Source organism: Wolbachia endosymbiont (group B) of Aricia artaxerxes, from assembly GCF_964026975.1.
Taxonomy (GTDB): domain Bacteria; phylum Pseudomonadota; class Alphaproteobacteria; order Rickettsiales; family Anaplasmataceae; genus Wolbachia.
This window is the reverse complement of sequence record NZ_OZ034718.1, coordinates 1-115343: the sequence shown is the minus strand read 5'-3', so window position 1 is coordinate 115343 and position 115343 is coordinate 1. Positions and strand designations below refer to the sequence as shown.

The following is a 115343-nucleotide window of genomic DNA, read 5'->3' as shown; positions in this document are numbered from 1 at the left end:
ATGCTGTTGGATACTTCATTTCTTATTATGATTATTATCAGCCTGAGGCTTATTCACCACAAACAGACACTTATATTGAAAAAGACTCTTTAATAAATGAAAGAATTGATATGCTACGCTATTCTGCTATATGCTCTCTTTTGGAGCGTAGGGACACGATTGTAGTTGCGAGTGTTTCTTGTATATATGGTCTTGGTTCGCCTGAGAGCTATCTCAGCATGACCTTGACTTTAAGTGCTGGAGATAAGATTCATGTTAATGACTTTCTGAATAATTTAGTTAATCTCCAATATAAACGTTCTGATGTCAGATTTGAGCGAGGATATTTCAGAGTGCGCGGCGATATTATTGATATATTTCCTGCCTATTATGAAAATAAAGCTTGGCGTTTATCATTGTTTGGTGATGAAATAGAGGAAATTTCTGAGATTGATGCCATGAACGGCAATATTATCAGACGCATAGATACAGTCACCATTTTTCCAAATAGCTATTACACTACATCACGTGAGACTCTTTTGCAAGCAGTTCAATTGATTAAAAAAGAACTACATGAACGCCTGGATTATTACTATTCACAGAACAAAATTGTTGAAGCAAAACGCCTTGAGCAGCGTACTAATTTTGATATTGAAATGATGATGGCAACGGGAGTGTGTAAAGGTATTGAAAATTATTCGCGTTATCTTTACGGAATGAAAGCCGGAGATCCACCGCCTACATTGTTTGAGTATTTACCTAAAGATGTAATTTTATTTGTTGATGAAAGCCATGTAACCGTTCCCCAGATAGGTGCAATGTATAGCGGTAATGAAGCACGTAAAAAGAAATTGATAGATTATGGTTTTAGGCTACCTTCTGCTTTTGATAACCGTCCATTAAAATTGGAAGAGTGGGAGGCAATACGGCCACAGACTATTTACGTTTCGGCTACTCCAGGAAAATATGAATTAGAAAAGACTAATCACGCATTTATAGAGCAAGTTATCCGCCCAACAGGACTGACAGATCCCATCTGCACCATAAAACCAACAGAGAGTCAGGTTGATGATGTGATTCACGAGGCGCAAGTAACAATAAAAAAAGGATTTTGTATTCTAATTACCACATTGACAAAAAAAATGGCTGAAAAGCTAGCTGAGCATATGAGTGAGCTCAGTATGAAAGTAACTTACCTACATTCAGATATTGGTGCACTGGAAAGAATTGAAATTATATGCAAATTAAGATCTAAAGAAATAGATGTTCTTGTTGGCGTTAACTTGTTGCGGGAAGGTCTTGATATTCCCGAGTGTGGATTGGTTGCAATTTTAGATGCTGACAAAGAAGGGTTTTTACGATCAGAGACTTCGCTCATTCAAACGATAGGTCGTGCTGCACGAAATGTTGAAGGCAGAGTAATTTTATATGCAGACAAAATTACTAATTCTATGGATCGTGCACTGAAAGAAACTGAAAGGAGAAGAAAGAAACAGACAGAGCATAATACACTGCATAATATTGTACCAAAAACTATAATAAAGCCTATATCAAATACTTTACAGGAAAAAGTGGTAGTTGAGAATTTTAGCAAGGATGATCTAAATAGTTTGAAAAAGCAAATGTTGAAGCATGCTGAAAATTTAGAGTTTGAAGAGGCGGCGAAAATAAAAGGTATTATTGAAAAATTTAATAACAGACCCGTTACATAACTAGAAAAAAAGATAAATAATTAATAGTTAAGCTGACTTTGATTTACCAAGGATTTGAAAAACTATTATCTAAGAACATATCTTGAAAGGACTTAAGTGGTTAAATATTAAAGAGTTCTTGAAGTAAGGAGAGCACACTCATACGTCAAGCAAACAACGTTTACCTAAAATTCTGTGACATTAGCAGCTTCCTTGGCCCGGTTTCAGTAAACAGTGATTTTGTAATTCTTCTATATATTAGAAAAATTTTTATTTTAATTAGCCATAGGCGCCTATTGTTTTTTAGCTAAAGTAAAGGTCAAGTATCTGGAATTCTGGACATAAAATCCCCCTGTGTAAAAAAGATTAGAAAAAAGTGCAGCGCACATACGACAGAGATTAAGCATATGTGTATGCGCTGAAGAAGATACGCTACATTTTTTACTTAGTTTGATTATTTAATAGAAAAGTCTGCAGACAAAGATAGATTTTGAGCTCTTAAAATATCTCTAACTGTGATTATAATCAGATTTAAAATATATGGAAGCAATTTTTTACGTTAATATTTTAAATTAGGCCTCTTGCATAACTATATTAAACTCCCTCATTATATATTTTATTGCATTAATAATTGTTATCGCCCCTTGTGCAACATTTGGCCTTGTCACTTATATCACTTAGATACAACTCACCTTCCTATTTTTTGCATCTTATTCTTTTCTTTTTTCCCTTTCAAGACAGGTTCTGAGTGGCAAAACATAGGTCCACTTTAATGTGTATTAAACAAGATTTTATAACTCTAATTGTCTTTGCTTGTGCTGTTCAACTGTGACATCAACCATTACATTCAATGGAAGATGATCTGAAGGGTATCTCTCTTGTTGGAATTATATCATCTTTACCCAGGCCTTTCACCCTACGCTGTATACTCCTTTATAACAGGGGATAAAAAGCAAAAATCTATTCTTTTTTTGAGATCATATACAGATTCTAACAATTAAAATCTCACAACAAATTTGTTGTTTCATAGCTTTTATATAATCTATAATTGCAACTGTTTTAACATTAATCAGAGACTAAAAGAGGCTTGTTATTAATGGATTACTTATAAAATCTTATGGAAAGTAGAGCTTGGTTCATTTGGCTGATCAGCAACTTAATTGTTATATTCAGCAATATGCAGATAATCTACACCTTTATAAGTGTGAATCTTGAAAAAGAACTTGGGCTCACGATTGCGCAAGTTGCACTAGCTAATTCAGCATATACTTGGACTTTTGCTATCTCACAATTTTTTAGTGGGGCAATGTTTAATGTTTTTTCCAGCAAAAAAATTTATTTTTTCTCGTTGTCAATCATGCTCTTTGGTTTTTTTGTCCTTATCAAGAGTGACAATTTTGCCCATTTAATTTTATCTCAATTTTTGATCGCAATTGGAGCATCGTTTGGTTTTGTTGGCGCTGCTCATGTAAGTAGCACATATTTTCCCCTTACTCAATTTGGACTGATGTTCTCACTAGTGCAGACAATTTCAAGTCTTTCTGCTTTGATGATTCAAATGTGCTTCTCTAGCTTGCTTGCCGAAGGTGCAGATTGGAAAAATCTTATTGTATGCGTAATATTATTTGGCGTATCGATATTCGTACTTATGTTTTTTTATCCGAAAGGACTTTCAAAAAAAAATTTGGGGGAATACACAATAAAGAGCTCTATAAAAACAGTAATATGTTCTGTACTAACAGTGCTAAAATTAAGAGATATCTGGATAACCTCAATAGTGGGTGCTATTACTTTTGGAACATTTTTAGCGCTTAATATGCTGTGGGCACCAAGGTTACTAAGCAACTTAGAACTCAATACAATGGAGTTAGGTGTGGCAACTGCAATATTGTGGCTTGGTCTTGCAGTTGGTGCTCCAATTGCAGATCTAATCTCAAATCTATTTAAAAATAGAAGGCACGTAATCTCTGCTTTTGCCACATTGCAAAGTATTTCAGCTATTATTTTACTATGCGGTAATTTAACAGTTCATATTATATACTTTTGTATGTTAATGTTTGGTTTTTTTGCAGGAGGACATATGCTTAATTTTACTGTTGGTAGTGAGATTGTTGAGCAGAAGTATATTAGCACATCATCATCCATTATCAATGGATTTATGTTTGTTATGAGTGGAATTTTAGTGTCAATTTTAGCACTTTTTTCAGATCATCAAATGGCGCTTTTCACAATATTTGCAATGTTAACATTTGCTAGTATTTTTAATTATGCTACAAAAGAAACATACTATAAAAATATAGTAGCTGAATCTTGAGTCGATTGTTATATTATATTAACATACTGTAATAAATTATGACAACAAAAGACACAACAGTAACTAAGGCAACAATAGCTGAATGTATAAACCAGGAAATTGGATTATCGAAAGAAGACTCTATTGCAATAATAGATGACATATTGGATGAGATAAAAACGAGCTTAGCAAAGGATGGAATAGTAAAAATATCTTCATTTGGAACATTTTTGGTTAAAAACAAGAAAGAAAGACCAGGAAATATACCAAAGACATCGGAAAGGGTAGTAATTAAAGCGAGAAAATCAATTTCTTTTAGACCTTCAAAAATGATGAAGAAATTAATAAACAACCGATGAATAAGGAAAAATTATTTTACACAATTGGAGAAGTAGCTGAAGAACTACATTTGGAGCAGCATGTTTTAAGATTCTGGGAAAGTCAATTCCATCAAATTAAACCCATAAAACGGAAGGGAAGAAGACTATATGATCATAAGTGTATAGAGGCAATAAAGAAAATAAAATATATGCTATATGACAAAGGATATACAATAAAAGGAGTACAAAAGGAATTTGGTAACGATGTAAGAATTGATCATTATTCAAGAAATTTGTTGAAAGAACTTACCGATTTAAGAGACTATTTGACTGATAAAATAAATGAAGAAAGTAATAAATAGACGAAAAACACTATAAAGTTTTGTGAAAGTTGATATATCTAGAGATAAGTGTATGTGTCGTATAGCCTTGTTCTTTATATTATCAGCAATACTGATAAGCTGTGGCCTGCAAAAACCTGCACCTGTACTACTTAAAGGCGAAGAATTTTATGGGAAAAGAGACCTAGAGTACACAAGGGAGTATCATTTGATTAAAGAAAATGTTGATTCTTCGCTGCGAAAAGAAAGTAGAAAAGCCTTTGTAGATAAGGTATATAACAATAATGCACAAAGCATGTGTAAATTTGTAATACCGGTTAAAGGTGCAGTTACCTCTTCTGATAAAATATGTCAAGATGGCATAAAAATTACTGCTCAAAGTGGAACAAAGGTTATTGCTTCTGCACCTGGCAAAGTAATATACGTAGGCAAAGGCCTGAGGTGGTACGGAAATTTAATTATAGTGGAACATAAAGATAATTACATGACTATGTACTCCTATTTAAAAAACATACAAGTTGAAATTGGTGATAAAGTAAAACAAGGTCAAGTAATTGGATCTGCAGGTAAATCAAGCACACAAGATAAAGATCCGCAGATGTGTTTCACAATAAGACATAATGGTCAAGCAGTCGATCCTTTAGTACATATAAACTGTGATTGAATTTATGAAATATGATTTTAAAAACGTTGAAAAATTCTACCAAAATAAGTGGGATTTTTCTGTAAGCAAAGATAGTAAAAAGAAGAAATGTTACGTGTTGGAAATGTTTCCATATCCATCTGGTAAGATTCATATGGGGCACCTGCGTAACTATGCAATAGGAGATGTTATAGCACGTTACAAGAGAGCTCGTGGATTTGAGGTTTTGCACCCAATTGGCTGGGATGCGTTTGGATTACCAGCTGAAAATGCAGCAAGGGACAATAACATTAACCCTGCAGCATGGACACAAGATAATATAGATAATATGCGCACGCAGCTAAAATCTATAGGTCTTTCATACAATTGGGATCGTGAGCTCTCCACATGTGAGCCTGATTATTACAAACACGAACAGAAATTTTTTCTGGATTTTTTAAAGCATGGTCTTGCCTATCGAAAAGAGTCGTGGGTTAATTGGGATCCAGTGGACCAAACAGTGCTTGCAAATGAGCAAGTGGTTGATGGAAAAGGATGGCGATCAGGTACAGTTATTGAAAAACGTAAGTTATTCCAATGGTTTTTAAAGATTACTGATTTTGCTGAAGATTTGCTTCATTGTCTGCAAAGTTTAAAAAATTGGCCAGAAAAAGTCAAAACTATGCAAGAACGATGGATAGGAAAATCTGAAGGTGTAACTATAGATTTTGAAATAGTTGGCCTGAATAAGAAATTAAAGGTTTTTACAACTTCTCCTTATACTTTATTTGGAGCTTCTTTTCTTGCAGTAGCAGCAGAGCACCCTATTGTACAAGACCTTAAGGACGAAGACATACAAGGCTTTATCGACAGTGTGAAGGCAAAGGGGGAGAATGATGAAAAAATTGGAATTTACACTGGACTGAACGTCAGGCACCCATTTCTTGACAAGGAATTACCAATTTATATAGCGAATTTTGTGTTGACGGAGTATGGAGAAGGTGCGATTTTTGGTTGCCCTGCACATGATCAGCGTGATTTTGAATTTGCACAGAAGTATGGTTTACCGATTATTCCTGTAGTTTGTGAAGAGAGCACACAGACCACAAAGGTCTTAAAAGAACCGTACGTCGGTGATGGAGTGGTATTCAATTCTGAATTCTTAAACAGACTAACGGTTAGCGAGGCAAAAAAAGTAATCCTAAAAAAACTTGAGGAAAAAGGAATAGGTAAGAAAACAATAAACTATCGTCTACACGATTGGGGAATTTCAAGGCAACGTTATTGGGGATGTCCTATACCTGTTATATATTGTAAAGATTGTGGAATTGTTCCAGTTCCAGAAAAAGACCTCCCTGTTGTTCTACCAACGGATGTAGAATTTACAAGTGGTGGTAATCCCCTGGACAAGCACCCAACCTGGAAATTTGTTGATTGTCCAAAGTGCGGAAAGCAAGCAGAACGTGAAACTGATACATTTGACACTTTTTTTGAATCTTCTTGGTATTTTGCTGCATTTTGCAGTGAAAATAAATCGATTAATAAAGATACTTGTAATCGTTTTATGCCTGTTGATTATTACATAGGTGGAATAGAACATGCAATTTTACATTTGCTTTACTCAAGGTTTTTCTGCCGTGCTTTAACTAAATGTGGCTATTTTGACGTTAAAGAGCCTTTCTCTACTTTAATCACTCAAGGAATGGTCTGCCATATAACTTATAAAGATGAGAATGGCAAATGGCTCTTTCCCGAAGAAGCAAAAGAGTTGATTGCGAAGGGTGCTAAGATCCAAGTTGGAAAAGTCGAAAAGATGAGTAAGTCAAAGAAGAATACAGTTGACCCAAACTTTATCATAGAAAAATACGGTGCTGATACTGCTCGTTTGTTTGTATTATCCGATACCCCCCCAGAAAAAGATATGGAATGGTCTGATGATGGCGTGGAAGGTTGTTTTCGCTACATAAATAAATTGTGGCGTATGGTAGTGCAACTTAGGCCCGTAAACATACACTATGATAATGAAAACATTGTAGGTAAACTCCTAGAGTACAGAAAAAAAATCCATAAACTATTGCAAGGGCTTACAGATGACTTGAAAAACTGCAGATTAAACTGTGTGGTAGCAAAGTTTCGTGAAATGACAAATTTAATAGCTGAAATAGACGTAAAAACTGGAAAATCTCTTATTGATGAAGGTATATGCATACTAATCAGAGTAATTGAGCCATTCATGCCACACCTGGCTGAAAATTTATGGCAAAAAATAGGAGGCGAAGGCATGCTATATATGCAACCTTGGCCAAAAGCTGATGAATCACTACTAATTGATAATATGGTAACTGTGGCAGTACAGATTAATGGAAAGTTGCGTGCGACTATCAAAGTAGAAACTGATTTACCTCAAGAAGAATTGAAGAAAATAGCAACAGGTTCTGTATCCAATAGAATCGATCAAAGCAAAATTCGCACTATATATGCTGTACCAAATAAGGTAGTAAACATAGTTATATAAAAATTTTGAGTAGCATGTCCCTAATTTCGTAGGTATACTTTTTTTGATATGAGGTTATATCTTTTTTAATATAAAGGATATATACTTGTGCATTATATATTTTTTGTATGGGTAGTTATATGAAAATAAAAGGATTGTGTGTTTTAGCTGTTTTGCTCACTTCATCTCTAGCAGGTGCAGGAGATCCTATAGGTGAGTTGAAAGATAAATATTATGCAGGTTTAAACTTTGGTGCTGGTTGGGGTGGTGGCTTTAAAATGAAACCTGGCGTTGTTCTTGGTTACCATCATGACGAAAACTCTGAATTTGAACTTGAGGTTCTCAGTAATGTTAAGTCATTAAAGAGCATAGGAGCTAGTTTATTGGTAAATTACCGCTTCTATCCTGACCTTAATATTGATCCCGTTAGGCTATATGCCAGTGTAGGTTTAGGTGGGTATCTCCAAGTAGTACCTTTCGGCTTTGGTATTAGTAATACAGCTGATGACAATGGAGATGGAGATGGAGATGGAGATGGAGCTGGAGATGAAGCTGGAGATGGAGAGCAAGCACCAAAAAAAGTTCCACAATTTGCTGATGAACCTAACAAAGATGATGGAGCTGATAAAGCTGCTGATTCATCTTTAGTAGATAAAATACTGAGTTCTATTTCCTATAAAGTAAAGTTAGGTGTTGATTATGAAATTACTCCGCAGATAATTGGTACAGCTGGTATGACCATGGGTGGGCAACTAAGTAGTTTTAAACCACCATTACAAATACCGGACGCGATGCTAGAAGTAGGCATACGTTATAATTTTTAATGCTCTAAATTGCATATTTTCTGTAGTGGATAAGGTGATCCTGCAAACTGATTTGCTGTTTGGACAAAATTAGATGTTATTATCTAGAGACGGATATCTATTCTTCTCATGCCCTCAACTAATGAAATCAGAAGGATCAACTTCCCGGTGTAAGCAAACAGCAACTACAGTGTTTATCATAAGAAATGCTATTGTCATCGGGCCAACTCCACCAGGCACTGGAGTAATAGCTTTGACTTTTTCTTTTACTCCCTCAAAGTCAACATCACCCACAAGCTTACTTTGATTTCCTATGTTAATGCTATTTATGCCAACATCAATCACTATTGCACCTTTTTTTATCCAATCTGGTTGAACAAAATTTGGCTTTCCAACTGCTGCAACTACTATATCCGCCTTAGAGCAATAATCAGCTAAATCCCTACTTTGTGAATGCAAGATGGTAACAGTGCAATTTTCTTGCAACAATAGGTGAAACATTGGCTTACCCACAATATTTGATCTGCCAATGATTACCGCATTTTTACCGGACAGATTATTTTCAACTGACTTAATTAAATGCAAAGAACCTTTGGGAGTACAAGGTATCAGACAATTTTTTTCACCTTTAACTAACCTGCCAACATTCTCATCATGAAAGCCATCTACATCTTTTTCAACACTTACTGTATTAATTATTCTGCTTGCACTGATGTGCTTTGGTAAAGGTAACTGAACTAAAATTCCATGCACAGATGAATCTTCATTTAATGTATTAACTTTTTCAATCAATTCATCTTCTGAGATACTATCAGGCAAAACAATAGTTTCAGAACTTATGCCTATTGATTCTGCTTTTCTTTGTTTATTACGAACGTAGACCTGACTTGCTGGATTGCTACCCACGAGAATTACTTTAAGACAAGGAAAAACATTATACTCTTTCTTTAAAATATCAATTTTTTTTGATAGCTCCTCACAGAGATCATTTGCTGTTTTTTTACCGTTAATAATAATTGACATTTCCTTGCCACTCCTCGAAGTCAGGTAATGCGATATCAAATAAATTCAATACTTTACCAACAGAATGATTTACAATATCATCCAAAGATTTTGGTTTAATATAAAAAGCAGGCATCGGCGGAGCAATAATTGCTCCCATCTCCGTTAGTTTTAAGATATTTCGTAGATGTCCAAGATGTAGTGGAGATTCTCGCACCATAAGAACTAATTTTCTTCTTTCTTTTAGAGTTACATCTGCAGCCCTTGTTAATAGATTGGAAGTCACCCCCGATGCTATTTCAGACATTGTTTTCATAGAACATGGAGCAATAACCATACCTGAGGTTTTAAATGAGCCGCTTGCTATTTTTTCTCCTATTTTTTCTTCAGAATAGTAAAAATCTGCAAGCGACATAATATCTTCAAGTTTTTCTTTAATCTCATGAGCTATAGTTATTTTTCCAGCACTGCTGATCACTAAATGAGTTTCATGATTGGTATTTTTTAGTGCCTCTAGAATCCGTACACCGTAAATAGAACCAGATGCTCCACTTATTCCAATTACAATCCTACTATTCACCTTCGTAATTCATTCCCAATGCACGTTTGTAGGTATCAAGTAATATTTCCTGTTCCTCCCTGTCATCATCATCCATCTTTCTTAGCCTAATAATCTGTTTCATCACTTTTATATCCCAACCTTCATCTGCAGCTTTTGCATATACATCACGAATGTGATCTTGCACATCCCTCTTTTCTTGTTCAAGTTTTTCTATTCTCTCTATATAGTTCTTCAAATCTTCAGCCGTTATTTTTAATGTATCTTCCATAGAACCCAACTAATTAATTGCTACTACAGTATTATCAGTTTTTACTTGTACTTCAATCATAGTAATAATATTTTTATCTTTTTTTAAAATCTTAAAGTAAAAACCGTACATGGAAAACTCTTCATTTTCTTCAGGAATGCGCTCTATCTCGTTTACAATCATACCTGCTAGAGTTGTAGCTTCTTCATCAGGAAGATCCCAATGTAACTGTCTATTAATATCCCTAATAGTAGATTTTCCTTCTATGTGATACATATTATCGGATATCTTTTTTATAAAATTCTCTGTGATCAAATCATGTTCATCTGAAATTTCTCCAACTATTTCTTCCAGTATATCCTCAAGAGTTACGATTCCCTGTAGTGCTCCATACTCATCAATAACAAATGCAAGGTGTTTCCTGTTTTTACGGAAGTTGTGAAGTTGTACACTGAGTGGCGTACTTTCTGGTATAAACCAAGGCTTTGACATAACTTTGGCAATCTCTATTTTATTATCCTTTTCACGCAAGGCATTTATTAGATTTTTCACGTGAACCACTCCAACAATATTATCTGGTTCTTTTTGCCATAAAGGTACTCTGCTATGGCTACTGGTTAAAATCTCTCTTATTAAATCCTCTTTGTTTCGATCTATATCAAGAGAAAATAAGCTTCTCCTGTGAGTCATAATCTGTGATATTTCTGTCTCAGCCAAATCAAGTATACTACTTAGCATATCTAAATCCTGTTGTAACATAGTTCCTTCACTGCGATGAAGAGTAATCATGTTACGCATTGCATCTGCTGCAGATATTACCTCCCTATTCTTATGAAGCCCACATAACTTCAGAATGAGATTGACAATAAACTGAATGCCTAATGTCAATGGAGAAAGAATCTTGACAAAAAACAGCATAAAATAAGAAGAAAGCAATGTAAATTTTTCAGGATTTTGCATGGCGTAAGTTTTTGGTAAAACTTCACAAAATAGCAAAATACAAAACGTCATCATGAATGTTGAAAGAAAGATGCCTTCACTTTCAAAGAAATGTATAAATATTGCTGTAAATAAAGCGGAACAAGTAATGTTAATAATTGTATTGCACAGTAATATTGTTCCTATTGTTAATTCTTTTGTATTCAACAAGCGGTCTATTATCTTAGCTCTTTTATTGCCATCTAGCTTTAGTTTATTAACTCGGGAGCGGCTAATTGAGGTTAACCCTATTTCTGCTCCTGAAAACAAAAACGATAAGATCAACAAGAAGAAAATTGCTGACAATACTGAAATCAATAACCAACCCATTAAAGTATGATGTTATTGCGATATAGAAACAGAGTTGATTTTATATGTTGTAAGAAGCATTTGCAAGTCTATATATCTTTAATATAAAAAAATAAATCATGAAATATATCACACACTGCATTCACATGCATACTCTCAACAACAAGTGGAGGAGTTATTCTTATTACCTTATTATTTAAAATATTAGTCATTATTAAGCCTTTGTCAAGAGATTGTTTAACAATTTTATCAGCCAAAGGTACTCTAAGCTCTATCCCTATCAATAAACCCTCCCCACGAACTTCTGAAATGATCTTCGGAAATTCTTCAGTCAAAGGCAACAACTTTTCTTTTAGATATTTACTGACCTTCTTAACATGGTCAAAAAAGCCTTCCTTTAGCATTACATCGAGTACTGCATTACCAACAGTCATGGCAAGTGGATTACCTCCATAAGTTGACCCATGAGTTCCTGGAGTGATTGCTTCTGCTATATAATCTTTTACTAAACATGCAGCCAGAGGAAATCCATTACCCATAGCCTTCGCACAAGTGAGCATATCAGGTTCAACTCCTATATTTTGATAGTAAAATAGAGAGCCAATCCGTCCATATCCGCATTGCACTTCATCAAAGCATAAAATTATTCCTTGAGCTTTTGTTATCTCTCTTACTTTTTTAAGATACTCTACGTCCAATGGATGTACTCCGCCTTCACTTTGTATGGGCTCTAAAAATATGGCAGCTGTTTCGCTATTGATTTTCTTTTCTAATGCTTCAATGTTATTTCTTGGAACTTTATCAAAACCAGAAAGGAGTGGAGCAAAACCTTCGCGTGATTTTTCATTTCCCCCAGCTGAAATTGCAGCAATACTGCGGCCATGAAAACCTCCTTCAATTGTAATGATGTGACTGCGCTTTTCTTGTCCATTTAAGTAGAAATAGCGGCGAATAAATTTAATTGCAGCTTCTGTTGCTTCAAGTCCACTTGAGCAGAAAAAAACTTTATCGGCAAAGGTAAGTTCTGTTAAACGCTGAGCAAGCCTTTCCTGCTGAGGAATAGTAAAAATATTAGAGCAGTGCCATAATGAATCCAGTTGCTCCTTCAGTTTATCTGTAATGTATGGATGACAATGCCCTAGAGAGGTTGTAGAAATTCCTGCAGCAAAGTCTAAATATTTTTTACCATCCTTATCGAAGAGATATACTCCTTCTCCTCTAACTATAGAAGCTTCAGATCTATTATAAGCGTTAACAACATGATCCATTTTAAATATTATCTATACTGTGCATGAAAAAGCTTTCCCTTAATATTGCTTAAACTAAAAATTGGGCTAGTATTATACAGTTCAACATAAAATTCAGAAATTTAATATGTAAAAAGGTAAAACTACACCAATTCACATTCAGCAAAAAAGAAAGCTATTTCTCTATGAGCATTCTCTAGACTATCAGAACCATGCACTCTATTTTCACTAATATCATTAGCAAAATCACCCCTAATTGTACCTTTATCTGCCTGTTTTGGATCTGTAGCACCCATGATTTGTCTGTATTTACTGACTGCATTTTCACCGATTAAAACTTGAACTATCACAGACCCAGAAGTCATAAATTCCACCAACTCTCCAAAAAAAGGCCTATCCTTATGAATTTCATAAAACAGCTCTGCTTGTTTTTTTGTCAGCAGCATCTTTCTCTGTGCTATAATTTTTAGTCCAGATTTTTCAATGTAAGAATTTATACTGCCTGTAATATTATTTTTTACTGCATCAGGTTTTAATATCGAAAGTGTTCTCTCAATTGCCATATCATTCCCTTATATTAAGATCGTATATTTACTTTATTGTGAATTTTTGTTCCATCAAAGAGATTTTTTATTTATAGTCAAGAATAAAACATCAAGGGGTAGTTTATGGTTTACTGTCGTAAGAAACTAGTGAATAATCTTAAATCATCAATTTTCTGCGGAACAAAAGGTTTTTTAACCTTTAATTTGGCATTTTTAAGTTATTTAGAGTATAGCTTACACAATAATACAAAATTAAAAGAAGGTGCCGCTTTTGGGATGAAAAGGAACGTTGTTCCATTTGGTGAAATGATTGCCATACCGCTGTTTTTTTGCTTTGTATTACCAGCTATGGTAGGCAACATAAGCCTTATCGAGTGCGCACTTATATGTGCTGCACTGATGGTTGCAACATGTTTTGTTGTAAGAACCTTTCACTTGCGTGAAAAGTTATTGAAAAAAATGACTAATAATGAAAATTATACCGAGGAACAAATAGAGCAGGAATTTAAGAAAGACATTATAAAATTTCCTATCTTTGATAAAAACAGACAGCATATTGAGTATAATTCTCCTAATCCAGGACAACTAATGAATGAAAGTCCTCCCTCTCTCTTTGTTAGGGTTTTACTTTTTCCCCTTACGATTTTTCTGAAGGCTCTACAAAGCTGCATAATGATATCTTTGGCTGCTGTTGAACTTTTTGAAGCAGTGCCAAGTTTTTGTGTTGATGTGGTTTTTGATAGAAACTTTGTATCTACACAGAGTAACGTGAAGAGATCTGGCCATCTATTGTATGCTAGTGTGAGAAATTTAGTGCCTGTAACTAAACTTGATGAGTGTGTAGCTGATTTTATAGGCAAACCTGAAGAAAGGTGCTGTCAGTGAAGAAGGCAGTAATCTTATTTAACCTAGGCGGACCTGATTCACTAAGTGCGGTCCGTCCTTTCTTATTTAATCTTTTTTACGATAAAAGAATAATAAATCTACCAAATCCTTTTCGCTTCCTTTTAGCAAAGTTTATCTCCAAAAGGCGAGAAAGTACTGCACAAGAAATATACGAGCACATTGGAGGTAAATCGCCAATCTTGGAGAATACGAAAGCACAAGCTGATGCTTTAGAACTAAAATTAAATGAAAATGGAAACCATGTATATAAGATATTCATCTGCATGCGTTATTGGCATCCATTTGCTGATGAAGTTGTTAAAAGCGTAAAGCAATTCGACCCTGACGAAATCATTCTGTTACCACTATATCCGCAATATTCAACCACCACAACTCTATCATCCATCGAGAATTGGCAAAAAAATGCCAAACTGGAATGTAACACAAAAACAATTCACCATTATTATGACAATGAAGACTTTATTGAAGCTCATGTTAATCTGACGTCTAAATATTATAAATTAGCTAGCAAAATCGGTAAGCCAAGAGTCCTATTCTCGGCTCATAGCTTACCTCTTAGTATCATTAAAAAAGGCGACCCTTACGCTTCACAGATAGAAAAAACAGTAAAATTAATAGTAAAAAAATTGAATATTGAAGATCTTGATTGGGGAATATGTTATCAGAGTAAGGTTGGCCCTGTAAAATGGTTGGAGCCTAGCACTGAAAGTGAGCTATCACGCGCAAAAGACGATAATATACCTGTAGTTTTATCACCTATATCTTTTGTTTCTGAGCATTCTGAAACACTGGTTGAACTTGATATAGAGTATAAAGCAATTATCAAAGACGGATATTACTTTCGCGTACCAACTCTCAGTACTGATCTCTTATTTATCAAGTGCTTGGCCGATTTATGTTTAGATCACTCTCAAAGTACTGATTTATAGCACTTTTCTTTTTAGATTTTTATAGTATAATATTAAAAAGTTATTATTTTATTATCTACTTATGCCAAAAGGTAAGCCAAATACATTTATAGAAAATATACATGATGCTCACAATCATGATATTAGAAAGATGTATTGTATTGCAGTAGGTTTAACAGGCATATTGTGTAAAATTTCATTGCAATTCTGTTGCGAGTTTATTGATAACAACAGATCCAATATTTGCACTGTATTAGATATTTCTAAGTTCATAAAACTACCAACATCAATAATATTTGCTCTTCATTTTGGTCTCAATTTAGCTGGATATAAATCTAAAAAACTTCAGAATGGTAAAGGGGGAAATGAACCTGAAAAACCAATACAGGTTGTGGGTAGCTTAGCCTTCTTGGCAAACTGTGTCATAGGAATATTGATGCAGACAAAAATCATTCATTTCTTAGCTAGAAACAACAAGGATGTAATAAGTTATATTAGCTTAACATCAGCAGTTCTATTTCTATTTTCAGAATGTATAAACTGTTATTATACATGGAAGAAGTATCTAGATAATAAGGATTCTGAAAAGTCTGCTAAATATGGCAAAGAAGTTATTTTTAGCACATTCACTTTGTCATTGGGCTTGTTAAGCTTCATATTAAAAAGAATGGAACTTCCAACCATACCAATAGACTTGGGTGGTGGCATAATCTATAATTTCAACTTAACTGTTACGGTTAGTTTGATACTAAGTATATCATATCTAGTATCAAACATCGATAAGTTTGTCAATCAACCTAATAATGGTACTGATCCTTCTACTGGACTTGATGACGCTCACCATATTCAGCATAATGGCAGCATTGTAGAAATTAATTATTAGAGATGAAAAGACTTAATTTCTACTGCCAATGCTAGCACTGCTAATTTGCTAACAATATTCCAAAGTGGCAAAGTTTTATTTTCTTGGCTGATGTCATAAAATTCACAGTCAGTGGAATTCAAGCTAGAATATACATCTTTCCTGCTATTACATCGGTATAAGTAACATGTTGGAGTATCTCCTATATAGTATATTAGCGGTTCTGCAGAACTACTTTTAAATATGTCAATAGTTGGTACACCTTCTTGTATAATAACACTATTGATTGCTATTCCTTCTTTTATCTTTTTCATTTTATGACGCTTTTTTTTATTGAGATTTAATATTTCCTTTCCACTTGTTGCTGTTATAATGCCCATTCCATATGTGCCATTGCTTGCTTTGATAAAAACGTAAGGTTGTGTTTTTATTTCATATTCCTCATATTTTTTTTGCACTAGAGATAATATTTGGTCAACTTTAGTCGCTACTGCTCCTAGTGATGAATCATCATTAAAGTCAACTCCATTACAGCTTTCTGTAAGCACAGAAATAAGCCATGGGTCCATTTTAAATTCGCCACAAAATTCGGACACTAATTTTTGATAGATTTCAAAATATTGAAATTTCTGCCTACTGTGCCAGCCATATAATGGACTTGGCACTATCTCTTGTTTTACGTTTTCTAGCGTGTCTGGAATGTGGCTCGTCATATCACGGTTCAGTATAATAATATCAGGCACAAATCCTGAAGTTGTCTTCAGCAAAGAGTTTTCTTTCACAACAGTTTCATACTGTTCTATTAAATTGTACGTTTCATTATGAAAGAGGCCAATTCTAGTTTCAAAACCTGCGAGTTGCAGTACCTTTTCTATAGCAAATACATTTTCTATATACATTTTATTTCGTGTGTAATTCTCCGGTATTATAAGGGCCTTTTTATATTGTTTTGTTTCGAAGTAGCTTTTTATCAATTTTGCTGCTATCGCTTTTGATACTTCACTTAGGTTATTAAACCCTGCAGGAAATAAATTGGCGTCTACTGGAGCAATTTTGTAGCCTGAATTCCTAAGATCTATGGAGCTATAAAATGGTAATGTAAAACCATTAAATTTTGTTTTGAACCAATTATTTATATCTTTTTCCAGATTTGGATGAATTATGTTTTGCATCTACACTTTAAATGTTATAAGAAAAGTACTATATTATAAGTTATAATCTTAATATAATATAACGAATTAAAATAACAAAAAAATGATTCATCATGACAGCAGTAAAATGTATGGTACTACTATACTGTCAATTAGAAGAGACAAAAATGTAGTAGTAATAGGTGATGGGCAAGTCTCGCTAGGCCATACCGTTATAAAATCTGGAGCAAAAAAAGTTAGGCGTCTTTCTGGTGATTCCGTAATTGCCGGTTTTGCTGGAGCAACAGCTGATGCATTTACTCTCTTCGAAAGGCTAGAATCTAAACTTGATAAGCACCCAGGACAGTTAATGAGGGCATGTGTTGAACTTGCAAAAGACTGGAGAATGGATAAATATCTAAGAAAATTAGAAGCTATGATGATCGTGGCAGACAAGTCCATTTCATTGGTCATTACAGGAACGGGTGATGTTCTTGAACCTGAAGATGGCATTGCAGCCATTGGCTCTGGAGGAAATTTTGCTTTATCTGCAGCAAAAGCTTTGATTGACGTTGAAGGAATATCAATAGAGGAGATTGCAAAAAAGGCTATGAAGATAGCTGCTGATATATGTGTTTATACAAACCATAATCTAATTATCGAAAAAATAGAGGAGTAATATGTCAAGAACTTTGTGTGCCAATTTTTCTAGTCAATCTGTAGTGGGTCAATTTGATAATAATGATGACTATAATGAGAAAAATAGCCTCTATGAAAATGAAGGTACAGGAAGTAGCAGCATTCAAAGCTCACAAGCTTTATTAGATGATCTACCACCACAGAAGATAGTTAAAGAATTAGACAGATTTATAATCGGGCAGAATGATGCAAAGCGCGCTGTTGCTATTGCACTCAGAAATCGTTGGCGTCGAAATAAAGTCCCACTTCCACTACGTGAAGAGATTATACCTAAGAATATACTCATGATAGGCCATACGGGAGTTGGTAAAACTGAAATAGCTCGCCGTTTAGCAAAGCTTGCTGGTGCACCTTTTATAAAAGTTGAAGCAACGAAATTTACTGAAATAGGATATGTTGGACGTGATGTTGACTCGATAATACGTGATTTAGTTGACGCAGCAATAGTTTTAGTTAAGGAAAAAGCACGTAAAGCCTTAACTAAAAAAGCTTTAGGTTTGGCTGAAAAGATAATAGTCAACTCCATGGTTGGTGAAGATGCAACCGAGGAAAGCAAAAAAGTTTTCAGAGAAAGACTGAGAAATAAGGAATTTGAAGATGGAGAAGTTTCTATTAACGTCAGGGAGAGCAAGGGTATGTTACCCACTTTTGATATACCTGGCATGCCAGGTGGGCAAATTGGTGTGATGAACGTAACAGAAATCGTGGGCAAGATGTTTAATGGGAGCAAAAAAACAAAAACTATTACAGTTAAAGTGAAAGAAGCACGTGAAATATTGATTAATGAAGAAAGCGAAAGGTTAATGGATGAAGACAAGATAATCAAAGAAGCGATTGATCTTGTTAGCAATGAAGGCATAGTGTTTTTAGATGAAATAGATAAAATTGCAGCACGTACAGAAATAAAAGGTGAAGTCAACAGAGAAGGAGTGCAGCGCGATCTGTTACCATTACTTGAGGGAACAACTGTTTCAACTAAGTATGGCCCCGTAAAAACAGACTATATATTATTTATTGCATCTGGTGCTTTTCATTTATCTAAGCCATCTGATCTTTTACCAGAATTACAGGGTAGATTGCCAATTAGAGTGGAACTTAAGGCGCTTACTCAAGAGGATCTAATAAAAATATTAAAGGAACCAGAATCTAGTTTGTTAAAACAGTATATAGCGTTAATGAAAACGGAAAATGTAACACTTGAGTTTACTGATGATGGTATAGAGACTATAGCTGAAATAGCATTTACAGTTAATAGAGAAGTGGAAAATATAGGTGCAAGAAGACTTCATACTGTCATGGAGAAGCTTTTGGATGAAATAAGTTTTATCGCTTCTGAAAAAAATAGTGAAAAATTTGTTATAGATAGCAAATATGTAAGAGATAAACTAGAGTCAATTTCAAAGCAGCTTGATTTATCTAAATTTATACTTTAGAGGAAGCCTACTTTAAGTAATATAGAGCATTCAAGAGGTTTTATTTTTTCTTACTTCGTAATTCTTCAAGCTATTTTCCAATAGTAGAATTCAAGCTTAAATCAATTATTGCAATATCACAATCTATGCCTTTTGTTAACACATCAGTTAAAAGATCAGGTGAAGAAAGAACTGTTCTTTTATTACCAGCTCTCATTCCCACAACTCCAAGTTCTATAGCAAGTGGTATTTTTTTGTCACCAACCTTAAACTGCACTATTTGATCTTTGATTATATACTCACCATTATGTCTCTTTATGCTATATTGAACTGATATCTCATCGCCACATTTTACTCGTTTTCCAGTTTTGTTAATTAAGTCATTAAAAATCATTAGGTTATTTACTGAATCAGGATATTTATCTTTTACTTCAATCAGTTTGATGTAATAAGAGTTAAAACTCATTTTGTTGTCATCAGCGGCAATAGTAACTACACGCTCTCCACCTTCTTTCATACCTATTACCCCTAAACTCACTTCTTTTAAGTAATCCTGACCTATTTTCAAATTGACATCAGTCGGAAGTAGCGTTGCTAGGTTGTTGGAGACTTTGTACATTTGTAGCAGAACTTCTTGGCCACAGAAAACTTTACTGCCACTGCCTTCAGTAATTTCATAAAAGTTTATCATCTCTTCTTCTTTTTGCTGTGTTATTTCTTCTAAATATTCTGCTAACCCATGCTTTTCAATATAACGATCAAGAGCTGATTCAAGTATCGGCCTGACCAAATAACTTGCTATCATCTGTGTCAAACCACCATGTGTAGCATTTATTTCGTAAAGCTTTTCCCTTTTCTCTGGTTTATCTTTGTTTATATAAACAATCGTAATTATAAAAGCAGAAGCTAAAGTGAGAACCATTACTAGAAAGATAAATATTTGTAATATAATTTTTTTAACCATCTTTTTTTACTTGATTCAATAAATCATATAAGTCATTAGTATTCCCTGAAAGCGTACTTAAATTATCTGAGGCCTGTTTAAAGAGACTATCTATATAGTTTTCCATTTCATTTTTGCCAAGCACGGACATTAAATTGTTTGTTTTATCTTGCTCATAGTCTTCGATATCATCCTTGGATTGAAAAATAAGCCCTAGATTTATTCCATAGTTATATAATGCTTCCCGCTCCTTGTCTGTAGCGCCTCCTATTATAGCCCCTATTTCACATGAAGCTGCAAATAGTTTTGCAGTTTTCATCAAATGAATTTCTTTTATTTTGTCAAAATCTGCACCTATATCTAAAATCTGCCCTCCCACCATTCCCTTCATTCCTATTGCTTGAGAGAGCACTTTTATGATCTCACAATTTAACAAAGATAATACCTCAAAAGCCAGGGTAAGTAATGCATCTCCGGCCAGTACTGCTGTTGCTTCACCAAATTTTTTGTGGCAGCTTGGCTGGCCTCTGCGGGTGTCACTGTTATCCATACATGGCAGATCATCGTGAATTAGGGAGTAAGCATGAATAAATTCAATTGCTGCTGCTGCTGTTATTGCTTTTTCAACCTTTATGTTGAATATCGACGAAGATGCTATAACTAAAAAAGAACGTATATGTTTTGCAGGAGCAAGAAGCACATAACGCATAGCTGATATAAGTTTATTCTCGCTATTTTCAGGTAAGAGCTTATTCACTTCTACAACAAGCAAATTTTTTGTTGTTTCGTCTAGCATTTTTAAATTTATTAACTATCGAGTGCTAAGAGATAGGAAGTTTTTAATAGTTTATATAATCATAAAAGCTATTGCAAACATCAAAATTTCTTATAACATCAGAGAATAGGTTATTTTTTAGTAAGAAATGAGCGAATTGGCAAAAAGCACTAGGGAAGATATAGAAGAAAAAGTAAAGAAGATTATACTAGAGCACATCAGTAAGGATGTAGAGGGATTTAGTAGTTCTTCAAAGCTTTCAGACCATGGCACAGATAGTTTAGATGCAGTTGAAATAATCATGGCAGCTGAAGAAGAATTTGGTATAGAGATTCCTGATGAAGATGCGCAAAAAATGGAAACTATGGAACAGATAGTTGAATATGTAGTAAACAAAGCAAACAATTGATGTTGAATGAGCAGAAGAGTAGTAGTTACCGGTGTTGGCTTAATTACTCCACTAGCAGCAGATGTTAATAACACCTGGTCAAAGCTGAAAGAAGGTAAATCTGGCATCAAAGCAATCAATACAGATAGGTTCGACTCTTCTGATCTTGCTTGTCAGGTTGCAGGGCAGGTGCCTATGCAATCCGATAACATTGAGCATTATTTTAATCCACCAGATTATATTTTTGAAAAAGACCTAAAAAGAACAGATCGTTTTATTCACTACGGAATTGCAGCAGCTGTTCAGGCAGTAGAAGATTCACTAATTTTGGAAAATAAAAATATTAATAAAGAGCGAATAGGTGTAGCTATTGGTTCTGGTATAGGTGGTCTTCCGTCAATTCAGGAAAATGTAATTACCATGCAGGAGAAGGGGCCTAGACGTGTTAGCCCATTTTTTGTTCCTGCAAGTCTAATAAATTTGATATCTGGTCATATTTCTATTAAATACGAATTTATAGGTCCAAATGACTCAGCGGTAACTGCATGTGCAACAGGTGCGCATGCGATTATAAACTCAGCAAGAGCTATAAAACTCGGTGAAGCTGACATTATGATTGCAGGCGGAGCAGAAAGCGCGTTATGCAGAGTTGGAATTGCAGGTTTTGCATCGATGAAGGCGCTATCAACTAAATTCAATGATAAGCCTGAAGAGGCCTCAAGGCCATGGGATGAAGAACGTGATGGATTTGTCATGGGCGAAGGAGCAGGTATATTAGTGCTGGAAGAGTATGAACATGCAAAAAAAAGAAAAGCAAAAATATATGCGGAACTCACTGGATATGGACTCACAGGAGATGCGCACCACATCACAGCACCACATCCAGAAGGAAGAGGCGCACTTAAGGCAATGGAACTTGCTTTAAGGAGTGCACAAGTAAGCCCAAGTCAAATTGGGTATATCAATGCACATGGGACTTCAACAACACTTGGGGATAAAGTTGAAGTAATAGCAATGAAGCAGTTATTCGGTGACTATGCCTATAAAATACCTGTTTCCTCGACTAAATCTTCTATAGGACATTTACTTGGTGCCGCAGGAAGTGTTGAAGCAATATTTAGTATCCTTGCATTAAACAATGGAATTGTTCCACCAACTTTAAATCTACACAAACCTTCAGAAGGGTGTGATTTAAATTTTGTACCACTTAAAGCTCAAGAGCATAAAATTCAATATGCGCTTTCTAATTCATTTGGTTTTGGTGGTACCAACGCGTCTCTCATCTTTGGAAAGGTGTAGTTAATTATGCTATTTTGAATCGACTACGAAAATGTTATTCGAGTAGCTGAAACTAGAATCCAGTTAAATTGGTCAGCATAAAAGTAATGTTGAAATATAACATTTTGATGATGATGAAGAAATGGATCCTAGTGTCAGCTACTCGAATGACAGAAGAAGAAAAAGCAAAATTTTGCCTTTTACCGCTAACCTATTATACTTACTTGATAAGTTCTATCGCTTGATTAAATGCATAAAATATTAGTAAGAAGTAACCATAAGCCCTTGATTGGAAAAATCAAGATTAATGGTTCAAAGAATGCCGTCTTGCCAATAATGGCGGCAAACTTGTTTAGTAATTCTTCAATAACTTTGCATAACGTACCTGATTTAATTGACGTGCATTTGATGTCTGAGCTGCTTAAGAGTCTTGGTGCAGAAGTAAATTTTATATGCAATAAAGACTATAAAGCAAATCACACTTTGGAAATTGACTGTAGCAATATCAATAACTATTTAATATCACATGAAATTGCAAGCAGACTGCGAGCATCTTTTTTAATGCTAGGTCCAATGCTCAGCAGATTTGGTAGAGTTTCAACAGTATTTCCTGGTGGATGTAATATTGGAAAACGTCCTGTTGACATTCATATTAAGGCACTTGAAGCAATGGGAGCTAAAATTGAAATTGATAGCTGTAATATAACTGCAACAACAAAGGGGAAATTGCAAGGCAAAGAAATAACATTTGAAAAAGTAAGTGTTGGTGCAACAGAAAATATAATAATGGCAGCAACACTTGCAGAGGGAGTAACAATAATAAACAATGCTGCAATCGAGCCGGAAGTTCTTGATTTAATAGAGTTTCTGAAGATTATGGGTGCCAATATTGAAGTTAATAATACAAAAATCACAATAGAAGGTGTTGAAGCATTAAATGGGTGTGAGCATAAAATAATACCAGATCGCATAGAGGCCGGTACTTATGCTTTGGCTGCTGTCATTACCGACGGCGAGCTAAAGTTAGAAGGAGTAAGTTTGTCTGATATAGAATGTATTGCAAATGAATTGAAGACTATAGGAGCCAGAGTTGAGTTACATGACGATGGTATTATTATTTCCAGAAAAAATGGCTCTATTAAATCTGCTCACGTTGCAACAAATCCATATCCCAACTTTCCCAGTGATATGCAACCACAACTAATGTCTGCTATGTCAATTGCAGGTGGAATATCAATCATTGAAGAGAACGTTTTTGAAAGTAGATTTGCACATGCAAATGAGCTAAGAAAATTAGGTGCTAATATCAGCATCGAAAAAAATAAAGCTACTATAAGTGGAATAAAGAGCTTATCTGGAGCTAATCTATATGCTAATGACTTAAGATCAACAGCAGCTTTAATTCTCGCTTCTTTGGTAGCTAAAGGAGAAACTACAATAAATAACTCACATCATTTATGGAGAGGATATGAGGCAATGCACGAAAAACTCAATTCATGCGGGGCTGATATTTTCGTTTCATCTTGAGGATATATTATGAATGAGACAACTAAGCGAACTACAGTAAAAGAAATAGATGACATTCTATACGAAGAACATAAAGTATTAGATCATGGATTTGTTCGAGTAATTGATTATATGGGCTCTGATAGCGCCATAGTTCAAGCTGCTCGCGTTTCTTATGGAAAGGGAACAAAACAGATAAATCAAGATGAGGCGCTTATAAAGTATTTGATGAGGCATCATCATACAACTCCATTTGAAATGTGTGAAATTAAGTTTCACGTGAAACTTCCAATTTTTATTGCAAGACAGTGGATAAGACACAGAACTGCAAATGTGAATGAATATTCCGGAAGGTATTCGATACTTGATAATGAATTTTATATACCAGAACAGGTTGCAAAACAATCTGATAATAATAAACAAGGCAGCGGTGAAGCTTTTGACTCAAGTACTTCAAAAGAAATAATAGATTCTCTAATAAATGATTCTAATTTAGTATATTCTCATTATGAGAAATTTATTGAACAGGGCCTTGCAAGGGAAATTGCCCGAACTAATCTAACACTTAATTACTATACTCAGTTTTATTGGAAAATAGATTTACACAACCTTCTTCACTTTTTAAGGCTTAGAGCTGATCAGCACGCCCAATATGAAATTAGAGTCTATGCAGAAGTTATGTTGGACATAGTAAAGAAATGGGTCCCGCTGGCCTATAATGCTTTCATTGAATACTCCTTAAAATCAGCCTGTATTTCAAAAACTGGTCTTGAAATAATTCGCAAGCTAATAAAAGGAGAAAATGTTGCGAGAGAAGAAAGTGGCATTGGTAAAAGAGAATGGAATGAGCTGATGTCTATACTTGGTAAATAGCCAAAAAGATCGAGTTATGTCCTTTCACAGACTTGCAGGTGTGAGCAACAATTTATTCATACCTTTATCAACTGATATATCAATTATTTTTGAATTTGTTCTTTCTGTTGTTTCATAAAGTTTTTCAGCTTTCTTTGAAATCAGTGTTGCATTTCTAAGTCCAATACGAACTTCGCAATAATCTGCAAAATTTTCAACATACATATCATATGAATAATGGTTTACAGCAAGTTCCATTACCCTACAAACTTCCTCTAATGTAAAATTAGCAGCTCCTGTATCAGGACAAAAGCCAACCGCTCCTTTATTAGGGTCAAAAAATATGTATTTATCATTCTCTGCTTTATACACCAACATAGAATGCCCCTCATCCTCAATGACATCTTCTTCATTACAAGCATAGCAAAAATAACTAAATTCTAAGTAGCATCCTATCTTCACATCATTTAAGAAACGTTTGATTTGTTCTTGGTTAGTATAGACCCATACTTTTGTTGAAGATAGATCGTTACATAATTGCTTATATATTATCTCATCATAATAAAATGGATCTCCTTCTCGCTTTTCAATGCTCTGAACATCAAGAATAGGTAAAAATTGCGATAAAAACTTCATCATCAATAACTTAATCGTTTGTTCTTTTCTTCCATCAATATAATTCATAAAATCTTGTTCAGATATAATATTATCAGACTCGAGAAATCCAACAAAATCTTGCCTATTCTCTAATTTTAGAAAAGTAACAAAGTAATTTAATGAGTGACATAACCCTCTTTCGAGAGAAAAACCTAAAATTTCTTCAAATCTATCTTTTAATTGTACAATTTTAGATATACTATCTGACATAAAAGTATTCAAATTAAATTGAATAGCTTTCTCACTTTCAAATAATTTATTATATTGTTCTTCAGCTGATAAATCCGGTGCTTTGTATACATATCTACCATTTTCTCTACGTATACCTTCTATATCTTTAATTATACCTTGTTCTACATTTTTACTGATAGAAATTTGGTGCTTTCCTTTATTGGCAAATTGATTTAAAAACTCCGCAATTTCCTGTTTTGAGAGTCTTGTTTCAACTTGTCCATCTTCTCTATCTTCAGTTTTATAAAACACTTTAACTCTAGGATGTTCCTTATCAGTATAGACTTTTAATACAATAGATTGAGCAATGCGATTAACATATTTTGGCATATTGATTATTAAGATATTAACTATATATCTTAATAATAGTATAACCCACGCCACCTGTCAATTAATAAATTAATATTATTTGTTATATAAAAAAGTAAATTGCATAGTAGATTCCAGTGCTTGACACTGGAATCTAGGAATTTTGATTCTAAATTGGGTATTGGTCTAAAATTAAAATAAACGTTTGTGATGAGATTATATGAACACTGGATCCCAGTGTCGAGGCACTGGGATGACAGGAGAAGGAAACGCCGGAATGGCAGGGGAAAGAAACACTGGGATGACAGTGAAAGATCTAATTCCTTATATCAATTAATTCTCATCCACCTTTTACATTACATAAACTCATCACTTTTATAGAACATCTCATTAAAATCATTCAAAATTCCAAAATCTTGATTTTTAATAAATAGATGCCCATCTGCAATATAGGACTCAGCAAGAGTAAATGGTTCATCATGATGCTGTGATGCTGGCCTAACAATTTCATTGTACAAAACCATTACTTGCTCATAATTGTATCCACTACCATCATGATATTTACCACGTATAGTGTCATAAAAATTTCTTACATCATCATACGTAACTTGCAGTTCTACCTTATATTTCCCTATTTCAACAGCCTCACCCACTTTGATTTTTAAAGGATGTTGTTTCACATTATCTATAACAATTGTTTCCTCTTGCTTCTCTTCATCTCCTCTTATCGATCTTTTACTCCTTTCTTCACTCGCAGGTTGATCTGCTGGCATTTGGTCTATATCGTTAGATTCTTCTTCTTGCATAGTAATTTTTTTGAGATAGCTAAGCATATCCTTTCCAGCTTTTTCCCAAGTTGCAGCTTCTTTTGAAAGCTCACGATAATAAGAATCATTACCGCCTTTGCTATCTATTACATCTCTTGCTAGTCCTTTCTCTTCTGCCCATAACTCAGCATGTTCAACAAGTGTCCTGCCATCTTTGCCTACAACGTCAACGTCAGCTTTGTTTTTTATTAGATATTCTATTGTATCTAACTTTCCATGCCTCACTGCATGAACTAAAGGTGTCCAACCATCATTATCCTGAGCATTAATATTCGCACCTTTTTCAACTAACTGCTCTATCATCTTCTTATTCCCAAGATCAACAGCAAGATGCAAAGGTGTTAAGCCGTAGCTATCCTGAATATCAATATCCGCATTATGCTCTATGAGATATTTAACTACTTCCATATTTTTCATGTACATGGCAAAATGTAGTGGAGATTTACCAGAGCTAATATCACGGGTATCAACATCTATACCACGATCTATTAAGTATTTAGCAATTTCCGTATGTTTTAGCTCAATTGCATAGTGCAGCAGTGTTTGAGCTGACGTGTTTTTGATACCAAGATCTGCGCCATGCTCAATTAAACTCTTAACTATTTCCGCATTCCCTAGCTTAATAGCAGCAAGTAACGGAAAAGTATAATAACTTTTACTATTAGGATCTGCGTTATGATCTAATAGATACTTCACTATTTCTGTATTACCTGAATAAATAGCACTGTATAATGGCGTTTTGGAATAAGCATCTTGAATATTAGGATTTGCACCACGATCTATTAAGTATTTAGCTATCTCTATATTTCCAGACTCAATAGCATAGTGTAAAGGTGTCTTATAATACACATATTTAGTATTAGTTTTCTGATAATAATTGTCATGAACATTAAGATTTGCTCCATGATCAATAAGATATTTTGCTACTTCCGTATTTCCTGACTGAATGGCATAATGTAGTGGCGTTTGTCCATTATGGTCTCTTGTATCAGTATATGAATTGTGTTTTAGTAGCATTGCTACTTTGCTTAAATCTCCCAATGAAGCAGCAAAATGTAAACTCGTCGCACCTGTTACCTTATTTATCTCGTTTACTTTTCCTATAGTGTTTTCTACATTATTGTCATCAATATTCACCTTTAAGAAAGGCTGTTTATTATACTTCATAACTTTTGTTGTAACAGCTTTTCCTTGTTCGTCTTCACTCACTTTTTTAGCAGGTTGCATAGAATCTTCTCTACTGACACTTTCTATCTTGGTTTTATCACCACTTACATTATGTACTGGGCTATAACCATATAGACCCTTGCCTGCACTTTGTTGGCTTGTTGAACTTTCAACACTGTTAGATTCAACAACATTATATTCCATATGTTGTTCACCACTCAGCTCAGCCTTAACCCATTGTTTAAATTCTTGATCATAACCTTTCAGCTCAGCCAAAAAATCCTCAAATAATTTATTACCTTGAGACCTATTTGCACCAGATTTAGAAAGGCTCTTGAGCAAATTATCAATCATATCTGGGTGTTTATCTTCAAGAAATTTGATCACTTGTTCAGCATCCGAATGATAATGTTCCCCTTTATTACTCCAAATATTATTGCGCAATATTTCATCTGGTTTGAGATCTTTATTTCTTATTGCAATCAAGGCCTCTTTATCTCCGTGGTCATTGACATGCCGACCATCTTCTAAACTTGCCATATAGTTAGCAACCCCTTCATGCATGGCCTTAGATAAGACATCACCTGTACCATAATAGGAATTAATGATAGTTAAGGCGTGCCCCAATTCGTGTTTTAAAGTTTTACACGAGTCATCAAATTGGTCTTGTAGATAAAAATAAACATGAACTTCTGAGCCACGCCCTTGAACTGTTAAGCCAGAAGCGCCTTTATAGTTAACGTTCAACTCCTTAAGATAATTTTCGTAGTCACTCTTTGTATTAAATACGAAAACATTAACTTTATTTGGTATGTTGTGCCAAGGCTGAGAATTATTAATGCCAAATGCTGAATCAAAATCTTTTATAGTACTCTCGATGGCATTTTTTACACTACTCAATTTGCTCTGAGTTAATTCCTCATCATCATATTTTATATTTATTTGAAGCTTGTGTTCGCCAAAAGTCATAACTTCACTATCTGGCACAAGATCTGCCACAATTTTATCGCCACTTTTTACATCCATCCACTGCTTAAATTCTTTTTCAACTTCTGAGTTATTCAAAAGATGTTTGAATTTTGATATCGCTTGTACTCTATCGAAGGACATTTCAGTAAGCAATTGCTTTATGAATTGAGGATGTTTTTCTTGTAGGAATGTCACTAAGCAATCTGATATTCTATAGTCGTTAGACATACTTGCTATTTTATATGGTGTATCATGCCCAGATTCATGCATTTTATTGTATGCTTCTTTTGTATAATGCATATCGCGAGTGCTTTCTTTTTTAGCTGCATCATAGCTCCACATGAAAAGCTTCATACCGGTACGTAAAACTTCAGGTACTGTATCCATATTACCGGTAGAGTACTCAAGAAATGCATCGCTCATTTTCTCCATTAAAATTTTAGATTTTGCGCAAAGTAAACCATTTACATCTCCAACAATAAAAGTCTTTGCTATCGTGCCGTCAGCTTCGTGTGCTCTGACCGTTCCACCACCCCATAATTCTCTATGGTCCTTACCACCTGAAAGTTCCTTGATGTGAGCTTTGTAATCATCGTAATTTTTCAGCACATAAAGCTGCAATTTTACTGGACCAGAATGAACGCTTTTTTGTGAATAGAAATTATCAGACCAGGCTCCGTAAGCATCTTTTACAGTTTGTTTTATATACTCAGGGGTATAACTAGCTAATCCCCCATATTTTACTTCTATTGTAAGCTGATCGTTTATTACTATACTTTCTTTATTTGGAAATAATTTTTTAATCAAAGTTTGTGATTTATCATATTCAGAATGGCTTTGTTGCATAGCACTGATAGGCATGTAAATCACAGTGAATTTACGCAGCTAATTTAAATTCAGCCATACCTATATCAGTAAATTTGTTCAATAAGTAGCACTTAATTAACAGCTCTTTTTCACGATTTACCTCTGATTTATTTTTCAAGCCAAACCCAAATATTTGCTTCAACCTATAGAAAAAGACTTCAATATAAGACCGTGCTCCATACTTAACTTTTTTCTTCCATTCATTAATACCATCTTCATAATTCTCATATGACCTAATTCTACTAATATACTTGTTTCTTTCTGATAAGTAGTCAGCTAAACAAATTTTAGTATCCTTCCTAGGGCGAATAATAGGCACAATATTGTATTTTCTGCATTCTTTATACACACTTTTTATATCATAAGCCGCATCTGCTCGAATAGAACAAATGTTATATTTATCACTGACTTCTTCTAACATATCGCAGACCGGCAAATAGTCTACAGCAACACCACTAGTGTAGTTCATGCTTATTGCTTTCTTATCATTTATGTTTAAAACAACATGTAATTTTCTTACTTGACCATAACCACTGTATTTTCTTTTTCGAATATTAAGCTTACTATGCCCACCGTTATTATTGTAGATACTAACTCTAGTGCTATCTACGGCAATTTCAACATTTTCCAGATCATCTTTATTGCTTCTATGGTCATCAATCTTCAAATTAAGCTTTTTAAATCTTCTGGAAGCTTGTGTATAGCTGATAATCTTAAGTTTTTTGCCTATTTGTACCATATAACCTTTTACAAAACCTACAGCTTGTCTCAAGCCAATTCTAAAAAGATGAACTATTATGTGTATTAAAATTACAACTTTATCACTATAAGTGTTATTGCCACCTGCAACTTTTGGACTATTTTCATACCAATTTTCTATGGCTTGATTAACAAAATGAAAAACATTTCCTCTTTTTTTGAGAAACTCGTTATATTCTCTTTGGTTACTTACTCTCATTTTTTGTGGCATAAGTTGTACTTGTTTGAAAAATGCCTATTTTACAACAAAATTCGTTAGTAGCCATATATTAAAAAGCTTTTCTTCTTACAATAACCTCAACCAACACTAGCTATGCAACAAAGCCATTCAGAATTTGTTTTAAATTTCATATTCACCTCTTAAAAATTTTCACTATAAATAAGTCTTGAGAAAAATGCGTTAACTGTAGATTCAGCCTTTACCTTGTTTTTGCATAACTGCTTAGATAGTTGATCATCGCGAAAAAGCAGATTCTTAGTATCGAGATATTTAGCATAGTTGCCAGCAGGTATTGAGTAGAAACCGCTTTCAAGTTCAAGATAAGAGCTGCTATTGAGAACAAAAAATAAATCGCTCTGGTCAAGCAGTATGTCATAACCAGAGCTCGTGCAATGTAAGTATTCATTGCCTTCATACTCTGCTATGTAGTACTTACTTGCATCAAGATCACCATCAAGCTGCAAAATTGCCGCTGAACATCCATTCCCAATACTATGGCCTTTTATTACTTTAAGTACTTTAATCTCATCATTTTCTATGAGTTCCCTTAACTTTTCATTCTTTTTATTTAATTCTTCCTCTGCTTTTCTTCTGTCTTCTTCTAATTTTGTTTCTTTTTCAACAAGCTCATTTTGTATTTGCAAAAACATATCTTGAACGGTTAAGCCATTTAGAAAGTAATCCAATACAATTGACACAAACGGCTGCAATTCACCATTATCTTCAAAGCTCTTTTCCTGCTTTTTGTCATATTGAGTGGGGTTATAGATTGCATACATAGGATAAAAGCCATAATTCACCTCGTCGAATGATAACTCTATCGAAAATCCGCTCTGATCAAGTGGAAGTTTAGTAGCTAAATATCTACCATTATTATCTCTGACATACAGCTCATTTATACCATAGTGCCCACTATATTTGTTGTAATAAATATAAAAATTCTCAGGATTAAGATTAAAGTAATCATCTAAATTGTTAGGTTTACCGAGCTTTTCACGTAGAAAACTCTTGCTCTTATCTGTAAGTTTGATGCGTGTAGAGAAGTAACACCGATCTATTCGGTCACCTTTTTCTATTTCAAAGTCTAGGACTATTTTATCGCTAAACATACAGAATTTCCTCACATTTCCAGTATTTATGATTATAAATTGTGTACTATGAAAAAAGCATTAAGGCTTCTCTATGTATCTAAAAACAGCGCTAACTTATGACAAGAACAGTTGACGTATTACTGCCACTTCCAATTGATCAGCTATTTTCATATGCAGTTGAGGAAGATACTGAAGTTTCAATTGGAGATTACGTAGTGGTACCATTTGGCAGAAAGCGTTTGATTGGAATAGTTTGGAAATATAGCGGCAAGAGTGATCGAGAATTAAAATGCATTGAACAAAAGATCGAGTTACCGAGTATCAGACCAAAACTGATCGAATTTGCAGAGTGGGTTGCGCAGTATAATGTAATACCTATCGGTATGCTTGCCAAAGTAATAATGGGAGGAGTATTAAAGGTAAATCAGATAGATAAGTTAGTTTTCACTAAGCAAAAGCAGGAAATAAGTGAAATAGATTGCCAATTAAGCCCTGAGCAGCAAGCAGCTCGCAATAAGATAATAAGTAATTTGAATGAGTATTCAGTGACTTTGCTTGACGGTGAAACCGGGTCTGGAAAAACGGAAGTTTATCTCTCTGTGATTGCAAGGTTAATTGAAATCGTAAACGATGCACAAGTCCTTATCCTTCTGCCAGAAATTGTTCTAACTTCACAATTGGTAAATCGTGTTCACAGTCAGATATCTGGAAATATAGCTGAGTGGCATTCAGGACTTACTCCAAAAGCTCGCCGAAATAATTGGCTCAATATAGCAAATGGAAGTGCGCAGATCATTATTGGGGCAAGGTCATCACTTTTTTTGCCTTATAAAAACCTAAAATTAATTATCGTCGATGAAGAGCATGACTCATCCTTTAAACAAGAACAGGGGATTATATATAATGCTCGAGATATGGCCATTATCTTAGCCAAGCTCGAAAATATTCCGATTATTTTATCATCCGCTACTCCGCTGCTTGAAACAATTTATCATGTTAAAAAAGGGAATTACAACCATGTAAAGCTAACCGAACGATTCGGTGGTGCAGAGTTGCCGCACATAAAAGTAGTGAATAATAAACAATGGATTTCAAATGAGCTTTTCGAAGGGATAAAACAAACCATAGAGAAAAAACAGCAAGTTATGCTCTTTCTAAACCGCAGGGGGTATGCGCAACTTGCAGTTTGTAAAAAATGTGGATATAAAATTTCCTGCTCAAATTGCACTGTATGGCTTACGTACCACAAGAAAAAGAATGTCCTTTTATGCCATCACTGTTCTTATCAATTAAAACTTCCAGAAAAGTGTTCTAATTGTCAAAGTCAGCAGTCATTATCCCTTTGTGGTATAGGAATTGAGAGGTTACTTGAAGAAATAGTAAAATTAATACCAAACGCAAAGACTGCGATTATTAGCAGCGACCAGAAGTCGCTTGGTAGCGTAATTGACTCAGTGCTCAAAGAAGAAGTGAATATTATAATCGGTACACAAGTGATTGCTAAAGGGCATAATTTCCCTAAGTTAACTTTGGTTGGAGTGATAAACGCAGATTTAGGCCTTGAAAATTCTGACCTCAGGGCAGCAGAAAAGACATATCAATTATTGCATCAAGTTGCAGGAAGGTCGGGAAGGTTTAATGAAAAAGGAATGGTAATAGTGCAAACTAATAATCCTGAAAGTTTGATAATAAAAGCATTGCAGCAGCAAAAAAGGGATTTGTTTTATGAAATTGAACTTGAGTCAAGAAGCAAAGCTAAAATGCCCCCATTTAGTAGATTAATAGCGCTTATAGTTTGTGGTAAGGATCAATTTGCAACGCAGAAAGCAGCAAGTGAGTTAACAAGCTTTTTACATAATCAATTTTCAACTACCTCTCAGCACTTGACATTGAAAGAATTTGAAATTTTTGGCCCATCACCAGCAGCAATAAATTTCTTAAATAATAAATATCGGTATAGAGTGTTACTCAAAATACACAATAAATACAGTCTGTCTATAAAGAAAAAGCTGAAACATTGCTGTAACTTGAGTTCAAATATTGCAGTAACAATAGATGTTGATCCTGTGAGTTTCTTTTGAATTTATTTGACATTTGTAGGAATTGCTAATAAGTTCTATTAATTTTTTAATTAAAAAACTTGACTTTTATTAGAATTTATTATATTATTTATATAATTAGAATAGGGAGATAATATGACTGATTTACATAAAATCATTAATGATGGAGAAAAGAAATTTATAGAAAAAATTAAAGAGTTACAAGAATATCTTAATGATAATAGCGAAATTGTGATTAACAAGGAGTTATTCGCACTGACTCTTTTAGATAGAGCCCCTATAAATGGAGATTTTATCAATAAGGAAGGAGGAAAGATAGTATACACTATATTGCACCACTGTATTAAACACGATAGTGCAACATCTAAGAAAAAAGAGAAATTATCATTTCAAGACGTGATGAAGATTTTAGATGAAACTGTGAATAAGTTTATTACTCCTCAGTATTTCTACAAATTGATAAATTTTCAAGATCAAAGTAGTAAAAATACATTATTACACCAAGCTGTTATAAGTAATAACACTGAGGCAATAGAAGCCCTTTTAAAATATGGTGCAAGCCCTTTGATAAAGAATAAAGAAGAGAAAATCCCATTAGATTTAGATCAAGAAGAAAAAACAAGAGAAGCACTCATTAAATCTATGAAAGACCAAGCTCAATCGAAAAAAGAAAGTGCTAGATGTAATGGTTTGATTGGCATTATACCTGGCGTTTTTCTTGGCATTGGACTCGGTGTTGGTAGTGCTTTAGTCCCTTCAATGACTATTATATTATGCACACTCGCAGTATCTGCTCTTGTTGCTGGAATAGCAGTTGGAGTGGCTATATATTTCCTAAGTCAAGACTATAAACAGGCTAAATCAATAGAAGAAGCTGTTAATCCTCAACTCTCTTCTGTCAAGTATGAAAAGACTGAAGATAATAAAGCAGTACTAGGATAACTGTGAGTTTTTTAACATTAGATTTCTTGCATAACTGGAATTCGAAAGTTCCAGCGCATTTTTCTTATTGGATTCCAGTGTCAAGCACTGGGATGACATCTTATTATGCAAGAAATCTATTCATTTAAAACTTATTTGAGAAAACGTAGCTATAAAAACCGCAGGTACCAGTTGGTTTTTATTAGCTAAATTAAAGGTCAAGTATCTGGAATTCTGAACATAAGATCCCCCTGTATAAAAAAGATTAGAAAAAATGCAGTGAACATACGACAGATATGCTCTGAAGAGGATACGCTACATTTTTTAATGAGTTTAATAAAAAAGTCTGCAGACGGAGATAGATTTTTGAGCTCAATAAATATCTCTAACTGTAATTGTAATCAGATTTAAAATATGCGGAAGTAATTTTTTAGCTATAAAATCTTCTAAAAAATTAACACAGAAGTTAGTTTCATAAGTATTTTTATCAAAAACTATTTTAAAAAAATTTAAATAGAGTTGAAAAATTTTAAAGATGAGATACCCTACCTGAAATGCAACTTCTGTAAAAAAAGAAATATGAAAGGTGAAATAAACACTGCAGCAAATTTTCAAGCAGAAGACCTTGAGTCTAAAAATGCTACAGATCTTGATTGTTTAGCTAACTCTCTAAATTCTTTGAATGCAAAGAGTGCTGAGATTAAAGATAAAAGGAACGATGTGCCTTTTTCCAGTAGAAAAAGCAACTCGCATGTTTTAGAACTTTTTTCTAGTGAAAATGTTGAGATTAACATTCCAGATGAAACACCTTGTGCTGCTCGGAGTGAATCAGGTATAGCTGTAATATTTAGAGGTATAGCTGGGTTGTTTAAAGGTAGGAATAGTATGGACGTAACCCTTTATCAATCTAAAGTGCAACGTAGCTCTGCAATTGATTACAGTACTACAGAAAGTATAGGGTTACGGCTACTAAATATCTGTAAAGGAGAAGAAGATATCTCTTTTGATCAAGAGATTAATTTTTTATATAAAGAGGGTTATTTGTATGATGTCTTATTGTTGCAAGACGAGGAGAATCATGACACACCTTTACATGTAGCTATAAAAAGAAATCGTACTTGTTTTGTAGAAAAACTTTTGTGTATTCTTAAGGAACCATACTGTTCAAGTGAGTTTTACAAACGCAAATATTTTGAACATAAGCAAGAGAATGAAAAGCCGCTTTTCAAAGTTATTAATACTAATAACAAGGATGGAAAAGATGCAATTACTCTGGCTATTGAAAGCAATAATTCAGAATGCATTTCAGCTCTTTTTAACTACTTAACTCGTGAAAATATTAACAGAAGAAAAGATGTTGAAAATGAGTACACACCTCTACACGAAGCTATGCTTCTTAACAAAAATGAAGCAATCAAAGAGCTTCTCAAATCAAAGGATATAGATACTGAACTCATAGATAAGGAATCTTACAAAGCATATAATTATGCTAATAACAAAGAGGCCATAGAATTGTTTATTCAGCACTATAGTAGTAAAATTAGTGAGTTGCGTATAAAATTAGAAGATAATAATAAAAAACTAGCACGAATTAAGTGCGTCCTAAACAAAACAAAACTTACTTGTGTATGCTTAGCAGCCTTCGGCTCTTGTTTTAGAATGTATAGAAATTCCCATGACATAATAAATGAAGAAGTGAGTGAAGATATGTTATATTATTCTCTTGCATTGCTTGCCAACACTACAGGTCTAATATTATTTTTTAATTATTTGATCGATACAATACTTTCCAAGTATGAAGAAAAAAATTCTAGTTTGAATAAAGAGTCAGACAGTTATGTAGAAGAAAGAAATATGTTGAAAAATAAATTACGTCATTTTCAAAAAAGAAGTACCGTAGTAACTACGCAAATGTGTGAGATAATTTCAGTTATACCTGAATCAGAGTTAGGTTACAGTAGATTGTGATTACATTAATTTTTTCAAGACAGTTCTAAAAAAAGTGGGAAATCTTTTTCATAGCCAATCAAACTAAGCTTTCTTTACGAAAGGTTTGATGTTATCATTTTATAAACTATATCCTGAATTTGTTAAATGAACATTAATATAAAGAATTTAGTTCATGCTTTTTCTAAATTGCCAAGTTTAGGTCCATCATCATCACGAAGATTAGTTATACATTTGCTCCAAAATAAAGAGAAAGTCATGCTACCGCTTGCATCTTTGATTAGAGAGCTAGCGGATCTTATAATAGAGTGCAAAATTTGTGGAAACCTAGATACTAAATCGCCGTGTTCTATTTGTACTAACCCAAAGCGTGACACCAAGTTAATGTGTGTAGTAGAAGAATTGGGTGATCTATGGGCATTTGAAAAAGGGAATATATATTCAGGTATGTATCATGTTTTGGGTGGAAGGCTATCAGCAATAAATGGCATAGGTCCAAAAGAACTGAATCTTGATAACATTCCCAAAAGAGTTACAGAATTTAAAATTGAAGAGGTCATTATTGCAATCAATCCGACATTAGAAGGCCAAGTTACTGCGCAATATATAATTGAATTGCTAAAAAACTTGAATGTGAAAATATCGCGCCTTGCTTGTGGCATACCGATAGGTGGAGAAATTGACTACCTAGATGAAGGGACTCTGAAGATAGCGCTTACTTCGAGACAGGATATTAAATAATATTCCATTTCTTCTGAGCAACATACTTTAAAAATACTGTAACATACTTCAGCCTAGAAACTTGCTTGCTAATTGAAAATATTATACATTTAAATATGGTATTTAAAAATGAGGGGTTATGTTAACTTTTGTACTAGATGGAGTACGTGATACTTATAGTTGGTTAATCAAAAAATCAAGATCAATCGCTCTTGATTTCATTGCGCTATTTAACAAAGAATACGCAGATAGTAAACGAATTGGATACATATTACAGGATATAAAGATTGACTTAGGACTACAAGTGCCTAATTTAGAAGTGAAAAAATTAAAAGAGTTTGATTTTAAATCAAATGATCTACTCTTAACAAAAAGCGATATTAATTTTCACAATACAGATTTATTAAAGGATATTATTATTAAACCTGATTTCAGCAAAATAATAAGAGAATTAAATCAAGACGAATATGCTCGATATAAGGATCCTGATTTCAGCAAAATAATAAGAGAATTAAATCAAGACGAATATGCTCGATATGAGGATATTATTATTAAGCCTTATTTCAATTTCAGCGAAATAACAAGAAAATTCAATCTAGACGAATACGAATATGCTCGATATAAGGATATTATTATTAAACCTAATTTCAGCAAAATAATAAGAAAATTAAATCAAGACGAATATGTTCGATATATTGATAACCTAAGCTTTATATTTCCATTAATGCTGGTGTATAAAAACTTTGTGCATAGTGACTGGGTATCTGATAAGTATGGTAATTCTGCACTAATAGAATTAATAAAAACTTGTGATAGTAGGAAAATCATGGAGGAAAAAATAGACTTATGGAAGGAAAAAGGAAAGTTAACAATAGATATCAGTTTGGATGCAGGAAGCTTAGCTTATATAAACGGGATGTTTCCTTTAATACAAAAAGCTATTAAAAACAGGAGTTTTATAATTCAAAACTATTCTGGACTCTATGAAAGTGGAATTGAGCAACTAGTAACTGAATTCAAAGATTGTAAAAGTTTAAAGGAAACACAGGAAGTAATAGACGATCTTACACAAAATTACGTGCAATACATGGAAAGATGCATAGAAGAAAAAACAGGAATAAAAACTATCACATATGATCCATGTGGTGTGCTTGATCCTGTAAGTAGCTTGAAAAACATTTCTATTAATGTGTTAGAAAAACATGGATTACTAAGCAAATGATTGTCTGGACCCTTAACTTATAAGATACTATAGTAAAATATAGCATAAGGATCTTATGTGCTTTAAAAAACTTATATCATTAGTAAGATTCAGAAAAAAAGAAGACGAGCAATTACCTAAGGTAATAACTTGGGAGAATGATTGCTTAGGCTATAAACAAGTTGCAAGTAAATTTAGTTCTATAATCAAGACAATTGGTAAGTCTTTTTCTATTGTATCCTTAGAAGGATATGATAAATGGGGTAAGACGTTTTTTTTGAAAGAATGGGTAAAGGATCTAGAGCAGCAAAATGAAATTGCAGCTTATTACAGCGCATGGGATATTAGTGCGCTAGATCAACCATTGCCTTCTTTTTTGCATTTCCTGTTTGAGGATCTATTCGCATCATACAAAGTAAAAAGGAGTGTTATACAGCAGTTCAAAAACATAAACCAAGAACTATTTTCTCTCAATACATTAGGAAAGCTGATCAGTAAATCTCCACTTGCTATGCTTTCAGTATTTCTCGATGCTGCAAAAGAGGCTGATAAGAAAGACATTGGTTTTGTCTTGGGTGAGTTAAATCTTCTCCAAAGGAGAAAAGAGAACATTAGAGATTTTAAAATACAACTAGCAGATGTGGTTAATAAAATCAGGAAAGACAAAAACATTTATATAATGGTGGATGATCTTGATATATGTCGCCCTAAATTCATTGTCGATTTTTTAGAATCCATAAAGTACATGCTTGATGTTGAGGGACTGGTTTTCATTATCTCTGTTAGCCAAGATAAGAGTAATGTGCAAAGAGCAATTAGCACAATACTTGGACCAAATTTTAGCCTAAAATCTTTTACTGATCTCTCTTTGCATTTGCCAAAACAGCCAACAGAGCAGTTTATAAGAAAACTGTTTGAAAGTTCTGAATTACCGAAAAAATCAAAGAGCTTAATTATAGATAGCTTTATATTTTATGCAGAAAGCTTCTCATTATCACTGCAGGCAATACAATACTGTATAAGAAGAATAAAGCTATGTTTTTTGAACCATGCAAAAGAAGAATTACTTGATCCGAATTTATTTACATTTTTAGTAATACTACAGTCAGTAAACACTGATTTGTACGAGGAATTATATTCATCACCTCAGAAAGTACTGGAGAAGATTGAGAGTGATTTAATGCCAAATGGTCAAGAAGAATGGAAAAAGCTTAAAATCTCTCTTGAGACTACTTTTAAAAAAAAAGAATCAAAGACTAACAAATCTTTGAAGCAAATAAGAGATATTATATTCTAGCACTTTCTTCTTAATTTGCATGACACAATGGTTGTACTTATTCCAGTTTAGCATTGGAACCATAAGTTGGCCCACATAAATTTTAGCATGTGTGACCTTGAAAGATCGCAGTGCAATACTTAAATTATTAGAGTAGTAGGCTAATAATGGAGCTCAAAATGCACAACATACAAGAAACTGAAAGTTTAAAATTTGACGCTGAAGTAGGCAAAGTACTAAATATAGTAATTCATTCACTTTATACTAATAAGGATATTTTCTTGCGTGAGTTAATATCAAATGCATCAGATGCATGTGATAAATTGCGCTATGAATCACAATTAAATGCTGATTTATTAGATTCAAGTGATGAGTTGAAGATTACTATTAGCTCCAGTAAAGATAAGAATGAGCTGTATATAACCGACAATGGAATTGGCATGAACAGGCAAGATTTAATAGATAATCTTGGCACGATTGCAAGTTCTGGTACGCAAAAATTCTTGGATGCAATTAAGAATAATAAAGATTCGAGCCAAGCTGTAGAGCTGATTGGAAAGTTTGGTGTTGGTTTTTATTCAAGCTTCATGGTTGCTTCAGAAGTTATAGTAGAATCAAGGAAAGCCGGAGAAGAAGAGTCTTGGGTGTGGAAATCTAAAGGAGATGGAGAGTATTCAATCAGCAAATTAGATGGTCAAATCTCTCGTGGCACAAAAATTACGCTCATCATGCGTCCTGAAGAAAGCGAATTTTTAGACAAATTCCGTATTGAAAACATCGTTACTACTTACTCTGACCACATAAATTTTCCCGTTGAGTTTGTAAATGAAGAAGGAAAAAGTGAAAAATTAAATAGCAAAGCTGCAATTTGGACTAAGCCAAAAAATGACGTTACTCCAGAAGAGCACAACGACTTCTTCCGTGGTGTTGCACATGTGGGCGGTGAGCCTTGGATGATATTTCATAATAAAAATGAAGGTGCAATAGAGTATACGAACTTGCTTTATGTTCCTTCTATCAAGCCTTTTGATTTATTTCATCCAGATAGACGCTGCTCTGTAAAATTGTATGTAAATAAAGTGTTTATCACTGAAGATAATGTGCAGATTATACCGCAGTACTTGCGTTTTTTGAAAGGTGTGGTTGATTCACCGGATTTGCCTCTCAATATCAGCAGAGAAACACTGCAAAATAATCGTGTAGTTGAGCAGATTAGGAAATCTTTAACTAAGCGCATAATATCAGAGCTCGGCAAAAAAGCAAAAGAGAATTTAGAGGAATATACAAAATTCTGGGGCAATTTTGGTGCGGTGTTAAAAGAAGGTCTTTGCGAAGCTATGCCAACTGATGAAAGAGAAGCATTGCTTTCCATTTGCAGATTTCATAGCACCAGTGATGGTAAGCTAGTTAGCATTGATGATTATATAAGCAGAATGAAGCCTGAACAGGAACATATCTACTATCTCACAGGTAATAGTCTCGATTCAGTAAAAAACAGTCCACAACTTGAAGGATTCGTCAGCAAAGGATTGGAAGTGCTTCTATTTGTTGATCCAGTTGATGATTTCTGGACTAGCGTGATTCATGAATATAAAGATCAAAAATTTAAGTCTGTGACCCGCGCTGATGTTGATTTAGAAAAATTTTCTTCAGAAGAAGGCAAGAAAGATGAAGAAAATAAATCAGATGAAAACAAAAGCGAAGAAAACGCGGATTCTATACTCGAATACTTCACCAAGGTTCTTGGAAGCTTAGTAAAAAGTGTAAAGATCTCTAAGAAATTAACCGATAGTCCTGTGTGTCTAGCAGTTGATGAAGGAACTATGGATCTCCGTATGGAGCGTTTTTTACGTGAACAGAAGCAGCTAAATTACCGCACGCCAAAAGTACTTGAAATTAACATTAAGCATCCTTTGATAAGAAACATAATGGAATCTCACGCTAAAAATGGTGAAAATCCAACACTTGGAGATATGATTTACTTATTGTTCTATCAAGCTTGTATAGTGGAAGGTGAAGAGATGGAAGACGTAAGTCTATTTGCTAAAAGGCTCAATAACTTGCTTGGCAAAATTTCTATTTAATGCTATACTTAGTTTAGCTAATAATTAGGGGGTAAAACATGGGGTGGAATTTACTTGGTGGGCTCATGCCGCCAGCAGTAGATACTGCAGAAGAAAGGGAGCGTCGCCATTCCAGAGATTCAGGTGCTGAAGAAGAATTTGAAGTTTTAGAACAAGAAGAAATTAAGGAGCATCGTCATTCTGGAGATTCAGGCAATTGTTCAGAGGTTGAAGAAGGACAAAATACTAACAGAGCAATTGAATTGGAATTTCAGCTAACACAATCTTTGCTAAGTCAAGTAAAGGCAGGTGAGAATAATAGGAATGCAAATTCTGGCAAGCAAGCACAACTTGATTTGGAAAGAATGGATTTTGTAATTAATGGGCAAACAATAAGCAAAGCGTATGTTCACGAGTTATATTGCCAGCACAATCACTTAATTTCGAGTGAAAATGCAAATTACCGCCTGTTTGCTAAGCAAGTTTTCACAGAAATGTTTAAATATGCTAAGGCAGAAACTCCAAATGACAATATATTAGAAGAGTTAATTACTAATTGCAATCAGGCTGGGTATGATGGCTCTTTGTTAATGCAGCTCTCTCCTATATTCTCTAAGCATAAACTAAGCTTGCCTCATGCCAACGATAGAAAGATAAGTATTGTATATAATAGCCAAGGTTCTCTCAATATTCAGTATTGTCCAAGTATGCCTGTTAGAGAACTTGATACAAATAAGGAAATATGCAGGGTTGATGCTATTTTAGAGTTCACCCTTAAGTTTCGAGATAGTAAGGTAGAGTATGAAAACGGCAAAGTAACACTTGCTATTCCTGAACAATTAGAGAATTACAAAGTTGATGGCAAAAGTTTGTTAGATGAAATAAATAGGCATTTCGAAGATGAGGATAATAGAATTACAGAGACTCTTGAGAAAAATATGAATGAAGGACCTAAGTCATTTGCTGCTGAAGACTTGTCTATTACTGAGAGTTCATCTGATAGTAGTGAAGTAGCAAACAAAGTAGTTACTGATCCAGGCATTTTAGGTAATGTTGCGAATGTATTGGTAGGTGTTGCAGAAGTTACAGCAGTTGTAGCAACAGAGTTATTTTGGCCTCAAGATCAGGTTAATATAGAACCAAGGCATAATGAAGAAGAATTTACCATTACCCCTAAAAATTTAACCTTTGATGGATTAATAGACGTTATAAATAAAGCAAAAAATTATGGTGATTATGCAGATTTAGATAAAACTATAAATAATATAGAGGAAAGCGATAGATTTATTACTGATTTAAATTGTGGTAATTTGAAGGATTTTTGCTCTCAACAGCTTAATTTGACTGATCATATGCACAATGTGCTGTTGAATAATAGCTATGATGAAACAAATGGTTATTATAATTATTCAGTAAAAGAGCTTTCACTACTAGCCATTGCAGCTGATGACACACTTGTGGAAAGGTATGCAGAAACGCATAAAAGTATATTATTTACGCAAGATGAAGGTCTCGATAGGCTACTTATTGGTGTTGGTGGACAGCGCTATACTAAGCTTTTATTAGAAGATTTGGAAAAAAATCGAAGTACTATTCTACCTTGGCATAGCATATGTGAAAAACTTCGAAGGGCGTTGTCTATTCGTAATCAAGAATGCGTGAAAGCGGTATTAGATAAATTTAAAGATACTGAAGCCAGGTCTAGAGTTTCTGATATGTCAGAAAAATTTTTGCACTATGCTATACAACAAGATTTTATAGATGTAGCAAAGACTATTATTAATCATAAAATTGCTGATATTAATAGTATAGACAATTCAGGGCATGCACCTTTGCATTGGGCTGTGGCACGTAATAATTTAGAATTAATGGGCTTGCTTATTGGAAATGGCGCTGAGATTGATATTCAAGATGAGAGGCATGGCAGAACAGCTTTACATTGGGCTGCTTACCATGATAAATTTGAAATAGTAAAATTACTTGTAAACAAGGGAGCTGATTGGAACATTCAAGATAGAGATGGCAAAACAGCTTTAGATCTGGTAGGAACGAAAAGTTTATATTTGGTAAGGGAAGAAAACAGGGAAAAATCTTCTAGTGAATCAAAAATCACAAAATTTCTTGAAGGTTTAGATGATAAAACACCTTTGCATTTAAATATTAAAAAAGATCCAGAATCCAAAAATATTGATAATCAACAGCCGCAAAGAAACATTGTTGATAAAGTAGAGAATATTATGAATAATGAAGAGGCTTCAATAGAAGAAGCTATAGGTAATAATTGTGAGGAGGGTAAAATGCCTGGAAATGAAAAAATTATAGGAGAAAAATTGTCTAATGCTGTCGATAGAATCAATCTTACTCGTTTGATACATTTATTAAAGAAATTAGAAGTCAGCACATATGAACCTACTGTACAGAAGCTCTTGGACCAAGCAAATGACAAAATTACAAATTTGGAAGAGGGTGAGCAAAAAGAGGCTCTTGAACAAATAATACTATTTCTTGAAAATGAGCTCAAGCACACTGCTGCTACATTACCAGTAGACAACAATGTAGAAGCTGCTGCAAGTAGCCAAGAAGCTCCTTTGGTAGAGTCTAAAGAAAGCTCACCATCACTGAGTTCTGAGGAGGATGATTTTTCTAAACTTGAAGGTAATAAAAGTGATTGCTCTGCCGGAACTTCCTCAGACTCTAATAGTAATTCTCCATTTGAAAAAATTAGTGAAGAAGGTCATGAAACAAGAATATCTGTAATTGACACAGTGGAAGCTGAAGCAACAGCTAATGGTACTGTTTCTAGTAATTCTGTTCCTTGTACTTTAAGAGTAGAATTAACAAGTGATGATGAAGATGAATTTCTTTCGATTGAAATTGAAGATGTTAATAATGATATTAACGTTAATCAACCTACTGAGCATGTAGAACAAGTTGCTAACGGAAATGGACAGCCAAAAACAGAATTGCCAAGAATTAATGAGCAAAGCAGCAAAAGTGGCCTCAAAAAAAATCCACAAAATACAAAGAAGTATGTTGTAGCTGCTTCTGCGCTTGCGATAGCCGTTATTGTTTCAGGGGTGGCTGTTGCAGTTTACTTGGAAATGTTAGCGGTAGGAATAGCAGTTGCAGCTTGTTGTCTTATTGCAGCTACAGTTACATACTGCTGTAGACCTAAAAGCTTAATTGAGAATGGTGAGCCTGCAGAGATTGTGTTCAAGGAAAGGTCTGTATACTAAATATAGTAGTCTATCATTTAATAATTTATTATAATTATATTGATTGTTAATAGATAAAAACTTGGTAGATTACGAAGAGATGCTTGCTAAGTTGACAAAATTGCCATTTAATGCTACACTTAGCTTAGCTACTAATTAGTGAGGAAAAACATGTTAGGTTCAGATTTTGTATCACAGGAATCAAACAAAATTTTAAAGAAATCAGATTCTAGGGATTCGGGCACTGAAGAAGGGTTTGAAATTTTAGAACGAGAGGAAAAAGAGCGCCGTCGTTCTGAGGATTCAGGTAATGAAAGTCAAGAGGAATCTGGCGTTAATAATTCTGATACTAAATCTAGTGCAGTAACTACGTTAGAATTTCAGCTAACACAATCTCTGCTGGGTCAAGTAAAGGCAGATGAGAATAATGAAGATGTAAAGTCTGGTAACACAGCTTATCAAGACCTATATAGAACGGATTTTTTTGTAATCAATGATCGCACTATAGATAATAGTTTCATCAAAGGGTTATATGATAAATATAATGAGGGAGATGATAAACGTCTGTTTGCAAAGTATGTTTTTACGGAAATTTTTAAACATGCTAAAGCAGAGGTTCCAAATGACTATATACTGGAAGAGTTAATTACTAGTTGCAATCAAGCTGGGTATGATGGCTCTTTGTTAATGCAGCTCTCTCCTATATTCTCTAAGCATAAACTAATCTTGCCTCATGCCAATGATAGAAAGATAAGTATTGTATATAATAGCCAAGGTTCTCTCAATGTTCAGTATTGTCCAAGTATGCCTGTCAGGAAACTTGATACAAATAGGGAAATATGCAGGGTTGATGCTATTTTAGAGTTCACACTTAAATTTCATAATGGTGAAGTAGAGTATGAAAATGGTAAAGTAACACTTATCATTCCTGAGGAATTAAAAGCTGGTAGGGAAAGTTTACTAGACGATATTAATGAACGTTTCACAGATTATGATAATGATGGATTTATTCGTTTACACGTTGCAGCACAAAAAGGTAATGTTGAGCTTGGCAGGCATTTACTAGAATGTGGTACAAATATTGAGATTAAATCAAAAACAAAAGTAGGTGGTGACACTGCACTTCATTTAGCTGCTAGAAATGGTCATAAAGATTTTGTGAAGCTTTTACTCGATAGCGGTGCAAATGTTAACTCAGTGAGCAGTACAGGCAGCAGAGTAACTCCTTTACATGAAGCAGCGTACGATGGACATTTAGATGTTGCGGAATTGCTAATAGATCGTGGCGCAACAGTTGATGCTAAAGAACGATATAATCTTACTCCTTTGATGTATGCTTCTGCAGAAGGTAATTCAGCAATGGTGGAATTGCTTTTAAAAAAAAAGGCAGATCTTTATTTACAACATCATAATGGTGAAACTGCATTGCACTTAGCTGCTGATAATGGTCATTCTGATGTAGTTGCCATCTTAATAAGTGCAGCAAAAGATAAAGAAAAGTATGTTAATATGCAAAGCAACAGTATTGGTACTGCGTTGCATGTTATAGCTTATAATCGAGAAATAAATGAAGAGCATAAAAAATCTGCAAAATTGATAATAGACAATGGTACAAGCCCGTATTTAGAAAACGATCCAATTATTAATAAACCATCAGATACTCTTTTGAAAGGAAGCTCTTTAGATATGGCAAAAAAACGAGGAAATAAGGGATTTTTGGAATTTATGTCATCTTTAGGCTATTCAGCAACCGTACCAAGCAATTCAAAGAATGATCCACAAAACACAAAAAAGTATGTCGTAGCTGCTTCTGCGCTTGCAATAACTGTTATTGCCTTAGGAGCAGCTGTTGCAGTTTACTTGGAAATGTTAGCAATAGGAATAGCAGTTGCAGTTTGTTGTCTTATTGCAGCTACAATTACGTACTGCTATAGGCCTAAAAGCTTAGTTGAGGATAATCAGGTCACAAAGGTTATGCAGACAGAAGAATGTCAGTCTAAGTAATAAATATAGTAGTCTATCATTTAATGATTTATTATAATTATATTGATTGTTAATAGATAAAAACTTGGTAGACTACGAAAAAATATTCTTAAATAAAATCAAAGATATAAAAGAAGAAGGGCGCTATCGTGAATTTACGCATTTTGCGTCATTACCTGGCAAACTTCCCTATATTATGGATTATGAAAGAAATAGAGAGGTTATTGTCTGGTGCAGTAATAATTATCTGGGAATGTCACAAAACGATAGTGTCATTGCTGCTATTCAAAATTCATCTGTTGGTGCTGGAGGAACAAGAAATATATCAGGTACAACAAAGGAAGTTGTTGAGCTCGAGAAATCTTTGGCTGACTTGCATCAAAAAGAAGCTGCTTTAACTTTTGCTTGTGGCTATCTTGCCAACCAAACTACACTTAGTACTTTATCGTCTGTTATTCCGGGCGTGGTAATTTTTTCAGATGAGAAAAACCATTCTTCAATGATAGAAGGTATAAAATCAGGAAAAAGACCGAAGCACATATTTAGGCATAATGATGTTGATCACTTAGAGCAGTTGCTAAAGTCTATAGATATAAAAACGCCGAAAATAATAGCACTTGAATCTGTATACTCAATGGATGGTGATGTAGCACCGCTTGAAGCGATATGTGATCTAGCAGATCAGTATAATGCAATTACCTATTTGGATGAGGTACACGCAGTTGGCATGTATGGACCGCGCGGTGGCGGAATTGCAGAAAGAGAAGGTTTGATGGATAGAATAACTGTTATTCAGGGTACATTATCAAAGGCTTTTGGAGTGATGGGTGGATATATAGCGTCTTCAAAGAGCTTGGTGGATGTAATAAGAAGTTCAGCCCCAGGATTTATTTTTACTACTGCTATGTCGCCCGTTTTAGCAGCAGCAGCAAAGGCAAGCGTTGAGCATCTAAAATCAAGCAACATTGAAAGAGAAAAGCAGAAGCAGGTGGTTGAGAAAGTAAAAGACTCACTGAGAAATGCAGGAGTGAATTTTATGCAAACAGAAACTCATATAATTCCAATCATAATTGGCGATCCTGAGTTGTCCAAAAAAGCATCAAAATTGTTATTTGATGAGTATGGAATATATGTACAACATATAAATTACCCAACAGTTTCAAAGGGGACTGAGCGCTTCCGTATTACTCCTACGCCTTACCATACAAATGAAATGATAGAGCATTTAACAAAATCTCTTGTAAAAGTTTTTGAGAAATTATCTGTTTGTGTCTGTTGTTGAGTTTAAAGTTGCCAAGAATAAGGTATCTATTTAAAAGCATGGTTAATGTACAAAATCAGTGCTTTATTTCTTGTCATGAAAGTAGCTAACACTGGGATCCAACTAAGTTACTTTACAACATTTTTTGTGCAAAAGGACTAGATGCCATTGTCACACACTGACTATTTGTTCCTATAGTTGTCTTTTCTCGTCTATCTTATTTTGCCACCCTGCTGCAATGAGGGGTAGGTAAGACCATTTATTATTTTCACTACGTGACTTTTGCTCTTTTGAATGAACTTTAGTTTATATCTCCAGCAATGACAAGCGCGTTATCTTCCTTTAATCTCCCACCGCTTTCTTGCAAAAAAAGCCTACCGAGTGAAGTTTTATATTTATTAATTCCAGAGTAAATTATTCCATTGTATCTTCCGGCAGCAAGATATGCAAAACCTAGTACCGTTGAGCCAAGGGAGCGCAGATTATTATTGTCAAGTGGTAATTTATTTAACAAATTACCACTTATGTCTATTATTCCCCCTTCACGAGCTTTCATCCGCATTTTTACATGGCGAGATTTGAAATCTTCAAGAAAAGCTCCTTTCTTTTCCTCTGCCCAGAAAGTTTCTCTAAGGGCTGGAGCATCAATCACAGCTGCTACAACTCTGTTTTTATGAATGAGACAAACTGATACTGCAAAATAAACCATACAACTAAAAAGGTTTTCCTTGCCTTCTATAGGCATAATAAACCAAGTATAACTGCCTTCTTTTAGATCTTGGCCTAAATCGTCTTCAAAAATAAAGTCATAGTTCTGGTTGTAGTTTTTCAAGCAATCGTATATAAGTTGCTTGGATTTTGAATAAGTTTTATTGATAAAGTCTGCTGACTTAACGCTTGAAATTTGCAATTCATTAAAATCACGTATAAGCTGCTTGGAGGCACTGCGTACAGAATCAAGCATCACATTGATTCGTGGTGATGAAATTGCCATTTACTCTTTCACTCTTTCGTAATAGCTGTTATCAGGAGTATGTACTACAATTTTATCACCTTCTTTTATAAATTGAGGCACGTTAACGCGTATTCCGTTTTCCAAAATTGCAGGCTTATAAGAAGCAGTAACAGTCTGCCCTTTGATAACAGACTCTGTTTCTTTTACAGTTAGTGTAACGTGATCAGGCACATGTGCAGAAATTATTTTATCTTGATAAGTTACTACTTTAATTTTCATATTATCTTGCAAATAAGACTTCTTTTCTCCTAATAAGTCTAAATTTATAACAATCTGCTCGTAATTACTTGGATGCATAAGATTTACGATATTCCCTTCAGTAAAGAGATAAACATATTCCTCTTCATCTAAAATTGCCCTTCTGATTGTTGCATCAGAGCGAAACCTCTCATAGTACTTTGCTCCTGTTTGGATATTTTTCATTTCAGCTTGTATATATGCACCACCCTTACCAGGTTGAGTATGCATAATACTTATAACCGAAAACAATCCACCGTTATGTTCTAGTATCTGACCTGGCCTGATATCATTAGCCCTTTCTGCCATAATTACACTTTTAATTTGGTCTGATTATTATAAATAACTTTATACAAATATCAAAATTTTTATTGGCCAATGAATTCTGGCATGTTGATTACTATATACCTTTCCTTCATGTTGATGTATGGAAATACTTCTTTAGTAAAAGATAACATAATGTTTTTTTTTGTGCTGATAACCAAAATTTCTAATATATCCCCCGAGCCGAAATTATTCACAGACTTCACATAGCCATATAATTCATTACTCTCTAGTCTTACTTCCATATTCACAAGATCATCTTGGTAAAATTCATCCTCATCATTTAACTGTGGTAGCTTATCTCTTTCTATATATAACTTTTTATTTCTTAAAAGCTCTGCTTCATTACGGGAATTCACACCGCTAATTGTTGCTATTACTAAATTATTACTGACAACAGACACCAAGCTTATTTTATAATTTTCACTTCCGATTATTAGTTCACCATATAGGAAAATATTTTCGGGCTTTTCAGTAAAGGTTTTTATTTTGACAGCTCCTTTGATTCCATGAGGAGAAGTAATTATTCCGAGGCATATATTCATATTAATATGATAGTTGAAATCAGCTTTTTGTCCATAGAATTGACAATTTACTGAATTAACATACAATTAATATTGTAATAATTATAGCGGGTAATGTGTGAGTTCTATCAGCAATCAAGAAAAGCAAAGTATTATAAGTAGCTTAGAAAAAATCAACTGCAAGCTAAAAGGTGAATCTATAAAACTTGATGATACAAAGGAATCTATAATAGTAGCACGTCGTAAACCTGTTGTTGAAGAGGCATTAGAACATTTACGCAACCCTTCTACTACTAACTGTAATGTTCTGATCGATGCAGAAACTGGGTTTGGCAAGACTTACGATATTGGAATGTGGAGCCATGTACTAGCCCAAGCAGGGTTTCATCATCTGGTTGCAGTACCAAACAGTGATCTAGTAAACCAAGCTAAAAAAATGATGAGTAGTGCATTTACTGTAAACATTAGGACACCCAAAACTGCTGAGGAAATTAAAAATGCACTGCAGGAAACTGAACCTACAATAATTGTAATAACACATGACCTGCTATTACAGCAAGAAAATGATCGGAAATTAAAAGACCAAAATACCAAGTTGTGGATTAGTGTTGATGAAGCAGACAGTATTAATAAGCAGCAGGATTTTGAGAACATGTGCAAGCTTGATGAGAAATATCCTACGACTTACCTCACTGCAACACCAAAGAGAAGGATTTTAAATAGATGCGGAAAAGTTATCAGCCCGACAAGATTGAGTAGACGTTGTATTGCAAACGCCATCGAAACAGCAAGTGTTATTGCAAAAACCAATAGGAGAACAAATTTCACTCTAGCATTTGTAGTGAATATTGCTGTTACTATAATACCTATGATTACATTATTTCCTGTTATAAATAGTAATGTTGCTGCTGTAATTGGTCTAACTTCAGATTATTGGCTGTATTCTGCTTTGATTGGAAACTTATATTATACAATTTCTATGTTTATATTTGGTATAGTAATGTTGCCAATTTGGTGGGTACTAACTAAAGCAACTGGTGTAGAGTCAAAAGAACTGCTTTCTAGATTTCTTGCTAACGTGCGTAGCTTATTTACTAGAGAAAAATCGAGCCCAGCTTATGAATATGTTGAAGAGAGCGAAGAAGTTTTTAATTACAATAAGCTTGTTGATACCGATGATTTATTAACTTCTATAAGATGGAATGTGCAAAGCCCAATTGGAGAAAGTGCTCTGCTTTTAGCTGATGATGTAAATAGTATAGTTAATCTTAACTTTGCGTTGCAGGGTAGAGATAATTTAGTATATGAAGGTAGTACACGTTATGAAGTGTATAATAAATTTCAGCCTGAAGGGATTTCTTATCAAGACTATAGGCTCAAGTTACGCGAAGCGAACTTTATAAGCTGCGTTAAAAAGCAACATCCTAGTCTGACAGAAGAGCAGATATCTGAATTAAAAGAAAAGGTGGATTTCAGTAGTACTGCTGAATATCTAAAATATAGAGTAATGCATTCAATGATCGATCTTACTCTCTCATATTTAATGAAGTGTGATAATATTACTTTAGATAAAAAAAGAAGAGAAGGTTTGAGTGAATTGATAGAAGATGTTAAAAAGAATGTTAGCACCACTAATGATAACAATATTATAAGCTACCTAGAGAGAAAAGGCTTTAGTGAGCAATTTGCTAGAGATGAGCTCTTACTGCAAATAAAGACAGTAATTGAAGCACTGAGTAAAAGTGATAATGAGCAATGCAGCTTAATAGTTGATAATTGGCGCTTAAGCAAAGAGCTCCATGACCTCATGGAAAGAGAGGAAGGTATACTACATAGTCTCATTGATTTCTGCAAACAAAATAAATGTATCTTTGCAGGAATTGGGAAAAATGATCTTGGTATTGGAGAAAATAGACCCTTTTCAGCGAAAATACGTAATCAAATAGGTAAATATCGAACTATTTATTGTGATTATGAAAAAAGAGATTTTGATTCATTGGCTAAATATGCGTTGACAACGGTTATAGATGGATCGAAAGGTCGTGGATTTGATAGTGAATATAATCATGTTGCATCAATATTTGCAGATTCGGTTAGTCAGTTCAATAATCCATCTGAAGCCCTACAGAATCTTGGAAGAAATAGAGAGCGTAATGAGAGCAGACAATCATGGTTTTTCGCTGCTGCAGGTGAAGAAGTTGAGCTATTTGTGAATAAGATCTTAGCAAATTTTAAAAAGGAACCACAGAAATTTTGTCAGAAAGTTTTGTTTCCAGCTACTAATAAATACAATAAGTTGCTAAAAAATAGAATGGGAGAAGAACTTGGAAGAAAAATAGAAATCTATATTAGTAAAAATATTGATGCATTAGGAAATATTGATGATTCAGCTCTGAAGAAGTTTTCTAGTGATTTGATAAAAGAAACGTATGAAAAAGTTCATGATATAAATGATTTTGATGTCAAAAAGACAGAACAAGATTTACATAGGATTTTAAAAAGTACAGAGGCATACCTTCGTTCATATGAGAACAGAATTAAAAACAACGGTAAATTATCTTGCACACGCTCAGCTTTATTTTCTGTGGGGAGTGCTATAACAAAGGTAATGTATTATCTTTGGGCAGGGTTTGACTATTTAGTCTTTTTGGCTAAAGCGTACAATATAGATAAATCTGGAGATACCAGTGCAAGAGCGTATGTACACATAATCAGAAACTGTCACTGTGAAAGTAGTGTGAAGGCGCAAAATGTATTGGTTCATGCATTAGAAATTGCCAAAGAACATGACAGCAGTTTCAAAAGAAATAGTTTGTACGAAGGCAATGAGGATAGATGTAAAGAAAAAATCATCTCATATTTTCAATCCAAGCAATATATACGTGCATTAGATAGAACAATTGCTCAAATTGAAAATGAACACTTAGCAGCAATTTTGAAAGCTGTAGGCTACAGAGGTGATACTGATAAAATGGCACAAGAAATTAAAGATTTTTTATCTGATTTAAAGAAATTAGACTGTGTGAAATTTAGAGAAAAGTATTATCAAGGAGATTTATATCAAGAAAGCAAATTATGCAAGATCAATGATCGAATTAGTATGGTAATTAATGAAGTTGTAAGGTGCCATAAGTGGCGTCATGGAATAGAGAACTTGGAGCTCAAATTAAAAAATGGCCATAATATTTTTGACGTAAGAGTCAATAATGATTTTTCTAAGTTACGTGAGAAAAACTTTAACAAACGCTCTAAAGAAAGGACATATCTAGGTAGAGCTATGTTACTTATTGGGTTTATAATTTCAATGGAGCTTATAGGTAGAATATCATCAGGTCAGACCATGCAATTGCCTTTACTTTGCGGTTTTATAGTATTTGGACCACTGGCACTCTTGTGTGGTGCATTGTTATATGAAATAACGACCTATTTAGTGAGAGGAGCATTTTTTATTTTTGGAGTGCCAATTCTTTTAGGAGAACTGTCTAAATGTGTTTTGAGAAACGGCTCAATGAAAAGTTTGTTAGATATGACATTATCGCTTGGTAACTCGGCTTTTCTCAATATTCCGAAAGACATCGTGCAATCGTTTATATTTGAGGATATAACAAAATTTGACTCACTAAGTGATATAAATGAGCTTACACTGATAAGAGAACAGGAAAAGGCAAAGTGTACAAATGAAGTAGCTGATAAAGTTGTATCTACTGCTTTATCTGCAATTTTGATACAGCCAACAACTAGTGAGCAGGAAGGTTTAGTTTTTAACTAGAACTTTTCAGATAAATACTGAGTGAGGATTTCAATGCCTTCATCAATCTCTTTTTCAGTGATAATGAGTGGAGGCAAGATTCTTACAACGTTATCTGATGTTACTCCAACAGTGAGTAAACCACGGTGACTTAGCTCTTCTGCAAATTTTTGGTTATTCATTTTTACTTTTATTCCTAGCATCAACCCTTTTCCTCTCACTTCTTCTATCATTGGAAACTTGCTTGCTAAGTCCTCTAGTTTGTTTTTTAAAGACTTACCTCTAACTTCAACATTTTCTAAGAAGCCAGGGCCGAGCAATTCATCCAATACAGCATTACCTACTGAAGTTGCAAGTGGATTACCACCAAAAGTAGAACCATGCATACCGACCGCCATGTACTTAGCAACCTTTTCAGTTGCAAGACAAGCCCCCAGAGGGAAACCTCCTCCTATTCCTTTTGCAAGAGCACATATGTCAGGCTTAATTCCTATGTGTTCAGATGCAAATAACTTTCCTGTCCTGCCAGCACCGCACTGAACGCAATCAAAAAATAGCAGTATGTCGTTTTCGTTACATAGTTCTCTTAGCTCTTTCATGAAGACTTCACTCATTACTTTAATACCACCTTGTCCCTGTATTGGTTCTATTAATATAACACCTATGCCATTAGAAATTGCTTTCTTTACACTCTCAATATTGGGCTCTATGTTATCACACCAGTCAATATAAGGATTCAGTAATTCAGAAAATTTCTGTCTATCGTTTGTTGCACAAGTTAAAAATGTCCTTCCATGAAATGCACCATGAAATGTTAGAATTCTATAGCGATTTTTATTACCTTTTCCATTTTGATAGGCCCTAGCGATTTTAAGTCCACATTCCACTGCTTCTGATCCAGAATTTGCAAAAAATACAGTATTAGCAAAGCTGTTGTTTATTAAATTTTCTGCAAATTTGTTGGCAGTAGATATATTATAGGTATTTGATATATGCCATAGTTTTTCTCCTTGTAATTTTAGGACATCAGTTAATCGTGGGTTGGCATGACCTAAACTGCTAACAGCTATTCCAGAGTGAAAATCTATATAGCGCTTATTATCGATATCATACAAGTAAATACCTTTGCCATAAGAAAAATTTATGTTAATAGGAGAATAAACTGGCAAGATAGGAGAAATTGTCATAAAAGTATGATATGCTAATTTTTTATTAATACCATAAAAGACGTTATTTCACAATGAGAAGAATATGTATAAATTAAGTAAATTAATTTTTACTACACTAAAAACAAATAGATATACAAAAATTATCTCGCTATTCTTATTAATTTTTGTGGTTTTATTGGGCACAATATACCGCAGTTATTCATTAAAGAATAATTTTCTTTCTTTTTACCGTAATTCAAATGCAAACTTAAAAGATCTATTGGAAAATAGTATAATAAAAAAATATCATTATTTACTAATAGAAAAACATCATATTAAATATAACAGTTTTGATTACATAAACCAGTTGGTAAAATTGCGTGCTGAATTGTTACAATCAGTAAGCAAAGTAAGAAATTTTAGCTTAATACTGTATGATCAAAATGCCAGAGTAATTTTCAGTAATTTTAATACTCAAGGTCATGACTATGAGCAGTTGCTTACAAATGATGAAATTGATAAATTGCTAAGCAATCAAGAAATATTTTACGCTACAGGAAATACATTAACTTCTACTTTCCCTATATTTCATGAAGATGACATTAAGCCTTCATTTTTTTTGAAGATCATTCAAAGCTATAATGACTCTTATATTATGGTATATAGTCTATTTTCAATATTAATGGGCTTATTACTGGTTATCTTAATACTAATAATGCTTTATTTGCACTTTTCCAATACCCAAATGCTAGCCAAGCAGCATAAAACTAATATTGAATTACAAAGGGTTAAAGAGGCATTAGAGCAAGAAAATGCAAATAAGATAAAATTTTTTGCAAGTGTTACACATGAGTTGCGTACACCTCTTAATGCTATTATTGGATTTGCAAAGTTGATCAAAAATGAAACTTTAGGTTCGGTAGATCACTCTAAATACAAGGAATACGTAGACGATATATATAATGCTGGTACACATTTACTTGCTTTGATTAATGATGTGCTCGATTTTTCTAAAGCTGAATCAAGTAGTTTAACAGTAGAGAAAGTGAAGTTTAATCTGAATAAGATAATAGATTCGTGCTTAAAAATGTTATCACCTAAACTAAAAGAAACAGGGATTAGTTTAAAGAAAGAGATATCTGATAAACAATTATTAGTTATCGCCGATCCCAAAAGAATGAAGCAAGTTATAATAAATTTGTTATCAAATGCAATCAAGTTCACTCCTCAAGGTGGTTTAATAAGAATGATTATTAAAGAGAATATAGAAAAAAATTTATTAACTATTGAGTTTCATGATAATGGAATAGGGATAATGCAGCAGGACATATATAAAGTTATGTCCGTTTTTGGCCAAGCAGATTCGGGATATAGAAACGAAGGCACAGGTATCGGATTACCTCTAAGCAAGAAATTAGTAGAGTTAATGGGTGGGACTTTCAACATTCAAAGTGAAGCAAAACTTGGTACTACGATAACATTGAGCTTCTTTTATGAAGAGCAAACATGTGAAAAGTTGATTGATTTTTAGTAAAATATATTTGATATTGCACTTTTATATCTAGTACATTCCTAAGTCATACTGACGTGATACCTCTTGGCTAATAATAAGTAGCGGAATGTAAGTAAATTAAACTTTTTTAGCTATACTTCCTGAAAACACTTTATAATTCTTGAGCATAAAGAAAATTCCTTTAATAATGAAGCATGCTAATCAGGAACTTAATAAAACAAGCAACTCAAGTAGGAAATAGTGAAAACGTAATACAATATGTCAAATATCTCTATCAATTTGAGAAGTTTAGAAATACATTAAACCTCACTTTGTCAATAATAAAGCAAACTAGACTCTCGTTTGAAATATATCAAGAAGGATTAGTGGATATGGAAGAGGGAGTGTGTAAGACAATTCGTTCTTCTGGTTTAAATAAGTATGTTATTGTGCTAAGAAGGTCAAATCCTTACATCATAGTACATGAACTTTCACATATGGTTGAAAATGAACTGAACTTAAGCTTAGAGCAAGAATTTCTCTATAAAGTTTATCAGGATATTGAGCAGAACTTAAAGCAGTCAAATATTCTGGTACAAAAAATTATTGGTCAAATTATATTTAAGGAGATACAAGTTTACCAAACTCCAAAATCACGTGCGTCTGAGTTATTCGCACGCTATTTTGAGCTGTTTGCTTGGGCTCAGGAAGTTTATCCTAAAGATAAAGAATATCTAATTCGCACTCAAGATTTAAACAGAGTATTTCTTGCTACTAACCAATGGAAAAAGAGCTACCTGGATCTACAAATAATGGAGAGAATAGATAAAGAAGTAAAGGAATATAGCGATAAAACTGCTTTTAAAGATATAAACAAAGTACAAAGCAGTTGGACTAATAAATTTTCTCCTGGAAGCAAAAAAATTGGTTCTATATTTGAAGATGATAATTAGCTCAGCAGAACAAAGTTCACTTCTTCAACATTTCAAGTTATAGTTCTCGCAATTTAAAGAGTTCAAATATATATGAAAACCATTTTAGCGATTGAAACAAGTTGCGATGAAACTGCAGTTGCGATTGTAAATAGTGATAAGCAAGTGCTTGCTAACGAAATTCTTTCTCAGGTAGAGCACAAAAAGTGCGGTGGAGTGATTCCTGAAATAGCATCACGTGCTCATATGAAGCATTTAAGTGGTTTAATAAAAAGTGCTATGGAAAAATCTAACCTTAACTTTTGTGATCTAGATGCAATTGCAGCAACATCAGGACCAGGACTCATAGGTGGATTAATAATTGGTACAATGATGGCTAAAGCAATTGCACACGTAACACAAAAACCGTTTATTGCAGTTAATCACTTAGAAGCACATGCGTTAGTTGTTAGGCTACTATATGAGGTTGAATTTCCGTTTTTAGTCCTGCTGATATCAGGTGGTCACTGCCAATTTTTAATTGTACAGGATGTAGGTAAATACATCAAACTTGGAGAAACGCTTGATGACTCATTAGGAGAAGCATTTGACAAAGTCGCTAAAACGCTGGGTCTAAGCTATCCGGGAGGTCCATTAATTGAAGAGTTAGCTAAAAAAGGTGATGGTATGAGATTTAAGCTGCCAAGAGCAATGATAAAACGTTCTGGATGTGACCTTTCATTTTCTGGAATTAAAACAGCGGTAAAAAACTTAGCACGAGAATTTGTAATGAGTGAACAGGATGTGTGTGATATGTGTGCTTCGTTTCAAGAGTGTATTAGCGACATATTACTCGATAGAGTCAGAAATGCTATTGGTATCGCTGTATCTTTAAATATTAAAATCAATGATTTTGTAATTACTGGTGGAGTTGCAGCAAATAATTTCCTGAAAGAGAGATTAAAAAAGCACATAGACTTGAACGTGCTTTCTCCTCCAAGCAATTTATGTACAGACAATGCAGTGATGGTTGGATGGACAGGAATTGAAAGGTTACAGAGAAGCTATGTAGACTCTCTTGACTTTGCACCAAGGCCAAAGTGGGAATTAGAAAAATATTACTAGCACAAAAAATTATCTACTATATAATGCGGCCGCTGGTGAATTTTTGTAGGCTTTAAAATTACAGTGGTATCTACTAAAGCCTTACCGGCATTATTATTTATGAGGTACAGTATGTTCAAAAATAAATTTGACACAGTTATTAGTGTTTTCAAAGCTAAATCTAGTACAAGCGCAAAGACACTCAGTTCAGGTTTATTTGTTGCGGGAAACGTTGTTATGGCCAGAGCAATTAGTGAGATAGACCTCTCTTCATTACAAGGCAATTCAGAAGATAAAGTCAATAAGCAAGACCTAATAATCATATATGATTATATTAATAAAGTAACTCAAGAAGAAAACTATAATATATGTACTAATAATCTTGATTGTATAAAAAGCAGGATTTTAGCAGAAAATATAAGTGATTCATTAGCTGAAAAATTTCGTCAAGATGGATGGAATATAATAAGTAATGATGGTTCTTCGCTATTAACAGTGGCTATTGAAAGAATTAGGAAAGAACAAAAGAAAAATAGGAATTATGATATTCATGTTGAAATAGCTGTATCTCTAATTCTTAGTATGGGCAGAGAATTGATTATAAAATTGGAGAATTTTGCAGATAGTAATGATAAAACACTTCTACATTATTTAGCTGAGTCGGGTAAAGAAGATATTTTATGTTTTGTGATAGAAAATTCTAATTTTGACATTAAAGAAGCAGTAAGGAATAAAGATAGAGATGGTAAAACACCACTACACTATGCGGCTAAATCTGGCAATAAAGAATGCTTGAAAATTCTCATAGAAAATGAAGCAGATTTTAGTTGCACTACCAATAATAAAACCGAGTTACACTATGCTGCCAGAAGCGGAAGTCCTAACCTCCTAGAATATTTAAAAGAAATATTGACAGCAAAAGGAATTTTTGATAGGGAGAAAATTAAAACAGATAAATATGGAAATAACGCATTACACTATGCTGTGCAATCTGGAAATGCTGAGTGCATAAAATTCTTCATTGATAATCAAGTACAATTTTTAAAAAATAAATATAATGAGAATCCTTTTCATAAGATTGTAGGTAACTCAGAAACTCAAGAAAATGCCATAAATTTTCTTATAGAGCATCTAAAATTTTTAGGTAGACGAAAAAGTGAAATTAATCAAGAAAATGTAGATGGTAACACCCCATTGCATATAGCTGCAAAACATGGAAATAACCAGCTAATGAAATTGTTTACTCAATCAGGTGCAAAAATTGTTCAGAATAAACAAGGTAACACCCCCTTACATATTGCTATTATACATGGTAATTCATATTGTATAGACCTATTTTATGAAAATATAGGAAATAGCATACTTCAATCCAAAGGTGATTATGGAAGAGATCTTGTACATTTAGCTGCAATGTACGGGAAGTATGATTGTCTAACATCTTTACTCAAGAAATTTCCTGATTACGATTTAAGCACAGAAACACACAAAGGAAATATGGCCCTACACTTAGCTCTATCGAGTAATACAGAAACAGAACTAAGAAAAAAATGTGTGAGTCTATTAATAGACAGAAGCATGCAAGTAAATAAGAGTAATAATGAAGGAAACACCCCTTTACATTTTGCTGCCCAACTTGATTTATCGTTTTTAAGCATGATAGAAAAAAAGTTGGAAGAGAAGAAATTTGACGTTTATCAAGAGGTTTTGCGTGAGAATAGCAACGGTGACACCGTCTTTCATATGGCAGCACGTGTTGGTAATAAATCATGCCTTGAGCACCTTTTTAAAAAAGAGAGAGTGGGAGAAATATTAAGTAAGAAAAATAAGGATGGACAAACTTTACTACACTTATCTATCCTCAGTGGAAGAGTAGAATGCGTTAAGTATTTGGTAAAAAAAAGCCCAAAGGGTATTTTTTTAGAACAAAATACACAAAAAAAGTTGTTATTTGCAGCTATTTTGAGCGGCAATAAGGAATGTCTTGAATTTGTGTCAAAAGAACTTGTAGGTAAAAAGGTGGCTGCTAGCATCAAAGTGTTATATGATGAAAATGACAATACACCGTTACACATGGCTGCTCTTGCCAACGACATAGAATTCTCTCAGTATGTTATTGAAAGTATTGCTAAGTCAACTATTAGGAACACAGTACCACTTTTTAACACAAACAGTCAAGGGCTTATACCTCTACATTTAGCTGCCATGAGCCTTAATGCTGAGTTAATAGAATATTTTATGAAAGATAATCATTACCCCTATAATAAGAAAATGTTAAATGTTGTATCTAAATCTGGAAGAACAGCATTACACTATCTTGTAATGAGTGATAATGATTTTGAAAAAACTATAAATGAGGATTTTAAGCAAGGTCAATTTTTGAAAAGTTAGTTTTAGAAAAGCGTAAACAAAATGAGCACTTAAGGGAAAAAGCTATTAAAGCCTTATTCTACCTAACAATCAGCACCGGAGAGAAAACTTTAAATGAAAAGATAAATTTTGATATAAAGGATAATGCAAAAAAAACAGCTTTAGATTATGCTTTTAAACATGGTGACACAAATATCTTGAGGTTATTTTTAGATTTCTTTTATGAAATAAGGGAAAACAAAAAAAGGAAATATGATAAACTTAACATGGAAGATCAAGAAAGAAGCAAAAAGCTTCTAGACTACTATAATCTGGCCATGTCAATATCAAGTGTGATTATTTCTGTTTGCATTAAGTATAATAATGCAGAATCTGAAAAGGAAGAAATTCCTACCTGGATTTCCATTGCATTTTCTTCGATATCATTTTTACTTATCTTATACAACTTAGTGATTGGCCTTCAAAAAGAACCTGTTAAACGTAAGATAGAAAACTATACTGAAAAAATGAACAGAATTGAAGAGGCTACAGGAAAGTTAGCTAAGACAAAAGTAGGGGATCATGATTTGGAGGAATACAACTCAATATTGGAACTATTAATAAAGAATGCAGAAGATATTTCACGATTGGAAAATGAACTTTACAAGTTTACGCATGAAACTAGATTAGAGAGTAAAGACAAACTCAATATTTCTCCTCAGAAAATGAGTAGGGGTGGTAGTGCACTACTATGTTCGAATAAGTCTTTAGAAGGTAGAAAAAGTTCACCTGTTTTGAATGATTTAACAGCAAAACTTAGTCTGTGTTCAAGACGCAACAGTAGAGTACAAAATACAATGGACAAGTTAGATAATCCATCATGTGTAATTACTATAAATGAGAATTCAGAAATTAAACCAAAAGCTCCGAAAAACAAATTCAAGAATGTTGCAACTAAGCTAAAAATAGGCAATATCTTTAGTAAGAAAAAAGAAGATCTTATCGCTTCATCAAGCTTATCAGAAGGTGCTAATCACGAGAATATTACAAAAATGAATGAAGAAAACTGTGGGTTGATAAAACGATTTGGTGATACCAATGGGTATTCAATATTTTCGACTCCTTTTAATCCAAGCAGTTCAACCTCAAGAGAAGAGTGTGGTAACAATCATAGTGCAGCGCGTCATGTGAGTTATGGTAGTGCAAATAATCCTGTGAGTGATAAGGAAGTTAGTAAATCTCCATCTCTAATACTTTCTAACTTTGAGGAGGGGATTACTGTTGACTGTTTTAAATTCGAAAGATATAGACCAAGGGTATATTCAAGTCCATCTTGTGTGAGAAAAAGAGCAATTACAGCTAGATCATTGGAATATGTAATACTTCCTGATCATATAGAAAGAGGAAAATAGATGCAGATTGTAGTCACTGACTCTGATAGCATCAACTTTCAGAGGAGTGATAGTAAGAACTGTCATTGAGTAGTAGATAAGAAAAACGTAGAACAATTGGCAAGGCTATCGTATAAGGTTATAGTAGAGAAGAAATTAGATAGCCTTGCTAAATTTCCATGAAAAAGTTTATATTCGCATATCATTAATATTTTATTACATTAATGATATGGTAAGGCAATAACTGTTAATACTTTTGAAATAAAAACTATATATGGTACATATAATTAAATAAAAGGAAGATTGTGGAAATCACTCCGTCAATAAAAAAGGAATTAAAGCAAAGTATACTATATACTTGTCTAGAGAAGTGCAAGAGTGCGTTTTGGTTCATTTTCTGGTTTAGCTCAGGGATTAATGCGTTAATGTTATTTTTGCCACTTTATACCTCTCAGGTACTTGATCGAGTGATATCGAGCGAGAGTGTGTCAACACTAGTTATGCTGACGATTATTACTTTATCTGCGTTTGCATGTTCTGCAATGCTTGAAACTTGTCGATATTTAGCTATGGCTAAAATTGGTGATTGGATTGATAAAACTGCAACACCAGATCTAATAGTAAGGTCAATCAGGTTAACATCAGTACAAAGCTCAACTTCAAGTGGTGAAGCAATACGAGATCTTGGAGTAATAAAAAATTTCATTACAGGAAATGGTATATTTTCACTGTTCGATACTCCATGGTCGCTAATTTACCTTGTTGTGATCTTTATGATACATACCTCTACAGGGTTTATAGCTATTGCCGGGATCATTATATTAGTTTCAATGGCAGTATGGAATGAACTTGCCACTAAGCGTATATTGCGAGAAACCAATGAAGAAACTATACGCAATATTAATGCTATAGATGTTGCAACAAGAAACGCAGAGGTGGTTGAAGCTATGGGCATGTCAGAATTTATAGTTTCTGATTGGTGTAAACGGAATGATCAAAATCGTGCAATGCAAGTTACAGCGCAGAATCGTTCTAATGTAATTACTGGTATTACTAAATTTTTACGTTCAACTCTCCAAATTTCAGTAATTGGAACAGGTGCATTACTTGCAATCACAGCTCACAAAACTGCCGGTAGCATTATTGCTGCCTCGATTTTGATGGGTAGAGTATTGGCTCCATTTGATGCAGCAGTTCATACTTGGAAATTTTTAAATCAAGCCAAAATGTCATATGGCAGGCTGCAAAGACTTATCCTAACATCACCAAAAAGAGAGCAAACTATGGCTCTACCAGAGCCTGAAGGGAAGTTGGAATTTGATAGAGTATTCTTTACTCCTTATGGGAGTAATAAGCCAACAGTAAAAGGAATATCATTTTTAATAGAACCAGGGGATGTTGTTGGTGTTATTGGTGCAAGTGCTTCTGGTAAGTCGACCATTGCAAAACTAACCGTTGGTGTTTGGAAACCCATATCAGGTGTAGTCAGACTAGATGGCGCTGATGTATATACTTGGAATCGAGAGAACTTTGGTAATTATGTTGGTTACTTACCTCAAGATATTGAGTTATTTAACACGAGCGTTAAAGCTAATATTGCCCGCATGAGACCAGATCCAAATCCTGAAGAAATAATCAAAGCAGCAAAAATTGCAGGAATACATGAATTAATACTGAGCTTACCAAATGGGTATGATACAACAATAGGAGGACCTGGAGGAGGAGTACTCTCTGGTGGCCAAAAACAGCTTCTTGGACTTGCAAGGGCTTTCTATGGTAATACTAAGCTTTTAGTTCTTGATGAACCGAATGCTAACTTAGACAGTAATGGAGAGGCGCGCTTGATTAATGCAATCAATGTTGCAAGAGAGCAAAATACTACCACTGTTATCATCACTCATAAGCTACAGCTACTATCTGTAGTCAATACAGTGATCGTTATGTCAGATGGGGTTATTTATGCTATGGGACCAAAAGATGAGATTTTGAGTAGATTAGTTGCTCCATCACCAGATGCCACAGAAGATAAACGTTCTTCAGCAAGTGGTTAAGAAAGAGAGAAGTTGTCACACCTCTCTTTCTCTTATAGAGTACTATATGCACAGTTTATAAAATCTTAAGCAATTGTTATTCGAAAAATCCAATAATGATTAGCCACGGAACCTATTTGCTAATTCTCTCACATTAACCTTAGACATTTCTGATGTAGGCTCTTGTGTATATGAGACATCAGATTTAACGCCTTTTTTGTCATGACCTTTAGTAATAGAACATACTACAGTATCAGCCTTTACATGCTTAACACTTGGATCTGATTGAAACCCATGCTTTCTTTCCATTTGTGCTTCAAGCTTACTGCTATCATGTGTAACCCTACACCTTTCTAGATTACGGTCACGTTTGTCAGGAGCTACATATCCATCTATATCACTACATAAGAACGGGCGCACTTTGAACCTGTCTGAACTAACACCATTTTCAACACTTGCAGAATTATGAGCTTTTCTATTATTGCGCATTTTATCTACAGCTTCCTTTATTTTTTCTTTTGATGGTTTTGGCAGCAGTGCTGGCTTATATGCACATGCTGGTAGTTCTGGAAATGAGTCCTCCTGAAACAGCAAATGACTTTGGTTTCTCTTACTATCTGATTCTTCAATATTCTTTATTGGTATCTTGAAAGAGTTTTCATTTTTCTTTCTTAGATCCAACTCATTTAATCCGCTTCCAACATTATTTTTTCTTGTTGTAGTGTGAATAACACCTGGAAGTTTCACTTCATACTTAAATTTTTTACCAATGGTATCTATTGACTCATTAGATGAGGAATCTATTTGAAACCTATCGTTTGAAAATTTTGATTTTGTAGCATCAAAAGATATACTACGTTTTTCTATCTTTTTATAAGTCATATTTTACCTCTAAACCTATTAACTAATAAAAGTATAAACTAAGAGGTATTAATTTTATTATAATAATAAAGGCTCAAGAAGCATCACCGTAGGGTTTTCTATATAGTACTTAAAGGCATTTAAAAATTTTGCTCCGAGTGCTCCATCAACTGCTCTGTGGTCAACAGAGAGAGTAACTGTCATTACCTCTGCTATCTCTATTTTTTCACTTATGACAACTGGTTGTTTTTTAGATGCGCCGACAGCCATAATGCAAGACTGTGGTGGATTGATTATAGCACTGAAAGTTTTTATACCAAACATGCCTAAATTAGAAATGGTAAACCCTCCTCCTTGAAATTCTTCAGGCCTTAATTTTCCAGATCTTGCTCTATTTACTAAATCTTTCACTTCTTTTGATATAGATAAAACACTTTTTTCATCAGCATTTTTTACTATAGGAGTAATCAGTCCATCCTCAAGCGCTACAGCAATTGAGATATCTATATTTGAGTATCTTACTATTTTAGTATCTATCCACGATGAGTTTATATCAGGAAATTTTTTCATGCTGAAAGCCACAGCTTTTATAATTAAGTCATTAATTGTTACTTTATTGTTCTCATTTGCTGAATTAACCTCATTTTTGAGCGATATTAGCTTATCAACGTGGCAGTCTACAGTTAAATAAAAGTGTGGAATATTTTGCTTAGATTCAACTAGGCGCTGCGCTATCACTTGGCGCATATTACTTACTTCAACTGTTGTATTTTCCTCAAATCTCTCATAGCTTTTAGTTTGATCTAAAAATTCTAATACATCAGCTTTGATGATACGACCATATGGACCTGTACCTTTTAATCGCTTTATATCAACACCTTCATTTTGAGCTATTTTTTTAGCTAAGGGGCTTACTTTTATTCTATTTTCTGTTGCTCTATCCTCTTTTTTAGATCCCAGTGTCACGCACTGGGATGACATTAAAGAGCTAGATGAAATCGAAGGGTTGGATGATACTGAAAAATCGGCTTCAACCTCCTTCTCAACCTTGGTATTGATGGCAGAAGCTAAATCAAGTGCGCTTTTATCTTCCCCTTCCTCTAACATTAGAGCTATCAGTTGATTTACAGGCACGCCACTTGTTCCTTCCGACACTAAAATTTTTGCCAAAACTCCTTCATCGACAGATTCAAACTCCATTATGGCTTTATCAGTCTCAATTTCAGCGATTACATCACCTATTTCAACTTTATCTTGTTCTTTTTTACACCACTTTACAATTTTTCCTCCAGTTTTACTCATTGTTGGGGAAAGAGCAGGCATCAATATTTCTATAGGCATTTATTCTGTATTAAAAGATCTATTTAACTTTTAATTTACTCTTTACCCTATGTCAATCTAATCGTAAATTATGATACTTATATCATCCTAGTACGTGATGCTGGAATCTTGGTTGACTACTGTTATCCTACTATTTCTATTGCTTAGTCCTAGACAGAGTACAAATAGTAAGATCATCATGAAAATAGACGAATCTGTTATAATGGAAATAGAAAAATGTAGTGCTTACTATCCTCTCACAAACATATAGCTTGGGTACAGAAAAAATTTATATGAGGAGCTGGTTAAATTGATAAAAGATCAGAATTAATAGTAGTTTCCGAATCTTCTGTAGCAGGCTCTTCATGTGAAGCAGAGGACAGACTAACTTCTTTATCCTCTGTTCTCTGTATAGAACTACCACAAAAACTCCTTAACATCTCTTCAGCAGATGAATTTAAAATCTGTATAATAGACTTTTCACTTTGTTCTTTCAGCGATTGATCCATTCTAGAAATCAACTCGGAAAATTCACTACCTTCTTTTCTAGCTTCACTTTCTATCTTATTTTTTATGCTTTCTATATTACTTTGGTTAATTTCTTCTTTCGTTATGTTAAATGAATTAGCAATACCTTGATACTTAATCTCACAATCGCCACAGCCAACTATGCAAAGAGCAATAGAATCGGATATTTCACCTGCAGCCGAATTATGGATAGTGTAAGCTAAGCAATTGTCATGATATTTAATGCCAAGCTGTTGCTCTATCAATTCAGAAATTTCATTTTTTAAAGACATAAAGTACCTCCTTCTTACATTACTGTACCTTCTGATTAAAGTACAACAGCTGCTCCTAAATAGCAATCCATATATGGTTTACTTTAATAAATTATTAAAGTAAGAAGCTTTTACATCCTAAAACATAACTGAGATAAGCCAATGTAAAAAAATTTTTAAACGAGAATTATTGTATATATATTACTTATTTGGTAAAATTATTTTGGCAAAATAGCATATAAAAGTTGAGGCTAATTATGAATATTAAAGAAGGAAAGGATTTACAACAGGAGTTATTAGGAATTGTTTTCAATATACTCATAGAAAGTGAAGATAGCGCCATAGAAGCTATGGAAACAAGAGCAGTAGAGATAATTAAAAAACTAAAGGAACACATTAATGATTATATAGAGTATGGTGGTCAAAAAAAGCCAATTTTAGATTGGGTTATTGTTTGTGATTCTCAGAATAATGTCAGACTAAATAACAAGTCGCTATTAAAATTTGAGAAGGCAATTAAGGATATTGTAGGAAGAGCACCGCTAAATGAAATAAAAAGTACAATAAGGTTATTAGTAGAACAAGCACAGCTAAATCATGTTAGAATTAGAGGTGAGAGAGAAGTACCACTAAACCTCTTTGAGGAAAACATAATAATGAGAGAGCGAAGAAGGGCAAGAGAACAACAAATGCGGCCAAATTTTATTAGAGAAAGAGAAGCGTCATTGAATCTCTTTGGAAACAGGGATGAAAATGTAATAATGAGAGGACAAATGAGGTCACGCTATATTAGGCGTATTAGACGTGAAAGAGAAGTACCACTTAGTTCAAAAATAGGAGAATTAATTGGTGTAGTTTCATCCATAATTGTAGGTGCTTTCATTGGTATAATGGTTGGTATGGTCATTGCTGGTTTATGTATTGAGCTTTGTGTAATCACCACTGCAGAACCGATTCTTCTCATCATGGGTGCTACTGCTGTTATAGGAGCTATTGTAGCAGGAACTGCTCCTGTATTAAAGCTAATAGAGATGTTTAAAGGTCAAGAACCTAATCTTTCTCCTAGTAGCGGTCTGGAAAGCTCTAATACTGAACATACTTATTTAAATAGGCAAAGAGTTATTTAGAAAAAAATTGGAAGAATGTTCAAAAAAGTCCATTTATAAAATACATCGGCTTAACTATGATCTTATAACTTAAGCTAATTAATTAAAAATTTTTGTTTTAGCGGTTAAATAAAGCCAGATCTGATTAGAGAGAGGATCTCCTTACCTCTTCCTTACCTTCATTTTCATTTCTAACAATTTTTTTTCCACTTAATATGTCTCTTATTTCATCTCCTGTTAAAGTTTCAAACTCCAGTAGATTTTCAGCAATGAGCTCCAAGTCTTTCCTACGCTTGGTTAAAATGTCTTTTGCTTTTTCATAGCAAGAAAATACAACTTTCTTTATTTCCTCATCTATAAGTCTTAACGTATCTTCAGAAATTGTCTCAGAATCATGTGTGATTTGTTCACGATTGTGATATATTGGCCCTATTTTGTCACTCATTCCCCATTTTGTCACCATAGCACGTGATAAATCTGATGCTAGTTTTATATCTGAAGATGCGCCGCTTGTGACTTTATCATAGCCAAAAATTAGCTCTTCTGCCACACGTCCACCCATTGCAACAGTTATATCTGCTAGCATCTTTTCTCTTGTGAGGGACACTCTATCTGTTTCTGGTAGTCTCATAACTAAACCGAGTGCTCTACCACGTGGAATAATTGTTGCTTTGTGTATAGGATCAGAAGCAGGCATATTAACTGCAACTACTGCATGACCAGCTTCATGGTAAGCAGTAAGCTTTTTTTCTTCTTCTGTAATGACTAAGGACCTTCTTTCCATGCCCATCATCACTTTATCACGTGCATACTCAAAATCATCCATGGTAACAATTTTCTTATTTCTTCTTGCAGCAATAAGCGCAGACTCATTCACTAAATTTGCTAGATCAGCCCCTGAAAAACCTGGCGTTCCCCTCGCAACTGTTTTTACGTTTACATCTGGTGCTATCGATATTTTCTTTATATGCGTATTTAATATTCTCTCACGCCCATTTATATCAGGTAAAGAAATAGTAATCTGTCGGTCAAAACGACCAGGTCTAAGTAGTGCTGGATCTAGGACGTCTGGACGGTTAGTTGCAGCAACTATTATCACACCTTCATTAGACTCGAAACCATCCATCTCAACCAGTAACTGGTTTAATGTTTGTTCCCTTTCGTCGTTACCGCCACCAAGACCAATGCCGCGATGCCTACCTACTGCATCTATTTCGTCTATGAAAATTATACAAGGAGCATTTTTCTTGCCTTGATCAAACATATCCCGGACACGGCTTGCACCAACACCGACAAACATTTCAACGAAATCAGATCCAGAAATACTAAAAAACGGTACATTAGCTTCACCTGCAATTGCACGAGCAAGTAGAGTTTTACCAGTTCCAGGGGAACCAATTAAAAGACATCCTTTTGGTATCTTCCCACCTAACACTTGAAATTTTTGCCTTTGTTTAAGAAAATCAACAATTTCAACCAACTCTTCTTTTGCTTCATCAATCCCAGCAACATCATCAAATGTCACTTTTTTTCCAGTAGTCATAAGCCTAGCTTTTGATTTGCCAAAGCTTATAGTTCTATTACCTCCTGCTTGCGTTTGTTTAAAAAGGAAAAGTAATAAACCGATAAAGATAAGCGTCGGAACCCATTGAATAAGTAATCCACCAATTATACCTATTGCAGAGTCTCCAATTGAAAAGGAGAACTTCACTTTCCTATCATGCAAACTTTTTATTAAGTCACTATATATAACACCACTTGAGTTAAAGGCTGACCCATCCCTAAACTTCCCTTCGATGCTTTGGTTTCTTATTGTAATATTTTCTATATCATTATCTTCTAGTCTAGTTAAAAATTCTGAAAAAGGTATGGTTGTTTTACTCTTACCTATACTTCCGCTAAATTGAATATAAGCAACTGAAATAAGAACAATAATCACTAACCAGATCAATAAGCCTTCTAAAAATTTTTTCATTTACATTTCTAATTAAATACTAATCAAGCTTACCAAATTTTGTTTTATCGTGCTATTAATAATGAATCGAACCTTATCATCATCGGTATTTTTTCCGTTATAATTTACATCAGGATAAGCAAGCATCTTTCCATCTTTTTGTACTGTAGGCAAAGAATAGTAAACTTCAGAGCAATAATCATAATTTTTTAGAAATTCAGGGATTTTTTGTGTTTTCTTTAGTGGAGCAATAGTTACTGAACACTCCTGATCTCCAAATATTGTGCAGCTAAACCTGTTATCCCATTCAATAGAACCATTTAATGGTAAGTGTACAGTAATTTCTTGTATCTTTGACGATTCTCTAATTATTAAGATATTTTCTCCATATTTTCTTATTTTGCACCCAGAAAGTGTACAGTTAACATTACTACCCTTTTGCAATATTTTATTAAATATTACGATAAGGCTGTTGTACCTTGGTTTATAATGTTTGCTGGCAATTGCCATTATAGAGTAAAGAAGAAGCCTCAAGGCTATTTCCTCTGGCAATTGATAAAATTCACTTAGTTTAATTTCAATATAACCAAAATCATGAACATTAACACAATCATCAAATGCAAGGCGTGTGTAGTGCATCAACGCTTTTGCAGCTCTTTTCATATGAAGTGCTGTAAGGCATATTCGCTCTGTTAGAACATCTTGATTATCACTTGCTTTAAGTAAGTTACGGTATAAAGTTCGTCTGTATTTTAAGTCATAATTGCTTCTATCTTCGATCCATCTTAACTGATGAAGCTTAGCATACCTTTCTATTTCACTACGACTAAAATTTAACAACGGCCTAAATATATAAATACCATTTAAGAAAGATTTGTAATCCATTGATGATAATCCATCTACTCCACTACCTCGCTCCAATCTTAATAAGAACGTTTCTGCTTGATCATCTTTGTGATGAGCAACGAGCAAACATTTAACATTATTGTTTTTACACCACTCTGCTAGTAACTTATATCGTGCTTTTCGTGCCTGTAACTGAATATTACCTTTAATATTTTGCTTCTCCCAATTTAATATGAACGATTCCTTTGCTCCAAGTTCTTTTGCATAACTTATAATAAAATCAGCTTCTTTTTGAGACTCTGAACGTAACCCATGATTTACTGTTAATGCTATAGGAAGTGAAAGCTTGTTTTTTTTTGCCCAGTTAGTCATTAAATGCAGTAAGACTATACTATCTACACCACCTGATACTGCAACTGCGATTTGGTTATGGAAAGCAAAACTATTAGCTATATTTTGAAATAATAACTCTAATTTCATTATGTTTCTTGATGGCCAGATAGTCTCTACGTCATACAGCGACTTATTTGTGGTATATATAGATCCCGCTAACAAGCAGCGGAATTGCTCTCTTTTGTCATCCCAGTGCTTGACACTGGGATCCAGGTTTTAATGCAAGAAACTACTTCTTTATTCCAGAAAATGAAAATTCCACTCTACGATTTTTAGCATGCTCTTTTTCATATTTAGAATTTCTAGAATCATCTTTTACATTAACCAAAGGCTCAGTTTCACCTTTAGAAGCAGTTTTTATTCTATTTTCTAGATAAGGTGTACAGCTGACCATAAATTTTTTAGCTGCATCTGCTCTTCTAGCTCCTAGTGCAAGATTATACTCGTGAGAACCACGATTGTCAGTATGACCAGTTAAAGTGACCTTTGCGTCAGGATTATTTTGTAACACTTCCATCACGTCAAGTAATGCATCTGCACTCACTTCACTGATACTAGATTCATCATAACCAAAGAAAACTCTTTTATCACCTATCTGCTTAACAACAGCATTCATTTTATTTGTCGTATTTACTCCTTTTTTAGGGCAAGAACTTACACCAGTAAGCAGTAAACAAAAACAACACATTATAATCAGTCTACTCCACATCACTAAACCTCCATAAATTTAAAATATAGTGCGTAATTTTAATTTTAGTACTAATAATCCCTCTATACTAGAATAGAGTCAAGGGAAATAAAATACTAAATGTTTTCTTTACAATCTTATAATTAATTTTCTGATAAGATGCTCAATTCTTAGCAATGAAGTACAATAAAAGAATAAAAATACAATTTTTTATTGTACTTTAAGCAAATATACTTTTAACTTTATTATTAATCTATTACGATATTAAGCAGATGTTTCAAAGCAATGAATAAAAATGAGATCTTATAAGTTTTTAGGGGAAGTATTACATAAGGTAAGGAATATCGAAAACACACTAAAACTACTAAGCAAAAGCCAATTGAATGTAGAGGACAAAGTTGAACAAATGTGTCTTCTAGAGGAAATCAGACATGAAATTATCTCTCATGATGCAATAAAGGAATCATTAGCGAATGCTCTTAGGAATAAAAAGAGTGCTAATATTCAGCAGCTAAAGTTAATAGAGGGGATACACAAAAGCAGCAGTGCTATTCCTGTTGATTTAGTAAAATCTTTGTCCAAAGCTAAGATTGAATGCCAAAACTTATGGAGGCTAACTAATTCTGAAATTAGTAACTTAGAAAAGCTGAAAGAATGCTTTACTAACCTAATTAAGCTTACTCGTGAAGCAGCTTCTATAAAATCGCAGCAATTAAAGCGCTCAAACTATGAGTCATTGCTTGCTGACTATGACTCTAATATCACAGAAAAGAACATAAAGGAAATATTTCCTAAGCTAGGTAAATTTTTTAGTGAAAATGTAGAGAAAGTAACTCAAAAGCAGAAGAAGGATAAGGTTACTAATATACAAAAAGTTACGGTTCAGAGACAGATTGAACTTGGTTCCTTATTCTTACAGCAAATGAGTGTTACACCAAATGAGATTTCCATTTCTTATTACGATTCTATCGATTATGATGAATCTGACCTTTGTTATGGTTTATTTTTACTTTTACGGCATACTGGTTATGCAATTCATCAAAAATGTTTAGCGCAAAATTCTATAAAGAGCTCAATTACAAAACATATTATGTATGAAACTCAAGGGTTATTCATGGAAAAGATCATTGGAACATCGAGAGAATTTATTGAGTTCATTCAACCACACATAAAGGAGAAACTTTCTACAAAAGGCAAAATTAATAGTAGTGTTGAAAATTTGTATTTGATTTTCAATAAAGTAAATCTTTCATCTTTTTTGAAGAATGCGGATGAATTTAGTTTATTGGCTCACATTATGCTAAGAACTAAATTAGAACAAGATCTAATAAATGGTACGTTAGAAGTTAAAGATCTACACGATAAATGGCTGGAAGGTATGAAGCATTACAAGATTTCAGTAAAAGCTAAAAATGAGCTAGACACTTATTTTCAAGATGAGTATTGGATAAGTGGTGTTATAGGCTACTTTCCTATTAAAGTCATAGCGTTAATCGCTGCTGTGCAGTTTTTTTCTTTCATTAAGAAAAATCATTACGAATTTTTAGATTCTATAGTAAAAGGAGATTTCAGTTTACTTATCGATTGGTTCTCTAAAAATGTATATAGTGCAAATTATGGCTTTTTGGAACAGCTAAAAAAGGTAACAGGTAGGGATTTAGATATTGAGTGCTACACTAGTTACTTATCTGAAAAGTATAATTTGTCTCAATAAATGGTTTTCTTGAGTTGTGTATGAGTTTTGTTCAGAATTTAATCAGAAATTTTTTTACTTTCAAAGGTTTATTTGCTAGCGATATTGCTATAGATCTTGGTACTGCAAATACTTTAGTTTATCAGAAAAATCAGGGGATAGTGCTTGATGAACCCTCAGTTGTAGCAAGAGTAAAAGAAAAAGGAAGTTACGTTCCTTATGCTTTTGGCAAAAAAGCTAAGATGATGCTCGGAAAAACACCTGGAGAAATAGAAGCGATAAGGCCCTTGAAAGACGGAGTTATTGCTGATTTTAAAAGCGCGGAAGAAATGTTAAAATATTTCATACGCAGCGCAAACACAAGATTCACTGTTAATAAGCCTAGTATTATCATATGTGTTCCATCTGGATCTACCCCAGTTGAAAGGCGTGCTATACAAGATGCAGCAGAAAGTGCTGGTGCAAATGAAGTATTCTTAATTGAAGAACCAATGGCTGCAGCAATTGGGGCTGGACTTCCAGTTACCGAACCTGAAGGTTCTATGATTGTTGACATAGGAGGTGGTACAACTGAAGTTGCAATTATTTCTTTAGGTGGAATTGTTTATTCACGTTCTGCCAGAGTAGGTGGTGATATTATGGATGAGGCAATAAAGTCATACATTCGTGAAAATCATAAGTTATTGATTGGCGAAACAACTGCTGAAAAAATTAAGAAAAACGTCGGTTCAGCCAGTCTGCCAGTTGAAAACAACAAAGAGGGAATGATAATTAAAGGCAGGGATTTAGTGAGTGGTATGCCAAAAGAAATGCTTTTATCAGAATATCAAGTTGCAGAGAGCCTAATAGAGCCTGTACATCAGATAATTTCTGCTATTAGAACTGCACTGGAGAGTACTCCACCCGAACTTTCTTCTGATATAGTTGATAGAGGAATAATTTTATCTGGTGGAGGTGGGTTATTGCGCAACTTGAGTAAAGTTATTAGTGAAACAACAAAATTACCAGTTCGTGTTGCAGATGATCCACTTTGTTGTGTTGCCCTGGGTAGCGGAAAAGTACTTGAAAACATGGACTATTTTGGCCATGTTTTATTCAAGCAAGATTAAATTGTTTTTGAAGATCGAATTGTTTTGATGGAATTATGTAATATAAATGAGATCCCAGTGTCACGCACCAAGTAATTTAAAGGCAACTTCCAGCAGGAAGGGGTGTCATCCCAGCGCTTGACACTGGAACTTGACTACAAATAAGTATGCTGTTTCGATGAAATTGTGTAATAGAAACTGGATTCCAGTGCTTGACACAGGTTTGTGTTTATAAATTATATGCTAAAAGAATTTGAAATTGAACCTTTATTAAAAGATAAAGCTCCGCATCAAACTAAGGCTATTGTTGCAATGTCCGGGGGAGTTGATAGCTCCGTTGCTGCAGCACTGCTGTATAACCTTGGGTACGAAGTGATAGGTGTGACTCTTCAGCTCTATGGCAGTGATGGTAATGCGAGAAAGGGTGCATGCTGCGCTGGACAGGATATTTATGATGCCAAATACGTGGCTGAAAGTGTTGGCTTTCCCCACTATATTTTAAACTACGAGGAAATATTCAAAAAGGAAGTAATAGAGGATTTTGCAAATACCTATATGCGTGGAGAAACTCCCATACCGTGCGTAAGGTGTAACCAAACAGTAAAATTTCGCGATCTATTGCAAGTTACAAAAAATCTTGGTGCGGATGTGCTCGTAACAGGACATTACGTAAGAAGATTAGAAGAAAATGGTGAGGTAAAGTTGTGCAGAAGTATTGATAAAAGTAAAGATCAAAGTTATTTTTTGTTTGCAACTACTGAGGAGCAGTTAAAGCTTTTGCGATTTCCATTAGGTGGGTTCTATAAAAGTGATATAAGAAAATTAGCAAAGTATTTTGGCTTACAAATTTCTGAAAAGCCGGATAGTCAAGATATATGCTTTGTTTCCGAAAGCTATAGTAAAACAATAGCTAAATTAGCTCCACAATCTGTGCAGAAAGGTAAAATAGTAGATATTCATGGAAAAGTGCTAGGTGAGCACAGCGGCATAGTAAATTTTACAGTGGGACAGAGAAGAGGCCTCTGCATCGCACACAATGAGCCTCTTTACGTGATAAAAATTAATACAGAAAATAATGAAGTTGTAGTAGGCCCGATCAATGCTCTAATGCAAAAAAAGATATTGGTCAAAGAGTTAAATTGGTTAGAACAACCAAAAGAAGGCATGGAAGTAACTGTGAAGCTTAGGTCATCACATGCAGGAAGCTTAGCGACAATATATTCAACTGACGAAAAGAACAAAGCCTGTGTAATTTTAAACGACGATTACTTTGGCATCAGTCCAGGTCAAGCCTGTGTAGCATATAAGGGCGAACAAGTTATAGGTGGAGGTTGGATATGCTCCTAACTTGGTGGTTTAATTTTTTAATGCAGAATGTAAACATACAATAAAATTTATTGCTGTTTTATCCTATATTCTTTATACTATAAAGATAATTATTATATTGTGGACTAGAGGGATGGTTAAAGAAGTTGAAGAGTTAATAAAAATTGTTGGTAAGGGCAATTTACTAGAAGCCGCATTTATTCGTTTGGGCAGTTTTCAACATGCTGGCTTACATCATTGCATGGATTGCAGAAATCATATAGGTCTATTCGAATTCATTAATAAAAAAGAACAAGAGCCATTAGATAAATATTTTAACTTAAAATTTAGTCTACAAGGATTGTTTTTAATTTATGTTCAAGCTTATAGAGTTCTTGCAGAAAATGCTCAGTTCAATACTCAAGAAGTAATTGATAAAATATATGCTGCAGTTGAAAGTAAAAAAATACCTACTCTTTGTGACACTTCGAAGAAACTGCTAAGGGAAATTGTAGATCAAGTAGAATTGACAGAAGATCAAAAAAAACTAAAGCTTTTTAATATTCTAGCAAATCCGAAAGGTGAAGCTCTATTTAACAATAATGATGACTTTGAGAAACAAGTACTCAATAATATTAAAAAGTTACTCAAAATAAGCTATGCAAATGAATTTGATAAAGAGTTTAGCTTATGTAAAGAGGTAATAAATCATTATTACTCGATTCACAGTATAAAAATAGATAAAGACATAGCATTACTATTTTCTAGTTATGGTATATTTTCTACATGTACTGGAAATGGAGATATTTTATCACTCAATCAATATATTAATGAGAAAGCTAGAGTAATCAACACACCACTGTATTACAGTTACATCTTACAGTTAATAAAGGTATTAAGAAAAATTGAGTTACCGTATAGAAATGGATTCACCAAGTATACACTTAATTATAGAGGTATAAGTGAATTGAACGGGACATTTACAGCTGCAAGAGAGCAAGACAGTCAAGATTCTCTATATCCTAAAAATATCAAACGTACTCTAGAGCAACTACTAAAAAACCAAAATAGTGATGCATTTGAACAATTAGTAACAAACCCTGAGAATACGTATTACTCAGTGCCACAAAGTGAATGCAGACTAAACTCTAGTATCAGTAACAAAAAAAACAAAAATCATAAAAACACATTTTGTAAATTAGCTTTAGGTATGTTTATATTGTCTATTGGATTATATACTGCTGATTATTTCTTTATGGAGCAAAAGTTATTCAACTCAATAACAAATATTTTGCCACAAAATAATCTCATCAATTTCATAGTTGCTGCAGTACTTACTATCGTAATAGTATATGCTTTATTTCAACTACTAAAATCACCTCAAGAACCGCCACATTCAACGATCAATGATACAACTATTAACAGTTTTGCAAATGGTCCTATTCAATCATGAATCTCTACTTATGAATGATAAATGTAGCACTTTTAAAGTGTATGCTATATAATATCTTCTCTTGAATAACGAGGTAATCCATGGATTTAAGCAAAGTAACAACAAAACCAGATGAAATAAATGTAGTAATTGAAATAAGTGCAAATGCTGAGCCTGTAAAGTATGAATTTAATAAAGAGCTTGGGTTGTTACAAGTTGACAGATTTTTGTCTACCTCAATGACTTATCCTTGCAATTATGGGTTTATACCAAATACCTGCGCAGGTGATGGTGACCCTGCGGATGTTTTGGTGCTAACTCAATTTCCTTTAGCGCCTGGAGTTTTGATATCGGTGCGTCCAGTAGGTGCATTACTTACCAAAGACGAGAAAGGAGAGGATGAAAAAATATTAGCTGTACCTATCTCCAGTGTTGATAGCTATTATGACAATATAAAAAACTATTCTGATTTATCTAAAAACTTACTAGATAAAATAGCTCATTTCTTTTCTCATTATAAAGATTTAGAAAAGGGAAAAACGGTGACAGTTGGAGAATGGGCTAATGTGGAAAAAGCAAAAGAAATCATTGAAAAAAGTAGAAATTAGTTTGCGTTGATTTAGCCTTAAATTACAGTTATTCGGAAAAATGTTGTTGTTTTTAATGGGTAAATATTGGTATCCGTTCAGGATAGCGGTGGTAGTATAACCATAGAGTAAAAGTGAGTTTACAACAAATGGTGTCATCCCAGTGCTTGACACTGGGATCCAGTCCTTTCGCACAAAAAACGTTGTAAAGTAACTTAGTTGGATCCCAGTGTCAGCTACTCTGATGACAAGACAGGTTTCAATATTTGCATGCATCTGAACAGATACAAATATTGCAATTAAAAGCATTAGACAGGCAGTAAAGGTCTTGATATTATATAATCTTAAGTTCTAAACTTGGAAGGGTGGCCGAGCGGCTGAAGGCGGCGGTTTGCTAAACCGTTATACGATTGAAAAGTCGTATCGAGGGTTCGAATCCCTCTCCTTCCGTATATTATTGTTTAGGTATTCATTACAGTAATTTCACCCTCTTTTTTAATTATTAAAAAGTTAGCTAGCGTTTATTCAGTATTTATTATAGAATTAGTTATTAGCTAAATAATTTTATATGCATAAAATACTAATTTTGATATTAATAATGCTGCCGCTTAGGTTACTTGCAACTGAGATTGAAATTGTTGCAGATGTAAATGGTGAGCCAATTTCAAATTTAGATATCGAAAGACGTATAAACTTCATAAATTCATTGCTTGGCACTCAGAAGATTAATCAAAAAGAGGTAAAATCTCAAATTCTAAGACAGTTAATAGACGAAATTATCATTGTCAGCGAAGCACAGAAGATGAATATAGAATTGAGTAACGAGGAGTTAAATAATGCTGTCACGTTATTCTTAACTCAAAGTTTAAAACTTAAGGCTGATGAAGTTGATCAATACGTAAAAAAGCATAATATAGATCTCAATACCCTAAAAAAACAAATAAAGTGTCAGCTGCTGTGGAACAAGATTATTGAAGTAGGAGTTGTACCGCTTATTAATATCAGCGATCAAGAAGTGGATGATGCAAGAAAGCAAAAAGAGAAGTCTGATTACCTTATTACGTTTCAGGAGTTCATAATTCCCGATCAGAAGATAGCTGAAGACTTAGTAAAAAAATTACGTACCAGTAATAATCCAGAATCTTCAATAAAGATGAGCAAAGCAACCGTTAATTTAAGTCAGCTAAAAGGTAAACTCAAGGACGTTTTGGAAGGATTAGAAATCAGTGATGTAGCAGGTCCGGTTAGTTTAAGCGAAGGTTACTCTGTTATAAAAGTCATAGATAAAGTACAGCTTAATCATACAATGCTGAAAAGTACTTTAAAACTGAAACAGGTTGTAGTTGAAGGTTCAGAAAGTTTACTCTCTAGTTTTAAGGAGCAAAAGGTCAGTTGTTTAAATTTTGACAAGTTAGCAGATGATTTCAAGTTGCCAAGCGTAAAAGAGTTTGAAATAAAAATGCGAAATTTAAATCCTGATTTACAGATTTTATTTAGTAAAACAAATATGAATGAAATAGTAGAATTAAGAGAAAATAGCACTGCAAAGTTGATGATGTTATGTGATATCAAAAATAATGCAATGGATATAGAAGCAATCAAACAGGAAATGTATCAACAAAAGATTATGATACAAAGCAACCTGTTATTGGATAATATGCGTAAAAATGCAGCTGTTAGTTATCAGTTTAATTGAAGTTAGAGAGGTTTTCTACTCCATAAAAAGTTTATGAAGAATATAATGCTCATTGGCGGTGGAGTTGGAAATGCAGTGTTATTTTCGATAGGGAAGGCATGTCTTGAAAACAATCATAAGGTTTTATATTTCGCTGGCTATAAAAAATTAAGTGATGTATTTAAACGAGCACTGATAGAACGTGCATCAAGTGCAGTAATTTGGGCATGTGAAGAAGGATTGATAGAAACAAGCAGAGAACAGGATAAATCCTTTCATGGTAATATAGTTGATGCAATAATCTCATATCAGCAAGGAAAGTTAGGTAAAATTACTATTAGTTTAAACACTATAGATAAAATCATCACTATTGGTTCTGATAAAATGATGAAAGCTATAAATGAAGCTAGAAAAACAATTTTAAAGCCATATCTAAAACCAAAACACATAGCAATATCATCAGTTAACTCTCCTATGCAGTGCATGATGAAAGAAATCTGCGCTCAATGTATTCAGCAACACATAAATAAGGAAACAGGAGAAATAAGTTTTGTTTATAGTTGCAGTAATCAAGACCAGGATATGGAGCTTGTTGACTTTGATTTTTTAAGTGAGCGCTTGAAGCAAAATAGTTTACAAGAAAAGCTCACTGCAAAATGGATAGAACATGTTCAAAGACACTAAACAGCACAAAGAGGAACTAAGGAAGCAATATAGAACCATAAGAAAAGATGTTGATGAAAGTTATTCCAGTTATGCAGCAAGTTCCCTTATTAATCTCTTTAATCAGAACTTAAGCTACGTTAAAGGTAAAACAATAGCAGCGTACATTCCAACAGACGGAGAAATTAATGTTGTGCCTTTGATGCATCGTTTACTCGATTTAGATTATAAAGTAGCAGTCCCTAATAAAAACAAGTTATTAAAATTTGAGGAATGGAATAAAGCAGATGAAGATATAATCCCCGATACAATCATTACTCCTGTTATTGCTTTTGATGATCATTTTAATAGGTTAGGTTTTGGCGGTGGTTGGTATGATGAAATGATAAAAAAATTACGGCCACTTGGAAAAATATTTATAGGTGTAGCCTATGAGAAGCAATATTGTAAAAATTTACCTGTGGAAAAACACGATCAAAAATTGGATATTATAATTACTGAGATGTGTGTTAGACTTGAAAGCAGGTTGCTCAAGAAAACGGATAGAAAGGAGTAGCATAGTCTACCTCTTTCTGATAGTAATTGCTTATCTGTTTAGATGCATGCAAATATTGAAACCTGTCTTGTCATCAGAGTAGCTGACACTGGGATCCAACTAAGTTACTTTACAACGTTTTTTGCACAAAAGGACTGGATTCTAGCGTCACGCGCTAGAATGACATCAACTTTTGAATTCCAGTTATGCAAGAAATCTATTCATTTGAAACTTGTTTGAGAAACGTAGCTATAAAAACCGCAGGTACCAGTTGGTTTTTATTAGCTAAAGTAAAGGTCAAATATCTGGAATTCTGGACATAAAATCCCCCTGTAAAAAAGATTAGAAAAAAATGCAGTGCACATACGACAGATATACACTGAAGAATACATTTTTAATAAGTTTGATTAAAAAGTCTGCAGACTAAAGATAGATTTTGAGCTCTTAAAATATCTCTATTTGTAATTATAATGAGATTTAAAATATGCGGAAGTAATTTTTTGTGTCCGCTTAGCAGGGTGGCAAAATAAGATAGACAGATACATTAAAACGCTCCCCAAATGCATCAATTCTATTTTTTCATTTTGTTTCCATCAACTTGTTCAGAACTTGGATTCTTCACTTCAGGACTTGGCTTCATTTCTTTAACTTTCTCATTAACTTTTTCTCTTACCTTCTCTATGTCATTATCACCAATGGCCATAATTGCAGGTTGAAAATCTTTCATCAAATCTAGCAATTTCTGCATATCTTCCTCATGAGTACTAGTACCCTTGCTTATAAGATTGTTCAAAAGACCAGCCTTATCTTCCCCTATTAACTGTCCTATGGCTGCTAGTTGCTCTTGATTCCGAAGCATTTTTATTATTTTTATTTCATTACTAAACATTGTTCTTTTTCCTTCATCAGCTTCAAGATTCTTTTCCATTAAATTGCTTATTAACTTTTCAAAATTATTCTCTCTGTCTTGAATCGTAGGTAATTTATCGATCACATCTTTCACAAAACTTTTCACTTCTTTTCCTGCTTTCATCGCTCCTTCTTTTATCTCACCTCTATGCTGATATATAGCATAACCAATAGCAGCTATAGCAACTAGTGCTACAAACCCTACTAATGCTGCTCCGCCAACAATTAATGCACCAGTCACTCCCCCTATTGCTAATGTACCTGCTAGTGCACCTGTTAGTGTTGTAACTGCTGCTCCACTTATCAATCCTTGAGCTAACAGTTGGTTGCCTAAAGCTTCAAGTTTTTCCTCCATTACTAGATTTTTACCAACTTGCTCAGCTAGTTTTTTGAATTTTTCTCTTCCTGATAATTTTTTTGACACAGCTGTAAAAAATTTTTCGCTTTTCTCATTTTCTAATAAACTGATTATGTCTGCCTTTTTAGTTGAATCTAAATTTTTCAGATCTTCATTTTGATCCAAAAACTTTCTTGCTTCTTCCTGTAAAGCTTTATCTCCTTGAATAATTTCAAATATACCTTGAGCAAGGTACTCGCTGTTACCAGTATCTACTGCACCACCTTGTACCATATTCAATTCCCATCAATTATAAATATGCCTAATTATATATACTAATTATTAATTATATTATAATTGACATAAAATAATTACTCCTTTCCAAATATGGAATTTGTATTACAATACCTAGATTATATGAAATCAAGGTATTTTATGGGTGAGAAAAAATTAAGAGCCGCTGTGGTTTTATCAGGATGCGGCCACCTCGATGGCACAGAGGTGAGAGAAGCGGTTTTAAGTTTGCTTGTGCTTGATCAGCAGGAAGTGGATGTTAAATGTTTTGCACCTGATATCAATATCACACAAGTTATGGATCACAAAACAAAAGAGGCGGTAAAAGAAAAAAGGAATGTACTTGTAGAAGCAGCAAGAATCGCAAGAGGTGAGATATATGACCTAAGAGAAGCTAAAGCTGAAAATTTTGACATGCTAGTCGTACCTGGTGGATATGGAGTTGCGAAAAATTTATCTGACTTAGCTGAAAATAAAACAGTAATGCCTGAGTTTGAAAGATTAGTCTCAGAGTTCTTTGTTGCAAAAAAGCCAATAGGAACTATATGTATATCTCCAGCCATTATTGTTTTAATTTTAAGTAGCAAGATAGGTAAAGAAGAAAGTAAGATTAAGGTAACTATAGGAGACGACAAAGACCAGTTGATAGAGAAGCTCGGCGGCGAACATATAACATGCGATACAAAGCTATCAATAGAAGACGAAAAGCATAATATATTTTCCTGCTCTGCTTATATGCGTAGTGACGAAAGTACACACTCTGTATATCAAGGAATAAAACACATGATTGACAGTATGGTGAAAAAAATTAATAAAAAAACCAAACAACCATTTCTCTAAAGTGTAGTTTCTTATACAATTAATTATGTCAGTTGCATTATTGTTGTAGCCAAAGTAATCTGTAATTGCTTATTAATGGTAAGCTATATTTAGTATGTAAGTTTAGTTCTTTTTTTTATAGATGTAAATATGTCAGACCTTTTTTATATTGAAAGTGAGTGTTGTGTAGATGGTCAGTGTGATACTTATGCAGGAGAAGTGAGTATTAATGATGTCATGTTGGGCAAGTTTAGTCTAAATTCAGACAATGGGAAAAAAGGCATGGTAAATCTAGACATCGTTACATTCGATATCCATATTGCTATGGATGGCCAAGATGGAAAGACAATAAAAAGAGACCTCAAGAGTCCCGAATTTGTAATTAAAGATGACGGTTCCTGGTATATTAATAAGAATCTTGGTAATGATAAATTTGAAATTATAGTAAAGCAGTCATGATATGAAACATAGTGAGCGGAGCTTACTTTTTAGCAATGTTTACATACTTACTTAAAAAATGGAGATTATCTTAGCTGAACCACGCGGTTTCTGTGCAGGTGTTAAAAGAGCTGTAGACATATTAGCAATCACTTTAGAGAAATACAAAAATGAACGCCAAGTTTATGTACTACACGAAATCGTTCATAATAAGTATATAGTAGAGGACTTCAAGAAACAAGGAGTGGTTTTTGTAAGCAGCATAGAAGACATTAAAGACAATAGAGGAATATTGATCTTTAGCGCACATGGAGTGTCGAAAAGTATAGAGGATGAGGCAAAAAGAAAGGGTGTTCAAGTGATTGATGCAACATGTCCATTAGTTAGCAAAGTACATAAAGAGGCAAAAAGGTATGAGGATAGTGGTAAAGAATTAATTCTAATTGGACATGAAAATCATCCAGAAGTTAAAGGAATTATAGGAAGAGTAAGTAATCCTATATCTCTAGTGCAAACTATGCAAGACGTATACAATTTACAAATCAAAGATCCAGATAATTTATCTTATGTAACACAAACCACGTTAAGTATTGACGATACCAAAGAAATTATTGCTACACTGAAGCTCAGATTTCCAAGCATTACAGGCCCCGACTTAAAAGATATATGCTATGCAACACAAAATAGGCAGAACGCTGTTAAAAAATTGGCTAAAATTACAGACGTAGTGTTAATTGTAGGAAGCAAAAATAGTTCAAATTCAAACCGTTTATTAGACCTATGTATTTCCAGAGGAAAAAGAGCCTATTTGATTGATAATTATAAATGTATGAACAAAAATTGGTTGCAGGGCGCAGAAAAAATAGGAATTACTGCAGGTGCTTCTGCTCCTGATATATTAGTTGATGAGCTAGTAAATTACTTAAAAATAAATATGAATACAAAAGTTTCAGTCATGCCAGATGGATTCACTGAAAATGTTCAGTTCAAGTATACTAAATGGTAATGTGCAACAACGTGCGTCAAATCAAGTCTTTAGCTTAATTCAATTTTCAGTCTGTTGGAGAATAAAATATCAAGCTGAGATATAATTAATCCTCGTTTGTCAGGTTAAGTTGTGTCTAGCACAAATATAAAAAACCTTCATCATACAAAAGGGTTAATATTACTACTAATTTTATCAAAAACTTATAATATAAGTAATATTGTCATCTAATGTTTAATGAATTTCAATAAATTACCTTTTTAATTCTAGATGAGTATACACTTTGTTAATATGTTTGGGTCAAAACCCAAAAGTAAGTTTATGCTTTCTATAGGAAAAGAAGGCACAATGTTACTATATTTTAAAAATGATACTTTAAATAAAAGATATTTTGCTAAGGACAAAAATAATAAAGCTGTTTCTGACTTAATTTCATGTCTTTCATCAGATAAAAAAGCACCCTTATATCTGGTTCTCAATCACACTGATCAGAACTATTTGCTACAGTCTATCCCAAGAGTAAATAGGATTAGTGCTTATCTATCAGCAAAAACAAAAGTAGAGCATTTTGCTCATAATAACGATATAAATTCTATTCTCTTGGTCGAAAAGCCGAATAAATTTAATCAAAACTGGTGGTATCTATTTGTTTCATCAAAAGCAAATCATTTAATAGAATATTGGTTGGACGTGTTTGTTGAAATAGGCTCTAACTTTAAAGGAATATTAATGTTTCCTATAGAACTAGTCAGTATAGCAAAAAAGATTCTACACAAAGATCCTAGTAACTGGAAAATTATAGTTGCTGCAACTAAAACAGGTGGCTATAGACAAGTGGTTCTTAAAGAGAACAAAATGATATTTACACGTTTAATACCATTTACTAATGATAATTTACCAGGAATCATTGCTGGTGAAATATATCAGGAAGTGAAAAATACAATTCAATCTTTAACTAAGTTTGGATTTGAAAAAAATGACCCTGTCGACCTCTGCATTATAGTATCAGAAGCTATTAAATCTAGTTTATCAGTTATAAATTTTTCAGAGAATAGTGTGAACATATTGACTCCATATGAGCTGGGTAAACTATTGGGGGCAGAATTAGCTATAAGCGAAAAAGATAGCTTTTGTGATACTACAATTTTGTTTCACAGCTTTAAGAATAAGCCAATAAATATTTTTAACACAAAAGAAACTAAAGAATTTTATCTATTTAATTATCTTTATTTAAATTCTCCTCAAATTTTTCTATACCTACTCTTGGTTTTAGTTGTAATTAACGCCTTTTGTTTGCAAAATTTGTATTCAAATTTTAATGTTGCTGATAATTTATCTGCAACGCGGAGTGCTTTAAATAACAAACTAATAAAACTTAGCCAAATCTATAATGTAAAAAAGATAGATGAAGTTTACGATTTTATTAATATAAATAATATTTTATCAAAAATAGAGTACTCTCCCCTTACACAAATTAAGTATGCAGAAAAGTTAAAAGTACCAGGTGTAGAGCTTCAATCGTTTGAGTGGAATTATAATGAGGCAAAAAGTTATATTACCACAACTTTAAGGTTTAATTTTCAATCTGGTAAAGACATTTCTTGTCAATACGAGAAACTACAGAAAAATTTAAACGATAATTTCCGTACTCATGATATTAGTATCTCTAGCTTACCTACTACTAAAGAGAAAAATCTATCTATTGATGTTGAAATAGGAGAGGCAATGTAGATTGATGACTATCTCTCAACTAAAAAGAAAAGCTACAATTCAGTGCATATATTACTTATTGTTATCTATTGTATTAATAGGGTTATCAACGTGTTTTATTATCTATAACAAAAAGGTTTATAATAAAAATCAAACTGCAGCTGAGGAAATACGCTCTATTAATTTACAGATCATTGAAATTCAAAAGAAAGAAGTCGTTCTAAATAAAAACCTAGATTTATGGAAAAGAATTTCTTCTTCAAACTTACATAGTAGCAGATACATTACAAATTTAAATTTTGAGCTTAACAAGCTATATAAAAAACACTACATGTTAGAACCTGAAATATCAATTTCTATACCTGAAGAAGCTGAACTCCACAATAAAAGTGAACATACAAAAGTAATAAGAAGTGAAGTGGTTCTAAGTTTAAGCTCAATTAGCGATAAGCATATTTTTTTATTTCTACAGTCTATTCCAAATCTTCCTGGTTATGTTATGATCAGATCTCTTACCTTGAATAAGCAGAGAAATATAGATGCTAAAGTTATAAACCAGATTTTAAGTGGTAATATGATAGAGATAGTGAGAGCTAGTATAGTTTTTGATTGGTATACCATATTAAGTAGATGAATATAAAGTTGTTTTTTATTTTTACGCTGCTGTTTTTTAATGTTAGTGCATATTGCAATTGCGAAGATCTTGTAGAAAATATAGGGATTTGTAAAAAATATTCTTGCCAACAGCATATTAGTAATGAAGATTTTATTGAGCATAAAATATTAGGGTTAAATAGTGAAAATTTATGTGTATATATAGAAAGACAAGGCAATGATGAAATGGTCTGTCATCATTCTAATGATGGAATGATTATAGAAAAGAAGTACTTAAAAAGTATTTTAAAAGTTGGAAATCAAGAAATAAATGACTTCATTGATATAGCAAATTTGCGTGCGAAGGAGTGTTTTTTTATCAACAATTATTATATAGATCGAGACGATATAATAAAAGAGGCAGCAGAGAGTACTTTATCGCAATATGGTAGCATAAAAAGCATTTTTTTTGATGAAGAGCAGGTTAATAGAATAGTTAGTGAGATGGAAAAGTTTAACTTACAGTCTTCAGGAGTTACAGAGGAAGAAAATTTCAATTGTAAAGTAGTCAGTTTAGATTCAATTTTATACTTTTCCCCCGATACATGGAAAATATGGGTAAATGGAAAGTTGTTTATAAATACTAAGGATTTAAAAGTGCACTCAGTAACTGAAAATTATGTAACTTTTTCATGGGCTGTAAACCAAAAGATAACAAAAGAACGGATAAGCAATTCTAAAAATGTACATTTTGGACATGGAGGTATTATGTTTACGCTTTATCCAGAACAAAAATTTGATTTAGATAGTTTATCTATTAAATAATCTAATACATCTGCGCTTGTAGCTCAGTTGGATAGAGCGTTGCCCTCCGGAGGCAAAGGTCGTGGGTTCGAATCCCTCCAAGCGCGTTTTTAATTAAATTTGACAATAATACTCTCACATAAGATAATAAAGAGATTTATTTTAAAGCATAATTATGTCTAGTGGTACTATAAATAAAGTCATATTAGTTGGTAATTTAGGAAAAGATCCTGAAATTAGGACTACACAAAATGGAAAAGAGATGGCAAGTTTTTCGATAGCCACATCTGAAAGTTGGACTGACAAATTTTCTGGTACGCGCTCTGAAAAGACAGAATGGCATAATATTGTAATTTTTAGTGAAGGACTAGTAAAAATTGTTAAAGACTTTGCACGGAAAGGTAGTAAAGTTTACGTTGAAGGTTCTCTGAGAACTAGAAAATGGACTGACCAAAATGGTAGTGAAAGGTATACGACAGAGGTGGTGCTATATAACTTTAATAGTGCCCTTACCCTTTTAGATTCACGAAACAGTATGTCAAACTCTGATTACAAGCCAAGTGAATACAAACAAAATGAAACAGAACAAAAAGATAAACACGGAAGTTTTGACAACGATATAAAAGACGAACTAATCGATGATGAAATACCATTTTAATAACTTCAATTGAAATCTACATTTTTATGGACTGCTTGTGTTACTCCCTTTAATTGCAGTGGAGATAGTATAGATTACCAAAGCTTGCAGCGTTTACTAACAATGCAAGCTGAAGCTGAAAATGGTGTAGTGTTGCTAGGTAGCACAGGTGAAAGCTTATCACTTACTGATTCTGAAAAGCGCACATTAGTTGAATTTGTGTGTGAGCTAAAATTAAATACGAAAATTATAATTGGTGTACCAGGAGTGAATCTATATCAGACTCTTGAATGGCTTGATTTTTGCAAGGGTATGCCTATTCACGGTTATCTAATGATAACTCCAATTTATACAAAGCCTGGAATCATGGGGCAAACTTTATGGTTTGAAAAGCTGCTTGAAAAAGCACATGTGCCAGCCATGCTTTACAATATTCCATCAAGAGCAGGAGTGAGTCTTCACGCTGAAACTGTACGCAACTTATCCAGCCACGAAAAATCTTGGGCTATCAAAGATTCAAGTGGCACCGTTGATACTTTAACTCAGTATAAGAAAGTTGCACCAAATATTGAGGTCTTTTGCGGAGATGATAATATGATACCCGATATGGCTGCTAAGGGTGCGGCTGGTCTGGTTTCTGTTGCTGCCAATGTTTGGCCACGTGTAGTACATGAATATGTTAAGCAATGCATGAGTGGCGAGAACCCTCAGGCAGACAGTTGGCAACAAGCTTGCAAAACTCTATTTACTGCCAGCAATCCAATACCTACTAAAGCACTCTTGCATGACATTGGGCTTATAGAACACAAAACTGTTCGTCTACCACTAAGCACAGAAGACTTGCCTTCTATTGAAACATTGAGGCAAGCTAATAAAATGATTCTTGGATGGAAAGAATTGACTAATAGCTAAAGCTAGGAACACACATCATCAACTTCTACACCTGCATCAAATAAACTAACTTGTTATAAGAAAACTAACCATGTGAAATTCTTGTTGATATGACTTAATGAATAATTATTTTAGGCTACTAAGTTATTTAAGAAACTTTGATAATATTTAGCCCACTTACTTTTCTATTTTCCATGTCACGATGAGCCTCTATTATTTCATCAAATTTATATTTTTTATTAATTCGTACAATTAAAAGTTTTTTTCTTATCATTTCAAAAATTTCCATTGCAGTAAGCACTAACGTAAGTCTATTGTGCTTGTAGTGATATATCGAAGTTCCAGCTGCAAATAACGAACGCGAACTAAGTAAAGAGAAATTAATAGGAGCATTACCTGATATCTGCCCATAGGAAACATATATGCCAAACTTACCTAAAGATTCAAAAGAGAGCTTGCTTGTAGCGTAACCTATAGGGTCATACACCGCACCTACTCCTCTATTTTTCGTAATCTCCATGATTTTAGAAACGAAGTCTTTATCATTGTAGTTTATTGCGTATGTGCAGCCACTTTGTAAAGCTATCTTCATTTTTTCGTCAGAGCTTATAGAACCTATCACTACACCTTTTTTATCCTTTGCCCATTGGCATATTATTTGCCCCAAACCACCATTAGCTCCATGAACTAGTACAAAAGCACCAGGCCTGATTCTATAAGATTGATTAACTAAATAGTGAGCTGTCATACCTTTAAACAATACTGCAGCAGCAACTTCATCAGGTATATCATTCGGAATTTTTATCAAATATTTCTGGTGTACAATGCGCTTTTCACAATATGCCCCTGGAAGAGCTGTGCAATATCCAACTCTATCTCCAACCTTAAGTCCATCACTAATTTTTTTACCAAGCTTTTCAACAACTCCTACTGCCTCTACTCCAAGTACTGATGGCAGATCTTTAATTTTGCGTATACCTTTTCTATGTTCTAAATCATAACGATTTAAGCCGATAGTTGTATGACGTATTAAGACTTCCTCATCTTTTGGCTCACCTATGCTCTTATCTACAAATTCTAATACTTCTGGCCCCCCAGTTTTTTTAATTTGTATAGCTCTAACCATGATAAATGTAAGACAAAAACTTTAATTATGTTATCTAGCAATTAATATTTTGCAAAATGTTATTTAGAGTTTATACACTACATAAGCGTATTGTTAATAGTTTTGAGGCACAAATTATCATGAACAGAGAAATTTGGCTTTATGGTGTTTTATTCAATGTGTTGTGCAAAGTGGATGAAGATAATGATTTGGATGTTAACAATGTAATAAAAAAAATAAAAGAAAGGTTAGAATATAGAATACAAAAATCAGATAAAAAAAGAGATTATTGTAAATATTTATATACTTCTTGGGAAAAAAAAGGATTTGATATTAATCACCAATTTGACTTGAAAGATTATGATGGCTTTCCAATAGATAGTCTTTTTTCTATTGCCATTAATTATAAATTATACACTTTAACAAATTTAGCGCAAGTTTTAATAAAAGCAGGAGCTAATGTGCAAAATGAAAAAGGATATTTACATGCCTGTGTTTTGACCCATTCTCCGGACATATTAAAGGCTCTCATAAAAGCGGGAGTGAATGATAGCCCAGATGAAAACTACAATGGAAACACTGCTTTAGAGTGTGTTGCTGAATTATATTGTAAGGATAAGTCAATTGAACGCAAAAATTGCTGTGAGATTCTAATTAAGCATACATTAGAAAAAAATCCCAACATAGAAATACCAGATTCTGTAAAAAATAATAAGGAGTTGGCTCAATGTTGGAATGCTTGTGAAGCAAATAATGAAGGATGGGAATTAGCAACAACGAACACTGAAACACAAGTAGTCAGTGTGCAAAAAGCAAATAAGAGCTCCTGCTCAATTCAATAGATGTATCGTACAACCTTGTTCGGATTACAATAGGAAAAGGTTTGTTATTTAAGCTTAAAAAACGTATATGATAGTGTTATTTCACTTAAATCTTTTGTACTATTGTCACGCATTATTTCAGGGTCTACGTAAAAGGATACGGGCATAGCCGCTTTTTGTTTTGGTAGCAGCATTTGCTCTTCAAAACAAAAGCATGCAACTTTATTGAAATATTTACCTGCTTTAAAAGGTGTGACATTATACACTGCCATTCCAAAAGAAGGCTGATCAGATAAATTTTTTGCATAATAAAATACTAAACTTTGTTGCCCTATATTTGTATCGATGTAGTTAGTTTCTGATTTAAATTCCCAAGGCAGACCTGATATTATATCAGCATTAAGGTGAACCCTGATTTTTTGGTCAGTTGCATTTATTGTTGCATTAGTTACTTTTCTCGTTGTGCCACCATATCCAGTAGCTTTACAAAAGATGCTATACAACGGTACTGAAGCATATGCAAGACACAGCATCAATACCACTAAAGATATTAGGAGGAAAACTATAGAACTTTTATTGTTTCCCCTTAAAAAGGAAATCATCTAATCCTTATTGTTGAACAAGTTAAGTAACCTGAGTAAATTGAGGAATATATTGATGAAGTCAAAGTAAAGATTAGTTGCACCAAGTATTGCCAGCTTAGTAGTTGCAACTTCTGAGCCATCATTATATCTATAATAAACATCTTTGATTCTCTGAGCATCGTATGCGGTCATTAAAGTAAACACTATCACTGATACAAACGATATTGCAAAATAGAGAGGACTGCTTCCAAGAAACAGATTAACTATAGATGCAATGATTAACCCCCAGATTCCCATAATCAAAAAAGAACCCATGCTGGTAAGATCTTTTTTTGTAGTATTACCATATAAAGCCATAGAACCAAACATGATCGATGTAATGAAAAATGCTCTCGCTATATTTTCTGCAGTATAAATTATAAAAATATGAGATAAAGAAATTCCCATTAAAACTGAGAATAGAAAAAATACAGTAAGTGTTGACTGAGCACTTAGGTGTTGAAGCCTAAAAGACATATAAAACACCAATGCAACTGGAGATAGCATTACCACAAGCGATAGAACAGGATTGGAATAAATCACCTGGAAAAGACCAGAAAACACTGTTAAAAACGCAACAAGCCCTGTAACACCTAAAGCTAAAGCCATATAATTGTATACTTTAGTTAGGTAACTCCTGAGTCCAGCACTATAATAAACGCCCTGAGAGCGAATATCCTGTTCGTTTTTCATATAAGACATATGTAACTCCTTATTATCTCTTGATGATATATTATAATACAATACAGCGTTTTTATCAAGTATAAAATGACATACTACAATTGAATGGTGTGGTATGCAATTAGAGAATTTCTTCCATAACTATAAGCAAATCGGTTTTCAGCAGCATTTAACTATTATAACAACCTCTGGCAATAGAAATTACTTTCACCATTCCCTCTATCATGATTTAAGGGGAATGGTGAAAGTAGTTTTTGCATTTACTAAAGCATTCTTCTTATAGATACTATACCAACAATCCACTATTTTTTCTATGTCTCGCGGTTTAACCTCCGGACCTATACTGATTCTAATTGAACATTCTGCTTGCTCTTTTGTTGCTCCCATTGCAAGCAAAACATGAGAAGGCCCAACTTTTCCAGAAGAGCATGCAGAACCATTGCTGACTGCAATATTATTTAAGTCAAAATGCATGAGCTGCAGATCATTCTTTACCCTCGGCATATAAATAAAACTTGTATTTGGCAATCTTTCAGAATTTCTGCCAAAGATCTTGATATCACTGACAAGACTTAATAATTCACACTCCAATTGATCACGCAGCTTCTCCACTTCATTCATTTTTGATAGAAGATCTGGAATGTTTTGCAATGCAGCAGAAAGACCTGCAATTGCAACAATGTTTTCTGTACCACCACGCAATCCTCTTTCTTGCCCACCACCTATTATAGTAGGTTCTATTACAAGCTTTTTGTCAAATATTAAAACTCCACTACCTGCTATACCACCAAATTTGTGAGCAGATAAAGTAAGTAAATCCACTTCTAAATCTTTCATATTTAATTCGATTTTCCCAACACTTTGAGCAGCGTCAGTGTGACAGATTGCCCCGAATTTATGTGCCATTTTAGCTATTTCCTTAACAGGCTGGATAACTCCAGTTTCGTTATTAGCCATCATCACTGAAATTATTACTTTATTCCCTTCAAGTTCGCTTAGAATTTTTTCTAGCTCTAAAAAGTCAACAATACCCTCTTGATTAACGGGTATTATATGTGGATTATATGCAGAATTAAGAATTGAAGGATGCTCTGTAGCTGAAATTACATGCAGATAGCCTTTCATTCCTCTCATGACGAGGTTGTTTGCTTCAGTTGCACCAGACGTAAAAACTATTTCTTTATCATTTGGAACGTCAAGAGCATCACGTACGTTATCTCTTACCTCTTTAAGAATCTTCCTCGCTTCTTGTCCTCTTTTATGCAGCGATGATGGATTTAGTGTTTGTTTTGACAAAATCTCAAGTATACTTTTTTTTACATTTTTACTCACTGGAGTAGTTGCATTATAATCAGCATACACGCAACTACTTTCTTCCAGAGAGAATAAACTCACAGGCTTATTTGTCACTTACCATTAACCAATTATGTATGTTAACTTTAACACGATAAAAAATTTATTGCAAAAACAGTGAAATTAATACATAATTAATAAATAATTTACATTATCAAGCCCTGTCAAAACAGGTTTTTATTAGGAGCAATCATGGTAGAAGTCTTTTTAAATAATGCAACAAAAAAGATAGAAGGTAGATATCATCAAAGCAAAGATACCAATGCACCAGTTGTGCTAATTTTACATCATCACCCTCAATATGGTGGTAGTATGGATAGTAAGATTATACATACTATATATGAATCTTTTATCGATAATAACTTTTCTGCATTGACAATTAATTTTCGTGGTGTCGGAAAATCTACCGGAACTTTTGATAAGGGTATAGGAGAATTAACTGATGCTGCAGTAGCTATTGATTGGCTTCAGGAGCATAACTCTAACAACGTTCCAATTTGGATAGTCGGTTTTTCTTTTGGAGCATGGGTAGCTATGCAGTTGACAATGCGCCGTCCAGAGATAGTAAGTTTTGTTGCCCTTTCTCTTCCAGCAACTAAGTACGATTTCTCTTTTCTCTCTCCTTGCCCAGTTCCTGGACTTATAATACAAAGTAATAATGATACAATTTCAGAAGAAAGCGATGTAACAGAATTAGCACAAAGGTTAATAAATTCGGTAAAAAATAACCATATGGAATACCATATAGTAGACGATACTAACCACTTTTTAAGGGATAAAGAAGAGGAAGTAGCTCAAATTATAGATAATTATATAAAACTACGCTTAAACAGTGCAGTCACTTCCTCCAAAAAAGTTAAAAAAGAGATAAGGGTAAAAGAATATGCCTAACTTTACAAATGAGAGAAATGAACGTATTAATATAAATAAAAAAAGTCTTGTTATGTTTAGGCAATTATTATTTCTCGTTTTAGCAATGTTTATGCTGTCAGGATGCTTTCTAAGTAAACAGCGTAAGTTAAAGAGTCCGTGTATAAAAAATAATGAAAGCATTTCATGCGAATTATACTCCGTTAATGACCATTGGTTAAATAAGTACAAGTTATAGGTAGCTTTGTATTGTACTTGTTTCTTCCATTTACAGCTTTACTAATGATCGGTTTTTTAACTGAAAAATGTGATCTGCTTTTTCTGCAAGGATATAGTTGTGTGTTACTATAAGCATAGAGCTGTTATTTTCCTTTACATATGAATGTAACAGCAAAAATACATTCAAAGAATTTGTTGGGTCTAAATTTCCCGTTGGCTCATCTGCAAGTAAAAGCTTTGGAGAGTTTACAATGCTTCTTGCAATTGCAACCCTCTGCCTTTCTCCACCAGAAATTTCAGATACCATACTACTTGCTTTATTTTCCAGACCAAATTTTTCTAATATTGCTTGCGATTTTTTTTTTGCTTCAGCTTTGCTTCTTCTTGCAATAAGCTGAGGAAGCATAACGTTTTCCAACACTGATAACTCTTGTAATAAATAGTGAAATTGATAAACAAAGCTAAGAAAATTTCTTCTTACATGAGTTTTATATTTATTGCTGGCTTGCGTGCAATTTACTCCATCTACTGTCACTACACCTAAAGTTGGCTTATCCAATAGGCCTGCAATTTGCAATATAGTTGTTTTTCCTGATCCTGAACTGCCGATCAATGCAACTACTTGCCCTCTTGTAAGACTCAGATTGATATCTTCTACAATAGCAGGACTTTTTTTGAAGCTCTTACTCACAGAAGCTAGCTCTAGTGCTACATCACTGTCCATATTATAAAAAGATCCAGGAGGGAGAATTAGACCGAGAAACTGTTACCACACCCACATCGAGACTTAGCGAGAGCATTCTTGATTTGAAAACCAGAACCACTTAGATCTTCAGTATAATCTATAGTTGAATTATTTAAAAATTTCGCTGAACAATTATCAACCATTAACACAGGGTTTCCATTCTCATCATTAATTACTATATCTTTACCTTTTTCACTAAAACTGGAGTGGCTTCTATAATCCTCGCTATCTTCGTCATCGTCAAAATCGTCGTCTTCATCATCGTCAAAATCGTCACCCAAAGACATCTTCTTATTTATTTGATCCATAAGAAAATTATACTTGAAGCCAGAGCATCCACCACCTGAAACTGCAACCCGCAAAACAGAACTCTCATCTCCTTCCTGTTCTACAAGGGAGTGGATTTTCCTTAATGCATTGTCAGTTAAGCTAATATTGTAATCTGTTGACATAACAACCACCGTTCATTATTGATAACCTATTATAGTAGAAATTTTACATGTCAAACAATAATTTTCTATTAAGTTACGCGTGCTTTCCAAATAAAACAAAAGGAAGAAATTTCAAAGAGCCAGAAGACAAAAATCGCAGCTGTTTTCAGCGTGATAGGGACCGCATTATTCACTCTAATGCGTTTAGGAAACTAGGATACAAAACACAAGTTTTTATCAATTATGAGCATGATTACTATCGTACTCGGCTAACTCATAGCCTTGAAGTTGCACAAATTGCAAGATCCATCGCACGCAGGCTCAGATTAGATGAGGACATCACCGAATGCATAGCGCTTGCACATGACCTTGGTCATCCTCCATTTGGTCACACAGGTGAGAATGCTCTAGTTCAAGTTGATAAGGAGAAGTATGAGTTTGATCATAATGTTCAAGCTATAAGGATTTTAACTTATCTTGAACAAAAACATGCTGACTTTAATGGCATGAATCTAAGTTGGGAAGTGATTGAAGGTGTTGCAAAGCATAACGGTCCCTTGCTTGGTCAAAACGCGGAGTCTTCTACAAATAATCAGCTGCTATTAAAATATAATGAAAAATATGATCTAAAACTTGAAGAATTTTCAAGCATTGAAGCACAAGTTGCTTCGATTGCTGATGACATCGCTTATAGTGTTCATGATCTTGATGATGCACTCAGGGCAAATTTAGTAATAACCGAAGATTTGCTCGATGTTCCTTTAATTGGCAAAATGTTCAAAGAAGTAAAAAGCGAACATTCAGAATTGGCTCAAAGCAAACTCATACATGAATCACTGAGTAGAACTATAGGAATTATGATAAATGATGTCGTTTTTCAGACTGAAAGAAATATTAAAGACTACAAAATAAAAAGCGTAGAAGATGTAAGGAGCTTAAATAATATGCTAGTCACATTTTCACCAGAAGTTGCAAATGCCACAAAAGAGATGAAAAAATTCAACATGGAAAAAATATACAGAAGTTATAAACTGACCAGAACAATGAACAAAGCAAAACGTATAGTACAGGAGCTTTTTCAATGCTTTTATGAAAACCCAGGGTTATTACCTATAGAGTGGAACAAACTTGCTTGTGAATCTCAGCGTTCAGTAATAATATGTGATTATATCTCAGGTATGACAGATAGATTTGCCATACACGAGCACAGAAGAATTTTTGATACCTCATACGAAATGACTTCTTTCTAATGACTGATGATTATTTCATGTCGATCGCATTAAAACTTGCAGAAAAAAGTCTTGGAAGTGTTGCACCAAATCCCGCTGTTGGATGTATCATTGTAAAAAACGGTATGGTGATCGGTGAAGGCTACACAGGAATCGGTGGACGTCCACATGCAGAAGTAGTTGCTTTGCAAAATGCTAAAGATTTAACTCATGGTGCAACTATGTACGTCACTCTTGAACCATGCTGCCACTTTGGAGTTACAGAACCTTGCACTGCAGAAATCATAAAATCAGGAATAAAAAGAGTAGTAATTGCAGCAATTGATCCAGATAGTAGAGTTTCAGGTGGAGGAATTAAAGCTCTGAAAGAAGCAGGAATTGAAGTTGAGCAAGGTATTATGCAAAAAGAGGCAGAAGTATTGAATGTCGGTTTTTTCACCACTAAAGAATTTCATAGACCATTCATAGCTTGCAAAATCGCAACAACTCTTGACGGAAAAATCGCAACATTTACAGGTGATAGCAAATGGATAACAAGTGAAGATACGAGAAATTGGGTACATGAGCTCAGAGCAAAATATGATGCAATTATGATTGGCAGTAGTACCCTTATCAATGACGATCCTCTCTTAACTTGCAGATTACCAGGACTCGAAGACAGGTCGCCAATAAGGCTAATTATCGATAGCCAAGGGAAATTGAAGGAAGAGCATAATATTGCAAAAACTGCAGACAAAATAACAACTTGGGTGATTACAAACAGAGAAATAGAGAAAAAAATAAAAAACATTAATTATTTGATAGTCAATTCAAATCACAAACCTCCTGTTATTCCAGATGTTACCCCAACACACTCTCCTGTCATTCCAATACCTTCTCCTGTCATCCCAGTGCCCAGACACTGGGATCCAGAAAACTTCAAGCAATTGCATAATGAAAACTGGTCACGCGCTGGAATGACATCGGAGCCTGACATTATCGATAAAGTCTGCCTAAAAGACATGGCATCAAAACTTGTTTCAGAAATTGGCATAACAAGGTTATTAGTTGAAGGTGGAGGAATATTAATTACAGAGCTATTAAAGCATAATTTGATTGATAGATTAATAATCTGTCGCAGTGGTAAAATTCTAGGCAATGATGCCACTCCTTTTATAGGAGATCTAGGGATTCAATCCATAAACAACTGCCATAAATTCAAAAAAGTAAAGATAATAGAGTTCAGTGAGGATGTAGTTGAGGTGTGGGATAGATCTTACGTACCTAAATGATAGAGAAAAGAAGTAGAGATAACTCTACCTCTTTTTTTCTCGATTTAAAACTGCTTACTTCTGAGCAATTTTTGATAGAGCTGCATTTACTGCAACCTCTCCTAATTTAGCTTGAACTTCATTCTTTAAAGCTTCAAGATCTTTATCACCTACCGCAACTGTTAATGACTTAGAATCAGGAGCCATAGCTAACTTTTCTTTCATTTCAGCAACAGTTGTTTTTTCAGCAACTTTAGTTATTTGCACCTTATATTCAGTAGCATTATTTTCGGGAGCTACGTGTGCAAGCTCAACAACTTTCCCATCTGCTAATAATATGTGAACTGGTTCATTATTTTTTGCTAGTTCTTTGTAATCAGCAATTGGAAGTGTCAGGAATAATTGCTGAACATTTTTATCGCCGTCTTTTCTAACTGTTTCTTCAACAATCGTACCACTCTTTACCATATCACCAAGAAGAACAAAGAAATCTATATCTTTACCATTCACTCCTATTTCTTCATTCTTATGCATTTGCTGATATGAAGCATAAGCTGCTGCGGCAAAATATACAGCGACAATAAACAGAACTGCAATTCCAGCAGGGCTAGCAATAAGTGCTAAAGACGCAGGTCCAGCAATTACTTTAGTAGCAATCAATAATGTTGTTATTGCTGCTGCTAAAGATGCAGTTGCAACTGTACTTTCAATACTCATTTTTGTTATGGGTGCTATATTTTTCAATTTCCATATAGTAGTCATAATTACTTCCTCCTTAATTAAGGTTAATAAAAAGTTAATTGTATATTAACAATGCACACTAGTCAAGCATTTTTATTAACAACTTAATATTTTATCTACTTTCTAAATTGTTACTAATTATGTAAGATTGATACATGGTAAATGGCTGGCTGAATCTTGATAAACCAACAGGAATGAGTTCTGCACAAGCTGTAACTCAAATTAAAAGGATTTTTGGAATAAAAAAAGCCGGACATTTGGGAACACTTGATCCTTTGGCTTCAGGTATATTACCGATCGCTCTTGGTGAAGCAACAAAAACTATACCGTATTTATCTTGTGACTTAAAGGCATACAATTTCACAATAAAATGGGGAAAACAAACAACTACGGATGATTTGGGTGGTGATATCATTAGAACTAGCGATATAAAACCCGAATATAACCAAATAAACTGTGCGATTAAGGATTTTATTGGTGAGATAACACAAACTCCTCCTCAATTTTCAGCAGTGAAAATCAAGGGAGCAAGAGCATATAAATTAGCAAGAAGTGGGCAAAAGGTAAATATAAAACCTCGACAAGTCAAAATACATGAACTAAAGATGATATTTTTGGACACCATAAATAATATTGCCGATTTTTCTATGATCTGCGGTAGCGGCGTATATGTAAGATCAATTGCAAGAGATCTTGGAATTGAATTAAATTGTTTTGGACATATTACACAATTAAGAAGAACGATGGTAGGTGATTTTAAGGAAGATGAATCAGTGACAATTGAGCAACTTACTAAAAAAAACACAACAACTTACTCTCCCCAGTGCTTGACACTGGATACAAATACTTACAAATCATGTAATGGACAAAAGATTCTAGGAGCATATGTCAAAAACAATGTTCGTGATGAAATAGGCTTGATCCCAGTGCTTGACACTGGGATGACATCGGAGGGTGGGATGACAGAAGATGATGGAGGTAATACAAAAGGCTTCATCATTCCCATTGAATCGGCTTTAAAATCGATGTTCAAAGTTGAAATTTCCTTAGAGGAAGCGGAGAAAATCAGAAAAGGTCAAGAAATTATATTAAATAACTTGCGTAATTTAAAGAATTATGATATTTTTTGTACGATAGTGGGTAATGTACCTATTGCAATTTGCAGTTTTACTCATGGTTATGTGAAGCCTATTCGTGTTTTTAATATTTTGAAATGAGGTTTAGATGTCAATAACATCCCAAAAGAAAAAAAGTTTGATTAGTACATATGCAATTAAAGAAGATGATACAGGTTCATCTTTTGTACAGTGTGCAATTTTAACCGAGAGGATCAGTAATTTAACTGAGCATTTTAAAGCGCATAAGCATGACCATAATTCTAAGCGCGGTTTACTTATATTGATAGGTAGAAGGCGCAAGCACTTAAATTATATAAAACGTAAATTTGGTAATGAAGCCTATCAAGAGTTAATAGAGAAGTTAGGCATTAGAAAATAATCGAGGAATTTTGTATGTTTGAAATTATAAAAAAATCTATAGATTGGGAGGGGCGTACCTTATCTTTAGAAACTGGGAAAATAGCACGTCAAGCTGATGGTTCAGTAGTTGTAAATTATGGAGATACTTCTATCTTAGTCACTGTTGTACGAAAAAAGAAGGAAGAAAGTGTTGATTTTCTCCCTTTAAATGTGCAGTTTATTGCAAAAAGTTATGCCATGGGTAAGATTCCTGGTGGTTTTTTTAAAAGAGAAGGAAAACCATCTGATAGAGAAACTTTAATTTCAAGAGTAATAGATAGAAGTATAAGGCCGTTATTTCCTGAAGGTTTTCATGATGAAATTAGTGTAGTATGTAATCTGTTAACTTACGATACGGTCAATTCTCCTGAAGTACCAGCATTGATAGGTACCGTCGCAGCTCTTGCAATTTCTGGTGTTCCTTTCCACTTTACTATAGCTGGAGTCATGGTCGGTTGTGATGAAAATAACAATTATATACTCAATCCTTCCGTTCAAGAGATGAAAGCGAGCAACTTGGATCTGTTTTTGTCTGGTGATGAAAATTCGATCTTAATGGTCGAATCGGAAGTCAAAGAGCTCTCTGAAGAAAATGTTTTAAACGCAATAAAATTTGGTCATGAACACCTTCAACCTGTTATTAAGCTCATAAAAGAATTTGCTGATACAGTTGGCAATAAACCTGAAAGCTTTGCTCCTGTTGATATATCAGATATAACTCAAGAACTTGAAAAATATCGAAAAGACTTTGAAGAAGCATATTCAAAAACAGTAAAACAAGAGCGAGTCCAAGCTCTAGAAGTAGTCAGGAATAATATATTGAATACTCTTAAAGAGGCTGGAAAAGACGAAAAGTTAATTACTTATGCAGTAAAAAGCTTTGAAAGATCTTTAGTGCGTGAAATGATTAGAAGGAAAAGTGTGAGAATAGACAGCCGTAAGTATGATGAAATACGCCAGATAGAAATTGAGGCTGACATTCTACCCAAGACTCACGGTTCTGCGCTATTTACAAGGGGTAGCACTCAGGCACTAGTTGTTACTGCTCTTGGTACTACACAAGATGAGCAAATTGTGGATGACATTGAAGGGGATAGACGTGAACATTTTATGTTGCATTATAATTTTCCTCCATTTGCTGTTGGAGAGGCTTCTGCTATACGCGCACCAGGAAGGAGAGAAATTGGTCATGGTAAACTTGCTTGGAAAGCAATTCATCCTGTTTTACCTGATAAATCTGAATTTCCTTATACAATAAGGGTAGTATCTGAGATTATGGAATCTGATGGTTCTTCTTCTATGGCAACAGTTTGTGGAACTTCCATTGCATTAATGGATACAGGTGTGCCAATAAAGGCTCCCGTTGCAGGAATTGCTATGGGTCTCATCAAAGACAAAAATGAGCATATAATACTTTCTGATATACTGGGCGATGAAGACTATCTTGGTGATATGGACTTCAAAGTAGCAGGAACTAGCGAAGGGATTACAGCACTGCAGATGGATATGAAAATTCCTGGTATAAGCTTTGAAATTGTTGAAAAATCTTTAGAACAAGCAAAAGTCGGAAGATTACATATCTTAGAAAAAATGAATGCAGTAATTTCAGAACATCGTAAGGATATAAAAGATCATGTACCAAGAGTGTTATCGTTTTATATAGATAAAGATAAAATTTCTGCAGCTATTGGTACTAAAGGAAAAAATATACGCAGTGTATGTGAAAGAAGTAATGCAAAAATTGAAATAGGGGATGACGGTAAAGTTTCTGTTTTTGCCATTAGTAGTACTGAAGCTGAAGCTGCAAAGAATATGATGATTGATTCAATAACAGAGCTAGAACAAGGTTCTATAATTGATGCTAAAGTTGTAAAGATAGAGAAGTCTATTGTAGAGCTAGAACTTCTTAATGGAAGAAAAGGAAAAATGCATATAAGCGAGGTAGCTAATCAACATGTAGAGTCCATTGAGGATATACTTAAACAGGGTGATACCTTCAAAGCTTTGATAATTGACTTTGAAAAAGGTGGATGTCCAAAATTATCAAGACGTCGTGTTGATCAAGAAACAGGTGAATTTTTTGAAGGTAAGCTTTACAATGAAGAAAGGAGAGATGGTTTAAATAATAGGGATAATTATTATAACAACTCGTTTAATAAAAAACCTGAAGATAATTATCATAGTAATAGACCTACTCGTCCTCGTTCTGGTTTTAGTAATAGAAGCAGACCAAAATTTGGTAATAATGACTCGTCATCAGGTTTCTATTGAGGTTGAACTTACTTTCTATTATCTCAGTGTCGAAACACTGGGATAATAGGAATTTTTAAAACTGACAAGATAACAAAAATGGTTTGTGTTATCTGTAGGGTTATAACGAAAGATTTTTAAGATCGTTTACAGCCTTTTTCATGTCTTCAGCTTTAAATATTGCTGATCCAGCAACTAATATATTTGCACCTGCTTTTATTATATCAGCTGCGTTAGAAAAGTTAACTCCACCATCTACTGAAACTTGTGTTTTAAGATTACGGTCCTGTATCATTTTCCTCACAGTAGATATCTTACTCAACTGCGAATGAATAAACTCCTGTCCTCCAAATCCAGGATTGACTGTCATAATTAGCACAATATCTAGCTCATCTATTATATACTCAAGCACGCTTGGAGAAGTTGAAGGAACAATTGAAGCTCCAACTTGTATTATTTTTTTTGTATTGTTTTTATATGATTTTATCTTTCTTACTAGCCTCTCAAGATGTATCTCTGCTTCTGCATGTATAGTGATAATATCAGCACCAGCATTTATAAAACTTTCAATATGGTCACCAGGAGATTTAATCATTAAGTGCACATCAAAAGGAAGGTTGCTATATTTACGTATCGCATAGATAACATTCGGACCTATTGTAATATTTGGAACAAAATTTCCATCCATAACGTCTATGTGTATATAATCTACATTCAAGTCGCTAATTCTTTTTACTTCCTCCCCTAATTTTGCAAAGTCTGCTGAAAGTATAGAAGGTGCAATTTTAATACCCATAGACTACTTTTTACCAAAAATAAAAAAAGTAACTTATTTTTTAAACTCTGTCATCCCAATACTATATTAATCTCATTTAGAAATTTTTGTATACTTCCAGATGCATGTGCCTTTATTTTTCTCTGCCCATGCATCTGGTCATTGTAATACTCATTAGACTTCTTTCTTCGCCTTTTCTAAATATTCCAACACAGTTTCATGTAGCGCAGTCCAAGACATTTGCCTTTCCATATTCGGTATAAATTTTTGTTTCCAAGTGTCCTTAAATTCTTGAAACCATTGCTTTTCAAAATTTTGGAAATCAGATAAAATTTTCGACCTAAACTCATTAATCAAATTCGAGACTTCTATAGCCTTTTCAGGGCTTATAGACTTAAAAGATAATATTTCATTCTTTAAAATATCTAGCTTTTCAAATGAATTAAGTCTAAATGGAATATAAAGTGAAGATCTTATATTGTATCTTAGATAAGAGTCATAATATAGCTTAATCTTGTACATGAGCATAGCAAATGCATCAGAAGAAATATTATTTTCATATTCTGCAAGAGAAGATAATAAATGCTTATAATCCTCTTCATTCAAAAATGGTGGCTTTAAGCTTAATTGAGTTTTATCACTTAAAGATAAGAATTCACTAAAAATAAGATTTCTATACTTAACTAAAAATTCAGGCAAAATATCTTCTTGTTCTAATTTTAGAGGCAAGTCTTTTCTAATCTCTTTCGGCAAGTGGTGCATTGAAAACTGATTGATAACCCACGCAAAATTTTCATCAAACTCATTTGAGTAATTAGCATTATTGTCAGGAAAAATCATATTACCTTCCCTATCATTCCAAGGCAGTATTTTATAAAAAAAACCGTTTAACCTTTTTTTTAATTTCAAAATATTTTCACTCTTATCACCTACCTTATACAAAACCTCATTTACTTTTTGTTCTGCGTCTTGAGGACTGATTCTATCACCTATATGCAATCCAATACCACTTTTCTCTAATAACTCCCAATCAAATAACTTATGTGGATCAGGCTTACGCATTGCGTAACCTTCAATTGCTGAGTTGTACACTATAGTGCCTATCTCAGCGTGACTAAATATCATATCTTTTCTAATCTTAAAGCGCTTCATGAGGTACAAAATCAGATCTTTGACAGATTTCATTTGCTCTTCTGGAAAAGGCTCAAGCCCTGTGTTTACAATCTCTATACCTATAGAATAATCATTCAGTTTTCGTAGCTCTTCAACCACATTATCTACTTGAACTTTCGCATAACTTATACCAGCATGCCATGCTCGTTTTTCAAGTGGAACCATCAGAGTAATGCTACCATCTCTATCAACAATAAGCTGTACTGATATCCCTGAAGAATTTAATGCGTATTTTGTACTTTTTAATGTTGGTGATTCGGTATGGTGCACCACCACCATCAACACTTTTTTGCCTTCTCTATCATCATAATTTAAACTCGGTGCAGGATCTAAAAATATTGGATTTTTTAATGATGTTTTCAAATCTTGAAAATCGTTCTCAATATCACTTAAACAAGATTGTTGTCCATATAAAAGAGGCGCTACAAGCAGCAACAGAAATAAAACAGACAAACATTTTTTTACTATAAGTTTCATGTAGCTCTACAAATTGCCCTTAATATAACTAAATTAGCATAACACACATAAAATGTTTACTTTTTTTCAGCCAATCAAGACTTGCTACAGCTACAATTAATACTCTTATCATTACATTTTGGTGTTAAGTCAGGATAGAATGTGAGTATAGCGTCTTTCTTTCTCACAAACACTGATTGATAATTGTCATCTTCCATTTTATACAGACACATTCCATCTTTTCCCAGCTCCTTAAACGCCTTAGTTGCAGAAACTAAAATATCATCAGCATGAAGGTTATACGCGTACCCACTTGGGCACTTAACTTTCACTTCTCCATCCTTACCTAGATATTTCATTCCAAATGTGTAAACAGGTGGCTTAATATCTAATTTATTGCACAGAGATTCATTATCCCAAATCGCACCCGCCCACTTATTTTCTTGAGCCTCAACATATCTACCTACAAAATGCATACCACCTAGCCCCAATCTATCTGGTTCACCACAAAAAATATGCCCAAACCCTATAGTTTCTTTTTCAGTTCCGCTATTTGTAAACCAAATCTTAGTCAATTCATCTTTAAACAACCCCAAGTCTGCACTAGGTGTAATCACCTGATGATCAAGCTTATCGTATATCCTTTTCACCACTTCTTGATGCTGCGGACAATCAAGCAAAATTCTGAAATCTTCTTCATCAGGCTGTGTTCCCCAATCTCCACAAACCCTTAACACTCCTCTATCAAAATCAGTCAACTCTGGAAGTGGTGGAATATAGTCTGGATCTGAAGAATCTGTTTTGAAAAACGGCTCAAAGCCAATTTGTGAATTTGCATCATTGAGATAATGCTCCTTAATGTAAAAAACAAATCCTATTACTGGTATTATTAAGCACAAGATTAACTTAGCTATTTTCGACATAATCATATTCATAAAGAAGCTAGGGTATAAGCAACAACTTAAAAAAGTTTTAATCTAATGTTGATCGCAGTCCTGGCATCTCATCACCACTTAGCCAACTTAAAAACGCTCCCCCACCAGTTGAAATATATGTAAAATCTTTATCGGCAAGACCTGCAGTATTTATTGCAGATAGACTATCTCCTCCTCCTATTACACTGGTTAATTTTCCTTCGTGTGTCAAATCACTTACTACTCTCATCACCTCTACTGTACCATTTGCAAAAGCTGAATGTTCAAAAACACCAATAGGTCCGTTCCACAGCAGAGTTTTACTGCTTGCTATTATACCGCTTATTGTGCTTAAAGTTTGAGGTCCGATATCTAAAATTATATCACCGTCCAAAATGGATTCAATTTTTCTTAAAACGCCAGTGCTATAATCAGAATTTACTGCAACCAAAACGTCTTCTGGCACAACTATTTTGCAATTGTTTTTATTTGCCGTCTCAACAATATCGTGCAGAAGATCATCAACGCCATTTTGAAAAAAAGACTTGCCTATATTAACTTTATTAAATAACAAAAAATTATTAGCAATTGCGCCGCCCAGAATAAGGTAATCAACCTTTTCTGCTAGCTTTATAAGCATTTTTATTTTAGTTGATATTTTAGCTCCACCAACTATCGCAGTAATAGGTTTAGCGTCAAACGATATAGCTTGCTCAAGATACTTTAGCTCATCTTGCAAGCAAAATCCTGCATAAGAAGGTAAAAATTCCGTAATGCGTGAAATAGAAGCGTGAGCTCTGTGAGAGCAAGAAAACGCATCATTTATATATATATCTGCTAGAGATGCTAATTGTTTAGCAAAATTTGAATCATTCTGCTCTTCTTCTTTATAAAACCTCAGATTCTCTAGTAATATTATATCTCCTCCATCCATCGCATTTATTGCTCTTTGTACTCTCTCACCAATACAATCATCAATAAATTTCACTTCTTTGCTTAGCAGCCGCGATAAAGTTTCAACTACGTTTTTTAGCGATAAGTTACTGTCTTTGGCTTTTGGACGCCCAAAATGTGAGATAACAATAACTTTTGCACCCGCATTTGCCAAATACTGAATGGTAGGTAGCGCTCTCAAAATACGAGTGGCATCACAAATTCTTCCATTTTTTATAGGAACATTGAAGTCAACCCTGAGCAGAACATTTTTATTGTGAAAATCACAACTCTCTATGCTAGGTACATTTATCATAAAATTAAAGAGCTATAAAATCACTATACAATAGTTTAATCCAAAGTAAAGGAAGGAAATTCCAATGCTAAATAAATTAATAAATAGGAAAATTACTACAAATACTTTCAACTTTATTTTTCACTGCTTTTTCAACATCAGGGCTATTTCCATCAATTAATCCCTGAATTATTTCATTTATCAGATCAGCTATCTCTTTAAAATCTTTTTTCTCAAGTCCGCGTGTTGTCTCAGCAGCGGTACCAAAACGGAGCCCTGAAGTAATCGTTGGCTTTTCCGTGTCAAATGGCACAGAGTTTTTATTGCAGGTAATGCCAGCTCTCTCAAGGCTATTTACAACGTCTTTTCCCTTCAACTTCTGTGATCTTAAATCAACTAGCACTATATGAGAGTCAGTGCCACCGGTTATAATGTTCAGCCCATGCCCTTGCAGCGCTTGAGCTAACACTTTCGCATTTTCCACAACTTTTTTACTATAAGTTTTAAACTCTGGCGCTAATGCTTCCTTAAATGCAACAGCTTTTGCAGCTATCACATGCATAAGGGGCCCACCTTGCAACCCTGGAAAAACCGCAGACCGAATTTTTTTATGTAATGCTTCATCATTTGTCATTACCACTCCGCCACGAGGACCACGTAGAGTTTTGTGAGTTGTAGAAGTCATAACATGCGCATATTCAGCAGGTGATGGGTAACAACCTGCAGCAATAAGCCCTGAATAGTGCGCAATATCTGCAAGCAAATATGCACCAACTTTATTCGCAATTTCACGAAAGCGCTCGAAATCTATTTCTCTTGGATAAGCGGAAGCACCAGCAATGATTAGCTTCGGTTTATGCTCTAGCGCTAGCCTTTCCACCTCATCCATATCAAGCAGGTAAGTGTCTCTATTAACTGTATACTGGATCGACTTAAACCACTTACCAGAAAGGTTTGGTGCTGCACCATGAGTTAAATGTCCACCACAATTCAGTGACAATCCAAGTATTGTATCACCCGGAGTAAGTAGTGAAGCAAACACTGCTTGATTTGCCTGAGAACCAGAGTGAGGTTGAACATTTGCAAATTTAACATTAAACAGCTTACAAAGCCTTTCTATAGCCAGATTTTCAACTTCATCTACATACTCACAGCCACAGTAATATCTTTTACCAGGATAACCTTCTGCATATTTATTAGTCAGAAAAGAACCCTGTGCTTCCATCACTGCTTTACTTGCAAAATTCTCCGATGCAATCAATTGCAACTGCGATCTTTGACGCTGCAGTTCCTTCTCTATAGAGAGATAAACTTCATTATCACAAGACTTTAAATTATTTTCAGAGTTACAAATCCTTTCTGAAGCAATTGTCATAAGACCTTTTCCTTAACCACATAAATCCAAAAACAGCCAAAAGCAGACATACAGGAATAATTGATATTGCTTTTACCAGCAAATCAGTACCATACAAAGGATTTCCTTGTATTACCGTTCCATTCCAACATAAGTCTATTATTTTTGCAATTCCAGTATGAAAAAAATAGCCAAAAACCATAACTATCATGTTTGATACAGCTGTGGCTAAGCCTACCAAGTTATTGTTTACATAACTTATTGCCTTGTAAATAGTAATTACCTGATACCCAGATGCAAAGCCGATAACAAGAAGTGTAGGTAATGCAATATATAAACCGCCAACTTGTGTAAAAAGCAAGAGGAAGCTAGCGATCATTGCAAAAGAACACGCAATAATCACCTCGTAATGTTTGTCTGGATACTTCTCCAGTAAATAAGCGAGAAAGAATGATCCAGCTCCCATACCTATAAACATGAGAGAGGAAAGTGAAGATGCCAAATCTCCGTTCATTTGATATGCTTCACATAAGAACGCTTTCGCCCAACCATCAGCAAAACCTTCTAGTGGTCCAACCATTAAGCCACCAAAAAAGCTAATCAGAATGATATGTTTGTTGAAAAGTACAGTTTTTAAATCTTGAAATATGTTATCATTTCTACTCTCTTCTATGTTAGAGTTTGGCGTTATTAAAAGCAACAGCAGAGCAAGTAAACAACCAAATGCTGAGAAAGTGTATATAACATAATTCCAACCAAATTTATTGAGCAAGAAGTCTAGAGGTAATCCACCATAAATAGCTCCTAATAACCCTATTATTATAGATAAGCTAGCCATCCTTGCTGATTTTTCTTGTGAAAAATACATGCTTGCAACTTTGAAAAGTCCAATTGCTGAAGCAGACGATCCAATTCCGACAATCATTCTACCAAGTATTGAGTAATACCACTGATCAAAGCATATTAGCGGCAATGTTCCAGCAAATGTTAAGACAATACACGCAGGTAAAACAAACTTTGGCCCAAATCTATCAAGGGCAAGACCAACAGGTATGTGAGCAAGCGTATAGCCTATATAATATAGCCCACCAAATTGACCAACATCTGTAATACTTATGTTAAATTTTGTTATTAATTCAGGCGCGATTATATTTGGAATTACACGCAATATATACTGGTATGCATAAAATAGTGATGCTAGCAACCATATGAAAAAATTTCTCTGCAATGCTAATATTACCTAAAAAACGGAATTATAGGTATTTTATCAGCAAGGAGCAACACTTTTGTAAATAGCTACTCTAATCCGAGTATCTTTCTTAAAAGAGACCTTTTAGCATATCTATAACTGGTTCATGGATAAGGTATATGAAAAAAATTATACCACAGATGATAAGGATTTTTATAATTTTACCCTTGTTCATCTTAAGCTTTATTTTTTTTACTATAAGTTTTAGTTTTGTTACAAAATTCATTTTACTTACGCTTTTATTTCGTGATAACAATTATATTTTAAATAATATAATTTTTAGTAAAACTTGGCTTTAGAGACGTCTAAGTTAACTTAATATTAACCTTTTCGCGTGTAAAATATAACATAAAAGCAAGGTGAGTGAATGAACATAGATACAATAGACAATACGCTACAAAACTACATAACAAAATACATTGAACAAACATTTGCCTCACACACAGGCAATAGATACGACAAGTTATACAGGGAACTTTTAAGTAGCACAGAAGAAATAATAAAACTTACTGTAAATGAAGCAAAACAATATGATAAAATCATAGAAGAACTACATAACAATTCAATATTTCACGATAAGAAATTTATTCAAGCTGTTGCTAAACACCAGATATTAGAATTTCTGAATACTCATCCAAAGAAGAAAGAAATCGTTGCAGAATTTAAAAATGAACATCATATCAACGAAAGCGATTTAAAAATTTTAAAGGAAGGAAAAGATTTAATGAATAAAATAAACGATATTAACTTAATTCAACAAAATGAGAAAAATGAAACATTGAACATCAGAAAGGTACTTGCTAAATCAATAGGAATGCCCTCTTCAAGAACCGAAAAATCCAAGGCAACTTTAGTAGAAAGTCCTGAGATGGTAAAATAGACGTACTTAACTTTTCCTAATTGGAAAATACTTTTAATCCTATAATACCCAGCACTACCAAAGCAAGGGAAAATAAACGCCCAAAATTTACTGGGTCATTAAAAAACATTATTCCTATTATCGCTGCACCTATAGAACCTATACCAGTCCAAACTGCATAAGATGTACCAAGGGGGATAGACTTCATTGCTAACGATAGCCAGTAAAGACTTACAGAACCGCTAACTAAAATAATTACTACAGGTATAACACGAGTAAAGCCATTGCTATATTTCAGTGCTGTGGTCCATATTATTTCAACCAAACCAGCTAATAGCAAATATACCCACGCCATAAATCAACTCTATCTTACTGAAATATTATACATAAGAATATTAAAAAGTTAACTTAGCATTTCACATGCTTTAATAATACTATTACATCCAATTTCTAATTGTTCCTGAGAGGTTGCATAAGAAATTCTGATAAAATTTTTCAGACCAAACGCAATTCCTGGAACAACAGCAACTAAATGGTCTTCCAACAAATATTCAGCAAAATCAAGATCACTATTTATTACTTTACCACTTTTCGTGCTCTTACCCAATAAACCTTCACATGCGACAAACAAATAGAATGCACCTTGTGGAATAGATGCTGACAATCCTGAAGCAGAATTTAGCTTTTTTACTACAAAATCTCTACGATCCTTAAAGATTTTTGTTCTTTCTTTCAAAAAACTATGATCACCGTTTAACGCTTCAACTGCTGCTGCTTGTGCTATCGAGTTTGGGTTAGAAGTACTTTGAGACTGCAGTGTAGAAATAGCTTTTATCACATCACTCCTGCCTGCAATATAGCCTATTCTCCAGCCCGTCATTGCATAGGCTTTTGATACTCCATTGACCACAAAAACTCTATCATAAAGTTTTGGCTCAACCTGAGCAATGGTAAAAAACTTTTCGTCGTATACTATGTGCTCATAAATATCATCTGTAACAACATTCACATGTGGATGTTTAAGCAATACTTGCGCTATGCTTTTCAATTCATCATATGTATAGACAATTCCTGCTGGATTATTTGGTGAGTTGAGAATTAACCACTTAGTTTTCTCAGTTATATTGCTTTCCAGTAACTCCGGTATCAGCTTAAAGTTTTGTTTGCACTCTACAACAACTGGCAGTCCGCCAAAAAGACTTACCATATCAACATATGAAACCCAATAAGGAGCTGGTATTATAGCTTCATCCCCAGGGTTAATTGTTGCCATGAACAAATTGAATAACACCTGCTTAGCACCAGCACCAACACAGATTTGGCTAAGTGTGTATTCTAGAATGTTATCCCTTTTTAACTTATTGATTATCGCCTCTTTAAGCTCACGCGTTCCATCAACAGCAGTATATTTAGTTTTGCCTTCATTTATCGATTGAATAGCTGCCTTTTTTATATGATCTGGAGTGTCAAAATCCGGCTCTCCCGCAGCTAAAACGCAAATTTTCTTTCCTTCGCTTTTTAATCTGTTTGCCTTATCGGTCACAGCGATTGTAGGCGATGGTTTTATCAGAGACATCCTCTTTGCAAGGTCTGACATAATCTCACTAAAGTTAAATAAAAATGATAAACTCTACACAACAAAAAAGCTAGAAGTTTTATTATTTTACATAAAGGTTGGTATTTTTGTACTCTTAAATATATTAACTATAGATATTAAAAAGCTTAATAAATTTAAAAAGGCAAATAAATCCCCGTATAGCGAGTTTTGACCCTATAATAATGTAAATTGGCATTGTAATAATGTGCTAACGCTTAAAATAAGCGCGATTTGGCTGAATGTAGAAAAAATAAAAAAGACATGCAGCCGCTATAATTTTTTGTAACCTGCCAATAGATATCTGAGTTTTTTTACTGAATTTTGTCGTTGAGCCCAAAAACAAGGATAAATACTCTTATTGCCATAATAAGGAAAGTGTAAAGATTTGTCAAGTAAGGTTTTCATTCCACCCTCATAAAGGCTTTTCATACAAGAGTTTTAGTAGTTTCTTACTAGGTCCACTAATGCAGCAATATTTTCAACCGGAGTATCAGGAAGCACTCCATGTCCAAGATTAAATATAAAAGGTAACCCTCTAAAACAATCTATTATACGCTTTGCTTCTTCAATTGCTTCTGCCTTATTGTAGGCCAAAAGACTAGGATTAAGGTTCCCTTGCAGAGGAATTTTTAGATTTGCTTTCGCCCATTCTATTGGAACATTATAATCTATACTTACTGCAGATACACCTGTTTTCTCATAGTAATCCTTATAAAGATTTCCAGCAGAGCGTGGAAAACCTATTATAGGAAAATCAGGAAACTTATTCTTTATTGCTGAAACAATTTCCTTTGTTGGCTTGATTACATACCTTTCAAACAGTTCTCCCTGCAATATACCAGCATTGCTGTCGAATAACTGAATAACATCTGCTCCAAACTCTATCTGTTTGATTAGATAAATAATTGTCGCTTCTGTTATTTTTTTAATTACTTCTTCTAGTTCTAGGGAACAGAAATGTAATACTTTAGAAAAAGTTTTACTACTACCACCCTCTATGATGTAGGAAGCTACCGTCCACGGCCCTCCAGCAAAGCCTATAAGGGACTTTTCCTCTGATAATTGGCTTCTTACTTTCCTGATGGCATTTAAGATTGGAAAGGTTTTAGTTTCAAATTCTTGTGAATTTTTTAACTCCTCAGAGCTTTTCACAGGTTTTATTATTGGACCCACACCGCGAACAAAATTCACATCACAACCTAAAACGTCAGCTATTATTAAAATGTCTGAAAAAATTATGGCTGCGTCCATATCAAATCTTTTTATTGGCTGTAGCGTCAGCTCTACCACTAAATCTATGCTATAGCATATCTCCATGAAATTACTCGTTTTTTCTACGGCTTTGCGATACTCAGGAAGAGATCTACCAGCCTGGCGCATTAACCAAATAGGTACTTTTTCATTTGGCTTATTCTGCTTAATAATTCTTACTATCGCTGGTTTGTTGCTTTCCA

97 protein-coding genes, 2 tRNA genes and 1 pseudogene (1 of these 100 running past the window's edge) are annotated in these 115343 nt (G+C 33.9%); 60 read left to right on the top strand and 40 right to left on the bottom strand.

Going from position 1 to position 115343, the window contains the following annotated elements; all coding sequences use genetic code 11:
• From uvrB to AAGE00_RS00470, 7 genes are all read left to right on the top strand, one after another.
• A protein-coding gene (uvrB, locus tag AAGE00_RS00500) for an excinuclease ABC subunit UvrB (RefSeq protein ID WP_052264709.1) crosses the window boundary here: on the top strand, positions 1-1691 show its 3' portion. Its footprint begins 244 nt before the window's first position; the window shows 1691 of its 1935 coding nt (coding positions 245-1935); its start codon lies off the left edge, out of view; the stop codon is at positions 1689-1691.
• Between the two features lie 1096 nt (positions 1692-2787).
• Positions 2788-3984 (top strand): MFS transporter, encoded by a 1197-nt coding sequence (locus tag AAGE00_RS00495; protein ID WP_341815272.1) that lies wholly within the window; start codon positions 2788-2790, stop codon positions 3982-3984.
• Positions 3985-4022: 38 nt separating this feature from the next.
• Positions 4023-4322, top strand: a complete 300-nt coding sequence (locus AAGE00_RS00490; RefSeq protein WP_007302154.1) for an integration host factor subunit alpha — start codon at positions 4023-4025, stop codon at positions 4320-4322.
• On the top strand, positions 4319-4645 hold the full coding sequence (locus AAGE00_RS00485) for a MerR family transcriptional regulator (protein WP_012481900.1): 327 nt from the start codon (positions 4319-4321) through the stop codon (positions 4643-4645). The genes AAGE00_RS00490 and AAGE00_RS00485 overlap by 4 nt, the downstream gene beginning before the upstream one ends.
• Before the next feature lie 52 nt (positions 4646-4697).
• Entirely contained in the window at positions 4698-5288 is a 591-nt protein-coding gene (locus tag AAGE00_RS00480; RefSeq protein ID WP_007302156.1) for a murein hydrolase activator EnvC family protein, read from the top strand.
• Between the two features lie 4 nt (positions 5289-5292).
• Positions 5293-7761 carry a leucine--tRNA ligase gene (gene leuS, locus AAGE00_RS00475; RefSeq protein ID WP_213863806.1) on the top strand — a complete coding sequence of 823 codons (2469 nt, stop codon included), beginning with the start codon at positions 5293-5295 and terminating at the stop codon, positions 7759-7761.
• A 119-nt stretch (positions 7762-7880) separates the two neighbouring features.
• Positions 7881-8564 carry a hypothetical protein gene (locus AAGE00_RS00470; protein WP_341815375.1) on the top strand — a complete coding sequence of 228 codons (684 nt, stop codon included), beginning with the start codon at positions 7881-7883 and terminating at the stop codon, positions 8562-8564.
• Between the two features lie 114 nt (positions 8565-8678).
• Here the strand turns inward: AAGE00_RS00470 and folD are convergent, their stop codons facing one another.
• The 6 genes from folD to ndk form a co-directional block, all read right to left on the bottom strand.
• Positions 8679-9566, bottom strand: coding sequence for a bifunctional methylenetetrahydrofolate dehydrogenase/methenyltetrahydrofolate cyclohydrolase FolD (folD, locus tag AAGE00_RS00465; RefSeq protein WP_213863808.1), 888 nt, complete (start codon positions 9564-9566; stop codon positions 8679-8681).
• Complete coding sequence (locus tag AAGE00_RS00460) at positions 9550-10125, bottom strand: UbiX family flavin prenyltransferase (protein ID WP_007302161.1); 576 nt, start codon at positions 10123-10125, stop codon at positions 9550-9552. Before AAGE00_RS00460 ends, folD begins: the two co-directional genes overlap by 17 nt.
• Entirely contained in the window at positions 10118-10375 is a 258-nt protein-coding gene (locus AAGE00_RS00455) for a DUF2312 domain-containing protein (RefSeq protein ID WP_007302162.1), read from the bottom strand. Before AAGE00_RS00455 ends, AAGE00_RS00460 begins: the two co-directional genes overlap by 8 nt.
• A 9-nt stretch (positions 10376-10384) precedes the next feature.
• Positions 10385-11662: an HlyC/CorC family transporter gene (locus tag AAGE00_RS00450; protein WP_341815271.1), complete on the bottom strand. Its 1278-nt coding sequence runs from the start codon at positions 11660-11662 to the stop codon at positions 10385-10387.
• 68 nt (positions 11663-11730) lie between these two features.
• Entirely contained in the window at positions 11731-12909 is a 1179-nt protein-coding gene (locus AAGE00_RS00445; RefSeq protein ID WP_007302164.1) for an aspartate aminotransferase family protein, read from the bottom strand.
• A gap of 122 nt (positions 12910-13031) precedes the next feature.
• Positions 13032-13451 (bottom strand): nucleoside-diphosphate kinase, encoded by a 420-nt coding sequence (gene ndk / locus AAGE00_RS00440; protein ID WP_007302165.1) that lies wholly within the window; start codon positions 13449-13451, stop codon positions 13032-13034.
• A 105-nt stretch (positions 13452-13556) separates the two neighbouring features.
• On the opposite strand from ndk, the gene AAGE00_RS00435 reads away from it, so the two are divergent.
• From AAGE00_RS00435 to AAGE00_RS00425, 3 genes are all read left to right on the top strand, one after another.
• Complete coding sequence (locus AAGE00_RS00435) at positions 13557-14318, top strand: hypothetical protein (RefSeq protein ID WP_019236748.1); 762 nt, start codon at positions 13557-13559, stop codon at positions 14316-14318.
• Positions 14315-15268: a ferrochelatase gene (hemH, locus tag AAGE00_RS00430; RefSeq protein ID WP_007302167.1), complete on the top strand. Its 954-nt coding sequence runs from the start codon at positions 14315-14317 to the stop codon at positions 15266-15268. Before AAGE00_RS00435 ends, hemH begins: the two co-directional genes overlap by 4 nt.
• Before the next feature lie 61 nt (positions 15269-15329).
• Positions 15330-16130 (top strand): hypothetical protein, encoded by an 801-nt coding sequence (locus tag AAGE00_RS00425; RefSeq protein ID WP_341815270.1) that lies wholly within the window; start codon positions 15330-15332, stop codon positions 16128-16130.
• Here the strand turns inward: AAGE00_RS00425 and gshA are convergent.
• On the bottom strand, positions 16127-17281 hold the full coding sequence (gene gshA, locus AAGE00_RS00420; protein ID WP_010406439.1) for a glutamate--cysteine ligase: 1155 nt from the start codon (positions 17279-17281) through the stop codon (positions 16127-16129). The two genes, AAGE00_RS00425 and gshA, sit on opposite strands and share 4 nt — an antisense overlap.
• Before the next feature lie 82 nt (positions 17282-17363).
• Here gshA and hslV point away from each other — a divergent pair, with 82 nt between their 5' ends.
• Complete coding sequence (hslV, locus tag AAGE00_RS00415; protein WP_010406442.1) at positions 17364-17918, top strand: ATP-dependent protease subunit HslV; 555 nt, start codon at positions 17364-17366, stop codon at positions 17916-17918.
• Between the two features lies 1 nt (position 17919).
• On the top strand, positions 17920-19371 hold the full coding sequence (gene hslU, locus AAGE00_RS00410) for an ATP-dependent protease ATPase subunit HslU (protein ID WP_010406444.1): 1452 nt from the start codon (positions 17920-17922) through the stop codon (positions 19369-19371).
• Between the two features lie 70 nt (positions 19372-19441).
• Here hslU and AAGE00_RS00405 read toward each other — a convergent pair whose 3' ends face one another.
• Positions 19442-20314, bottom strand: coding sequence for an FKBP-type peptidyl-prolyl cis-trans isomerase (locus tag AAGE00_RS00405; protein ID WP_213863809.1), 873 nt, complete (start codon positions 20312-20314; stop codon positions 19442-19444).
• Positions 20307-21089: a polyprenyl synthetase family protein gene (locus AAGE00_RS00400; protein WP_213863810.1), complete on the bottom strand. Its 783-nt coding sequence runs from the start codon at positions 21087-21089 to the stop codon at positions 20307-20309. The genes AAGE00_RS00405 and AAGE00_RS00400 overlap by 8 nt, the downstream gene beginning before the upstream one ends.
• A gap of 127 nt (positions 21090-21216) precedes the next feature.
• On the opposite strand from AAGE00_RS00400, the gene acpP reads away from it, so the two are divergent.
• The 4 genes from acpP to thyX all read left to right on the top strand — a co-directional run bounded on the left by acpP (position 21217) and on the right by thyX (position 25113).
• The gene (acpP, locus tag AAGE00_RS00395) at positions 21217-21477 is read left to right on the top strand and encodes an acyl carrier protein (RefSeq protein ID WP_064085853.1); all 261 of its coding nucleotides are present in this window, start codon (positions 21217-21219) and stop codon (positions 21475-21477) included.
• Positions 21478-21483: 6 nt separating this feature from the next.
• Complete coding sequence (fabF, locus tag AAGE00_RS00390; protein ID WP_213863811.1) at positions 21484-22755, top strand: beta-ketoacyl-ACP synthase II; 1272 nt, start codon at positions 21484-21486, stop codon at positions 22753-22755.
• Positions 22756-22983: 228 nt separating this feature from the next.
• Positions 22984-24261, top strand: coding sequence for a UDP-N-acetylglucosamine 1-carboxyvinyltransferase (murA, locus tag AAGE00_RS00385; RefSeq protein WP_213863812.1), 1278 nt, complete (start codon positions 22984-22986; stop codon positions 24259-24261).
• Between the two features lie 9 nt (positions 24262-24270).
• Positions 24271-25113: an FAD-dependent thymidylate synthase gene (thyX, locus tag AAGE00_RS00380; RefSeq protein ID WP_007302176.1), complete on the top strand. Its 843-nt coding sequence runs from the start codon at positions 24271-24273 to the stop codon at positions 25111-25113.
• Positions 25114-25137: 24 nt separating this feature from the next.
• Here thyX and AAGE00_RS00375 read toward each other — a convergent pair whose 3' ends face one another.
• The 4 genes from AAGE00_RS00375 to AAGE00_RS00360 form a co-directional block, all read right to left on the bottom strand.
• Positions 25138-26310, bottom strand: coding sequence for a hypothetical protein (locus tag AAGE00_RS00375; RefSeq protein ID WP_213863813.1), 1173 nt, complete (start codon positions 26308-26310; stop codon positions 25138-25140).
• A gap of 335 nt (positions 26311-26645) precedes the next feature.
• Positions 26646-30098, bottom strand: coding sequence for an ankyrin repeat domain-containing protein (locus tag AAGE00_RS00370; protein WP_341815268.1), 3453 nt, complete (start codon positions 30096-30098; stop codon positions 26646-26648).
• A 31-nt stretch (positions 30099-30129) separates the two neighbouring features.
• Positions 30130-31089 (bottom strand): IS5 family transposase, encoded by a 960-nt coding sequence (locus tag AAGE00_RS00365; protein ID WP_341815149.1) that lies wholly within the window; start codon positions 31087-31089, stop codon positions 30130-30132.
• Between the two features lie 149 nt (positions 31090-31238).
• Entirely contained in the window at positions 31239-32207 is a 969-nt protein-coding gene (locus AAGE00_RS00360; RefSeq protein ID WP_213863814.1) for a hypothetical protein, read from the bottom strand.
• A 98-nt stretch (positions 32208-32305) separates the two neighbouring features.
• Between AAGE00_RS00360 and priA the strand changes: the two genes are divergently transcribed.
• From priA to hemA, 10 genes are all read left to right on the top strand, one after another.
• Positions 32306-34270, top strand: coding sequence for a primosomal protein N' (gene priA / locus AAGE00_RS00355; protein WP_213863815.1), 1965 nt, complete (start codon positions 32306-32308; stop codon positions 34268-34270).
• A gap of 114 nt (positions 34271-34384) precedes the next feature.
• Entirely contained in the window at positions 34385-35191 is an 807-nt protein-coding gene (locus AAGE00_RS00350; protein ID WP_341815267.1) for a hypothetical protein, read from the top strand.
• 558 nt (positions 35192-35749) lie between these two features.
• Entirely contained in the window at positions 35750-37138 is a 1389-nt protein-coding gene (locus AAGE00_RS00345; protein WP_007302183.1) for an ankyrin repeat domain-containing protein, read from the top strand.
• Positions 37139-37270: 132 nt separating this feature from the next.
• Positions 37271-37858, top strand: coding sequence for a recombination mediator RecR (gene recR / locus AAGE00_RS00340; protein WP_213863825.1), 588 nt, complete (start codon positions 37271-37273; stop codon positions 37856-37858).
• Positions 37859-37976: 118 nt separating this feature from the next.
• Positions 37977-39059, top strand: coding sequence for a hypothetical protein (locus tag AAGE00_RS00335; protein ID WP_341815266.1), 1083 nt, complete (start codon positions 37977-37979; stop codon positions 39057-39059).
• Positions 39060-39114: 55 nt separating this feature from the next.
• On the top strand, positions 39115-40335 hold the full coding sequence (locus tag AAGE00_RS00330) for a P-loop NTPase fold protein (RefSeq protein WP_007302186.1): 1221 nt from the start codon (positions 39115-39117) through the stop codon (positions 40333-40335).
• Between the two features lie 158 nt (positions 40336-40493).
• Positions 40494-42398, top strand: coding sequence for a molecular chaperone HtpG (gene htpG / locus AAGE00_RS00325; RefSeq protein ID WP_007302187.1), 1905 nt, complete (start codon positions 40494-40496; stop codon positions 42396-42398).
• Positions 42399-42436: 38 nt separating this feature from the next.
• On the top strand, positions 42437-45613 hold the full coding sequence (locus AAGE00_RS00320) for an ankyrin repeat domain-containing protein (RefSeq protein WP_341815265.1): 3177 nt from the start codon (positions 42437-42439) through the stop codon (positions 45611-45613).
• 150 nt (positions 45614-45763) lie between these two features.
• Positions 45764-47596 carry an ankyrin repeat domain-containing protein gene (locus AAGE00_RS00315; RefSeq protein ID WP_250147202.1) on the top strand — a complete coding sequence of 611 codons (1833 nt, stop codon included), beginning with the start codon at positions 45764-45766 and terminating at the stop codon, positions 47594-47596.
• 64 nt (positions 47597-47660) lie between these two features.
• Positions 47661-48857 carry a 5-aminolevulinate synthase gene (gene hemA / locus AAGE00_RS00310; protein ID WP_007302191.1) on the top strand — a complete coding sequence of 399 codons (1197 nt, stop codon included), beginning with the start codon at positions 47661-47663 and terminating at the stop codon, positions 48855-48857.
• A 280-nt stretch (positions 48858-49137) separates the two neighbouring features.
• Here hemA and AAGE00_RS00305 read toward each other — a convergent pair whose 3' ends face one another.
• The 3 genes from AAGE00_RS00305 to rimM are packed head-to-tail and all read right to left on the bottom strand — an operon-like array spanning position 49138 to position 50957.
• On the bottom strand, positions 49138-49830 hold the full coding sequence (locus AAGE00_RS00305) for an inositol monophosphatase family protein (protein WP_213863819.1): 693 nt from the start codon (positions 49828-49830) through the stop codon (positions 49138-49140).
• Positions 49831-50397 carry an elongation factor P gene (gene efp, locus AAGE00_RS00300; RefSeq protein ID WP_213863820.1) on the bottom strand — a complete coding sequence of 189 codons (567 nt, stop codon included), beginning with the start codon at positions 50395-50397 and terminating at the stop codon, positions 49831-49833.
• Between the two features lie 59 nt (positions 50398-50456).
• Positions 50457-50957 carry a ribosome maturation factor RimM gene (gene rimM / locus AAGE00_RS00295; RefSeq protein ID WP_006014540.1) on the bottom strand — a complete coding sequence of 167 codons (501 nt, stop codon included), beginning with the start codon at positions 50955-50957 and terminating at the stop codon, positions 50457-50459.
• A gap of 97 nt (positions 50958-51054) precedes the next feature.
• Between rimM and AAGE00_RS00290 the strand changes: the two genes are divergently transcribed.
• Positions 51055-54705: a DEAD/DEAH box helicase gene (locus tag AAGE00_RS00290; protein ID WP_341815264.1), complete on the top strand. Its 3651-nt coding sequence runs from the start codon at positions 51055-51057 to the stop codon at positions 54703-54705.
• On the opposite strand, the gene AAGE00_RS00285 is transcribed toward AAGE00_RS00290, so the two are convergent.
• The gene (locus tag AAGE00_RS00285) at positions 54702-55871 is read right to left on the bottom strand and encodes an aspartate aminotransferase family protein (RefSeq protein WP_052264687.1); all 1170 of its coding nucleotides are present in this window, start codon (positions 55869-55871) and stop codon (positions 54702-54704) included. The two genes, AAGE00_RS00290 and AAGE00_RS00285, sit on opposite strands and share 4 nt — an antisense overlap.
• Before the next feature lie 64 nt (positions 55872-55935).
• Between AAGE00_RS00285 and AAGE00_RS00280 the strand changes: the two genes are divergently transcribed.
• The 6 genes from AAGE00_RS00280 (at position 55936) to AAGE00_RS00255 (ending at position 65127) form a co-directional block, all read left to right on the top strand.
• Positions 55936-57363, top strand: a complete 1428-nt coding sequence (locus AAGE00_RS00280) for a sensor histidine kinase (RefSeq protein ID WP_010403276.1) — start codon at positions 55936-55938, stop codon at positions 57361-57363.
• 176 nt (positions 57364-57539) lie between these two features.
• Positions 57540-58277, top strand: coding sequence for a hypothetical protein (locus AAGE00_RS00275; RefSeq protein WP_012481913.1), 738 nt, complete (start codon positions 57540-57542; stop codon positions 58275-58277).
• Between the two features lie 72 nt (positions 58278-58349).
• On the top strand, positions 58350-59360 hold the full coding sequence (tsaD, locus tag AAGE00_RS00270; RefSeq protein WP_213863822.1) for a tRNA (adenosine(37)-N6)-threonylcarbamoyltransferase complex transferase subunit TsaD: 1011 nt from the start codon (positions 58350-58352) through the stop codon (positions 59358-59360).
• Between the two features lie 111 nt (positions 59361-59471).
• A complete protein-coding gene (locus tag AAGE00_RS00265; protein ID WP_341815263.1) occupies positions 59472-61727 on the top strand; it encodes an ankyrin repeat domain-containing protein in 2256 nt (751 codons plus the stop codon).
• A gap of 245 nt (positions 61728-61972) precedes the next feature.
• A complete protein-coding gene (locus AAGE00_RS00260; protein ID WP_341815262.1) occupies positions 61973-63097 on the top strand; it encodes a hypothetical protein in 1125 nt (374 codons plus the stop codon).
• Positions 63098-63381: 284 nt separating this feature from the next.
• A complete protein-coding gene (locus tag AAGE00_RS00255; protein WP_341815261.1) occupies positions 63382-65127 on the top strand; it encodes a type I secretion system permease/ATPase in 1746 nt (581 codons plus the stop codon).
• Between the two features lie 99 nt (positions 65128-65226).
• Here AAGE00_RS00255 and AAGE00_RS00250 read toward each other — a convergent pair whose 3' ends face one another.
• The 3 genes from AAGE00_RS00250 to AAGE00_RS00240 all read right to left on the bottom strand — a co-directional run bounded on the left by AAGE00_RS00250 (position 65227) and on the right by AAGE00_RS00240 (position 68087).
• On the bottom strand, positions 65227-65988 hold the full coding sequence (locus AAGE00_RS00250; RefSeq protein WP_213863824.1) for a hypothetical protein: 762 nt from the start codon (positions 65986-65988) through the stop codon (positions 65227-65229).
• Positions 65989-66045: 57 nt separating this feature from the next.
• Positions 66046-67308, bottom strand: a complete 1263-nt coding sequence (locus tag AAGE00_RS00245; protein ID WP_007302203.1) for a pyruvate dehydrogenase complex dihydrolipoamide acetyltransferase — start codon at positions 67306-67308, stop codon at positions 66046-66048.
• 284 nt (positions 67309-67592) lie between these two features.
• Complete coding sequence (locus AAGE00_RS00240; RefSeq protein ID WP_149168710.1) at positions 67593-68087, bottom strand: hypothetical protein; 495 nt, start codon at positions 68085-68087, stop codon at positions 67593-67595.
• 236 nt (positions 68088-68323) lie between these two features.
• Here AAGE00_RS00240 and AAGE00_RS00235 point away from each other — a divergent pair, with 236 nt between their 5' ends.
• On the top strand, positions 68324-69193 hold the full coding sequence (locus tag AAGE00_RS00235; protein ID WP_341815260.1) for a hypothetical protein: 870 nt from the start codon (positions 68324-68326) through the stop codon (positions 69191-69193).
• A 124-nt stretch (positions 69194-69317) separates the two neighbouring features.
• On the opposite strand, the gene ftsH is transcribed toward AAGE00_RS00235, so the two are convergent.
• The 3 genes from ftsH to AAGE00_RS00220 all read right to left on the bottom strand — a co-directional run bounded on the left by ftsH (position 69318) and on the right by AAGE00_RS00220 (position 73074).
• On the bottom strand, positions 69318-71147 hold the full coding sequence (gene ftsH, locus AAGE00_RS00230; RefSeq protein WP_007302206.1) for an ATP-dependent zinc metalloprotease FtsH: 1830 nt from the start codon (positions 71145-71147) through the stop codon (positions 69318-69320).
• 12 nt (positions 71148-71159) lie between these two features.
• On the bottom strand, positions 71160-72452 hold the full coding sequence (gene tilS / locus AAGE00_RS00225; RefSeq protein ID WP_007302207.1) for a tRNA lysidine(34) synthetase TilS: 1293 nt from the start codon (positions 72450-72452) through the stop codon (positions 71160-71162).
• Positions 72453-72594: 142 nt separating this feature from the next.
• The gene (locus tag AAGE00_RS00220) at positions 72595-73074 is read right to left on the bottom strand and encodes an OmpA family protein (protein WP_007302208.1); all 480 of its coding nucleotides are present in this window, start codon (positions 73072-73074) and stop codon (positions 72595-72597) included.
• A gap of 274 nt (positions 73075-73348) precedes the next feature.
• On the opposite strand from AAGE00_RS00220, the gene AAGE00_RS00215 reads away from it, so the two are divergent.
• The 9 genes from AAGE00_RS00215 to AAGE00_RS00175 all read left to right on the top strand — a co-directional run bounded on the left by AAGE00_RS00215 (position 73349) and on the right by AAGE00_RS00175 (position 82052).
• Positions 73349-74767: a carboxypeptidase gene (locus AAGE00_RS00215; RefSeq protein ID WP_341815259.1), complete on the top strand. Its 1419-nt coding sequence runs from the start codon at positions 73349-73351 to the stop codon at positions 74765-74767.
• Between the two features lie 20 nt (positions 74768-74787).
• Positions 74788-75855 carry a rod shape-determining protein gene (locus AAGE00_RS00210; protein ID WP_019236777.1) on the top strand — a complete coding sequence of 356 codons (1068 nt, stop codon included), beginning with the start codon at positions 74788-74790 and terminating at the stop codon, positions 75853-75855.
• Positions 75856-76074: 219 nt separating this feature from the next.
• On the top strand, positions 76075-77181 hold the full coding sequence (gene mnmA, locus AAGE00_RS00205; RefSeq protein WP_019236778.1) for a tRNA 2-thiouridine(34) synthase MnmA: 1107 nt from the start codon (positions 76075-76077) through the stop codon (positions 77179-77181).
• Positions 77182-77293: 112 nt separating this feature from the next.
• The gene (locus AAGE00_RS00200) at positions 77294-78592 is read left to right on the top strand and encodes a hypothetical protein (RefSeq protein WP_213863828.1); all 1299 of its coding nucleotides are present in this window, start codon (positions 77294-77296) and stop codon (positions 78590-78592) included.
• 80 nt (positions 78593-78672) lie between these two features.
• Entirely contained in the window at positions 78673-79179 is a 507-nt protein-coding gene (gene ppa, locus AAGE00_RS00195) for an inorganic diphosphatase (protein ID WP_019236780.1), read from the top strand.
• Between the two features lie 338 nt (positions 79180-79517).
• Positions 79518-79608, top strand: a tRNA-Ser gene (locus AAGE00_RS00190).
• Positions 79609-79726: 118 nt separating this feature from the next.
• Positions 79727-80854: a SurA N-terminal domain-containing protein gene (locus tag AAGE00_RS00185; RefSeq protein ID WP_019236781.1), complete on the top strand. Its 1128-nt coding sequence runs from the start codon at positions 79727-79729 to the stop codon at positions 80852-80854.
• Positions 80855-80887: 33 nt separating this feature from the next.
• The gene (locus AAGE00_RS00180; protein ID WP_019236782.1) at positions 80888-81517 is read left to right on the top strand and encodes a hypothetical protein; all 630 of its coding nucleotides are present in this window, start codon (positions 80888-80890) and stop codon (positions 81515-81517) included.
• Positions 81501-82052 carry a 5-formyltetrahydrofolate cyclo-ligase gene (locus AAGE00_RS00175; protein ID WP_019236783.1) on the top strand — a complete coding sequence of 184 codons (552 nt, stop codon included), beginning with the start codon at positions 81501-81503 and terminating at the stop codon, positions 82050-82052. The genes AAGE00_RS00180 and AAGE00_RS00175 overlap by 17 nt, the downstream gene beginning before the upstream one ends.
• A gap of 550 nt (positions 82053-82602) precedes the next feature.
• Here the strand turns inward: AAGE00_RS00175 and AAGE00_RS00170 are convergent.
• Positions 82603-83571 (bottom strand): glycine zipper family protein, encoded by a 969-nt coding sequence (locus AAGE00_RS00170; RefSeq protein WP_213863829.1) that lies wholly within the window; start codon positions 83569-83571, stop codon positions 82603-82605.
• Between the two features lie 141 nt (positions 83572-83712).
• Here AAGE00_RS00170 and elbB point away from each other — a divergent pair, with 141 nt between their 5' ends.
• From elbB to dapA, 9 genes are all read left to right on the top strand, one after another.
• Positions 83713-84411: an isoprenoid biosynthesis glyoxalase ElbB gene (elbB, locus tag AAGE00_RS00165; protein WP_007302219.1), complete on the top strand. Its 699-nt coding sequence runs from the start codon at positions 83713-83715 to the stop codon at positions 84409-84411.
• Between the two features lie 129 nt (positions 84412-84540).
• Positions 84541-84849, top strand: a complete 309-nt coding sequence (locus AAGE00_RS00160; protein WP_213863830.1) for a hypothetical protein — start codon at positions 84541-84543, stop codon at positions 84847-84849.
• Between the two features lie 58 nt (positions 84850-84907).
• Positions 84908-85834 (top strand): 4-hydroxy-3-methylbut-2-enyl diphosphate reductase, encoded by a 927-nt coding sequence (ispH, locus tag AAGE00_RS00155; protein WP_213863831.1) that lies wholly within the window; start codon positions 84908-84910, stop codon positions 85832-85834.
• Between the two features lie 249 nt (positions 85835-86083).
• Positions 86084-87544 (top strand): hypothetical protein, encoded by a 1461-nt coding sequence (locus AAGE00_RS00150; protein WP_341815258.1) that lies wholly within the window; start codon positions 86084-86086, stop codon positions 87542-87544.
• Between the two features lie 4 nt (positions 87545-87548).
• The gene (locus tag AAGE00_RS00145) at positions 87549-88157 is read left to right on the top strand and encodes a hypothetical protein (RefSeq protein WP_010406999.1); all 609 of its coding nucleotides are present in this window, start codon (positions 87549-87551) and stop codon (positions 88155-88157) included.
• A complete protein-coding gene (locus AAGE00_RS00140) occupies positions 88154-88942 on the top strand; it encodes a hypothetical protein (RefSeq protein ID WP_052264933.1) in 789 nt (262 codons plus the stop codon). The genes AAGE00_RS00145 and AAGE00_RS00140 overlap by 4 nt, the downstream gene beginning before the upstream one ends.
• A 12-nt stretch (positions 88943-88954) precedes the next feature.
• Positions 88955-89028: transfer RNA gene (locus AAGE00_RS00135), tRNA-Arg, on the top strand.
• 68 nt (positions 89029-89096) lie between these two features.
• Positions 89097-89579, top strand: coding sequence for a single-stranded DNA-binding protein (gene ssb, locus AAGE00_RS00130; protein ID WP_006014313.1), 483 nt, complete (start codon positions 89097-89099; stop codon positions 89577-89579).
• A 9-nt stretch (positions 89580-89588) separates the two neighbouring features.
• Positions 89589-90470, top strand: a complete 882-nt coding sequence (gene dapA / locus AAGE00_RS00125; protein ID WP_213863832.1) for a 4-hydroxy-tetrahydrodipicolinate synthase — start codon at positions 89589-89591, stop codon at positions 90468-90470.
• A 127-nt stretch (positions 90471-90597) separates the two neighbouring features.
• Here dapA and AAGE00_RS00120 read toward each other — a convergent pair whose 3' ends face one another.
• Positions 90598-91575, bottom strand: coding sequence for a quinone oxidoreductase family protein (locus tag AAGE00_RS00120; RefSeq protein ID WP_213863833.1), 978 nt, complete (start codon positions 91573-91575; stop codon positions 90598-90600).
• Positions 91576-91631: 56 nt separating this feature from the next.
• On the opposite strand from AAGE00_RS00120, the gene AAGE00_RS00115 reads away from it, so the two are divergent.
• Positions 91632-92396, top strand: a complete 765-nt coding sequence (locus AAGE00_RS00115; protein ID WP_341815257.1) for an ankyrin repeat domain-containing protein — start codon at positions 91632-91634, stop codon at positions 92394-92396.
• A gap of 44 nt (positions 92397-92440) precedes the next feature.
• Here the strand turns inward: AAGE00_RS00115 and AAGE00_RS00110 are convergent, their stop codons facing one another.
• From AAGE00_RS00110 to AAGE00_RS00100, 3 genes are all read right to left on the bottom strand, one after another.
• The gene (locus tag AAGE00_RS00110; RefSeq protein ID WP_010407017.1) at positions 92441-92977 is read right to left on the bottom strand and encodes a cytochrome c oxidase assembly protein; all 537 of its coding nucleotides are present in this window, start codon (positions 92975-92977) and stop codon (positions 92441-92443) included.
• Positions 92978-93700, bottom strand: a complete 723-nt coding sequence (locus tag AAGE00_RS00105; RefSeq protein ID WP_007302228.1) for a Bax inhibitor-1/YccA family protein — start codon at positions 93698-93700, stop codon at positions 92978-92980.
• A gap of 201 nt (positions 93701-93901) precedes the next feature.
• Positions 93902-95089, bottom strand: a complete 1188-nt coding sequence (locus AAGE00_RS00100; RefSeq protein ID WP_341815256.1) for a cysteine desulfurase family protein — start codon at positions 95087-95089, stop codon at positions 93902-93904.
• A 135-nt stretch (positions 95090-95224) separates the two neighbouring features.
• On the opposite strand from AAGE00_RS00100, the gene AAGE00_RS00095 reads away from it, so the two are divergent.
• Positions 95225-95923: an alpha/beta hydrolase gene (locus AAGE00_RS00095; RefSeq protein ID WP_007302230.1), complete on the top strand. Its 699-nt coding sequence runs from the start codon at positions 95225-95227 to the stop codon at positions 95921-95923.
• Between the two features lie 247 nt (positions 95924-96170).
• On the opposite strand, the gene AAGE00_RS00090 is transcribed toward AAGE00_RS00095, so the two are convergent.
• Both AAGE00_RS00090 and AAGE00_RS00085 read right to left on the bottom strand, forming a co-directional pair.
• Positions 96171-96845 (bottom strand): ABC transporter ATP-binding protein, encoded by a 675-nt coding sequence (locus AAGE00_RS00090; RefSeq protein WP_052264796.1) that lies wholly within the window; start codon positions 96843-96845, stop codon positions 96171-96173.
• 26 nt (positions 96846-96871) lie between these two features.
• Entirely contained in the window at positions 96872-97318 is a 447-nt protein-coding gene (locus tag AAGE00_RS00085; protein ID WP_019236790.1) for a HesB/IscA family protein, read from the bottom strand.
• 47 nt (positions 97319-97365) lie between these two features.
• On the opposite strand from AAGE00_RS00085, the gene AAGE00_RS00080 reads away from it, so the two are divergent.
• Together AAGE00_RS00080 and ribD are read left to right on the top strand one after the other, a co-directional pair.
• Positions 97366-98547 (top strand): deoxyguanosinetriphosphate triphosphohydrolase, encoded by a 1182-nt coding sequence (locus AAGE00_RS00080; RefSeq protein WP_213863836.1) that lies wholly within the window; start codon positions 97366-97368, stop codon positions 98545-98547.
• On the top strand, positions 98547-99797 hold the full coding sequence (gene ribD / locus AAGE00_RS00075; protein WP_149168718.1) for a bifunctional diaminohydroxyphosphoribosylaminopyrimidine deaminase/5-amino-6-(5-phosphoribosylamino)uracil reductase RibD: 1251 nt from the start codon (positions 98547-98549) through the stop codon (positions 99795-99797). The genes AAGE00_RS00080 and ribD overlap by 1 nt, the downstream gene beginning before the upstream one ends.
• Before the next feature lie 54 nt (positions 99798-99851).
• On the opposite strand, the gene AAGE00_RS00070 is transcribed toward ribD, so the two are convergent.
• Entirely contained in the window at positions 99852-100538 is a 687-nt protein-coding gene (locus tag AAGE00_RS00070) for a hypothetical protein (RefSeq protein WP_213863837.1), read from the bottom strand.
• Positions 100539-100672: 134 nt separating this feature from the next.
• Here AAGE00_RS00070 and truB point away from each other — a divergent pair, with 134 nt between their 5' ends.
• Genes truB through pnp form a run of 3 tightly spaced genes read left to right on the top strand, consistent with a single transcriptional unit; the run spans position 100673 to position 104305 of the window.
• Positions 100673-101734 carry a tRNA pseudouridine(55) synthase TruB gene (truB, locus tag AAGE00_RS00065; protein ID WP_007302236.1) on the top strand — a complete coding sequence of 354 codons (1062 nt, stop codon included), beginning with the start codon at positions 100673-100675 and terminating at the stop codon, positions 101732-101734.
• A 7-nt stretch (positions 101735-101741) separates the two neighbouring features.
• Positions 101742-102014 carry a 30S ribosomal protein S15 gene (gene rpsO, locus AAGE00_RS00060; protein WP_007302237.1) on the top strand — a complete coding sequence of 91 codons (273 nt, stop codon included), beginning with the start codon at positions 101742-101744 and terminating at the stop codon, positions 102012-102014.
• Between the two features lie 14 nt (positions 102015-102028).
• Complete coding sequence (pnp, locus tag AAGE00_RS00055) at positions 102029-104305, top strand: polyribonucleotide nucleotidyltransferase (RefSeq protein ID WP_012481924.1); 2277 nt, start codon at positions 102029-102031, stop codon at positions 104303-104305.
• A gap of 100 nt (positions 104306-104405) precedes the next feature.
• On the opposite strand, the gene rpe is transcribed toward pnp, so the two are convergent.
• The 6 genes from rpe to AAGE00_RS00025 form a co-directional block, all read right to left on the bottom strand.
• A complete protein-coding gene (gene rpe / locus AAGE00_RS00050) occupies positions 104406-105080 on the bottom strand; it encodes a ribulose-phosphate 3-epimerase (protein ID WP_007302239.1) in 675 nt (224 codons plus the stop codon).
• Positions 105081-105233: 153 nt separating this feature from the next.
• Positions 105234-106709, bottom strand: coding sequence for an N-acetylmuramoyl-L-alanine amidase (locus AAGE00_RS00045; RefSeq protein ID WP_007302240.1), 1476 nt, complete (start codon positions 106707-106709; stop codon positions 105234-105236).
• A 74-nt stretch (positions 106710-106783) separates the two neighbouring features.
• Complete coding sequence (locus AAGE00_RS00040; RefSeq protein ID WP_012481925.1) at positions 106784-107611, bottom strand: EndoU domain-containing protein; 828 nt, start codon at positions 107609-107611, stop codon at positions 106784-106786.
• Positions 107612-107660: 49 nt separating this feature from the next.
• The gene (locus AAGE00_RS00035) at positions 107661-108848 is read right to left on the bottom strand and encodes a phosphoglycerate kinase (RefSeq protein WP_179943647.1); all 1188 of its coding nucleotides are present in this window, start codon (positions 108846-108848) and stop codon (positions 107661-107663) included.
• Between the two features lie 79 nt (positions 108849-108927).
• On the bottom strand, positions 108928-110205 hold the full coding sequence (glyA, locus tag AAGE00_RS00030) for a serine hydroxymethyltransferase (protein WP_213863839.1): 1278 nt from the start codon (positions 110203-110205) through the stop codon (positions 108928-108930).
• The gene (locus AAGE00_RS00025) at positions 110177-111412 is read right to left on the bottom strand and encodes an MFS transporter (protein ID WP_213863840.1); all 1236 of its coding nucleotides are present in this window, start codon (positions 111410-111412) and stop codon (positions 110177-110179) included. The genes glyA and AAGE00_RS00025 overlap by 29 nt, the downstream gene beginning before the upstream one ends.
• Before the next feature lie 388 nt (positions 111413-111800).
• On the opposite strand from AAGE00_RS00025, the gene AAGE00_RS00020 reads away from it, so the two are divergent.
• Positions 111801-112313, top strand: coding sequence for a hypothetical protein (locus AAGE00_RS00020; protein ID WP_213863841.1), 513 nt, complete (start codon positions 111801-111803; stop codon positions 112311-112313).
• Between the two features lie 16 nt (positions 112314-112329).
• Here the strand turns inward: AAGE00_RS00020 and AAGE00_RS00015 are convergent, their stop codons facing one another.
• From AAGE00_RS00015 to hemE, 3 genes and pseudogenes are all read right to left on the bottom strand, one after another.
• Positions 112330-112647, bottom strand: a complete 318-nt coding sequence (locus tag AAGE00_RS00015) for a DMT family transporter (RefSeq protein WP_010403511.1) — start codon at positions 112645-112647, stop codon at positions 112330-112332.
• A 48-nt stretch (positions 112648-112695) separates the two neighbouring features.
• Complete coding sequence (locus tag AAGE00_RS00010; protein WP_017531947.1) at positions 112696-113889, bottom strand: pyridoxal phosphate-dependent aminotransferase; 1194 nt, start codon at positions 113887-113889, stop codon at positions 112696-112698.
• A 493-nt stretch (positions 113890-114382) separates the two neighbouring features.
• Positions 114383-115276, bottom strand: a pseudogene (gene hemE / locus AAGE00_RS00005) (uroporphyrinogen decarboxylase); the annotation flags it as partial.
• Positions 115277-115343: the final 67 nt, after the last annotated feature.

Excerpts from the sequence above, each read along its gene's own strand:
- AAGE00_RS00305 (WP_213863819.1), bottom strand. The coding sequence starts at position 49,830 with ATGGCAATTTCATCACCACGAATCAATGTGATGCTTGATTCTGTACGC.
- AAGE00_RS00185 (WP_019236781.1), top strand. The coding sequence starts at position 79,727 with ATGCATAAAATACTAATTTTGATATTAATAATGCTGCCGCTTAGGTTA.
- AAGE00_RS00115 (WP_341815257.1), top strand. The coding sequence starts at position 91,632 with ATGTTATTTAGAGTTTATACACTACATAAGCGTATTGTTAATAGTTTT.
- AAGE00_RS00435 (WP_019236748.1), top strand. The coding sequence starts at position 13,557 with ATGGTTTACTGTCGTAAGAAACTAGTGAATAATCTTAAATCATCAATT.
- pnp (WP_012481924.1), top strand. The coding sequence starts at position 102,029 with ATGTTTGAAATTATAAAAAAATCTATAGATTGGGAGGGGCGTACCTTA.
- hslU (WP_010406444.1), top strand. The coding sequence starts at position 17,920 with ATGTCAAGAACTTTGTGTGCCAATTTTTCTAGTCAATCTGTAGTGGGT.
- AAGE00_RS00175 (WP_019236783.1), top strand. The coding sequence starts at position 81,501 with ATGTTCAAAGACACTAAACAGCACAAAGAGGAACTAAGGAAGCAATAT.
- AAGE00_RS00320 (WP_341815265.1), top strand. The coding sequence starts at position 42,437 with ATGGGGTGGAATTTACTTGGTGGGCTCATGCCGCCAGCAGTAGATACT.
- ispH (WP_213863831.1), top strand. The coding sequence starts at position 84,908 with ATGGAGATTATCTTAGCTGAACCACGCGGTTTCTGTGCAGGTGTTAAA.
- AAGE00_RS00335 (WP_341815266.1), top strand. The coding sequence starts at position 37,977 with ATGTTAACTTTTGTACTAGATGGAGTACGTGATACTTATAGTTGGTTA.
- AAGE00_RS00265 (WP_341815263.1), top strand. The coding sequence starts at position 59,472 with ATGTTCAAAAATAAATTTGACACAGTTATTAGTGTTTTCAAAGCTAAA.
- AAGE00_RS00200 (WP_213863828.1), top strand. The coding sequence starts at position 77,294 with ATGGTTAAAGAAGTTGAAGAGTTAATAAAAATTGTTGGTAAGGGCAAT.
- AAGE00_RS00350 (WP_341815267.1), top strand. The coding sequence starts at position 34,385 with ATGACTGATTTACATAAAATCATTAATGATGGAGAAAAGAAATTTATA.
- rpe (WP_007302239.1), bottom strand. The coding sequence starts at position 105,080 with ATGGGTATTAAAATTGCACCTTCTATACTTTCAGCAGACTTTGCAAAA.
- AAGE00_RS00170 (WP_213863829.1), bottom strand. The coding sequence starts at position 83,571 with ATGGTACAAGGTGGTGCAGTAGATACTGGTAACAGCGAGTACCTTGCT.
- AAGE00_RS00480 (WP_007302156.1), top strand. The coding sequence starts at position 4,698 with ATGTGTCGTATAGCCTTGTTCTTTATATTATCAGCAATACTGATAAGC.
- efp (WP_213863820.1), bottom strand. The coding sequence starts at position 50,397 with ATGGCAGAAAGGGCTAATGATATCAGGCCAGGTCAGATACTAGAACAT.
- AAGE00_RS00455 (WP_007302162.1), bottom strand. The coding sequence starts at position 10,375 with ATGGAAGATACATTAAAAATAACGGCTGAAGATTTGAAGAACTATATA.
- AAGE00_RS00105 (WP_007302228.1), bottom strand. The coding sequence starts at position 93,700 with ATGTCTTATATGAAAAACGAACAGGATATTCGCTCTCAGGGCGTTTAT.
- acpP (WP_064085853.1), top strand. The coding sequence starts at position 21,217 with ATGAGCGAATTGGCAAAAAGCACTAGGGAAGATATAGAAGAAAAAGTA.
- AAGE00_RS00150 (WP_341815258.1), top strand. The coding sequence starts at position 86,084 with ATGAGTATACACTTTGTTAATATGTTTGGGTCAAAACCCAAAAGTAAG.
- AAGE00_RS00345 (WP_007302183.1), top strand. The coding sequence starts at position 35,750 with ATGAAAGGTGAAATAAACACTGCAGCAAATTTTCAAGCAGAAGACCTT.
- ndk (WP_007302165.1), bottom strand. The coding sequence starts at position 13,451 with ATGGCAATTGAGAGAACACTTTCGATATTAAAACCTGATGCAGTAAAA.
- AAGE00_RS00070 (WP_213863837.1), bottom strand. The coding sequence starts at position 100,538 with ATGACTACTATATGGAAATTGAAAAATATAGCACCCATAACAAAAATG.
- AAGE00_RS00095 (WP_007302230.1), top strand. The coding sequence starts at position 95,225 with ATGGTAGAAGTCTTTTTAAATAATGCAACAAAAAAGATAGAAGGTAGA.
- AAGE00_RS00040 (WP_012481925.1), bottom strand. The coding sequence starts at position 107,611 with ATGTCGAAAATAGCTAAGTTAATCTTGTGCTTAATAATACCAGTAATA.
- AAGE00_RS00120 (WP_213863833.1), bottom strand. The coding sequence starts at position 91,575 with ATGGTTAGAGCTATACAAATTAAAAAAACTGGGGGGCCAGAAGTATTA.
- ppa (WP_019236780.1), top strand. The coding sequence starts at position 78,673 with ATGGATTTAAGCAAAGTAACAACAAAACCAGATGAAATAAATGTAGTA.
- AAGE00_RS00360 (WP_213863814.1), bottom strand. The coding sequence starts at position 32,207 with ATGTTTAGCGATAAAATAGTCCTAGACTTTGAAATAGAAAAAGGTGAC.
- AAGE00_RS00240 (WP_149168710.1), bottom strand. The coding sequence starts at position 68,087 with ATGTCTTTAAAAAATGAAATTTCTGAATTGATAGAGCAACAGCTTGGC.
- AAGE00_RS00140 (WP_052264933.1), top strand. The coding sequence starts at position 88,154 with ATGAATATAAAGTTGTTTTTTATTTTTACGCTGCTGTTTTTTAATGTT.
- AAGE00_RS00495 (WP_341815272.1), top strand. The coding sequence starts at position 2,788 with ATGGAAAGTAGAGCTTGGTTCATTTGGCTGATCAGCAACTTAATTGTT.
- folD (WP_213863808.1), bottom strand. The coding sequence starts at position 9,566 with ATGTCAATTATTATTAACGGTAAAAAAACAGCAAATGATCTCTGTGAG.
- ssb (WP_006014313.1), top strand. The coding sequence starts at position 89,097 with ATGTCTAGTGGTACTATAAATAAAGTCATATTAGTTGGTAATTTAGGA.
- AAGE00_RS00275 (WP_012481913.1), top strand. The coding sequence starts at position 57,540 with ATGCTAATCAGGAACTTAATAAAACAAGCAACTCAAGTAGGAAATAGT.
- AAGE00_RS00490 (WP_007302154.1), top strand. The coding sequence starts at position 4,023 with ATGACAACAAAAGACACAACAGTAACTAAGGCAACAATAGCTGAATGT.
- AAGE00_RS00145 (WP_010406999.1), top strand. The coding sequence starts at position 87,549 with ATGACTATCTCTCAACTAAAAAGAAAAGCTACAATTCAGTGCATATAT.
- AAGE00_RS00315 (WP_250147202.1), top strand. The coding sequence starts at position 45,764 with ATGTTAGGTTCAGATTTTGTATCACAGGAATCAAACAAAATTTTAAAG.
- AAGE00_RS00020 (WP_213863841.1), top strand. The coding sequence starts at position 111,801 with ATGAACATAGATACAATAGACAATACGCTACAAAACTACATAACAAAA.
- AAGE00_RS00210 (WP_019236777.1), top strand. The coding sequence starts at position 74,788 with ATGAGTTTTGTTCAGAATTTAATCAGAAATTTTTTTACTTTCAAAGGT.
- AAGE00_RS00235 (WP_341815260.1), top strand. The coding sequence starts at position 68,324 with ATGAATATTAAAGAAGGAAAGGATTTACAACAGGAGTTATTAGGAATT.
- hslV (WP_010406442.1), top strand. The coding sequence starts at position 17,364 with ATGATTCATCATGACAGCAGTAAAATGTATGGTACTACTATACTGTCA.
- AAGE00_RS00370 (WP_341815268.1), bottom strand. The coding sequence starts at position 30,098 with ATGCAACAAAGCCATTCTGAATATGATAAATCACAAACTTTGATTAAA.
- AAGE00_RS00085 (WP_019236790.1), bottom strand. The coding sequence starts at position 97,318 with ATGTCAACAGATTACAATATTAGCTTAACTGACAATGCATTAAGGAAA.
- AAGE00_RS00260 (WP_341815262.1), top strand. The coding sequence starts at position 61,973 with ATGGAAGATCAAGAAAGAAGCAAAAAGCTTCTAGACTACTATAATCTG.
- AAGE00_RS00010 (WP_017531947.1), bottom strand. The coding sequence starts at position 113,889 with ATGTCAGACCTTGCAAAGAGGATGTCTCTGATAAAACCATCGCCTACA.
- AAGE00_RS00450 (WP_341815271.1), bottom strand. The coding sequence starts at position 11,662 with ATGGGTTGGTTATTGATTTCAGTATTGTCAGCAATTTTCTTCTTGTTG.
- AAGE00_RS00160 (WP_213863830.1), top strand. The coding sequence starts at position 84,541 with ATGTCAGACCTTTTTTATATTGAAAGTGAGTGTTGTGTAGATGGTCAG.
- truB (WP_007302236.1), top strand. The coding sequence starts at position 100,673 with ATGGTAAATGGCTGGCTGAATCTTGATAAACCAACAGGAATGAGTTCT.
- AAGE00_RS00470 (WP_341815375.1), top strand. The coding sequence starts at position 7,881 with ATGAAAATAAAAGGATTGTGTGTTTTAGCTGTTTTGCTCACTTCATCT.
- rpsO (WP_007302237.1), top strand. The coding sequence starts at position 101,742 with ATGTCAATAACATCCCAAAAGAAAAAAAGTTTGATTAGTACATATGCA.
- tsaD (WP_213863822.1), top strand. The coding sequence starts at position 58,350 with ATGAAAACCATTTTAGCGATTGAAACAAGTTGCGATGAAACTGCAGTT.
- elbB (WP_007302219.1), top strand. The coding sequence starts at position 83,713 with ATGGGTGAGAAAAAATTAAGAGCCGCTGTGGTTTTATCAGGATGCGGC.
- htpG (WP_007302187.1), top strand. The coding sequence starts at position 40,494 with ATGCACAACATACAAGAAACTGAAAGTTTAAAATTTGACGCTGAAGTA.
- priA (WP_213863815.1), top strand. The coding sequence starts at position 32,306 with ATGACAAGAACAGTTGACGTATTACTGCCACTTCCAATTGATCAGCTA.
- AAGE00_RS00110 (WP_010407017.1), bottom strand. The coding sequence starts at position 92,977 with ATGATTTCCTTTTTAAGGGGAAACAATAAAAGTTCTATAGTTTTCCTC.
- AAGE00_RS00245 (WP_007302203.1), bottom strand. The coding sequence starts at position 67,308 with ATGCCTATAGAAATATTGATGCCTGCTCTTTCCCCAACAATGAGTAAA.
- ribD (WP_149168718.1), top strand. The coding sequence starts at position 98,547 with ATGACTGATGATTATTTCATGTCGATCGCATTAAAACTTGCAGAAAAA.
- ftsH (WP_007302206.1), bottom strand. The coding sequence starts at position 71,147 with ATGAAAAAATTTTTAGAAGGCTTATTGATCTGGTTAGTGATTATTGTT.
- AAGE00_RS00280 (WP_010403276.1), top strand. The coding sequence starts at position 55,936 with ATGTATAAATTAAGTAAATTAATTTTTACTACACTAAAAACAAATAGA.
- AAGE00_RS00015 (WP_010403511.1), bottom strand. The coding sequence starts at position 112,647 with ATGGCGTGGGTATATTTGCTATTAGCTGGTTTGGTTGAAATAATATGG.
- AAGE00_RS00080 (WP_213863836.1), top strand. The coding sequence starts at position 97,366 with ATGTCAAACAATAATTTTCTATTAAGTTACGCGTGCTTTCCAAATAAA.
- AAGE00_RS00425 (WP_341815270.1), top strand. The coding sequence starts at position 15,330 with ATGCCAAAAGGTAAGCCAAATACATTTATAGAAAATATACATGATGCT.
- AAGE00_RS00045 (WP_007302240.1), bottom strand. The coding sequence starts at position 106,709 with ATGAAACTTATAGTAAAAAAATGTTTGTCTGTTTTATTTCTGTTGCTG.
- rimM (WP_006014540.1), bottom strand. The coding sequence starts at position 50,957 with ATGAATATATGCCTCGGAATAATTACTTCTCCTCATGGAATCAAAGGA.
- AAGE00_RS00180 (WP_019236782.1), top strand. The coding sequence starts at position 80,888 with ATGAAGAATATAATGCTCATTGGCGGTGGAGTTGGAAATGCAGTGTTA.
- AAGE00_RS00330 (WP_007302186.1), top strand. The coding sequence starts at position 39,115 with ATGTGCTTTAAAAAACTTATATCATTAGTAAGATTCAGAAAAAAAGAA.
- thyX (WP_007302176.1), top strand. The coding sequence starts at position 24,271 with ATGAATGAGACAACTAAGCGAACTACAGTAAAAGAAATAGATGACATT.
- gshA (WP_010406439.1), bottom strand. The coding sequence starts at position 17,281 with ATGCAAAACATAATTCATCCAAATCTGGAAAAAGATATAAATAATTGG.
- AAGE00_RS00405 (WP_213863809.1), bottom strand. The coding sequence starts at position 20,314 with ATGGTTAAAAAAATTATATTACAAATATTTATCTTTCTAGTAATGGTT.
- murA (WP_213863812.1), top strand. The coding sequence starts at position 22,984 with ATGCATAAAATATTAGTAAGAAGTAACCATAAGCCCTTGATTGGAAAA.
- tilS (WP_007302207.1), bottom strand. The coding sequence starts at position 72,452 with ATGAAATTAGAGTTATTATTTCAAAATATAGCTAATAGTTTTGCTTTC.
- AAGE00_RS00250 (WP_213863824.1), bottom strand. The coding sequence starts at position 65,988 with ATGACTTATAAAAAGATAGAAAAACGTAGTATATCTTTTGATGCTACA.
- AAGE00_RS00365 (WP_341815149.1), bottom strand. The coding sequence starts at position 31,089 with ATGCCACAAAAAATGAGAGTAAGTAACCAAAGAGAATATAACGAGTTT.
- fabF (WP_213863811.1), top strand. The coding sequence starts at position 21,484 with ATGAGCAGAAGAGTAGTAGTTACCGGTGTTGGCTTAATTACTCCACTA.
- AAGE00_RS00375 (WP_213863813.1), bottom strand. The coding sequence starts at position 26,310 with ATGCCAAAATATGTTAATCGCATTGCTCAATCTATTGTATTAAAAGTC.
- AAGE00_RS00220 (WP_007302208.1), bottom strand. The coding sequence starts at position 73,074 with ATGTGGAGTAGACTGATTATAATGTGTTGTTTTTGTTTACTGCTTACT.
- AAGE00_RS00400 (WP_213863810.1), bottom strand. The coding sequence starts at position 21,089 with ATGCTAGACGAAACAACAAAAAATTTGCTTGTTGTAGAAGTGAATAAG.
- AAGE00_RS00485 (WP_012481900.1), top strand. The coding sequence starts at position 4,319 with ATGAATAAGGAAAAATTATTTTACACAATTGGAGAAGTAGCTGAAGAA.
- glyA (WP_213863839.1), bottom strand. The coding sequence starts at position 110,205 with ATGACAATTGCTTCAGAAAGGATTTGTAACTCTGAAAATAATTTAAAG.
- leuS (WP_213863806.1), top strand. The coding sequence starts at position 5,293 with ATGAAATATGATTTTAAAAACGTTGAAAAATTCTACCAAAATAAGTGG.
- AAGE00_RS00285 (WP_052264687.1), bottom strand. The coding sequence starts at position 55,871 with ATGACAATTTCTCCTATCTTGCCAGTTTATTCTCCTATTAACATAAAT.
- mnmA (WP_019236778.1), top strand. The coding sequence starts at position 76,075 with ATGCTAAAAGAATTTGAAATTGAACCTTTATTAAAAGATAAAGCTCCG.
- AAGE00_RS00090 (WP_052264796.1), bottom strand. The coding sequence starts at position 96,845 with ATGGACAGTGATGTAGCACTAGAGCTAGCTTCTGTGAGTAAGAGCTTC.
- AAGE00_RS00445 (WP_007302164.1), bottom strand. The coding sequence starts at position 12,909 with ATGGATCATGTTGTTAACGCTTATAATAGATCTGAAGCTTCTATAGTT.
- AAGE00_RS00215 (WP_341815259.1), top strand. The coding sequence starts at position 73,349 with ATGAGATCTTATAAGTTTTTAGGGGAAGTATTACATAAGGTAAGGAAT.